We start from the raw sequence: 113,813 nt of genomic DNA on the forward strand, positions 1-113,813 counted from the left end.
TAAATCAGTTCATGGCCGCAACCGCGACAGCACCGGCAGACCAGTCTTTTGAAGCCACCCAGGGCGTCAATCCCTGGCTCATTGCCGCCGCCGTCATGCTCGCCACTTTCATGGAGGTGCTCGACACCTCCATCGCCGCCGTCGCCCTCCCCTACATCGGCGGCTCGCTCTCGGCCACCACCGACGAAGCCACCTGGGTCCTCACCAGCTACCTCGTCGCCAACGCCATCGTCCTTCCCGCCAGCAACTGGTTCTCCCTCAAATTCGGACGCAAGCGCTTCCTCATGTCCTGCGTCGTCATCTTCACCATCGCCAGCTTTGCCTGCGGAGCTGCGCCCACGCTCGCCTTCATGCTCATCGCCCGCGTCGTTCAGGGAGCAGGCGGCGGAGCCCTCCAGCCGCTCTCGCAAGCCATCCTGCTCGAGTCATTCCCGCCCAAAAAGCGCGGCGCCGCCATGGCCGTCTTCGCCTTTGGAGTTGTCGTCGCCCCCGTCCTCGGCCCCACCCTCGGCGGCTGGCTTACCGACACCTACTCCTGGCGCTATGCCTTTTACATCAACATCCCCATCGGCATCCTCGCCCTCTTCATGATCAGCCGCTTCGTCCACGATCCCTCCTATATTAAGAACACGAAGGCGCCCCTCTTCGACCGCTACGGCTTCGCCGCGCTCGTCATCTGGACCGGCGCGCTTCAGATCATCCTCGACAAGGGCCAGGAGGTCGACTGGTTCGGAGCCACCTGGGTCCGCTGGGCCGCACTCGCTCTGGTCGTCTCCTTCGTCTACTTCGTCTGGCACTCCTGGGTGCACAAAGACACGCTTGTCGACCTCAAGGTCCTCAAAGACCGAAACTTCGCCATCGGCGCCAGCCTGATCTTCCTCTTCGGAATCGCCATCTATTCCACCGTCGTTCTCCTCCCGCTCTTTTATCAGGAGCTGCTCGGCTACACCGCCTTCACTGCCGGCCTCGTTGTCGCTCCGCGCGGCATCGGAGCCATCTGCGGTATGCCTATCATCGGGTATCTATCCAACAAGGCCGACCCGCGCTATCTGCTCACCTTCGGCTTCTTCACCTTCGGCCTGACCACGCTCTACTTTGGCTCCATCACGCTCGATGTCTCCCCCACGACGCTCCTCCTGCCGATTCTTATCACCGGTTTCGGCCTCAGCTTCGTCTTCGTCCCCATCAACACCGCCGCCTACGGCACCCTTAGCAACGAACAGATCGGCAACGCCAGCGGCCTCTTCAACCTGATGCGCAACGTCGGCGGCTCCATCGGCATCTCGTTGGCCTCGACGTTGCTCACCCGCCGCACCGCCGTCCACCAGACGCTCATCTCCAGCTCCGTCCCCGTGACCGGCCAAAACTTCCAGAACAGCCTCACCTCAGCCACCCATTTGCTCAGCGGCTACTTCGGCAAATCCAACGCTACCCTCCCGGCCCAATCCCTGCTCTACGAGCAACTCCAGCGCCAAGCCCTCAGTTGGGCGTTCGTTGACGTCTTCCGCTGGCTCTCGCTGCTCAGCTTCGCCTGCATCATCATCGTCTGGCTCTTCAGAAAGGTAAAACCGGGCAAAGGCCCCGTCGGCGCCCACTAACCTCAGTTCACTTTCGGTAGAAACACAGGACTTCAGCCCAGGTCATTCCCCTCCACTTAAGGGAACCGCTTAACCCTTGGTGTTCTGCTCTTGTTCTGCTTAAGGGCACGGCTTCAGACGTGCCGTAAGTGCCTCATTTGCAATGCGGCTTTAGCCGCTGAGGTACGCTTTTCTTCGTGGTGACACCTCTTCAGCCGCTGAGATACGCCTTGCCAATACAGACGAAACAAGTCCTTCGCAAAAAGATCATTAAAAAATCACTACCCCCTCCACAACCCTCTTCCCAGCGAGTAAGCTACCCATCAACTGCACCGAAGGCCCTCCATCAAAATCTAAAGGAGCACTTCCATGGCAAACGCTTTCGTACACCTTGAACTCAACACCCCCGACCTGGAAAAGGCAAAATCCTTCTACAAAGAGATGTTTCAATGGAGCTTCCAGGACATGGATATGGGCCCCTCCGGCACCTACTCCGTCTTCAAGCCTGACGAGGGTCCCGGCGGCGGCATGATGAGCATGCCCCAGGCTCCCACGCACTGGCTGCCCTACATCGGCGTCGACGACATCCACGCCGCCACCAAAAAAGCCAAATCACTAGGAGCCACCACCATGATGGAGGCTGAGGAGGTACCAAACATGGGCTGGTTCACCATCCTAAGCGACCCCACGGGAGCCATGGTCGCCATCTGGCAGACGAAGACCAAATAGCCCGCCACCCGCAACAAAACCGGGTGCCCCAGCTTAGCGACGGTTTCATCGTTGCTAAGCCGGGGTCCCCGCCAGCTCGCCGGAGGGGTGGTAAGGTGGGCATTCGCACGAAGCACGAACTCTTCCCTCCCTCCTCAAAAACCCTTGACACCCCCGATATAATTAATCCAGAAGGAAAAGCAGAGAGCCCGGCAAATGAGCCGGGCTTTTTCATTGCCCAGGCTCAGATCAAGTCCAGACCAAGGTCCAGACTTAGGTCCTTTCTTTCGAAGACTTTAGGACTTTAGGTACAGGAGGGGGGTATACCGATGCAGCACTCAACCAAAAGCCGTCAACGCCGCAACCGGACCATCAGTTACCATGCCCTCGTGCGCCTTTGTCTGTCATTCCCGAAGGGAATCTGTGTTTTGCTCGAATCACCAAAACTACTCGCCATATTTATTTTCACCCTCACCCTGACCATCCACGCTCAAGCCCAATGGGACATCGAAGACTCCCACACCACAGCCAGCCTCCGCGGCATCAACAGCGTCGGTGGCGGAGTAGCCTGGGCCAGCGGAACCAACGGCACCATCCTCCGCACCGAAGATGGCGGCTTCGTCTGGCAGCTCTGCGCCATCCCGCCCGGAGCCGAAAAACTCGACTTCCGCGGCATTCAGGCCTTCGACGCCAACACCGCCATCGTCATGTCCAGCGGCAAAGGCGACCTTTCCCGCCTCTACAAAACCACCGACGGCTGCCAAACCTGGAAACTCATCTTCACCAACCCAGACAAGGAAGGCTTCTGGGATGCCATTCAGTTCAATGACCGCAACTTCGGCGTTTTGCTCGGCGATCCAGTCGACGGAAAATTCGTTATCATGCTCACCTTTGATGGCGGCCAAAAGTGGGAGAAGCAAACCCTGAAAAGTACCGCCGATATCAACGGAGAGGGAGCTTTTGCGGCCAGCAATTCCTCTCTATTGCTATCCTCTACCAACTACAGATCCTTCGGAACTGGCGGTCCAGGCGGTAGTCGAATCATCACAGTCGGCTCGGGTCCAACAGATACTTATCAGCAAGATGTCTCAAAGACAAAGAAGCTACCCTGGAGTTCAGGGCAATACGCGGATCAACTTCCAACCCACCTTCGCACTGCCTCTTCGGGCGTGTTTTCCATCGCTGAAGCACAACACGGAATGGGCAGAGTCGCCGTCGGTGGGGACTATCAGAAGCCGGATGATCGCATCGACACGGCGTGGCACTACGACGTTGCTCACTACGATGAGGTCACCCATTCGTTCTGGGTCGCCGCACACACCCCACCCCACGGTTTTCGCAGCGCCGTAGCCTACGACGCCCAACAAAAACTCTGGATCACCGTTGGCCCGAACGGCACCGACATCTCCCGCGACGACGGTCGCAACTGGACAGCCCTCAAGCCCAGAAAAGAAGACGCACCCGACGCCGACAAGAACTGGAACGCCCTATCGCTTCCCTTTGTCGTCGGCCCCAACGGTCGAATCGGCAAACTACGCCCCACTGCCCTCAAACCATGAGGCCACTACTGAGGAGTATTTGTCGTCGGACTCGGACTCGAACCAGATCCGTTCCCAAAAGTCCCACTGCCGAAGCCTCCATTTGAAGGTGGACTCCCCGGGCTGGAACTTGACCCTCCGAAGTCGGACTTCGAACCGGAAGCCGATCCCAGGTCGGAAGCGTTGGTCGCAGTCATTCCGCCGCCAAACAAATTCACCTTGGCCTTCAACTGTTCAATCCGAGGGTCATAAATAAACTCCCATGTCGGATAAGTCGTCTGCTCATTCAGCGTCATGATCGACGTCCCATCCTTCACCAGCCCAACTCCAACGAAAGGACCGCCAGTCTCTGTCATTCCTGTGCCCGACTGACTTCCAATCCCGCTCGAAGTTCCTCCCGGCGAACTCGACGACAACCCTGTTGAACCCAACCCGCTCGTTCCAGTCGAAGACGACCCAAACGTCGAACCCGATCCGCTCGACGAGCCGAACCCCGAACTCCCTGACATTCCCGAAGAAGACATTCCCGGCGAAGCCATCCCCGAAGCGCTTCCCAGCCCCGAACTCGCAATCCCTCCGAGCGGCTTACCGAAGAACCCCTTCACCGTCGTCTTCGCCTCACCGACATGAATCAGCCGCCAGTCATCCTTCCCTGTCAGCGGGTCCACATAACGCTTCCGCAGGAACCGAATATTGTTAGTCTTCTCCAGCTGCTCCATCGAACCCGGATAATGTCCGACCTTCAGGTAGTACACCTCGATCGCCCGCACATAAGCGTTCCCTCGGCGCACCGTCTCCACCTCACGCTCGCGCCGCAACTCATGCGCAACGGTGGGCGCTGCGACGCTCAGCGCCAGCAGTATCAAGAAGATCGCAACCACCAGCCCCAGGAGGAGAAAGCCCTGCTCTCCAAACCGCACAGATTGGCCGTCGCAAGTTCCAGATCGTCGCAAGCGGTGTTGATCGGTACTAAGCATCTCGCCTCTACGCTTCACTGAATAATCAGCGGAAGAGTCTGGGTATTATTGTCGGTCATGTCTTCCACGACAATGGAGTTCGCCGAGATCGTTCTAACCTTATACCGCCGCTGCACCACATCGCCGGAAGAAGCCAGAAACACATCCTCGCCATGCAGCAGGAACGCTTTCCGCACCCCATTTGCCGAGGTCGCTGTCCCAAAGAACTTCAAGTCGATCGGCGGTGGCGGCGGCGGTCCCAGCGGAGCTGCGGGAACAATCGGTCCCTTTGGACGCGCCGAAGCAATCGCCTTCGGGATCACGACAACGGGAGCCGAATTCGCCGAAAATATATTTCGACCGCTGCCCGAATAAACCAGCGACTCCGTCACCAGCATCGCCTTCATGTGCAGCGTCGGGTCGAGATGCGTAGCCGCTGTTCCTACGGTCTTTGCCTCGCCCACCTTCACCGGTGCCCTCGCCGGAGTCGTCACCGTTGTAGGCGCAGGCTGCGGGGCATCCGGCGTTGAAAGCTCGCTGTACATATAAAACGCCGCTCCCAGAGCCATCACTCCAACCACCGCCAGAATCCCGAGTTTCTTCTTGTCTTCCGCCCCTAGAGTCATGTTCATCGCGGCGCACCTCCGCCGGCGGACGAATCGCTCGCCGTCACATCACCGGAAGGCGTAATCACGCTCTTGTCCGCCTCTGCTCCATCCGGAGCACGCAGATAAGTCACCAGCCCCAATCGTAGTCCGACTGTCCCACCCTGCTCTCCCGTCAGCGTCACTCCGCGAACCAGGAAAAACATCTTGTCGCGTTCCAACCCATTGATGAACAGCATCAACGGTCTGTAATCGCCGCTCAGGCTGATATCCATGCGAAGCTCCGTCAGCGCACCCGCCGTACCCTCCATCACCGGCTTATAGGAGTACTGCCCGCGCGTCAGCTTCACACCCTGCTTTTTCGCCAACACTCCGAGCTCGCCAACAACCTCTGAAGTAGCAAACGGCAGCCGCCGATCATAAAACTCATTTGCCTCAGTCGTCGCCTGCGCCAGCTTCGCGTCCAGACCTTCCAACGGCTTCTTTGCAATCTCCGCCGTCTTCATCGCCACCGTCTGCTGCTCGACCGCAGCGGCGTTCTGGCTGGTCGCCGCCTGCCATGCAAAACCAATATGAATCAGCAGATAGAGATTCACGAGCATCAGCACCGCAACTCCGGCGTAGTAGATATTCAGTTGCGTCAGCAGAGCACGCGTCCGCTCCGAGACATTCGGGGGCAGCGCGGTCCGGGTCATTACCGTCATCGCGTCCCTCCCGATCTTTCTGCCTTCACCACCGCTTTGCTCTGCGCGGCGGTCTCCGGCAGCGGGTTATATCCGCTCAAGATATCGAACTCGACCGCTCCCGGCATCGCGGCCTGCATTCCATTCCGGTTGCCTTCCTGCTGCTTCTGCGCCGCCTCGCTGGCCAGCCGCGGAGCCACAAACCGCTGCGACGTCTCCAGGTTTCGTACCAGTTGAACAGCGCGGTCGCGCTCCCCGCTCACTCGCAGGCGGATATTAACGTCGCCTTCCTTCGTAATCACGGGCTCGATGCTCGTCACCTGCACGCCAACCGGCAGCACTCGTTCGAGGTCCATCATCACGGCAGTCCAGCTAAAGCTCTTGTTCGCAAACAGCTCATTCAAAAACTGGGACCGCTCCAGCACCGCCATATTCTGGGGCTGGCGCATCCTCGCCTCATTCGCCTGCCGCTCCTGCTGAAACTGCTGCGTCTTCGCCTTCAACGCGTTCATCTGTGCCTGCGCTATCTCTGCGCGTCCATTCAACGCGTGGAGCCAGAACCCAAGCCCCACCGCGACGATCGTCAGCGCCACCATCGCCAGCCGCAGCCGGGCAAACAGGGGCCGCAGCTCAACAAAAGGACGTGTCGCAAGATTGACCGAGATCCGCATCAGCTCTTCAACGCTCCCCGCACGCCCGCAAGCCAGCCACGAGCCACACTCGCCGACACGGCACCCGTTTCGATCATCGACGCGTCCATCATCTCCTGCACCCGCAAACCTTCCAGTCCATTCGCTTCCATCATCGCAGCCACTCCGTCCGCACCCATCGTTCCAGTCGCCAGCAGAGTCTCTGGGGCAACCTGCAACGTGTCCTCAAAGTAAGCTGCGGCCACGCTGATAGCCTGGATGACCTCATTCGCAGCCGCCTGCGCGGCAGCAGTCGAAGCCAACCCTCGCATCTCAGCCTTCTCAATCACCGCAGTCTGCATCGCCGCCTCAGCATCCAGACGGTCATACCCCCCCGGCAACCGCGACCTTTCCCAATCACCCCCCGGCGCTGCTTCAGCTGCCATCACGACTGCGGCCACTGCATCTTCCACATTCGCGGTTAGATCTAAAGTCCGATGCAGCAATAAAATTCCACCCTTCACAATCGCCGTCGTCACGCCGCCAATCCCGGCATTCACAACCAGCGCGGGAGCCTCGGTCGTATCCAATCCCGCAAGCGCGGCCAATGTGCTCGGCAGAACCGCGCCCGGCAGATATCCCGCCGCCGACACCACGCCTTCATACTCATCCAGTACATCCTTCGGCATCGCCACTGCCAGCACGCGCACCACGCCACGCTCGCTCGACATGACCTGATAGCTCACCGCCGCCAAATCCGCATCAAACGGCAGCAGCTTCTTGAGCCGAAACCGCACTACCGGCAGCGCCTCCGTGACCTTCGAAGGCAACTGATCGAAGTCCAGCAGCAGCACGCGCACCGCCGCATCCGGAACGACCACGGTCACATCGCGGCCAACGCTACGCTCCGAACCCCGCCCCGCAACCTGATCCAAAACCTTACGAACCGCAGCAACCACACCACCGCGATCCCCAATATTCCCCGCCTTCAATCCAGGGACCACCGCACCATCTGCCACATCCGCCCGGGCAACAGCTGTCAGCAACGCAGCCGCATCCTCCGCGCGCGCAGCCACTACACCCTCAGCCCTCACTTCAACAGCCAGCCGAGGCCGCGTTCCCAAACTTGTCGGTAAAAAGTCCATGCCGTCCTAGCTTACCTGTTCCAGCCTCGCAACCATCGAAAGCGCCGGTTCCCTGCTCTTATCGTCCCGCCTCAATAAACGTAACCTTGTTAATCTCTCGCAGCGTAGTCACTCCAGCACGAACCCGCTCCAAAGCCGAATCACGCAGAAACGCCATCCCCTTGTCTCGGGCCTTTTTGCGGATCTCGCTGCCCGGCTTCTTCGCCAGCAGCATCTCGCGGATCTCGTCATCAAGTTCCAGCAACTCATGAATGGCCGACCGTCCACGATACCCGGTTCCACCGCACTCGATGCATCCAGCGCCCTCGCGAAAGTTGAACCCGCGCCACTCTTCCAGCTCCAAACCACTCGCTATCAGGTCGGCATCGTTGTAATGCACATTCTGCACGCAGAACTCGCACACCTGCCGCACCAGCCGTTGAGCCAAGATACAGTTCAGCGCCGAAACAAAGTTATAGGGCTCGACGCCCATATTCAAGAAACGCCCCAGCACATCGACGACGTTATTCGCGTGAACCGTTGTAAACACGAGATGCCCGGTGAGAGCGGAGTTGATGGCGATCTGCGCCGTCTCCGCATCACGGATTTCGCCGACCAGGATCTTGTCCGGGTCATGCCGCAGGATCGACCTCAGCCCGCGGGCAAACGTCAGTCCCTTCTTCTCATTCACGGGAATCTGCGTAATTCCGCGAATCTGATACTCGACAGGGTCTTCAATTGTGATGATCTTGTCTTCTTCACTCTTGATCTCGTTCAGCGCTGCATAAAGCGTCGTCGTCTTACCCGACCCTGTCGGTCCGGTCACCAGCACCATGCCGTACGGTTCCTTGATGTACCGCCGAAACCGTTCCAGATCTCTATCCGCAAATCCCACCACATCGAGCGACAGCTTCTTGAACTTCTCGCTCATCGACTCTTTATCGAGCACGCGAAGCACAGCGTTCTCGCCATGCACCGTCGGCATAATCGACACACGAAAATCGATCAGCCTGCCCTTGTAGCGAACCCGAAAACGTCCGTCCTGCGGCACGCGCCGCTCCGCAATATCCAGCTCGCTCATGACCTTGATACGCGAAAGAATCGTCTGGTGATGCTCCCTTGCAATCGGAGCCATCGCCTGCTGCAACACTCCGTCGATGCGGTACTTCACCATCAGGCAATCATCAAAAGTTTCCAGGTGAATATCGCTGGCCCGCCGCTCCAGCGCGGTAAAGATCGTCGTATCCACCAGCCGAATGATCGGCGAGATATCGTCTTCGCTGGTCAGCCGCTCGATGGAGATATTCTCATCGGCATTATCCTCGCTCGAAAGCACATCGAACGCCAGCCCCTCACTCGCCTCATCGAGCACACGCTGCGACTGCTCCGTCTTCTTCAGCAGATCGGTAATCTGCGAGAGCGTTGCCACCCGAGTAATCAGCCGCGTGCCCAGCAACCCCGAGATCTCGTCGAGCACCATCAGCTTCGAAGGATCGCTGACCGCAATCGCCAGCCGCCCGTCCTTCTGCTCCAGCGGAACGAAGTTATAGCGGAACATCATGTCCACCGGAACCGTCTTGAACAGCTCATGCTGAATCTTGAAGTTCTTCAGATCGACAAATTCCGCATGGTAGCGCCGCGCCAATCCCTGCGCGCGCTCGGTCTCGTTCATCCCCAACTCGTTGATTGGGATCGCCAAAGGTGCATTTGCCATACCCGTAAGACTCCCTTCCACCCCATCCGTCACTGCGCAGCTTCTTCCAAGCCGGAAATTCAGCCGTAGCTCCATTATCTAGGAAGGTATCCCTTCGTGATATTCTCCTCCCTGACATCGGGCTACGGAATACCGCTTCTGGAGGATTCTCCATGAACGTTGCGTCCACAGATTATTCCCCGACTCCCCGCAAATCCATCAGCTGGTCCGTTGCGCTCAGCCTCTTCTTCATCTTGGCGGGGCTTATCGCCATTCTGCTTCCGCCCATCATGGGCCTGGGCGTCACCGTGTACATCGGCTGGCTGCTGATCGTAAGCGGCCTCGCGCACTTCGTCTTTGCCTGGAAATCGCACTCCGCCGGCGCTGTGCTGTGGGAGGTGCTTGTCGGCTTCGTCTACGTCTTCGCCGGGGGCTACCTGATCCTGCATCCTCTGGCCGGGCTGCTGTCGCTGACGCTCCTTCTGGCTGTCTACCTCTGTATCGAAGGAATCTTTGAGATCATCCTATCGTTCCAGATCGCCCGCAGTGGCCGCCTCTGGATGATCTTCGAAGGAATCGTCACCATCATCGTCGCCGTTATGATCTGGCAGACATGGCCGTTCAGTACCATCTGGGCCATCGGAACTCTGGTCGGCATCAGCATGATATTCAGCGGCATCTCGCGGCTCATGTTCTCGCTCGGCCGCCACCGTGCATTCGCCAATCCAGTCTAGCGAAACCGTATCCCAGGAATTACGCCTTTGGCCCAAATGCCATCCGCGCACTGTGCATCTGATCGTTTTTGGAGCGCAGCCAGAGTTCAACTGCAATCATATTGATCGAAAAACCAATCCAGAAGGCAATACCGAAAAACTGTCTCGGCTCAAGATGCGTCAGTCGGCTGGTGGCGAAAAACACTCCCATGACAGGACGAGTTGTAGCAATGCCAAGCAATATCCCAATCGCGCGTATCAACCACCGCCTCTCCGGAACGAGTGCTCCCTGACGCCTATACCAATAGGCGCGTAGGAGCGAAAACAGAAATAAGCTGTTGAAGAAAAGCACGGCCGAGCGTTCCACCCATCCTCCAACGGCATAGGCACTCATGCCATAGGCAGTAATGCCTACCACCACTCCCAATAAAAAAAGCAGCTGTTCCAGCCATGCCGCCTTTGACCAACGCAAGAGGATAACCGGAGTCAACACAACAAATGCCATCGCTGGAAGAATATGGGCAAGTGTCAGCCCGGCATGAGACCCAAACACCGCGTCCAGCGCAGTCAGTTGTGGCGGACCTGACTGCTGCGGATGCGCAAGCGCAACCACCCGCCGCAACACCACAGCAATCGCAATGACAATACAGGCCCAGAAACCGATTCTCAGCCAGTAAGGATAACTGCTTTTTTCTGCGCTACCTGTCTCTATCGATTGGGCGGACACTGGGCTCATCATGGCCTTCTTTCAGACGAAGACACCGTCAGGGGAATGATAAGACGTGCACGCCCTTACCGGCTCATCCCACCCGCGCTCAAACTGAAGATCGGCAGATAAAGCGCAATCAGAATCCCCGTCACCACGATGCCCATCACGATCAAAATCGCCGGTTCGATCAGGCTCATCGCCGCTGTCAGGTTGGTCTGCACGTCCTCTTCAAAAAACTCGGCTACCGAGTTCAACATCTGCGGCAGGGCGCCGGTCGACTCGCCCACCTCGACCATCTCAATCGCCAGCTCGGGAAAGACCTTGGTGGATTCCAAGCTGGCCGATAGGCCCTTGCCCTCGCGCACCGTCTCGACGGACCGGTAGACCGCATTCGCAATCTGTCTCGAATCGATCGAACGAGCCGCCGTCTCCAGACTGGGAACGAGCGGCAGGCCGCCCGTCAACAGCGTCGAAAGCGTTCGGCTGAACAGCCCCACCTGATACTTCAGCCACACATTTCCAAATACCGGCAGCCCAATCCGGATCCGGTCGACCGTCGAGGCTCCAGAGTCGGTCTTGATCCATCGCGACACCAGAAAAGCCAGCACCGCCACAACAATCACCGCATAAATCCCATAGTGCTGCGCATACTGGCCCAACTGCAACATAAACATCGTCAGCCACGGCAGATGCGTCCCCAACTGGTCATAGAGCTGCGCAAACCGCGGCACTACAAACGTAATGAGAAATATCAGCAGCCCCACCACCATCACGACCAGCAGCGCTGGATAGATTAGGCTCGCCTTCAGCTTCTTGCGGAACGTCAGCGACACCCGCTGAAAGTCCAGAAACCGCTGCAAAACCTCCTCAAGATTTCCCGACCGTTCGCCCGCCAGCAGCGTCGTCGTATACACAATGGGAAAGCCTCCCTGCGCCTCGAACGCCTGCGAGATCGACTCTCCTGTCTTCACCCGCGCCGCGACATCCTCCAGCTGCGCTCTGAAGTGCGCCTCCTTCTGCCGCCGCGCCAGCAGTTCCAGCGACCCCAGAATCGGCAAACCCGCTCGAATCAGCGTCAAAAACTGCTGGTTGAATATCAGAAACGTCTCCAGGTTTACTTTCTTCTTGCTCGATCCCCCCAGCGCCCCCCGCGCCTTCACCGAGTAGACGTAATATCCCGCCTGCGTAAACCGCGCCCGCAGCTCCTCCGCCGTCGCCGCCGCATGGGTCTGCTCCTGTACCCGGCCCCGCTCATCCGCCAGCTTAATTACGAACTCGTTCATAGATAGACAAAGCCCCAAAACAGGACTCCGTCCATCTTAGACTCTCTGCTGCCCCAACTCGCTACAGTCAGAATTTGTATGCCAACTAATGTGCTTCCAGCTCGATATGCTTCTGCGCGGGCGGGCGCTTCAGGAAGAAGACCAGCGGGACCATGCACAGCATTATGCCGCAGAGCATCTTGAACTGGTCCATATAGGCCAGCAGCGAAGCCTGACGCTGCATGGCTGCATAAAGCTGGGCTAGCGCAACGTAGTGATTGTCTGCAGCGTTGCCGGGACCGGCAGCCATCTGCCCCACTGCCTGCTGCACCATCGCGTTCGAGGCAGTAACATGCTGGCCGAGCACCTGTTGAAACACCTGCGTCCTGCGTTGCAGCATGGTGCTGACCAGCGCGATGCCGAGGCTACCGCCCTCATTTCGCACCAGCGCATAAAGCCCCGCGGCCTGCGAACTTTCGGTCTTCGGGATGAAGCGGAAGACGATAGTGCTGACAGGAACGGTAATCAATCCAAGACCGAGCACCTGCACAATACGCGGCACAATCATATTCATCTCTGCCATCTCGAGATTGAGCGATCCCATCCACCAGCAGGACGACGCGATCAGCATCATTCCGGCGAAGATCATCTTCCTCGGGTCATACCCCTTGGTGAGAATGTAGCCGACAAACGGCACCTCGATCATGGTGAAGATGCCAGCCGGAGAAAGAACAAGGCCCGACGTAGTCGCCGTGTACCCCATCAACTGCTGCATAAATACAGGAAGCAAATACGTCGTGGCATAAAGTACAGCGTAGAGCCCAAGGATGATCAGGCAGCAGAACAAGAAGTTCCGCTCCTTGAGGAGCCGCAGGTTGACGATTGGATTCTTGCGCTTCAGCTCCCAGATCACTGCGCTGGCCAGCGCAATCACCGAGATACTGGCGAAGAAGACGATAAAAGACGAACCAAACCAATCCAACTCCTGTCCCTTGTCCAGCACAATCTCGAGCGTAGCCAGACCGATCGAGATAAAGCCCAGGCCACCCCAGTCGACCGAGAGCTTTCGCGCCTTCGCCTTCATCTCCTTCATATGCGGAGGGTCTTCAAGCACGATGCGCGTAAGAAAGACGCAGAGGATGCCCACAGGAATATTGATGTAGAAGATCCAGCGCCAGGAGTAGTTATCCGTGATCCAGCCGCCCAGGGTAGGCCCAAGCACCGGCGCGACCAGTATAGCGACGGTGTAGAGCGCCATGGCCATTCCACGCTTCTCGATCGAAAAAGTATCCGCCAGAATCGCCTGCACCGAGGGCTGCAAACCGCCGCCCGCAAGTCCCTGCGCAACGCGGAAGAGAATCAGCACCCCAAGTGTAGGCGCCATACCGCAGGCAGCGGAAAAGACTGTGAAGAAGAAGACAGAGACAAGGTAAAAATTCTTGCGGCCGAAGACCGACGAGATCCAGCCGCTGATCGGCAGCACGATTGCATTGGCGACGAGATAGCTGGTGAGCACCCACGCGCCCTCGTCCTGTGACGCCGACAGACTGCCAGAGATATGCGGCAGCGCAACGTTGGCAATCGAGGTGTCGAGCACTTCCATAAATGTGCCGATGGTGACCACCAGCGCAATGATCCAGGGATTGAAGACTTTAGGCTCAGGAAGGCGCTCGTTGTCGAACGGCGCGGCTATCTCCGCGAGTGACGCGTCGGCTTCGACAAGTTCTTCTTCCTCAAGCTCAAGAATGGCTGGCATAATGACCCTATGGTCATGTTAGATGACCGATGGGTCATTACGATGCACGTTTATGCTTGTGAAGAACTTCAGAGAGCCCCCCATGCAACGAGCCGTAGTAGACCGTAAACAAAAGATCGTCGCGGAGTTCCGCCGTTCGGAGATCCTCGCTGCGGCGACCAAGGTCTTTGGCAACAAGGGCTTCGAGGCCACCCGCATGGAGGAGATCGCAAAGGCCGCCCGGCTGGCCAAGGGAACTCTCTATCTCTACTTCGACTCCAAAGACGCCATCTACCTGGCAACTGTGCGCCAGGCGCTCTCCGAACTGGCCACCCTCACCGAAGGACAGGTACGCAAAGAGCCCACCTTAGCTGGAAAGGTTGCAGCCTTCATTCGCGTCCGCGTCGCCTTCTGGGACGAGCAGCAATCGTTCTACCGCGTCATTCTCAGTCTCAGCCGCGAGGGTCAGCACCGCAAACGCAGCATCGCATGGCAAAGGGAGACGGTGCTCTATCTGCAAGCGATCTTCGACGAAGGAGCAAAGGCCGGTGAGATACCCGAGCAGGACTTCGTTGGCGCGGCCTGGGCCATGATGGATGCCATCCGCGGCACCAGCGAGCGCCGAATCTATACCGAAGGCCGCTCGACCGAAGACGACACCAGGTTCCTGACCGAATTTCTGCTACGGGCGTTGCAAATAAAGGTGCCTGTGGGGCAGCAAAAAGCCCCAGCCGAAGCCGGGGCCATGCGTCCACCAACAATCTCAAACTAAACGCTGAAAGAAGATCCGCATCCGCAGGTGCTCTTCACTGCGGCATTCTCAAATTTGAAGCCGGCCGCCTCTAAGGTCTCGACATAGTCCACCTGGCAGTTATTCAGGTAGGCCGCCGAGGTAGCGTCGACAAATACCTTTAGATCGTCGAACTTGTAGACCTTATCCATCATGCCGCTCTGGTTCTCGAACGACATGGAGTATTGAAAGCCGGAACATCCGCCGCCGACGACGCCGATCCGCAGACCAGCTGGAACGGGATCCTGGGTCGCCATAATCTCCTTCACCTTGGCAATAGCGGAAGGGGTCAGATTCACCGGCGCGTTTGAGGCGGGCGCGCCAGTAACGACTTCAGCGGAAGGGGTAACGGTTGCAGTGGACATCGGGTAAATCTCCTTATCTACTAGTCTACTCCACAAAACTCGCTCATCGCCATAGCAGACGGCTTGCCAATAAGATGCACCTCAAACCCTCCGGATGCACAAATACTGCTTCGATCGCCTATCGTCTAACATCCAATCATCATGCGCCCCCTGCATTTTCTCTCCAATGCATTCATCAACACCTTCGGAATCACCCAGCCGACGCCGAAGAATGCCACGCGTGCGGCGTGGTTCATCGCTACCATGCTGATGCTGGTTGTTGTACTGGTTGCGACGGTTGCCGCGGTGGTTCTCCATCTGGCTTTTCATCGCTAAATTGCTGCCTTTTTCGCTGCGAAAAAGATTGCATCCTTTCGCACATTCAGGCGTATGATCTCCTCGGAAGCCCCAGTGCTACCCTCCGAGCCCCCAACCGGACCCGCCTCGTAACGCAAAGCTTCCAACAACAGGACCCCTTCTCAAAGGGCGGAGGAAATACGTTATGAGCTACCTACCTATTTTGCTCATCGTCTGGGCTGCCGTCGCAGCCTGCTTCCTGGCGTTGCTCGCCTATCGCGGCCAGCTAACCCGTTATGAGGAGGACCAGCTCTTTCTCAACGACGCTCATTCCATCGAGCAGGACGAGCAAACTGAAATCATCCGTAAGGTCAATAAGATCAGACCTATGGTCAACCTCTTCGGCTATGCCGCAGCTCTCATGACCATCGCCATCGTCGGTCTCTTCACCTACGATGCCTGGCAACACCTGCGGTAGCTCCCTGGCCTCGGCTTACACAACACGCCGGCTCCGCACAGTAGCTGAGCCGGCGTGTGGCTTTACTTCGGCTGATCGCCAAGGTACAACTCCTCACTCCACTTGCCCATCAGAACCAGTGACCGCAGCGATCAAGCGGCCGGTCAAGAGCAGGCGGAGGTCACATTCATGTCCAGCAAGAATATTGCAGTCTTCGGGATTTATCGCACGCCAGAGTTGGCTGAGAGCGCTGTCGATCATCTCCTTACCCTCGGCTTCACCAACTCCGCCATCTCGATCCTGCTGCAGGATGATAAAAGCACCCGCGACTTCGCCCACGAAAAGAACACCAAGGCGCCCGAGGGAACGGCGACCGGCGTCACCGTCGGAGGCGTTATTGGCGGAACGCTTGGGCTGCTTGCCGGTCTAGGTGCTCTCGCCATTCCCGGCATCGGTCCGCTGATCGCCGCTGGTCCAATCATTGGCGCGCTCACCGGTCTGGGCGTAGGCGGAGCTGTCGGAGGAATTACCGGAGCGCTCGTAGGCATGGGCATTCCCGAGTACGAGGCCAAACGCTACGAAGGCCACGTCAAAAATGGCGGTACGCTGCTCTCCGTCCACTGTGATACCCCTGAGCAGATCACTGCTGCCAAAGATGGCCTAAAAGCAACAGGGGCGGTCGATATTGCCGCCACAGGAGAACATGCTGCTGCGGAACCAACAACCGTTAACCGCATCCAGACTGAGTCCGCAATAGATCGCGAAGAAGACGTTGAGCGTGACCGCATCGTGGATAGCGAGTTCTAACCTAGCCTCCTACCTACTTCTCGCTATCCAACATTGCCATCTGGTGCGAATCGTACCGGGTGCCTGCAATCTCAGACGCCGGTACCGCGATCTCCAGCTTCGAAATTTCCTCCTTCGATAGCCGCACATCGAGCGCACCCAGTGCCTCGTTAATTTGTGCCTGCGTGCGCGAGCCAATCAGCGGAACGATGTCCTCACCCTTGGCCAATACCCAGGCAATTGCCATCTGGACCGCCGTCAGGTTGCGGGCCGCAGCCAATTCCTTCAGCGCCGTCGCCAATGCCTGATTTTTCGCCAGATTCTCTCCAGTGAATCGCGGCAGACGAGCGCGAAAATCCCCCTTAGCCTGTGGCACCGAACCGCTGAGCAACCCACGCGAGAGCACGCCATACGCCGTTACGCCGATCCCCATTTCGCGCAGCCCAGGCAAAATCCGGCCCTCGATGCCGCGACTCGCCAGCCCGTATTCGAGCTGCACATCGCATATGGGAGTCACAGTCTTCGCCCGTCGCGCCGTCTCCACTCCAACCTCGCTCAGCGCGACATGGCGGACATAGCCCGCACTCACCATCTCTGCAACCGCGCCAACAGTCTCCTCGATAGGCACTCCCCCGTCTAGGCGGGCGGGCCGATAGATATCGATGTAGTCGACGCCCAGGCGAGTAAGACTATGCGCCAAAGAGTTTTTCACCGCCGCCGGGCGCCCATCGAAGCCCAGCCACGATCCATCCGGCCCGCGCAGTGCGCCGAACTTGACGCTGATCATCACTTTTTCACGAGCCGCAGAGCCCATCTCTCGCAGCGCCCGCCCTACCAGCAATTCGTTGTGCCCCATGCCGTAGAAATCGCCCGTATCCAGCAGAGTCACACCCGCCTCTATCGCCGTATGGATTGTGCGCAGGCTCTCCGCTTCATCGGCCTGCCCATACATTCCCGACATTCCCATGCACCCCAGCGCGAGCGGAAACACTCTCGGGCCTGTTGCGCCTAATCTGCGAAAGCTCTTGTCATTCGTCGCCTGCATCCGTGTGTTCTCCATTCCGCAATCGTAACAAGGCGCACGGATAGCCATCCTCCCCCGGCCCGCATCTCAATATTTATGAGCACACCGACCCCTCACCCAAGTCCGCATGAGCCCGAGGACCCCATCCCCAATCCCGAGCCCGCCAGCCCCTCGCTCGACGAACCCGATCCCGGGGTGTTTCACCACGAACCTCCTAAGCCACCCTCGTCCCCACCACCTACACGCTCGCGTTAGCTATATCATTCACACCGCTGTGAGCACTGGACATTGCCAAATTTTGTAAACTGACAGTGAACGCAAGGACCCATGAATCTCTTTATCCTCCGCCATGCGAGCGCCGGAACCCGACGCGCCAATCCGCTGCTTGACGTTAAGCGCCCCCTCGACAAGGAGGGCAAGCGCCACTGCCTTCAGCTTGCGCATGTACTGAATGCGTCGAAGATACAGTTCGATCTCATCGTGTCCAGCAATCTCAAGCGCAGCCTGCAGACTGCCTCCCTCGTAGGGACCGAAACCGGTTACGAATCCGCGATCCAGATATCTAATGCGCTTGCCCCCGAAGCCACGCTGCACGATTTCCAGCGCCTGCTGGACACCTGCCGCGACCACGAAAACGTCCTGGTTGTCGGGCATAACCCTAACATCAACAACTTTCTGGGATCGCTTCTGGTTCCCGCCACCAGCCATGGGCCTGCCCAGGTGCGCCTGCGTAAAGGCTCGCTCGCCCGTCTCTCGTTCGCTCGCGGTACGGCTACGCTGCAGTGGCTACTCGACCCGCGCACTATCCGCGCTCTCTACGTTACCTCGACCAAGAGTTCCCGCCGAAAGACCTCGCGAAAGTAATCCGCTTCTTTGCGCAGCGACCACGCCTCGAGCTCGGCTCCTCCGCGTCCCGGAACCAGCTCCAACAGCACCCGCTTCGGATAGACGTGCACCCGCATCCGCACGACGGCGCTGGCCCGGTCTTGATTCAGCGCGACCGCGAGCCGCAGCAGCACCACCGCCCGCCGCACATGCTCATGCTCTTCCACAGGAATCGTTCGCATCGGCCTGTCCGTCGCATCAGGACGCGTCTTGCCCAGATAGCGCGCAATCGCACTTACAATCGCCCGCTGTTCCGGCGAAAATCCAAATATTTCGGAGTTGGCAATGATGTACTGCGTATGCCGGTAGTGCCCCTGATGGTTCATGAACTTGCCGACGTCATTCATCATCGCCGCCGACTCAAGCCAAAGCTTGTACTCCTCAGGCAGCTCGTGCACACGGGCCATTGAGTCGAAGAGCTGAACCACATGCTCCCGCACCGGCTCTACATTCTTCAGTTGAACCCCATACCTGCGGCAGACCTCCAGCACGCCCGTCCAACGCTCGCTCTCGATCTTCTGATGTACCGAGGTCCGCAGATCGGTCTCGGCCAGCATCTGAGCCAATATCCCGTCCCGCAGCCCCAGTGGGGAGTAGCGAAATCCCTTTAATCCCAGCCGCTCCAGCAGGCTCGCATACACCAGAGCGCCGCCGATGATAATCTCCGACCGCCGAGGCCCAATCCCCGGCACCACTGCACGCTGAGCATTGTTCATCTTCAGCAACTTGTCCGCCAGCGTCCGTACATCCGCGGTGGTCGCCTCATTAGGCTTCAAACGCACAAACTTCTTCGGAGCCGACTTCCTCACCGGCAGCTTCTTTGCCATGGCTACACTGGCCTCGGCCAGCGCCGCCGCAGTTCCTGAAGTCGCAATCACCAGCCCCACTCGCGGCTGCCCCAGCTTCTTCTCCCCGCGCTTCAGTTCGCGGTCGATATACTGCTTCAGCCGCGCCACCTCCTCCTTCACAGGCGGATCGGTAGGCAAGAACTCCTGCTGCAACCGCACCGCGCCCAGAGAGAGGCTGACCATCGACTTAATTCGTCCGCCATCGGACAGCGTGACCTCGCAGCTTCCGCCGCCCAGGTCGATCAGCAGGCATCTACCCTTCGCGCCCGGCTCATGCGTCACCACTCCCAGATGAATCAACCGCCCCTCTTCGAGGCCCGAGATCACCTCGACGTCCCAGCCCGTCGCCGACTTCACCCACTCCGTAAACGCATCGGCGTTGCGCGCATCGCGCATCGCGCTGGTCGCCACCACGCGAACCTTGTCCGCCGCATGAAGCTGCACTGCCTTGTAAAACCGCTTCAGCGCGCGAATCGTCCCCGCCATGGCCTCGGGAGAGATCGAGCCGGTCTGAAAGACGCTCTCCCCCAGCCGCGTTATCTCACGGTCTTCATGCAACGTCTTCAGCCGGTGCATCTGCACCGAAGCAATCTTCAACCTGCACGAATTCGAACCAATATCAACCGCGGCAAACGTAGGCATCGCTTTTCACACACCTCAAACCCGAAAATCACCCTACACAAGCAAGATACATCCCCGCGCAATGTCTCTCATGCTCGATCCTTAGGCCCGGGATTACTCGCAGGCAATTTATGCTTAGAGAAGCGCCTCAAAACTCCATGACCAATCCCACACTTCCCGAATCACTAGCCAGCCACTCCGTTCTACCTGCCAGTGCCCCTCGCCGTTCCACTGCGATCTCCATCCTGTGCGGCCTCTGGTTAATAATTTTCTTCGCCTCGCTCTTCAGGCCTCCGCTGCTCGACGACGCAGACGCGACCCATGCCAACGCCGCCCGTCACATCGCCCTCACCGGCGACTTCGTCACATTGCACGTCAACGGCATCCGCTACCTTGAAAAGGCGCCGCTGCCCTACTGGCTCGACGCCCTCAGCTTCCGCATCTTCGGCTTCAATACATTCGCCGCCCACTTCCCTCAGGCCATCGCAGTCTTGTTGCTAGCCCTGCTCGGCTTCCACTGGGCCCGCCGCGCCTTCGGCGATCGCACGGCCTTCTACACCGGCCTCGGCGTGCTCACCTCCATCGGAGTCTTCCTCTTTACCCGCATCTACATCCCCGAAGTCCTGTTAACCCTCTTCCTTTGCACCGCGCTCTACTGCCTCCTCCGTTGCCTGGATTGCAACCAGGCAGACGCCATCTCGATCGAAACACCCCAGAAGCACGTCATCTCGACCGGAGCGAAGCGGAGTAGAGAGACCTCTGCATTTTCTTTCTCCCCCCGCACCTACGCCTACGTTATGTGGGCCTCCCTCGCTCTGGCCGTGCTCACCAAGGGCCTGGTAGCCATCGTCTTTCTCGCCGGCACAGCCGTCGTCTACCTAGCCCTTACCGGCGAATACAAAAACTGGCGCGCGCTGAAGCCCTTCACCGGAACAATCCTCTTCCTCGCCATCGCGGCTCCCTGGCACATCCTCGCCGGGCTGCGTAACACCGGCGGCATGAACGGACACGGCTTCTTCTGGTTCTACTTCGTCAACGAACACTTCCTGCGCTTCCTCGGCAAGCGATTCCCCAAGGACTACAACAAGCTCCCCGATTACCTCTTCTGGTCGCTCCACATCGTCTGGCTCTTTCCTTGGAGCCTCTTCGCTCCACTCGCCGCCATCCCCGCCATCCGAGCCCTGCGCCGCAACCAAGCGCTTCCCCGAAGGGGACGCCCTACCTACCTGGGCGATGTGCTCACCAGCTTTGTGCTCGTCTGGATTGCGATTTTTTTGAAGATCAAGCTGCATCTAGGGTCCACGGAATCCGTTCTGCTTGTACTTGCTTTCGTTGTACCTGCGGCGTACTTCCGGAAACGCCATCGCGCAAGGCTGCCCATCTTCGATCACGCGCCCCGGTCATTCGCTCAGCGCACAACACTCGTCCTGGGCCTCTACGCGGCGCTGGTGCTGATCTTCTTCTCCCTCTCGACCAATCAGGAGTACTACACCTTCCCCGCCTATCTCGCCATCCTGATGCTCATCGCCGCCTCCCTGACCCGCGCCGAAGACACCTTTACCACTGACAAGTCTTCCCGCGGCTGGATCATCTTTGCCCACGTCGCCTTCATGCTCATCGGCTTTGCCGTCGCCATCACCCTCGCGTATGGCCTCTGGAGTTCCCGCCACCTCGCCTTCATTCCCGACATTGGTGACGTCCTCGCCCATCGCGACGTCGGCAACTACACCCTCTCGATGTCGCACTTCTTTGATCTCACCGACGCCTCATTCGCCGCACTGCGCCTGCCCGCCGGGCTCGCTGCAATCACGTTCTGCCTCGGCCCGGCCATCGCATGGCTGCTGCGCTCAAAACGACGCCATCTCGAAGCCACCACCGCCCTCGCGCTTACCTCTGCCGTCTTTCTCATCGCCGCACACATCGCATTTGTCCGCTTCGCGCCGATGCTCTCCTCTAAAAAGATCGCCGACAAGATCCAGACCCTCGAAGCCAGCGGTGCCATCTCCCGCGACAACACCGTGCTGATGTATGGAGACCAGGCCTACGGCTCGTCCATCCCCTTTTACCTAGGCCGTCAGGTCGATCTGGTAAACGGACGCTCCACCTCCATGCTCTTCGGCTCGACCTTCCCGGACGCGCCGCCCATCTTTCTGACCGGCGGCGATCTGCTTAAGGTATGGGGCACCGGCGACCGGAAACTCCTCTTCGTCCCGCTCGAAAAGCGCGATGATGTGGACCAACTGCTCGGCACCAACAAAATTCTGCTTCAGGAGACCTCAGGCAAGGCCCTCTACACCGACCGTCCTCTCGACCGCTAAACACCAATGACTACAACAAAACATTTGACAAGCCACCTTCTGAATCGGGACTGTATCTAACGCCGTGAGCAATCGCTCCTCTCAACTCGAACAACTCCCCTCACACCTTCCAAATGCAGCGTCTGCCGAAGCACGTCGAGCCGGGCCTATCACCGCTGTCCCCTCGCCGCGCCGCCGCTGGAGCCCCCTCTCCATCGCGATCATCGTTATCGCCTGGCTCATCCTCCAGATCGGAGGCCTCTTTACTCCCGGCCTGCTCGACGACGTCGACTCCATCTACATCGAGATCGCCCGCGAGATGCTCCGCCGCCATGACTTCGTCACGCCCTACATCAACGGCATCCGCTTCTTCGACAAGCCGCCTCTCATGTACTGGATGGCCGCTAGCTCCATGCACCTCTTCGGCGTCCACGACTGGGCGGCGCGCCTCCCGCTGGCCTTCTGCGTCCTTCTCCTGCTCCTCGCTGTCTATGCGCTGGGCATCCGCCTCTTCAGCCGCATCTCCCCCATCAGCCATCCCGATCGCGGAGGGTTCTACGCCGCTCTGGCCCTGGCCACCAGCATCGGCCCGTATCTCTACACCCGCTTCTACATCCCCGACATCCTGCTCGCTCTTTGGATGACGCTGGCCGTACATCTCTTCCTAATCGCCCTCGACCGCATTCATTCGGCCCATCCCAATAGTCTGGGCGCCCCATCCTTCGCGTCTCTTGCGAAGCGTGGAAACATACAATCTCCCCTTCTCCCCTGCATCGCCTTCGCCGCGGTCATGGCCCTCAACGTCCTGACCAAGGGCCTCATCGGATTAGTCTTCCCGATAGCATTCGTCCTCCTCTACCTCGTCTTCACAAAACAACTTCGTCTCCTCCGCCACTTCCATCTACTCTCCAGCACCGCCGTCTTTCTCGCCATCGCAGCCCCGTGGCACATTCTCGCAGCCCTCCGCACTCCGCCTATCGCATTGCCTTCCGGTCTCGGCCTGCCTGCTACCGGAGGCTGGGCATGGTTCTATCTCTATAACGAACACATCGCCCGCTTCCTCGGCAGACGCATCCCGCACGACTACGGCCAGGTGCCCATCCCGCTCTTCTGGCTGCTCACCGTCATCTGGATCATGCCCTGGGCAGCCTTTCTCCCCGGCGCTATCGCCGATTGCACTCGCATCCTGCGTCACAAGATCAGCGCCACCGCCCGCCAGCACGAAGCCGCTCTGTCCCTCCTCCTCTGGACATTGCTGGTCCTCGGCTTCTTCACCCTCTCAAGCCGCCAGGAATATTACGGATTGCCCGCCCTGCCGGCGCTGGCACTGATGGCCGCCGGTCTTCTCGCCCGCGCCGATGCCAGCGCAACGAGCAGAGCAACTGGCAGCGCCCTCTCCTGGTCGCTCTGCTTTCTTGTCCCCGGGGCCAGCGCCCTCGCCGCCCTCTGCGGATACTTCGCCCTCACCGCTCCCCATCCGCCCCCCGGTACGGACATCGCCTCGCTGCTTGCGGCAAACCCCCAGTTCTACAACCTCTCCCTCGGCCACCTCTTCGACCTCACAGGAGCCGCCATGGGCCTTTTCCGCGGTCCGCTGACAGCGGTCGCCCTCGCCATGATTGCCATCGGCCCAGGCAGCTACCTTTTGCGTCGCTTCCGACGCACCTACGCAGCGAATCTGACCCTTGCCGCCGCCATGATCGTCACCCTGCTTGCCGCACATACTGGTCTCGCCCGCTTCTATCCGATTCTCGGTTCCAAGGGGCTCGCCGAAGCCATCGACCAGGCGCGTCAGACCAACCCCGAGCCCAACGACCTCGTTATCCTCGACGGCGAACTCACCTCAGGCTCGACCCTCATCTTCTACACCGGGCAACAGGTCCATCTGATCAATGGCCGCGTCAACGGCCTCTGGTACGGCAGCTTCTGGCCCGACGCGCCACACATCTTCGAGACCGAATCATCCCTGCGCCAACTCTGGGCCAGCCCCCGCCGCATCTTTCTCTTCACCTACAGTCCCGAAGCCCGCATCCACGACCTGACCCCCATCGGCCCCGTCCACACTCTCGCTTCCGCCGGGGGCAAGACCGTCCTCACAAATCGGTAGCCCTTTTCGACCCGCGCTGCCGCTGCAGCAAAGACATACGATTGCGGACGACAGGAGCCTCCATCTCCGCAATCAGCTCCGTCAACTGGCGCTGCCCCCCGCTGCTCAACCTCGTAAACGATATCCCAATGCGCCCTGACGGCAGCCTGCCGCCAAACGTGACCTTGCCCAGCATTCGCAAAGCTGTCCCCCTTGTTTGAACGGTCAGTTCAACGACCGATCCCCGCGAGACATAGACCAGCGATCGTATCTCGATGAGGCATCCACCCAGACTCAGATCGAGAATGCGGCCGGTCCAGACGATTCCAGGCAATCGAATCAGCTTGACCTGTCCCAGACAGAGATAGCGCGGGTCCCTTCGCCGCTCCGTCAGCTCCATCGCCGATCTCTTTCCGGCCTCAGATCCGCTACTAATCTCTCCATCTTCCTGCTATCGGCAGCAGACAGTAGCAATATTAGTTAACTAACTTCTGATTAAATCTTCGTTCTAAAGCGCGTGGCTTTAGCAATCTTTCTTAACCAAGAGCTACTCCGGAATTTCGACCTTGCCCCCATGCTTCAGCCGATAAATCTTGCCCCGGTAATAGAACCGGTCTCCCCCATAGCTTCCCAGCCAGAGCACGCTCCCCAGCAAATCCCGCAGCGGATAAAGCATCGTCCCGCGTACCCAGTCGGGATCGCCCATCACCCGCAGGATCGACCCTGCCTGCAGCCATCGCTGCACCACCATCCACGAAAGCCAGACCAGCCCAAGCAAAGGGTGGCCACTCAACAATCCCCACAACAGCCCCAGCAATCCAAAGGGCATCGCAAACGTCAATCCTGAGCCGAAGTGCCCCCACGGGCGCGACCGCCGCGTGCTCTGCATCCACCGTAACTGGTTGCGAAATGACAGCCCGAAAGGCGTGTCCTGCACCATCAGACGGATCACATGCGTCGCCATCTGAACACCCGTTCCCTGCGACGCCAGCCGGTTGCCGAGCACAAAGTCGTCGGCATAGAACTGTCCTAGTTCCTCAAACCCGCCTGCCTCCTGAAATGACTTCTTCCGCACCGCCATCGTCGCGCCCAGCGCGAACTTCGTGCCCTCCAGCATGTCCGCCACCAGCACGCCCGAGGTCATCTCCACACTCTTGCCCACCGCATCCAACTGTGCCGAGAGCCCAGCCGAAGCGCCGCCATCCACCGTCCCCAGATACACGCACGAGGCCAGCCCCACATGCGGGTCTTTCAAGTTCTGTACCATCCGCCGGAGATAGTCGGGTGTAACCCGAACATCCGCGTCGCTGGTGATAAACAGCTCGTGCTGCGCCACAGAATTCAGCTTGGCAAGCGAATAAACCTTTGCATTATGAAACTTCGGCAGCGGCTCCCCACAGGTCACAAACCGCGCATTGACTTGCGGATACCGCTCGCCCACCCTTCGCGCCAGCCGTAGCCCTTCATCCGTCTCGTGCCGCGCGCAAAACAAGAGCTCGAACTCCGGATAGTCCTGCTCGAAGAACGTCTCCAGATTCCGCTCCATCCCGGGCTCAGTTCCATGCAGCGGCTTCAACACGCTCAACGGTGGCAGAAATGTAGCCTCAGCAGCGTCTTCCCGTCGCTTGCGCACACCAAAACGCGCCGCCGCCGCCATCACCATCAGGCAATAGATCGTGGATGTCACAGAGCCGCCGAGCGCGACCCAAAACAAGATACGAAGCAGAAGACTCATCTCACCCTTGCAAAACCCAGAGCAAAAACCTGATTAATACGCAGTCTCCAAGTTTATCGCACCCCTGATCGAGTCCCAACTACTTCTTCTTCCCCGCCTTGACCGACTTTACCGAAACCGTCTTTACCGAAACGATCTTTGTCGGCATCACCATCGGACGCCGCATTGGAACCAGCCCCGCACCCGGGTTCTGTTGTTGCTGCATCCGGGTCAGCATCTCCGTCCGCACGTAGTCGACGAACCCCTGCATCTGCCGGTTCATCTCCTCCATACGCTCGCGCATCTGCAACACAATCGCGATGCCGGCGATATTTACGCCCAGATCCCGCGCCAGGTTCAGGATGAACTCCAGCCGCTCCAAATCCTCATCGGTATAAAGCCGGGTATTACCCTCACTCCGCGAAGGCCGCAGCAAGCCCTCGCGCTCATACAGACGCAGCGTCTGAGGGTGAATCTCATACATCTCCGCCACCGACGAAATCATGTACGCGCCCTTACTCTTCCGCTTCGTAACCATCGTCTAATCCTCGTAACCTAACTGTTGCCACGCTTCGCTGGTGAAGACTTAGCCTTCGCGCCGATATGCTGCAGCGCCGCTCCTTTGTGAATGGCGACATGATCGGTCTTGTCGCTCGCGATCATATATTGCGGCTCATCCTTCGAAGCATGATGCACATAGCCGGCGACCGTCACATCCGTGACGATCTTCTTCTTGATAACGCCGCTGACTCTGCCTGCCTCCGAATTCCATTCAACATGGTCACCAGCTTTGAATGTCTTCGTCATCGCTCTTACCTTCTTTCAACAGAAGCTGACGCTCATACCCCAGCAAACAAAGCTGCCCGGGGATCATCCGGATTCAGCTTCGCCAGCTCTCGCAAAATCTCCTTCGACCGCTCATCCTGCACCTTGGGAACCACAACTTTCACTTCGACGATCTGATCTCCGCGGGTGCCTTCACGAGCGGCGCTCTGCACACCCTTCTCCCTCAACCGCAGCTTCTGTCCGGCCTGCGTTCCCGGAGGAATCTTCAACTGCGTCCGCCCGTCAATCGTAGGCACGTCGATCTTCGCGCCGAGCGCGGCCTCCGTCATCGTGACCGGAACAGTTACATAAATATCGTCGCCGCTCCGGCTGAAGACCGGATGCGTCCCTGCCTTGATAATCAAAAACAGATCGCCCGGCGGTCCGCCATGCACCCCTGCATTGCCCTTGCCTGCCAGCCGAATCCTCTGTCCATCCCGCGTCCCGGCCTTGATGCGAAACTCCAGCGGCTCACGCTTCAGTACAACCCCCGCGCCATCGCACGTCGGGCAAGAGTTCTGCACCTTCCCCGACCCGCCACACCGAGGGCACTGGATGTTGAACTTCATCCGTCCGCCCATCTGCGTCACCTGCCCGCTGCCATTGCACTCCGGGCATTCGATGCTTCCGCCCGTCGTCGACTTGCCCTTGCAAGTGGGGCAGACCTCCTGCCGCTGAATCTCCAGCCGCGTGACCCCACCGCGCACCGCAGTCCAGAAGTCGACGCTCACCTGATACTCGAGGTCGGTGCCCGGCTGAGGCCCGCGCTGCGCCTTCTGCCCGCCGCTGAACATGCCGCCGAAGATGTCCTTGAAGCTGCCGCCGAATCCGCCACCCGACTCCTGCTGCCCGCCGCGGGCGCCGCCCTGAAAGTCCGAGAAATCGAACCCTCCAAAATCAAACGGTACCTCCTGTCCCGCACGCCCACCAGACCGGGCCCGTCCCCCGCCAGGAGCGCCCGAAAAACCGCCACCATATCCGCCACGCGCCGCAGCCTCCGCCGCCGCCGGATCGATATTGTCCGAGTAGAACCCGAACTGGTCGTAGATCTTGCGCTTCTTATCGTCGCTCAAAACATCATTGGCCTCGGAGATCTCCTTGAACTTCTCCTCGGCCTTCTTGTCGCCCGGGTTCACGTCCGGATGATACTTGCGCGCAGCCTTCCGGAACGCCTTGCGAATCTCATCTGCCGTGGCCGTCTTTTTCACGCCCAGCGTGCCGTAATAATCCTTCGTCTGTGTCGTCGCCATAGTCTCTTCCATTCTGCAACAGTGTGCGTGCTCCGCACCTCGAAATCTAATTACTTCTCTTCCCTATCAATCGGCTGGCATGTCGGACACCAGAACAGGTTCCGTCCCGCCATTACCTTCGTCAAAATCTTCGTTCCGCAGATAAAGCACGGCCTGCCCTGCCGCCGATACACATAGTGCGCCTCTTCCTTGAGCACCTTGCCCTTGCGCTGAGGGCGGTCCGAAGCCTTGGTCGTCACGATCCGCCGGTCGACCATCCCCGCCTTCATCAATACGCCTGCATCCTTCCATATCGACCGGATGAGCTTCTCCTCCACCACATTTCCAGCGGTGAACGGATTCAGCTTTGCTCGAAACAACAGCTCCGCGCGATAGATATTTCCAATCCCAGCCGACACCGCCTGGTCCATCAGTAAAGCACCAATCGGCTTCTTACTCTTTCGGATCTTCGCAATCGCCTTCTCGGGCCCGTCGCCATTCAGAGGATCGGGACCCAGCCGATTCAGCAATCTCTCCCACATCTCCTGCGTGTACACAGAGCAGTCCATCGGCCCGCGCAGCTCAACCCACGCAATCTTTTCCGGAGCAAGATGCCCCGCGCCGTCATCCTCCGAATACCAGCTATGCCGCTTGCTCACCCCCGGCTCAGCCGGCCTCTTCACCGCAGCCGCATTCCACATCCGCAACCGCAGCGCTCCACGCACTGCGGACAGCGGCCCTGAGCCTTCGGTGAAATCCCCCTGCAACCCCAGATGCACATGCAGAATGCGGTCCTTGCCAAAGTCATATCCCAGATGCTTCCCAACAGCCATCACACGCGCAAGCCTTCTGCCGTTAATCACCGCCGCATCCATAAACCGTCCCTGCGGTCCATCGACCTTGACCGGCCTTCCGGCAAACGCTGCCGTATGGCGCTCCGCCCAGCGATGTATCTCATTTCCTTCCGGCATAGATGTGATCGTCTCTCCCGTAAACGCAAGCAATGGCGACGGCACTGGTTAACCACCAGAACATCCGTCGCCACTGCCAACAACGCAACCTGCTACTTGCTAAGTTCTATTCTCTGACTCCACTCAATTTCAGTGACTCAGTTCCAGATCTGCTTGGCTTCGATCGCCTCGATCGAAAACATCTGGTCCGGCTCCATCTGCTGCATCCGCTGCATAAACTCCACTGCCTCGGCCCTGGTGTCGAACATCATGCGGTTGTACAACTGCCCCGCCCTGACCTGGTCACATTTCCACATGGTCTCGGTCATCGCCTTCCCTCCAAGCAATCGATTGAGTTCCAGGTTCTCCAGCCACATCACGCTCGCGTATCTGTCTTGCCTGTTTCCGCTGCTTCTCTTCACTTCAACACCATTCCTGCTTATAAGACGCAATTTACGCGTCAACGATACTCATCACGCCCAATAAAACGAGAGGGGCATCCTGCCAGGCACGCCCCTCTTCTTGCTACGCACCAGCAATTCAATTGGATTGCTTACTTCTTTTCATCGACATCGACATACTCCGCGTCGATGACGCCCTCGTCCTTCTTGGGCTCTTCGTGCACGCCTTGAGCAGCCGTCGCGCCATCTGTCGGCGCGGAGGCAGCCGCAGCCTTGTACATCGCCTCAGCCAGTTTGTGGCTGACAGCAGTCAGCTTGTCCTTGGCTGCATTAAGCTCCGACGCATTCGGCGTTCCCGCCAACGTGGTCTTCGCTTCAGCCAAAGCTGCCTCCACCTCGGTCTTATCAGATGCAGGAACCTTGTCGCCCGAGTCCTTCACCATCTTCTCGACGTTGTACACCAGCGAGTCCAGACCATTGCGCGCTTCGACCGCATCGCGCTGTTCCTTGTCCTCGGCAGCGTGGGCTTCGGCATCCTTCGCCATCCGCTCCACCTCTTCCTTACTTAGGCCCGAAGAGCTCGTAATCGTAATCTTCTGGTCCTTGCCGGTTGCATTGTCCTTAGCCGTGACGTTCAGAATGCCGTTAGCGTCGATGTCGAACGTGACCTCGATCTGCGGCACGCCGCGCGGTGCGGTCGGAATCCCCGAGAGCTTGAACTTGCCCAGCGTCCGGTTTTGCGCCGCCATCGGACGCTCACCCTGCAGCACATGGACTTCTACCTCGGTCTGGTTATCCGCCGCCGTCGAAAACGTCTCCGTCTTCTTGGTCGGAATCGTCGTGTTGCGAGCGATCATGCTGGTCGCTACGCCGCCCATCGTCTCAATCGACAACGTCAGAGGAGTCACATCCAGCAGCAGCAGATCCTTGACTTCACCGGCCAGAACGCCAGCTTGTACCGCTGCGCCAATCGCTACGACTTCATCAGGATTCACACCACGGTGCGGCTCCTTGCCGAACAGATCCTTCACCAGTTGCTGAATCTTCGGCATACGAGTCTGACCGCCGACCAGAACGACCTCGTCAATCTTGCTGGCATCGATCCCGGCATCCTTCAACGCCTGCTTGCTCGGCCCGATCGACCGCTGCAACAGATCGTCCACCAGCGACTCCAGCTTGGCCCGGGTCAGGTTGCGGACCAGGTGCTTCGGCCCACTCGCATCGGCGGTGATAAACGGCAGGTTGATCTCGCTCTCCTGCGCCGTCGACAGCTCAATCTTGGCCTTCTCCGCCGCATCCTTCAGACGCTGCAGGGCCATCTCATTGCCCTTCGCGTGGAGATCGAGGCCGGTATCGCTCTTGAACTCGCTGATCAGCCAGTCCACGATGCGCTGGTCGAGATTGTCGCCGCCAAGGTGGGTATCGCCATTGGTCGATTTCACCTCGATCACGCCTTCGCCAACCTCAAGAATCGAGATATCGAACGTCCCGCCGCCGAAGTCGTAAACCGCGATGGTCTCGTCCTTCTTCTTATCGAGACCGTAGGCCAGCGCCGCCGCCGTCGGCTCATTCACAATGCGCTTGACGTCAAGGCCAGCAATCTTGCCTGCATCCTTGGTAGCCTGCCGCTGAGCATCGTTGAAGTAAGCCGGAACCGTAATCACAGCCTCCGTCACCGACTGGCCGAGATAGTCCTCCGCAGCCTTCTTCAGCTTCTGCAGAATCATCGCCGAAATCTCAGGCGCGGTATACTCCTTGCCCTGGGCCAGCACTGCCACGTTGTCGCCCTTGGCAACCACCTTGTACGGCACCATCTTCATCTCATCGCCGACTTCGTTCAGGCGACGGCCCATAAACCGCTTGATCGAGTAAACCGTATTCTCAGGGTTTGTGATCGCCTGCCGCTTGGCCACCTGGCCAACCAGCCGCTCTCCGCTCTTGGTAAACGCAACGATCGAAGGCGTAGTCCGACCACCCTCTTCATTGGGAATCACCTTCGCCTCGCCGCCTTCCATCACGGCTACGCAGGAGTTCGTGGTTCCCAGGTCAATGCCAATAATCTTAGCCATATCCAAATCCCTCATTCCGGGCCCACGGCCCATTCACATGTCCGACTGCTCAAGAATCTCACCTTGAGTCACTTACTGTCAACCTATCTGATGCTGTAAATAGCATGAAGTTGCAAGCCTTATTATCTTGGATGCGTCCTCACCCGCCGGTGCCATTTTCACCGGATATTTATTTCATGAGGCGTGCTCTTCTTCGCCTCAATCGCTGACTTCGTCACATAGAAAGAGCCCATCGCAGTAAGCTGGCTACCCTCAGAGGTCGAATCATCGGGGCCGTAAACCCATTTATTTGCATACGATCGGGGATCGTCATTATATCTAATTGCAAATAAGAGACTTAGCGAGATTGGCCAGTCAGGGAGGATTAAAGCAGGAGAACCGGGTACTAACTCGAGCCGTCGCCACAGTCTCGTCCGCATTTCACCAACCCGCTGCTCTACAATCGTAGCGGCGGCCGCACGCTGTTCCGCCTGAGGTTCTACGCAACCATGTCTATTCCTGCACTCTTCGCCATCGCCATCGTCGTACTCTACTTGCTCAATTCCATCAAAATCCTCAAAGAGTACGAGCGTGGGGTGATCTTCCGGCTGGGCCGTGTCATGGGAGCAGCGAAAGGCCCCGGGGTCATCCTGGTCTTCCGTCCTCTCGACCAGATCGTGCGCGTCAGCCTTCGCCAGGAAGCCATGGAAGTGCCGCCGCAGGACGTTATCACTCGCGACAACGTCACCCTCAAGGTGAATGCCGTCATTACCCTGCGAGTCATTGACCCGACCAAGACCGTGATCGAGGTTGCGAACTACGTCTATCAGACCTCACAGTTTGCCCAGACCACCCTCCGCTCCGTGCTGGGTGAAGTCGAGCTCGACGAATTGCTCGCTCATCGCGAAGCACTGAACCAGCGCATCCAGACCATCATCGACGGTCACACCGCACCCTTCGGCGTCAAGGTCGTCTCGGTCGAAGTTAAGCAGGTTGACCTGCCCGAATCCATGCTGCGGGCCATGGCCAAACAGGCCGAAGCCGAGCGCGAACGCCGCGCCAAGGTCATCCATGCCGAGGGCGAATTCAACGCCGCCGCCAAGCTCGTCGAAGCCGCCGAACTGATGGCGACCCAGCCCATGACCCTGCAACTGCGTTACTTGCAAACTCTCACCGAGATCGGCGTCGAGAAGAACACGACCATCGTCTTCCCGCTGCCACTGGAGATGATGAATCTCCTTAATAAATCCATTATGTCTGCCGCAACACCGGAGAAGAAGGACTGACCGTGAACAGCATGTACAGCCGTAATCGTGACATGGAAGAAGACGACGAGCCGGTCGCACGCGATCGTGAGATGACTCTGGGGACGTCCTTCATTGTAGGCATCTTCTTCGCACTGGTGCTGATCTGCGCGATCTTCTTCGCCTTCGGCTACTCACTCGGGAGACGGTCTGCGCTTCCTGCATCGGGTGTCGCCGCCCCCGCCCCCGCCGCAAGTACGGACACAGACGGCAGCGCATCCAAGCCCGCTTCTGGAATTCCCGAATCTCAGGCGTCGTCCACCAACTCTTCCGCCGACGACAATTCAGCTGACTCATCGGATGAACAACAACCGCCCCCCGAAGCGAAGCACGCTTCGGTCGCGCCGCCTGCAAAAGCGGCCGTCAGACCAACCCCGGTCAGCAGGACGACTGCACCATCGGCGACGAATGCCGGCGCTGGCGAAACCGTCGTACAGGTAGCCGCGGTCTCGCGCCAGGGGGATGCAGATATGTTGATGTCCGCCTTGAAGCGGCATGGCTACAACGCGGCCGTGCATCAGTCACCACAGGACAAGCTGCTGCATGTGCAGATCGGCCCCTTCGCCACGAAGAAAGATGCTGAAGTGATGCGCCAGAGACTGATCGGCGATGGCTACAACGCCATCGTCAAGTAGTCCTTAGGCTTCATCTCCTCAGGCAGGGCGTCCGCTATGGCCTTGCGCACAGCCTTCAACAGATCCTCGCGCGTCTCATACCGCGCAGGCTCAATCGCAGGCAGCAACTGCACCCGTGCCACGCCCGGCGTAATCGCGATACTTCCCTTCCGCATCATGTGCTCGGTACCGGAGAGCGCAATCGGGATGATGGGCGCCTGTGTCTGCTGAGCAAGAAAGAACGGCCCTTTTTTGAAGATGGAAAGTCGCCCATCCTTGGAGCGGGTGCCTTCAGGAAAGACCAGAATATTCAGCCCGGAACGCAAGGCATCCGCCGCAGCCGCTACGCTGGCCTGTGCCGCCTCGCGACGGTGACCGCGTTCCACCGGCACAAACTTGCCCATTCTCATTGCAGTCCCGAGGATAGGGATGCGCATCAGTTCCTTTTTCAACAGCACCGAGGAGCGACCAGGAAGCAGCGGAAGCACAACCGGAGGATCGAGGTTGGAGACGTGGTTGCACATGAAGATGCAATGCCGGTCCGAGGGAATATTCTGCAAGCCGGTGATCTCGATGCGAATGCCTGCGGCGCGTACACCAGCGTTGGCAATCCACATAGCCACTCGATAGAGCAGGCTGATATCCCGCACCAGAAACGAATAGGGCATGCCGATGATGCCCGCGAGAGGCCCCAGCGCGGTGTAGACAAAGAGAAGTTTCAGTGTCGCAAACATGTTATCTATGCCCGTTCTATGGCTGCAATCGAATGGGCAATCGCGCGTGGAAGCTTCTGATAGATGCTGCCGAAACCCCCATTGGAGAGAATCGCAACGATGTCCCCAGCCCTGAGTTGTGGCGTCAGGACCTCCACAATCGCATCGGCATCCGCATAAACGGCAGCCGGTGTCCCGATGTCATTAAGACGGGCAACAACGTTCTCCGGTATCAACCGTTCGCTCACAGGAATGCTCTCGGACCTGAAGACATTCGCCAACACAACGCGATCAGCCAGGGCCAGACTCTCCACCAACGCAGCCTCGAAGACATTCCGCCGCAGCGTATTGGAGCGAGGCTCCAGCACAGCCACGAGCCGTCTGCCCGGATAGGCCTCCCGCAGCGCGCGAAGCGTCTCGCGGATGGCTGTCGGATGGTGCGCAAAGTCGTCGATGATCGTGATGCCTTCTACGACCGAGCTGATCTCGAGCCTGCGCTTGACGCTCCTGAACGTCGCCAATGCTTCGACGATTGCTTCAGCAGGAACGCCCTGTCCTGCGGCGAGCGCAGCGGCAGCGGTAGCGTTAAGTGCGTTGTGCTCGCCCGCCATCGGCAGGCTCAGTTCTGCGAAGGGCGCGCCATGACGCAAAAGCGTCCATCTGCTTAGCGTTTCGTCGTGACGCAGATCTGCAACACGCCAGGTTGAGTCAGCAGCGAATCCATAACGCTCGACAGCGCAGAAGGCATTCGCTACACACTCGCTGACATTCTCGCTACCATCGAAGGCAACGACGCGGCCACGACGCGGAACGAGATTCACGAACCTCTTGAATGCCGTCTTCACGGCAGCAAGATCGGGATAGATGTCGGCGTGATCGAACTCGACGTGGGTAAGGATGGCAGCATCGGGAAAGTAGTGTAAAAACTTAGGGCCTTTGTCGAAGAAAGCGGTGTCGTATTCATCGCCTTCGAGCAGAAAAGGACGAGTTGGGCGCACCATAAAACTGGTGCCGAAGTTTTCCGCCACGCCCCCAATTAGAAATGATGGCGCCAGCTCAGGGTTCTTGCGTGAGGCGACCTCGTAGATCCAGGCCAGCATGCTGGTCGTCGTCGTCTTGCCATGCGTCCCTGCAACCACCAGCGACTCGCGGCCGGGCAGAAACTCGTCATGCAGAATCCCCGCCATGGAGCAGAACGGGATGCGCTGGTCGAGCACATATTCCAGCTCCACATTGCCGCGCGAGATGGCATTGCCGACCACAACCAGATCGGGCCGAGGCTCAAGATTGCTTTCGGCATACGGCTCATGAACTTTGATGTTCAGTGCAGCCAGCAGATCACTCATCGGCGGATACGCAGCCGCGTCGGAGCCAGTGATGGAGTGCCCTTGTTGTTGCAGCATTCCCGCGAGCGACGCCATCGCCGTGCCGCAGATACCGATGAGATGAATGTGTCTTTGCTTTTGCATGATTGTGAGATTAGAGGTGAGCTATAACTGCCGAATCTAAAAAGTAGATCTGTGGATTCCCCGCTTCGGCTAAATCCAGCTTAACAGGAATGCCCAGCGGCAGCGTGACGTTCGGTGTGCCAACATGACCGCTACGCAGGCCAATCGCGATAGGTCCGTCGAAATCGCGGAGCGAGTGCATGATCGCACGCTCCAGATAATCGTTCTCTGCATCCGTCACGCACTGGCACATGTCCCCGAAGACGATGCCCCGCGCGCCCTTCAGCACTCCCGAGTAGCGCAGATGCAGAAGCATACGGTCCCACTGGTAAGGCTTCGTCCCAATGTCTTCGAGGAAGAGAATGCTGTCCTGTATATGTGGGGCAAATGGAGTTCCCAAAGCCTCTGCGAGGATCGAGAGGCATCCACCCTCCAGGACTCCCTCGGCGACGCCGCCGCGAAGTACACGAAGACCATCACCAGCTCCCAACGACCATGAGGCATCACCCTCGACAGAGTGCCGCCAGCTTGCCATGTCGACGCCATCTTCGCGTGCAAAGTCTGCGGCGACCATAGGGCCATGGAAGGTGACGAGGTTGGCCTCGTTATGAAGCCAGCTATGCAACGCGGTGTGATCGCTGTAGGCGATAAATGCCTTGGGATTGGCACGTATCAGTGTGGCATCGAGAAAAGGCAACAGCTCCGCCGAGCCCCATCCGCCGCGCGTGCATAGGATGCCGCCGATTGATGCATCCGAAAAAGCAGCATGAAAGTCTTCCAGGCGATGCTCGAGCGTACCGGCATAGTAAAGCGGGCCACGATCGAGCGCATGTTTACCTAAAACCGTGCGATAGCCTAACGCCTGCAACCTGCCGATGCCCTGATGCACCAACTCGGACTTTGGAGTGCTCGCCGGAGACACCACCGCCAGCGTCGCACCCGGACGCAGCGCGGCAGGCTTTACCATTGCATTGCGCGAGGCCGTCACAGTGCGGCAACCTCTCCGCGGCAGATGATCTCAGCTGGGCCGGTGAGGCGCATTACCGCATCGTTGGCGGGCCAGACGGTCTGTTGCGCTCCGCCTTCGGCGATGGCGGTGAGCGAGCGTTCCACACCCCGCAACGCCATTGCGGCTGCGGAGGAAGCGCAGGTGCCGGTGCCCGACGATGTCGTGGGACCGCAGCCCCGCTCGTAGATGCGGAAGGCAATCTCTGTCGGCGAGATGACGCGAACGAACTCGACATTGGTGCCGTGCGGAAACAGAGGACTTGTACTGATGCGGGCGCCGAGGTCCTGCCAGCTTTTACCATGCGCGCTGAAATCATCCGTATCCACGAAGAGGACAAAGTGCGGATTACCTACGTTGACCATCGCGCCGGCCACGTTGCCGATTTCCGGAAGCTCAATCGTTCGCTGCATCACGCGCGGCACGCCCATCTCGCTCTCGATCAGGTAAAGCGGGTCGGCGGCTTTCACTACCTGACAGGTTCGCAGGCCGCCATGCGTGCCGAGAGCGACATGCTGCTTCCCTTCGCTGCTCGCCAGCCACGCGGCTACACAACGGGTACCGTTGCCGGAGAGTTCGGCCTCGCTGCCGTCGGCGTTGAAGAGCCGCAGAAAGAACTCGCCGTTCGGCTTACGCTCAAGAAATTCAATTCCATCCGCACCGACGCTGGTGTTGCGAGCGCAAAGCTTACGCGCCAGATCGGCGTGACGCCGCTGAGCGAAATTCTCTTCGATGATCAAAAAGTCGTTGCCGCAGGCGTGTGCCTTTACAAAAGGAATCATGATCTCTTTTTGCCTCAGCGTTCTGAAAAATAATGAACCGTAGTTATGGCGTCTTCGGCGGCGAACCAAAGCGGTCGGACCGATAGATTCGCGCACACGGCTGTCCGGTGACGCACAGGACAGTCAGCTCCGTCAGACCCTGGGGATTGGCGTCGACTGCCTTCGATACCGGATCGCCTTTGATTGCGACCACATAAGCCGCATGGTCGGCCGGAGCATCGAGCGCTGCCTTCCAACTGACGTAATCTCCTTCGTTCAGCGTCTGTTTCAAGGGGATCGCGGCATCCTGCAAGGCGCCGATGTGGTCCGAATCGAACATCAGAATTGGCACCCCCGGAGGAAGCGACTGCAACACACGAGCGATCGACGTTTCAAGCGCGATTCGCGTAGTCGAGTTGACGATCCCTTCCTTCAGCACCAGAGGAATGAAATACATCATGGCGAATGTGTTGATAACGATCAGGGCCAGCGCCAGAGGATGAAGAAAACGCGCTTTCAGCGGCTGCGACTGGCTCCATCGGCGCTGTACCCACTCGATGGCGAGAAACATGGAGATTGCCAGCGCAGGCAACATCTCCATGCCATAGCGAGCGTTGTAATAGGCGTGCGGCCACAGTTGCGGAATGAAGATCGGCACCGAGCTATAGGCGACGGCGTAGACATAAAAAGGCAGCGGCAGCCACAGCAGCAGTGACGGCAGAGCAAGCCTCCGACGGATGGCCAGAATAAGGCCGGCAAGCGCCGCAATCATGACTGCGAAGCCTGTCTCCCACACCGATGCATCCACCTGCGCGGTGCGAGTGAAGAAGAGCAGCGCCCAGCCGGGATTATGCCATCCGCGATAGTGATGCGAGCCTGGAGGCGAGGTCTTTTTCTCGATGGCCGCAGCCGAGTAGGGACCGCGAATGAAGTCGAAAGGATCGTGGTAGAAGTGCTGATTGTAGGCCAGCCAGCTGAGCGGAGCCGCAACCGAAAGAAGAGTCAGAACGATGAATGACGGCGCGACCTTGCGCCAGACTGCGCGGTTGTGCGCCAGGCACCAGGTCACGATGCACCATGCCGCTGCACCAAGTATCCAGCCGTCATAGCGCGTAAAGACCGCCGCAACGATGAGCAGCGCAATATAGATCAGTCGGCGTGACACAAGACTGTGCCGCGACTCTCGAATCGCGGTCGTGCACTCCATCGTAAACAGCGTCAGCCAGATAAGCTCCGCGAGAAACAGCGGCTCGGTCATGGCAGTCGTTGAAAGATAGAGCAGGTTGGGATTCAACGCATAGAAGGCTGTGGCCGCGAACGCCCATCGCGCCGTCATCATGCGGCGTGCGAGGCGGTAGAGCCCGACCACGCTGGCGATAAAGCAGAGCAGCGACGGCCATGCGCCTGCCAGGCCGTTCTGCCACCACTCCATCTTTTGAACGAACGGCAGAATCAGCAGATGCGGCAGCGGCAGCCAGACTCCCCCAAGCTGCGCGAGGCCAGGATTACGCGAGTCGAAGATGCGGCGCGCGATGCCAAGATGGGCGACGGCATCTCCGTACAGCAAGAGGTATCCGCGCGTATAGCAGAGAGCGAGCGCAGCAAAAGCGAGAATGACCGCGATCAGAGCGATGGGAAAGGTCTCTTCCTTCGTCGCCGGACGCACCTCATCCGGCATCGCCTCGCTGGCAGGAGACGCCGCCCCTGCCAGCATCGTCGGCACTAATCGTCTTGCCGGTCTACGCTCCTTCAAGATGAGAGATCTCCTTGAACAGATTGAATCGCTCTTCGATCTCTTCGCGCGTCACGGATTGCAGTCGCTCTGTTCCAAACCTCTCAACAGCGAACGAACCCATCACACCGCCGTAGAACATCGCGGTACGAAAGACCGCGGGAGTCAGCTCCGGCTGCGATGCGAGATAACCATAGAAACCGCCGGCAAACGAATCTCCCGCGCCGGTCGGATCGACTACTTCTGCCAACGGCAGCGCCGGTGCGCGGAAGGGCCGCGAGATCTTCGTTCCGTTGCCAAAAGACCTATCGCTGAAGAAGGCTGTGGCACCGTACTCGCCGTGCTTTACCACCAGTGTCTTCGGTCCCATCGACAGCACCTTCTCAGCGGCGAGCACCAGATTCCGCTCGTCCGCCAGCATCCGGACTTCGCCATCGTTGATCAGCAGCACATCCAGATCGCGCAGGACCTTGGCAAGATTTTCGCTGTGATCCGCAATCCAGTAATTCATCGTATCGCCGCAAACCATGCGTACCTGTGGCATCTGGCTGCGAACACGAGCCTGAAGAGCCGGATCGATGTTCGCGAGAAAGAGAAACTTGCTATCGGCGTATGCATCTGGAATCTTCGGCTCAAAAGTCTGAAAGACATTCAGATCCGTTCCCAGCGTCTTTGCCTCATCCATATTGCCTTCATAAGAGCCGGTCCAATGAAAGCTAAGCCCCTTGGCACGCTCGATGCCCTGCGTATCAACGCCACGTTTCGTCAGCACAGCCTCATGCTGCGCGGTAAAGTCTTCCCCGACAACTGCGATCACCCGCACCGGAGTGAAGTAACTGGCCGCAAGCGAAAAATGTGTCGCCGCACCGCCCAGGCAATGATCCACCGCACCGTGCGGGGTTTCAATGCTATCGAAAGCTACAGATCCTACAACAAGAATCGACATAAACTCCTTTTCACACCAGTTCGTAATTTTGACTGACTACAGATATTTATCCAGCAGAAGCGCCAATCGCTGCCGCGTCTCGACGGGGATGGCCTTAGGGTCGGTAAGTACGGCATATTTGAGCGCGTCGACGCAGGCACATGTTCTCTGCGCAGGCATCGCTGCCACGGCGGCGCGAACCACCTTCGCTGCGTTGTCCGCATTCTGATGAAGCACTGCCACGATCTGATCGATGGTGACATCGTCATGGCCTTCACGCCAGCAATCGTAGTCCGTCACCATTGCCATGGTTGCGTAACAGATCTCGGCCTCGCGGGCCAGTTTCGCTTCCTGAAGATTCGTCATCCCAATGACGTCAGCGCCCCAACTGCGATAGAGATTCGACTCCGCCCGGGTCGAAAACTGCGGCCCCTCCATGCACACATAGGTCCCGCCATTTTTGCCGACGACGCCGACCGAGGCACACGCCTTCTCAAACGCGGAAGCGACGGTCGCGCAGACCGGATCGCCGAACCCCACATGCGCGACGATGCCGTCGCCAAAGAAGGTTGAGACGCGAGCGAAGGTGCGATCGATAAACTGGTCGGGCATCAGGAAATCCGTAGGCTTGTGCTCTTCCTTGAGCGAGCCCACGGCGGACACGGAAAGAATGCGCTCCACGCCCAGCAGCTTCATGCCGAAGATGTTGGCGCGAAAGTTCAGTTCGCTCGGAAGCAGGCGATGACCGCGCCCATGCCGCGCCAGAAAGGCGACCTGACGGCCTTCGAGCTCGCCAAGAACGAAGGCGTCCGAAGGTTCGCCAAAGGGTGTCTCGACGCGTTCTTCACGCACATTTGTAAGTCCTGGCATGGCATACAACCCGCTGCCACCGATAATTCCAATCTCTGCCTTCTTCAAATGCTCTGCTCCTTTACCGAGCCATGCCCGGACGACCTTCAAAAGTATATCGTTGCAACCCCGCCGCTCGAATCATCCCAAATGACGACAGCGTATGCGCCAGCCCCAGCGACAATTCATGCGACCGCGCGCCTGCAATCTGCAACGGCCCTTCCGGCTGCGTGCTCACAATCTGATCGCGCAGCTTTCGCGCCAGCGGAAGCTCAAAGCCTTCGCTGACAAACACGCCCTCACCGGCGATAGAAAGCAGAACATCGCCCTCGCTGGTCGAATAAACCTGCTCATCTCCATCCGCCTCGTCCTTCGGACGACGCACGACTCCGGAGTATTTGCGAGGTATCTCCGCAGCATAGACCCGCAAGAATGAGCGCGCCGAGTCCGCATTCTTCCAGCGCGAGTAATAGAGCAGCGCTATCGAAGCGGTAGATTCCTTCTCCGCTTCAGTCACCGCCGATTTACGCTGCGCAGCGTAATACACTCCACCCGCCCATTCCGGCGCCAGTGCCGTCGCCATCTGCTGGCCGCCAAAAAGCTCAGTCAGCATGCGAACGTCCAGCTCGCCCATAACCCCTACGTCGTAGGGCGTGTATTCCGCGTCCAGCAAAGGATGAATATCCGGCAGCCGCAGCACAGGCACTGGCGCATGAGCCATGTAGGCCTTGGGATTCATGATCTCGAAGCTCGAAGAGGGAGGATTTTCCAACACGTCCGCAAAGGCTGCCTTCGCTCCCGACTTCACCAGAATCGCCTGCTCAAAGCTAAGTCCATCGGTGTAGGGAAACAGCAGCGACTGCTGAAGCAGCAGCGGCGCGCGTGCCATTACCGGCGAGCCGTTCGAATCCGCGGCCATGTCTTTCAACCGGTCACCCAGCTCGGGAGCATCGGCAAGCGTCTTTCCCGTCGGCCGCAGCGTATAGTCCACAAACACCGCCATCGCCTGTCCTTCGGCGACGGCATCGCGGGCCGTATCCGCCTCATCCGTCTGCAAGTGCTCATTGTCTTCCTGCACATTGCGCGCCACACCTTTGGCGCTGACGTCCGACCACGTCGTCAGCCCGACCTTCTGGTCCTGCAGAGCATGAGTCAACTCATGCGCCAGCACCGGCTTTTGATCATCCGGCTTGATCCAGTCCAGCAGATTCACGGTCTTAGTCTTGTTGTCGTAGAAACCAGCGATTTGCTCGGTCAGCAGAGAGAGCAGAAAGGGGCGCAGATGAAAATCGCGGTCCAGCAGACCGAACTTCTTCAAAATAACCTCGGAGCGCTCCATCCGCTTTGCGCCTTGATCTTCATCAAACTTCTTCTTCAGATAACCATTGATCTGCTCGCGCGATATCAGCTTCCGTTTGACGCTATGTTCAATCGGCAGCTTCGAGTCGCTGCTGACAAAGCTCAGAATCTCGTCGACCGACCGGAAGAGCTCCTTCGCCTCGGCCTTCGTCATCGGCGCCTGCGCCGTCGCGGCGGCTGGCGGCTGTTGCTCCACAGGAGCCGAAGTCTGCCCTGCAAATGCCGCACAGGGACCTATGCCTATTGCAATGGCCGCAACCCACACCGACAAAATCATCCTTCTTCCGCCAAGTCCTCGCTGCAACTTCAACCTCCGCATTCCACCGCTATAATCAAGTGTACGCAGAGTTTTCCCCTATCGTCCGTGAAGCCCCCCCTGACCAATCCCGAGATCAGCCCTTCGCATGCGCCAGCGTCAGCCGGTCAACTCGGTGCCCTGCTCCATGGGGCCGGACTGTACCCGCTCGACCACGTTGGCTGGATTCGTGTGACCGGTGAAGACCGTGTCCGCTGGCTCAACGGCATGGTTACGAACTCTATTCAGGCATTAGAGACAGGCAATGGGTGCTATAACTTCCTGCTTAGCGTGCAGGGCCGCATCCAGGGCGATGCCTACATCTTTGCTGAACCGGACGCGCTGCTGCTCGAAACCGTCTCCGAACAAGTCCCCGGCCTTATGGCGCTACTCGACCGCTTCATCATCATGGACGATGTGGAGCTAGCCGACAGCAGCGCAACCCAATCCGGACTCTCCCTCTCGGGGCCTCAGGCTGCATCGCTGCTGGAGCATATCGGTCTCCCCGTTGCATCTCTCGGCAAACTTGAGCGGCAGATCGTTGCATGGCACTCCGCCGACGTCACCGTCATCCATGCCTACAGCCCTCTCGTCCCACGTTTCGAACTTTGGGCGACGCCAGCAACCACCGCTTTTCTCTCGCAGACCCTTCGCGATAGCGGAACGATCCTATGCGGCCCAGAGAGTCAGGAATGGCTGCGCGTGCTCGAAGGAACGCCGCGCTACGGCGCAGACATACGCGATAAGGAACTGCCGCAGGAGACCGGACAGACCCGCGCCCTGCACTTCGCCAAGGGCTGCTACCTTGGCCAGGAGATTGTGGAGCGCATCCGCTCACGCGGCAACGTGCACCGCGCCTTCACAGCATTCCGGCTGGAAGGAACTCTTCCCGAACCTGGGTCATCGCTTGAAGCAGACGGCAAGCAGATCGGCGAACTGACTAGCGTCGCCGCAATCCCATTCCCGACCGCTAACGGCGAGACGGTGCAGTTAGGTCTCGGTTATCTTCGCCGGGAGGCGCTGGAGCGCAACCTTCCGCTTCAATATGCCGGCGGCACCGCGCTGCCGATCGCCAGTCCTTTCACGGCTATTGAAGCCCGAGAATCCCAACCAGCATCTGAATCTTCAGAGAGAGTGTAATCCATGCCTGAGCAAAACAAGCCTTTTGTCGTCACCGACCGCCGCAAGTTCACCGCTGAGGGCGAACTTCGTCCCGATGCCGACCCATCGCCCGAGCGAGAGCGCCACGATCCAGCCCCGATCGCAACGCCGGTCGCTGCTGCTGAGCCGCCAACTGCTCACCCCGCACCGCACGAAGACACACCGTCGGACGAGCAACCGGCTCTTACAGCGGAGCAGTCCGACCAGGCACGAGCGGCCTATAAGGCAACCGCTGATCGGCTCGATACCGCGATCCGCGCCGCGAACCCCGGCATGGAGCACCCGCCGGAGATGAACTTCGAGCAGATCGTCCACTCGGTCTACATGACGGCCATCATGCAGCTTGGCGGCGCAACGCCGGAGGGCCAGCAGCCTCAGGTAGACCTTTTGGGTGCTCGCCAGAGCGTCGACATGCTCGGCGTGCTGGCTGAAAAAACCAAGGGCAATCTGACCCCGGAAGAATCGCGCCTGTTGGAGAACGCCCTCTTCGAACTTCACATGGGCTTCCTTGAAATCACTCAGGCGCTGGCGCGCTCCGCCGCGGCCAAAGCACCGGCTCCTGGCCCGGGACGGCCAAGCATTGTTCGCTAGGGAAGCTCTCCTGTGGATGTAAACCGAAACCTCAGGGTCAAGCGCCGTTTTCAAGAAAACGGCACCCGCAACTTTATCCCGGTACGCAGTAACAGGAGAATGCTCTAAGCGATGGAGGCCACTCTCACCTTTCTCGGCAGCGGCACATCGATGGGTGTGCCAACTCTGGGCTGCGGGTGCGCCGTTTGCCTCTCAGCCATGTCTCCTACCGGCGACCCGCGTAACCGCCGCACCCGCCCGTCCGTCCGGCTCGCCTATAACGGTCGCACTGTCGTCATCGACACCGGCCCGGACTTCCACGCCCAGGCCCTTCGCGAAGGAATCCGCAGGCTGGATGCGGTCCTCTACACTCACGGGCACGCCGATCACGTGATGGGCTTCGACGATCTCCGTCCACTCAGCTTCCACACCAAGGGCGACCTGCCCATCTACGCGGACGACACGACCGCAAGCGACATCGAGCGCGTCTTCGAATACACCTTTCGCAAGGAAGACCGCTACCCCACCAGCGCACGCGTGGAGATGCATCGCATCGACGCTACTCCCGGCGCAGGCTTCGATCTCTTCGGAGCCTGCTTCCGCCGCATCCCGGTCACGCATGGACAGCAGCAGATCACGGGCTATCGCTTCGGCAGCGCCGCTTACCTCACCGACATGAGCGATATCCCTGACGAGAGCGTGGCTCTTCTTCAGGATCTTGACGTCCTCATCCTCGATGCTCTTCGTCACGATCCTCACTCCAGCCACTCCCATCTGGAAAAGTCCGTCGCCTTTGTCGAACAGCTCAAGCCTCGTCGCGCCTTCTTTACCCACATGAGCCACGATCTCGACCATGCCGCAACGGAAGCCATCCTTCCACCTCACATCCGTCTCGCCTACGACGGTTTACAGATCACATTCGAGATTGCCTGATGAAGATCTACCGACACCTCTCGGAAATCCCCGCAAGCTTCGGGCCTTCGATTGCCACCATCGGCAACTTCGATGGCGTCCATCGCGGGCACCGCAGCGTCATCTCCGAAGTAGTCGAACGCGCCCATTCTCTTGGCATCCATTCCATCGCTATTACGTTCGATCCACATCCGGCGCGAGTCCTGCGCCCACAGGCACAGCAGCCGCTCATCACACCGCTGCCGCAAAAGCTCGAACTACTCGCAACCACAGGTATCGATGCATTGCTGGTATTACCCTTCACCGGCGAGTTCTCAAGGATGACGGCGCGGACCTTTGCCACTGAGGTCTTACAACAGGCGCTTCACGTGACGGAGCTGCACGAAGGAGAAAATTTCCGTCTTGGCTACCAGGCCGAAGCCGGTGTCGATAGCCTCGATCTGCTCGGCCATGAACTAGGCTTCAGTCTGCGCGTCTATACCTCCCACATCCTTCGTGGACAGGTCGTCTCTTCCAGCCGCATTCGGCAACTCATCGCACAGGGAGACGTCAGCAACGCGCGCGTCCTTCTCGGCCGCCCCTTCGCTATCACGACGACGCCAGCGTCCGGGCGTGGCTACGGCACCCGCTATACCGTTCCCACCATCAACATGGCGGCCTATCCTGAATTGCTGCCGGCAAACGGCGTCTACATTACTTCACTTACCATCGGCGCTGGGCCATCACAGGAGACCTTTGACGCGGTCACCAACGTTGGCAATCGCCCGACGTTCGGTGCCGATTCATTTGCCGTTGAATCCCATCTGCTCAACTTCCACCCAATCGAGTTGACGGAACAAACACCGCTGACGCTGACCTTCCTGCAACGTCTCCGTGCTGAAATGCGCTTCCCTACACCGGAAGCTCTGCGCGAACAGATCGGCAAGGATGTTATGAAGGCCCGGCGATACTTTACTTTGTGCCGCGTGGTGGCTTCGAAACCCAGAAACTCTGGGGCTCAACAAACTTTGCTGGTGCCGTAGCCTTCTTCGCGCTGGTCCCCACCGCAGGCACATTCTCACCGGCCGCAGCCTTCGGCACGATCACCCTGGAATTCGGATGAACCGCCGTATCTGCCTGCTGATTCACCGACACATTGAGTGTCTTCTGAGGCGCACCCGCGCTCGCAAAGGTCTCATTCGGTTTATTTGCAATCGCCGTCCGCATGAATTCCATCCATATCGGCAGAGCCGCGCGAGCGCCTGTCTCCTTCTCCCCCAGCGACTGCCGATTATCAAACCCGATCCACGTCCCGCAGGTCACCGAAGGCGAAAAGCCAATGAACCAGGCGTCGGTGTAATTGTTCGTCGTTCCCGTCTTCCCTCCAAACGGATGATTCAACTGATTCGTGGACGCCCCCGTTCCCGAACGCGCCACCGCCTGCAGCAGTTGCATCATCTCGCGCGCCGTATCGACCGAAATGACCTCATTGATCTCGGGTGCTTTCTCATCCAGCGGCAATCCATTCGCCTGCGTCACCTTGCGGATATAGTGCGGCTCAATGCGGATGCCGTCATTCGGAAACACGCTGTAGGCTCCCACCTGCTCATACAGCGTAATGTCCGCTGCGCCAATCGCAACCGGCAGAAACGCAGGAATATCGCTGGTCACACCAAACCGGTGCGCCGTCTGGATCACATTTCGAATGCCATACCTGTAGGCCAGCTTCAACGCAGGAATATTTCGCGACTCGGCAAACGCATTCGTCAGCGTCATCGCCCCCAGGTAATTCTTCTCATAGTTGTGCGGTGTATAAGGACCGCTCGGCGTCGGAAAGCTCGTCGGCCCATCCACAATAATGTCGGTCGGCTTCGCGCCCGCCTCAAACGCCGTCGTATACACATACGGCTTGAAGGACGATCCCGCCTGTCGTTCCGCCTGCGTCGCGCGATTGAACTGCGATAGAGCGAAGTCTCGTCCGCCTACCATCGCCACAACCTCGCCGGTAGCATTGTCCACCGCCATCAGCGAAGCCTGCGCTCCCGAGTCCTGCTGCAGAGTCGCAAGCAGCGTGCCGTCCGGCCGAGTCCCTTCGATGCGGACATACACAAGATCGCCCGTCCGCAAAAAGCTGTCGCCATCCACATTCTGCGTCCACGCCCAATCTTCCGGTTTCATCACTGCCTGCTGGTCGCCTAGTTTCACAACGACTCTCTTCGCCGCAACCTCCGTCACTAGGCCATGCACATAACTTCCCTTGACGATCGGTTGGGTCCAGTCCGGATGTTTGTAGCTCTCTAAATCGATGCCCGAGAGCACAACGTTACGCAGATTCCCCTTCCATCCCTCGCGGCGCTCGTAAGCCGCCGTACCATCGAGCACAGCGTTGTTCGCAGCTTGCTGGAGCCCCAGATCGAGGGTCGTATACACGAGCAATCCCGCGCCATGCACCTCTTCGACGCCATACTCTTTCTCAAGCTGCCGCCGCACCTCTTCCACAAAGTAAGGAGCAACGCTGTTCGCCGGTGCCTCCAGATGCAATCCCAGCGGCGCGCTCTTCGCCGCATCCGCCTGCGCCCGTGTAATCTTGCCATCCTGCAGCATCTCGCTAAGCACCAGATTTCGCCGCTTCAGCGCACGCTCCGGATACCTCACCGGCGAGTAAGACTCCGGCCCCTTCGGCAGCGCCGCCAGTAGCGCGGCCTCCGGCAAAGTCAGGTCCCGCACATGCTTGCTGAAGTAATACTCCGACCCCGCCTCGAATCCGTACGTTCCTCGTCCCAGATAAATCTGGTTGGCATACAGTGCAAAGATCTGCTGCTTGGTAAACCGTCGCTCGATCTGCATCGAGAGAAAGATCTCCTGCAGCTTGCGCCCATACGTCTTCTCCGATGAGAGGAAGAGGTTCCGCGCCAGTTGCATCGTAATTGTGGACGCCCCCTGTGCCCGCTGATCCGAATGCAGATCGCGATACGCCGCCTCGACCGCGCGCACCAGGTTCACGCCCCAATTACTCTCAAAGCTCTTGTCTTCAATCGAGATGATCGCTTCCCTCAGTACGGGAGGAAAATCTGTATACGGCACCACAACCCGCCGCTCCATCGCAAAAGATCCAAAGACTTTTCCGTGAACGTCCAATAATTCAGTCGTAGTGCTGGGACGATATCGCGCCAGGTCCGTCATCTGCGGCAGGTTGATGGAATAAATCAACATCAGCCCGCACATCGCACCGAAGACCGCCGAGGCTGCCAGCAGCGCAAAGAACGTCATCCGCCGGGCGATCCTTCGACTGGGATAATCAGGCCCGTTCAACGTCACGCGACGTATGACCCGCTGCCATGTCGGTTCAGTTTCGACCTCGGGAGGTCGAGGTCCACGGCTGAATGAGCTCTGCACGACCCTTTCACGATAGCACGGCCAGCCACGCAATCGCGGCTGGCCGTCCTGGCGAAACCAAAGCCGTCAACAGCACTTATGTCGAGATTAAGCTGCCTTCTTCTTCAGCAGATCCAGCGCCTTCGTAAGCTGCTCGTCTACAGTAACCGCAGGCTTCGGAACCGCCGGTTTGATCTCGGTTGTCTCGTCTTCATCTTCGTCAGGAATATTCGAAGCCACCAGCACTCCCGGCACGACAGCATCGTCCTGCAACTTCTTTCCCGAAGGAGATTCGTACTTCGCAATCGTAAGAATGACCGCGCCGCCATCCGGCAGTTCAAACGTCTTCTGCTGCGCGCCTTCCCCAAAGGTTCTCTCGCCAACCAGTTCAGCGCGTTTGTTATCAAGCAACGCAGCCGCCACCAGTTCCGCCGGGCCAGCCGTTCCACGATTCACCAGCACCACCACCGGCGCCGTCGCGTTGATGGTCTTCGATGGATCGACCGTGAAGGTCTGCTTCTCCACCTTCTGCCCTTCAAGCGATGCAATCGTCCCGCTCGGCAGCAGGAAGTTCGCCAAACGTATCGCGTCCGTCATATCCCCTGCGGCGACATCGCGCAGGTCGAGCAGGATCTTCTTGTTCCCGTTCTTCTGCATTCCCTTCAGCTTCTGCTCTATCTGCTGCACCTGTTCGTGGTCCATCACATCCGGCTTCAAATACAGAATCGACGAGTTTTCATACATCGTCTCGGAGACCGCCGGATATGCAACTACTGTCCGGGTCATCGTCAGCTTGTCCGGCGTCGCCTTCTGGGGACGCACCACCGAGATCGTCAACTCACTGCCGGATTGGCCTTCCAGCAGCCTGCGGATCATAGCCAGCGACAGGTCACGCGTATCCTGCACCCCAATCGCCTCAATAATGTCGCCGTCATTCAGGTTGGCCTTGTCTGCCGGGCTACCCGGAACCACGGACACCACCGTCGCGTAGCCAAAACGCTTCGACACATTAATGCCAACCTGCGCTTTACCACCCTTGTCTGCCTTGTAGATCTTGTACTCTTCCGGCGTAAGGTAGCTCGAGTCCGCATCGAGCGACTCCAGCAGACCTCGCATCGCACCGTTGGTCACCGACGGAATGTTGGGATCGACAACATAGTCCGTCTGGATATGCCGCAACACTTCGCTGTAGACATTAATCTGGTTGTACGCGCCGTCCTGGTCCGATGCCGCACTTACGCCGCTCGAATTCATGCCCAGAAAAACCGTGAGCACCAGCACAACCGAGACAACAAGCAGCATGATCTTTGAAATTTTAGGCATAAGGCGAAACATTCTCCACGGACATCGACGAATCAGGGGTTAGACGCTCCCCACTCTCGAAATGATACTCCCGCACTGGGATTGCGTGATGCTGGCTGCAATACAACCTTGGTAGCGATAGACAGAATTCAAGGGGGGAACTCAACTTGTTTAAGTTCACGGTTTGCGGGGGCTGCAGGAAAACTCTGTTTTGCTTAAGTTCACGATTTTGCAGGGCTGCAGGGAAAACTTCGTTTTGCTTAAGGGCACGGCTTCAGCCGTGCCGCAAGTAATTTGTTGCAACGGGGGCTTTAGCCCCTGAGGTACAGTTTTGATCCTGTCTCGACTTTCCGCAGTCTGTTCAGCCACGCCGCAAATCACATATCGAGGATCAGCTTAAAGCTCCTGAGGGAAAACTCGGGGACCTTCAACAGACCGAAAATCCTCAAAAACTTGTCAAGCCCCAAAACCATCTAACCTAAACAAAACAAAGCAAATACACATTGCAAAAGAGTTCTGCTCCATTTGCTAAACTTAAATCAGCATCAGAAAGGCCCAGCGACAATGCTGGGCCTAACTCATTTAGAAAGAAGACTTTGCCTATAACTTACATGGAATGAATACTTTGCAGAAAAATTACGATGCAAAGCATTGAATTCAGATACTTTATAAAAAAAGTACCCCCAGGGGGGTACCTACCCCATATACATCCCGCCATTCACATCCAGCGTATGCCCGGTGATATAGGCGGCCTCTTCGGAGGCGAGAAACGAAACCGCATGGGCGATCTCTCCATCCGTCCCGACCCGGCCTAGCGGAATATGCTGCGTCATTGCAGCCTTTTGCTCGTCGGTCAGGACAGCCGTCATTGCCGTCTCGATGTACCCCGGAGCGACTGCATTCACTGTAATGGTCCGGCTGGCCAGCTCCCGCGCCAGTGACTTAGTCAACCCGATCAGCCCGGCCTTTGAGGCGGCATAGTTCGCCTGCCCCGCCTGACCCATCTCGCCGACGACCGAAGCGACATTGATGATGCGGCCCCAGCGTCCCTTCACCATCGACTGCATCACCGCCTGCGTCATCAAAAATGCGCCGGTGAGGTTCGTGGAGAGTACATCGTCCCAGTCCTTCCGCTTCATCCGCATCGAAAGAATGTCACGTGTAATGCCTGCATTGTTCACAAGAATATGAACTGCGCCGAACTGGGCAATTACAGCCTTGGCGCACTCTTTAATCGACTCTTCGCTGGCAACATCCAGCGCAAAAGCCTGAGCCGTTCCGCCGCTGGCGGCAATCTCAGCTGCAACCTCGGCCAGCTTTTCTACGTTCCGCGCGGCCAGCGCCACCGTCGCTCCAGCCTTGGCCAACTCCAGCGCGCATGCGCGCCCAATTCCCTGCGATGCTCCTGTTATCAATGCGATCCGGCCAGCGAGAATACTCATGAACCTCCGTGTGTGTCGGTGCTACCGAATTATACGAAAGCGGCAGCCTGATCCTCGCGCAGTGACCAGATGTAAACATGCAGCTCCCTCGCAAAGTGCAGCACCGGCACGCGATTAGACAACGCAATGCCGTGCGCAGCGGGCAACTCGTTCAGCTCGATCTCGGCCTCGGCTGCCTCGAGCGGCCACGGAAGATGATGAATATGTCCCACCAACAAGCGGCCTGCATGCGCGGTGAACAGGCAATATCGCTCAGTCAGGAAATGTTCGAGGCTACCGGCCGATGAAGAAGCCGCAACCGTTCCCAGTCCGCGATACCGCGCCCGAAAGCGAACGTTACGGCGAGTCAGCAGCCTTTGGCTGTCGTACTCGATCGCCCCATCCTGCCCAATCCGTCGTTGCATCCGGGCGAGGAAGTACGGCAGATGGAAGATCGCTCTCGCTCCGGCCACAGCCAGCGCGCTCGCCGCATCCAGCGAGAAGAAGAAGACGCCACGAAGACCCGTCACACTCGAGCGAACATAGGTTCGCAGGTTCAGCTCGCAAAACTCGCTCGCACTCGGGACAGCGATGCAGCTTTCACCAATGGCCCGTGTCCGCACCTGATCCATCCAGAAAGGCACAACGCCAACCCACGCATATCCATCGAAGCTGTCGACAGTCAGCCCGGCCGGAAGCAGGCGAGCGATCTCTTCCGCAGCAACCGGCCAGTGAACAAACAGCAGATCGCTCCACCGCTGCGCCATGCGCCATCGTCCCGCAGGCAGGGGATAGGGACGGTGATCGGTAGTCTCTAGAATATTTGCCATCAATGACATAGATGCCCCGATTGTGCCTCGAGACTCGGGGTAAAGTATCCTGAGTTCGACCATGTCAGAGAACGCGAACAAGCCAGCCGAAACCGACGTCTATGCTATCCACGGAGCCGACCCCGAAGTCCTCGCCTACGCGATGGCGAAGTACTCGCGCTCCTCGCTCACCATGAAGGAGTCGCTGGCTGAGATCAGCGCGCAGCGCGCCGAGCAGTTCCTCAACACCTTCTACTTCCAGTACGGTCATCGCTCCATCGCCGACCTCGCGCACATTCCCTTCGCCATCGAGCGTCTCTCGCTCCTCGCGGCCATCGCCCTCGTAGACGAGCAGCGCTGGGACGGACAGGAACGTTCCACGCGCTACCAGAACTTTCGCCGCTCCGGCTGGTTTACGCCCGATCTCGGCCCCGAAACGCCCAGATTCACCGCCGCCGTCGAAGCACTCTTCGTCGCCTACGATCACATCGGCGCGGAAATGCTCGAAGCCCTCAAGTCCGCTATCGCCCGCCCCGAGGAGATGAAGCCCGAAGCCTACGAGCGCACGCTGAAGGCCCGCGCCTTCGATGTGGCACGTTATCTGCTGCCGCTGGCGACTAACACCTCGCTCGGCCAAATCGTCAACGCCCGCACGCTGGAGACACAAGTCTCGCGCCTGCTCACCAGCGAGCACGCCGAGATCCGCCAGATCGCCGAGAAGCTCCGCCTCGCCGCAACTGAGCCTGCCTGGAACGTCCAGCACAGCGCCGCCCGCGTGCTCTGCGAAGAGATCGGTTCCGTTGACGCCACCTGCGGCGACCGCCTCACCGAAGCCCTCCTACGTCCCGTCAAGACCGCTCCCACGCTGGTCAAATACGCCACCGCAAACGAGTACCTCGCCGCCAGTCGCACCGAACTCACTCAGGCCGCAGCCGAGCTGATGGCGAACCAGCCCATCGATGCCGCGCCAGTAGTAGACCTGCTCGACGACACCGAATCGCTCGAGGTCGAACTAGCCACCTCGCTGCTCTATCCGCACTGCCACTACTCTTATCGCCAGCTCCGCAGCCACGTAGCCGCGCTGTCCGATGCCCGCCGCTCTGAGCTGATCGGACTCGGCACAAAGCATCGCGGACGCCACGACGAGCTCCTCCGTGCCTTCAGCGCCGGGCAGGGCTTCCGCTTCGACATTCTCATGGACATCGGCGGCTTCCGCGACATGCATCGCCATCGCCGCTGCGTCCAGCTTCTCCAGCCCTACACCGACGCCCACGGTTATGAAGAGCCCACTTGCCCGGGCCAGCCCACTTTGGCCGAAGCGGGCCTCGAAGCTTCCTACAACTCTGCGATGGATGCCGCTTTCGCCCACTACCGTCAGCTCCGTGACTGCGGCATACCCGAAGCAGCGCAGTCTGCCCAGTATGCCCTGCCGCTGGGCACTCGCTGCCGTTCCCTATTCAAAATGGACTTCGCCGAAGTCCTCTATATTTCGGAGTTGCGCTCAGGCGTAGCTGGCCATTTCAGCTACCGGCGCATCGCCTGGGAGATGTACAAGGCCGTTGAGAAGCGGCACCCCGCCCTCGCCGAACACTTCCGAATCGAAGATGTGAATGAGCCAATCGATCTACTGAAACGATAGTTGTATCCGACGAGTAGTTCAGTTTAAATTCTCCCCTTTCTCGAACCATTAGAATGGGACTATGGAAATCAAGCGCATCGGTTCGCAACCCTCAGGCAAAGGTCCGGCAGAATGGTTTACCGGTACCGTACGGATTGACCCGCTTTTTCAAGCGCCCGATCCCGCGCTGGTAGCTGGCGCCAGCGTTACATTTGAGCCGGGAGCCCGCACCGCGTGGCATACGCATCCCCTGGGGCAGACCCTAATCGTCACAGCAGGCTGTGGGTGGGTGCAGCGGGAGGGCTGTGCAATTGAGGAGATTCATCCCGGAGATGTGGTTTGGTTTGCGCCGGGAGAAAAGCATTGGCATGGGGCCACACCCGCCACAGCTATGACTCACATTGCCATTCAGGAACGGTTGGACGGCAAGGTCGTCGATTGGATGGAGCACGTCAGCGACGAACAGTATCGACGCTAATCCGGGTTAGAGCTGCCCCTCAATCCACATTCGCCTTTTATTTGCTTTTCCTAATTTAAATGCTAGAATCCGCTTTGAACTTTACCCGAGGAGAATTACGTGGCAGATGACCGCAGCAAGGCAATTGAGTTGGCCCTTTCCGGGCTGGAAAAGCAGTTTGGCAAGGGTTCGATCATGCGGTTGGGATCGAAGGATGTTGTGCCGATTTCGGTCATCTCTACGGGCTCGATCTCTTTTGACGCTGCGCTGGGTGTAGGTGGAGTACCGCGTGGCCGTGTCATAGAGATCTTTGGACCGGAGTCTTCGGGTAAGACGACGATTACGTTGCAGATTATCGCCGAGGCACAGAAGGCGGGCGGGCTGGCGGCGTTTGTGGATGCCGAGCACGCGCTCGATCCTGCGTACGCGGGAAAGCTGGGTGTGGACATCGACAATCTGCTGGTGAGCCAGCCAGACTATGGCGAGCAGGCGTTGGAGATCGTCGAGGCACTGGTCCGATCGAACGCGATCGATGTGCTGGTGGTGGACTCGGTGGCAGCGCTTGTGCCCAAAGCCGAACTCGACGGCGAGATGGGTGATTCGCACATGGGATTGCAGGCTCGGCTGATGAGCCAGGCGCTGAGGAAGCTGACGGGAACGGTATCAAAGTCACGGACCTGTTTGATCTTTATTAACCAGATTCGCGAGAAGATCGGCGTGATGTTTGGCAACCCGGAGACGACAACAGGGGGCAAGGCGCTGAAGTTTTACTCCTCCGTCCGCATCGACATTCGCCGCATTGGCGCAGTGAAAGATGGCGATAGCGTCGTGGGCTCGCGCACCAAGGTAAAGATTGTGAAGAATAAGGTGGCAGCGCCGTTCCGTGATGCCGAGTTCGACATTCTTTATGGCGAGGGCATCTCGCGTGAGGGCGACGTCCTCGACCTGGCGGTGCTGCACAACATCGTCGACAAGAGCGGTGCGTGGTACAGCTATCAGGGCGAACGCATCGGCCAGGGTCGCGAGAATGTCCGCAACTTCCTCAAGGAAAACAAGGATGTCTTTGGCCGCGTGGACGTGGAACTACGGAAGAAGCTGGGAATCTCCGGGGCCAGTTCGGCGGTTGAGGTTCCGGCAGTTCCGGCAAATGGCGAGGCGCAGGCGAAGGAAGTTATTCGAGGCAAGAAATAGGATACTGAAGAGAAGTTCAAGAGAAGCCCCGGTAGTTTTCCAACTGCCGGGGCTTCCCTTTCTTAGTTGCGGAAGATGGGCCGTCCGAGCGGGATGATGATTCGGCTGGCGGTTGCGTTCAGGATCTCGACGAAGGCGACCAGAAGCGCGTCAACGCCGGTCAGAATGCCTAGATAGCCTCCAATTGTGCCGCAGCCGACGCTGCCGATCAGGTAGCCGAAATCTCCGGCGGCAAGGAAAAAGAAGGTGAGCCAGAGCAGAAGGAAGATGCTCCAGACGCCGAGGCTCAAGCGGAAGGTCACGATCCACAGCAGGAAGGTGAGCACCCCCCACATGAGTAGTACGGAGGCCACGGCGGAGGCAGGCGGTTGGGCAAGCCAGCCTGCGCCGACGGTCCACTGGAGCAGTGCGAACCACCACCAGAACAGGCCGTAAGACAGAAAGGCGACCATACCGAAGGTGTTACCGGTACGAAATTCGAGAATGCCGGCGATGATCTGTGCAACTCCGCCATAGGCAAACGCCAGAGGGACGATGACAGGGATGGCCTCGTGCGGCATCAGGCCAGCGTTGACACAACTGAGAACAACGGTGGTGAGGCCGAAGCCAGCCAGGCCAAGAGGGCCGGGGTTGGCGGTTGGTCGAGAGACGGATTGATCGTTTTCGGTGAGTTGCAACATACTGACGCTCCTGTGCCGAGGTTAAAAGTCCGACGAAAGATTATGTCTTCTGGAAATGCAACCCTATCTTACCGATGGATGGTCTTGTGAGATTAAAGAAGGCGATGAGGGAAGAGCACGCTTTCGGGAATGCCGGTTGGCTTCAAGAGGCGAGGCAACGTATGCTTTGGAAGGTATGCACACGGTAAAGGCGATTTATCCGGGAACGTTCGATCCGCTTACAAATGGGCACCTCGATCTGATTGCGCGAGGAGCGAAAATTGTGGACCATCTAGTGGTTGCGATCCTGCGCAACTCCGAGAAGGGTACGCCTCTGTTCACCGTGCCGGAACGCGAGGAGATGATCTCCGAAGCGGTGGCGGGTTTCAAAAATGTATCGGTGATGACCTTCGACGGCCTGCTGGTTGACTTTGCGCGGCAGCAGGGGGCGAAGGCGGTCCTGAGGGGGATTCGAGCGATCTCGGACTATGAGTATGAGTTCCAGATGGCGATGATGAACCGCAAGCTCGATCCGGAGCTGGAGACGCTGTTTATGATGCCGGCGGAGAAATATACCTACGTGAGTTCACGGCTGATCAAGGGTGTATTTCGACTGGGTGGGGACGTGACGGCGCTCGTGCCTCCGCTGGTGATGGAGCGGCTGAAGGCGAAGGTTCCGGCGCGAGTCTAGCCGGTGGGGATCTATGACGAAGCTGGTGGAGCAGTTCGGCAATATCGATATTTATCTCTTCGACCAGTTGCTGCGCGGAAACATTGCGCCGGGTATGCAGGTGCTCGACGCAGGCTGCGGGGGTGGCCGAAACTTGGTGTATCTACTGCGCGAGGGCTACGAAGTTTTTGGCGTGGACGCGAGCGCGGAGGCGGTGGACCATCTGAGGTCGGTCGCGGCAACGCTTGCGCCTACGCTGGAGCCAGGCAACTTCCGTGTAGAAGCAGTAGAGGCAATGTCGTTTCCCGAGCAGTTTGTGGATGTCGTGATCTCGAACGCGGTGCTGCACTTTGCGCGGGACGATGCGCAGTTTGAAGCGATGGTGCGAGAGATGTGGCGGGTGCTGCGACCGGGTGGAATGCTGTTCTGCCGCCTGGCTTCGACGATTGGAATAGATCCCAGCCGACCTTTTCATCCGATCGCAGGCAGGCGATTTTTGATGCCAGGCGGAATGGAGTGGTATCTAGTGGATGAAACACTGCTGATGAAGTTGACGGAAGAGTTGGGTGGGCAACTTATCGATCCGCTAAAGACGACAGTGGTGCAGGGGGCCAGGTGCATGACCACCTGGGTGGTTAGGAAAGCGTAAATAATTCCACGGTAGTTTGGGTTGGCGGGTCGGCAATTATTTAGCCCCGATAGGTGCAGCCTCATCGAGAGCGAGATTAAGTTCGAGAACGTTGACACGCGGCTCACCGAGAAAACCGAACTGCCGTCCTCGCGTGTGCTTGGCGACGAGCTGGCGGACGGTGCTCGTTTCAAGATGGCGTTCACGAGCGACTCGGGCAACCTGAAACTCCGCGGCGGCAGGGGTGATGTCGGGATCGAGGCCGGAAGCGGAGGCGGTGACGAGATCGATTGGAACATCAGCACCTGGAAGGTCAGTCTGTGCTGAAGCTGTATCGCTGGCGATGCGGTCGATGAGCTTCTTGTTGGTGGGGCCGTAGTTCGAGCCACTGGAGTTTGCGGCATCGTAGCCGTTGCCCGCGGCTGAGGGGCGCGAGTGGAAGTATCCGGGAGCGGAGAAGGACTGCCCGATGATGCGAGAGCCGATCAACTGACCCTGCTGGTAGATCAGTTGGCCGTTTGCCTTGTCTTTGAAGAAGACTTGCGCGAGGCCCGTGACGGCGTAGGGATAGAGCAGGCCGAAGAGGACGGTGGTCACGACTGTGTAAAGGATGGCGGTGATGAGATGGCGACGCATGGCGAGTCCTTCTAAGCCAGATGAATGGCGGTAATGACGATGTCGATCAGCTTGATGCCGAGGAAGGGCGCGACGATGCCGCCCACTCCGTAGATAAGCAGGTTGCGGCGGAGGAGCGTCTCAGCTGACATGGCTTTGTATCCAACGCCGCGCAGCGCCAGTGGAATAAGGCCGACGATGATGAGAGCGTTGAAGATGACGGCGGAGAGAATTGCCGACTGCGGGGTCTTGAGGTGCATGATGTTGAGCGCGTTCAATACAGGGAAGGTTGCGGCAAACATAGCCGGGATAATGGCGAAGTATTTGGCGACGTCATTGGCTATGGAGAAGGTTGTGAGCGCTCCACGCGTCATGAGAAGCTGCTTGCCGATTTCGACAATCTCGATGAGCTTGGTTGGGTTGGAGTCGAGATCGACCATATTGCCAGCTTCTTTGGCGGCTTGAGTTCCGGTGTTCATCGCGACGCCTACATCTGCCTGGGCGAGCGCGGGTGCGTCGTTGGTGCCGTCACCAGTCATGGCGACCAGCTTGCCTTCAGCCTGTTCGCGACGGATGAGATCCATCTTGTCTTTCGGTTTGGCCTCGGCGAGAAAGTCGTCGACGCCGGCTTCGCGCGCGATGGCCGCGGCGGTAAGCGGATTATCGCCAGTGATCATGATGGTGCGAATGCCCATGGCGCGAAGCTGCGTGAAGCGCTCCTTCATGCCTCCCTTGACGATGTCCTTCAGATGGATGACGCCGAGGGCCTGCCGGTTCTCGGCGACGACGAGAGGCGTGCCGCCGCTGCGCGCTATAACCTCGACTGCGGCTCGGACTTCATCAGGAAGAATGCCGCCGTTCTCCTTTAGAAACGCGGCAATGGCATCGGTAGATCCTTTGCGGATGATGCGCCCATCGAGGTTGACGCCTGACATTCGAGTGACAGCAGAGAAGGGCACGAACTCTGCGTTCAGCTCATGAAGTTCGCGACCACGCAGACCGTATAGCTCTTTGGCGAGAACAACGATGCTGCGGCCTTCAGGGGTTTCGTCGGGAAGAGAAGAGAGTTGCGCAGCGTCGGCGAGTTGATCTTTGCTGACGCCGGGCGCAGGGATGAACTCCGAAGCCTGGCGATTGCCAAGAGTGATGGTCCCTGTCTTATCGAGCAGCAATGTGTCGACATCGCCTGCAGCTTCGACGGCGCGGCCGGACATGGCAAGGACGTTGTGCTGGACGAGGCGGTCCATTCCCGCGATGCCGATTGCCGAGAGCAGGCCGCCGATCGTCGTTGGGATGAGACAGACGAGCAGCGAGATAAGAACGAAGACTGTTTGCGGGGCGGTTGAGTAAATTGCGAAGGGTTGCAGCGTGACCACGGCCAGCAGAAAAATAATCGTGAGACCGGCGAGAAGAATATTCAGCGCGATCTCGTTTGGTGTTTTCTGACGCTCAGCGCCTTCGACAAGCGCGATCATACGATCGAGAAACGTCTCGCCGGGGTTGGAGGTGATGCGTACTTTGATCTGATCGGAGAGAACGCGCGTGCCTCCAGTGACGGCAGAGCGGTCGCCACCAGCCTCGCGAATAACGGGCGCTGACTCTCCTGTGATAGCGGATTCGTCGACGGAGGCTACGCCTTCGATGACCTCACCATCTCCGGGTATGGTGCCTCCGGCGATGACAAAGACAAGATCACCAGCACGAAGCTGTGAACTGGCGACCTCGTCGGTCTTGCCGTTTGGGAGGATGCGCACAGCAGTGGTCTCAGACTTGGCGCGTCGCAAGGCGTCGGCCTGAGCTTTGCCTCGACCTTCGGCCATCGCTTCGGCGAAGTTGGCGAAGAGCACCGTGAACCATAGCCAAAGTGTGATCTGTAGATCGAAGCCGAGCGTGTGGTGATGAGCTGCAATGTCGCGGAGGAGATAGATCGATGTGATCACGCTGCCAATCTCGACTACGAACATGACGGGGTTCTTCATCATGGTTCGTGGATTGAGCTTGACGAGAGCATCTATCAGAGCGCGATGGACGATTTTTGTATCCCAGAGAGAGCGTTTACGTGTGTTTGCCATGGTGATCTATTTACTTTCTGGCTTAGAAGGTTTTGCCGGCGTGCATGAGTAAGTGCTCCAGGAGAGGACCGAGAGTAAGAGCGGGGAAGAAGGTGAGAGCACCGACGATGAGGATGACTCCGACGAGCAGCACAGTGAAGAGAGGTGTGTGCACCGGGAAGGTTCCTGCCGATGGAGGAACGAGCTTCTTCTTCGCGAGATTGCCTGCGACGGCCAACATCGGAACGATCATGAGGAAACGACCAACCAGCATGGCCGTGGCGAGCGAGAAGTTGTACCAGTGCGTGTTGGCGCTGAGACCCGCGAATGCGGAACCATTGTTCCCTGTGGCCGAAGTGTAGGCATAAAGGATCTCGGAGAGTCCGTGCGGCCCTGTGTTGGCGAGCGCTGAAAGACCAAGGTTCGGCATCATCAGCGAGATCGCAGTGAAGCTGAGAATGGAAAGTGGAAAGATGAGCACATAGAGCATCGCCATCTTCACATCGAAGGACTCAATCTTCTTTCCGAGATACTCTGGCGTGCGTCCGACCATGAGACCAGCGATAAAGACGGACAGGATAACGAAGATCAACATGCCGTACATTCCAGAGCCGACACCGCCGAAGATGATCTCGCCAAGCATGATGTTCACGAGAGGGACGAGTCCGCCAAGAGGCATAAAGGAATCATGCATGGCGTTGACCGCTCCGCAACTGGCGTCCGTCGTGACGGTGGCGAAGAGAGCAGAGTCTGCAACTCCGAAGCGGACTTCCTTGCCTTCCATATTTCCGCCGGGCTGCATTGCCGAGGCGTGCTGGTCTATATGCATTGTTGCGGTATGCAGCAGAGGGTTTGGTTGCGCCTCTGCGTAGTAGGCAACGAAGACCCCGGCAAAGAAGAGCACAGACATCGCGGCAAACACGGCCCAGCCATGAGCGGGGGAACGGACCATTCTGCCTAGCGTTACCGTCAGTCCGGCAGGAATGAGAAATATGGATAGCATCTCCAGTAGATTTGAAAATGGTGTTGGGTTCTCAAACGGGTGAGCGCTGTTGGTGTTGAAGAATCCTCCACCATTGGTGCCGAGCATTTTGATGGCTTCCTGTGAGGCGACCGGGCCTTGTGCAATGCTTTGCGTTGTTACGATCTGGGTTGCGGGCTTGCCATCGGTGCCTGTCGTGGTTACAGTCTGCGACTGAATGAGCTTCGCCTGGTCATAAGGGCGGAAATTCTGAACTACGCCCTGGGAGACAAGAAGAAGAGCGTAGATCAAACATGTGGGCAGAAGTACCCACAGCGATGCGCGTGTCGCGTCCACCCAAAAGTTACCGAGGGTCTTCGACTCGCGTCGAGAGATGCCGCGAATGAAAGCGATGGCCAGCGAGATCCCGATGGCGGCGGAGAAGAAGTTATGGTAGGCGAGCGTCAGCATCTCCGTGAGATAACTCATCGTTGTCTCAGGAACGTAAGCCTGCCAATTGGTGTTCGTCGTAAAGGAGGCAGCCGTATTGAGAGCAAGATCGGGCGCCACTGCCGCAAGATGTTGAGGATTGAGCGGGAGGAGATGCTGTAAACGCTCAATTGCATAGGTGACCAGCAACGTTACCAGACTGAAGAGCAGCATAACGATGCCATACTCTGTCCAACGCATCTCATGCGTCTCGTCTATGCCTGTAACGCGATAGATGAGTCGTTCGATTGGGCGGAGGAGAGGATCGACAAAGGTACGCTCGCGTTCGAAGACGCGGGCCATATAGATGCCGAGTGGTTTCGCGCAGATGAGAACGAGAGCGAAGAAGAAAAATATCTGGAACCAGCCATTAGCGGTCATTGAAGGTCTTCCCTTTGTTAGAACTTTTCGGGGCGCAGAAGCGCGTAGACGAGGTAAACGAAAAGCGCAAGAGAGATGAGCGAGAGAATGAAAGTTTCAAGCATCTATTTGCCCTCCGTAGAATCCAACCGTCCACAACCGAAGATGTAGAGGATGGCAATAGCGAAGAAAGCTATGCTTGCTGCAATGCATCCGATATCCCACATGAATCATTCCTTTCCGTACTACACGAGACCGCAAGCCTGGCAAATCAGTAGAAACGCAAACCTCTACCTCATTGGGCCTTTGAGCTTGCATTCCCGCTTGAGAGTTGTCAACAGGCTTTTTCTGCTGATTTGCCCGGCAAGCCAACGGCGACAAACAAATGTAAGAAGGGCAAACGTTATGATGTACGCGCCTACGCCATATAACAGACTTCTCATGACGTCCCTCTTGGGCCATATGACCTATGCCCATGAGCTATTTCATAGGGTTTGCCGTAAAGAGTCCGTAGGGAAGATGTAAAGAATTCGTAAAGACGGTTTACAGGTCGTCGCTGCCTGTAGGGCGAAAGCGGTACCCGACCCACGGCTCGGTGAGGATGTAACGCGGCTCGTCGGACGTCTCTATCTTTTTTCGCAGTTGGCCAATACTGACTCGGAGATATTCTGGCTGATCTGCGTGGGCGCCCCATACTGCTTGCAGAAGAGCCCGATGCGTTAGAACCTGTCCGGCATGTTCGGCAAAACAGACGAGAAGATCGAACTGTTTTGGAGTGAGATGAATGTCCCTGCCGCGCACGGTGACACGATGTTGCGGAATGTCGATGCGAAAGTCGCCAAGGTCGATGACGGTCTGCATGTCTCGAGTTTCGCTTAGGTTACGCCGTAGCTGGGCGCGGACACGAGCTTGCAACTCCTGAATGCTGAAGGGCTTAGTCACATAGTCGTCGGCGCCTGCATCGAGAGCTTCAATCTTCATGCGTTCGTTATTGCGCACGGAGAGGACGATGATTGGCATATCGGAGTTGGCGCGAAGTTCGCGGCAAAGCTCAACGCCGTTCATCTCCGGCATAGAGACGTCGGTTATCACCAGGTCCGGCTTCCACTCAAGAGCGATGTCGGCGCCTTCAATGCCATTGTTTGCGATGCGCACGGCATATCCCTGCGTGGAAAGCGCAGTCCGCAGCACCCGAATAATCTGCGGTTCGTCGTCCACAATCAGAATCTTTGCCGGTTGGTCTTGTTCGATCGACTTCATTCCCGCTCCCGATGCTGCGTGACGATGTGAACATCGACGTTTGGCGCTTCTGAGAGAAAGTGCTGGATGGCCCAGTAATAAAGATACTTGCGGAAACCGCTGACAGCGGTCCGGCCAAAGATGATGTGCGTGATACGTTTTTCGCGAACGAACTCCGCTGCTGCGTGGGCAACGCTTGTACCTTTTATCGTGACAACCTGAGCGCCAAGATTACGCGCGAACTGAATGTTCGTCGCAAGCGTACTCTGCTCTTCGTCACCGTCTCCAGTATCGATGTGGAGCACGAAGAGTTCGCCCCCGACACCCTCGGCGATGCGTGCGCCGCGAGTAATCAAAATTTGAGACGCGCTGCTGGAACTGATGCAGACGGCCACCCGCTCGCGAACAGCCCACTGCTCCTGGATGCGTTTGGCGTCCATATAAGCGGTGAGTGTGCGGTCCACGGCTTTGGTGACATGTTGCAGGGCCAGTTCGCGGAGGGCGATGAGATTGCCGCGGCGGAAAAAGTTGGCAAGAGCTTTTTCGGCTCGGTCGACCCCATAGATATCGCCGCGTCTCATCCGAGTCTGGAGAGCCTCTGGAGTCAGGTCAGCCATAACGATTTCGTCGGCGCGCTGCACCAGCCAGTCAGGCACGGTCTCGCGGATCTGGATACCTGTGATGCTCTGCACCGTAGGCGCAACGCTCTCGATGTGTTGAACGTTCATCGTTGCGAGCACATCGATGTTGGCAGCCAATACAGCGAGAACATCTTCGTAGCGCTTGCGATGCTTACTGCCTTCAATATTGGTATGGGCCAGCTCGTCGATAAGGACGATCTGTGGATGGCGAGCAAGAATCCCGTCGAGGTCCATCTCCTCGAAGACAACTCCTCTATATTCGATCTTCTTCCGCGGGATCTGTTCAAGCTGGTTGACAAGTTCCGCTGTTCGAGGACGACCATGAGCTTCTACCACGCCGACAACAATGTCTTCGCCACGCTGTTTACGGCGAATGGCTTCGCTGAGCATGTTGTAGGTTTTGCCGACGCCGGGCGCATAACCGAGAAAGAGCTTAAAGATTCCGCCCTTCTTTTCAGGCGCAACTTTTTCAAGCCACTCTTCCGGGCTCTTGGTACTGCGGTCTAATGGCTCGCGGCTAGGCATAGGGCTAACATATGAGGGTGCAACGATCGATGGTCAAAAGCGCGCTTCGCTATAGTATTTCAACGGCCGTTATTGCTGTCATTGTAGCCGTGTACTTCCATTGGGAGCACGCGAACGAAATGACGGTGGCATTGACCTGCCTGATGGTCATCCTTCTGGTGGCCGCAAACTGGGGTCTTCGCCATGCCATTTATCTTTCGATATTGTCATCCGCTGCCATTAATTTCTTCTTCCTTCCTCCAATTGGTACGTTCACCATTGGCGATTCACGGAATTGGGTGGCACTCGCAGCATTTCTACTGACGGGGATCGTGGCGAGCCAGCTTGCGGAACGGGCACGCCGGGAGGCCAAGAGATCGCGCTTCCGCCAACGGGAGGCAGAACGCCTTTACGAATTCAGCCAACAGATGCTGGTGACCGGCAATGTAATCGACCTGCTGAACTCGTTGCCCGGGATGATTGCAACAACATTCAACCTTCCTGGCGCTGCCGTTTATCTCCGCGAGAAGGACCGCGTATACAGGTCGAGCCCGAATTACATGGACGTAACCGCGGATGAGCTTCGGGATGCCGCCTTCACGCGAGATCGCCGGGTGGATGAGGCGCGATCGGTCACTCTGTCGCCTATCCTGCTGGGGACGAGACCTATCGGCGCGGTAGGCATCACCGGCACGGGCGCCTCGCCCGAGGCGCTGGATGCCGTTTGCGGACTGGCAGCAATTGCCATCGAGCGGGTCAACGCCGTCGAAACCCTTACCCGAGTGGAAGCGTCTCGCGAGAGTGAGCGGCTGCGGAATGCTCTGCTCGATTCTGTCGCTCACGAACTACGCACTCCTTTAACCTCGATTACAGCGGCGATTACAACCCTGCAGACAAATACTGCACTTGATTCGAACCAGCGCGCAGAGATGATGAAGGTGATTGAAGAAGAGGCTGCCCGACTGAATCACCTGGTCGGTCAGGCGATGGAGATGGCGGCGCTGGACGCCCACGACATCAAGCTGGATAAGCAACTGCATTCCATGCGCGAGGCTGTAGACCTGGCATTGGAGGCGGTACAGCCCCAGCTTAAAACGCATCCTGTCGAGGTCCGGCTGCCGGATTCGCTTCCCCCCGTGGAGATGGATATCGATTGGATAGCCAAGGTAATTCAGCATTTGCTTGACAACGCCGCAAAATACTCCTCAGAGGGAAGCCCGATTTTTATCAGCGCGGAGGTCTCGAAGCACCGGCTCGTGACCAGCGTCGCCGATCGTGGCGCAGGCATCGATGACTTTGAACGCATGTTGATCTTCGACAAGTTCTACCGTGGCCAGGGACAACGCTATCGTGTGCAGGGTACGGGAATGGGGTTGGCCATTGCCAAGGCCATCGTGGAGGCGCACGGGGGGGCGATTGAGGTGACCAGTCAGCCTTCTCAGGGATCTGTGTTTTCTTTCTACCTGCCGCTAAGAGACCTCTAGATATACCGTCAGGCAGGATTTTTGGAGAATTTGACCATTTGAAGGCAAATCGCAGGGAATACTTTATCTTGCGGGGTAAATCTGACAAACTAGAGGTATGAGCACAACAGCTACCAAGATATTTGCGGACCGCATAGGCCGCATTGAAGTTTCAGCGACGATGGCAATCACAGCGGCGGCGCTCAAACTGAAGTCGGAAGGTGTCAACCTGGCGGACTTTGGCGCAGGCGAGCCGCACTTTGCGACGCCAAGGCATATCAAGGACGCGGCCATCGATGCCATCGAGAAGAACTTTACCCGCTATACGAATGTTGCGGGTATTCCCGAGGTGCGGAAGGCGATCGTGGATCGTCATACGGCCGACTTCGGCTCGAACTATACGCCCGAGGAGTGCGTGTTCACGACCGGCGGAAAGCTCGCCCTGTTCAATGCGATCCAAGTGCTTGTGGACCATGGCGATGAGGTGATTCTGCCAGTTCCCTACTGGGTCTCCTTCAAGGACATCATTCAGTATGCGGGCGGCAAGGTGGTGCTGGTTCAGACTGACGAAGCGGAGAACTTCCGCGTCACCGCCAAGATGATCGAGGCTGCGATCACCCCGAAGACGAAAGCTATTATTTTAAATACGCCCTCGAATCCGTCGGGCGCGGTAGTATCGCCGGAAGACCTGGAAGCGATCGTCCGGCTGGCGCATAAGCACGAGATTTATGTGCTGCTTGATGAGTGCTACGTATATCTGAACTTCGCCGGCGAAATTGTCAGCGGCGGCTCGTTCACCGACTGTAAGGAACATGTCGTAGTTCTGGGTTCCCTGTCGAAGACGTATGCGATGACGGGCTGGCGCGCCGGCTTCGCGCTGGGACCAAAGCCAATCATTGCGGCGATGAGCAAGTTGCAGTCGCAGAGCACATCGAACACAGCGAGCATGGTGCAACGCGCTTCGATCGCCGCTGTGAGCGGATCGCAACAATGCGTCACCGAGATGCGTGCGGACTATATTAAGCTGCGCGATCAAGTGCTGGCGGGACTCAAGACAATTCCTGGATTGACCTGCACCGTGCCTCAGGGCGCGTTCTACGTTTATCCCAACGTGAAAAGCTTTATCGGCAAGGGCGGCGTCAAGTCGGCTTCTGACCTTGCGGCAAAGCTGCTGAGCGAAGCGCACGTTGTTGTGGTTCCAGGTGAAGCATTCGGAACGGACGAACATATTCGGTTGTCCTATGCGGTTTCGCATGAGGTAATTGATGAAGGCGTCAAGCGGATGCAGGCATATTTTGCAACGCTGGGCTAATCGTTGGTTCTAGGTATCGACCGCACCTGCACGGTGCGGTTTTCCTTTGAGATGGGGTTGTATGTCCAAAGAAGTTGGCACGTCGAAGTTGCGGTTTGCTCCAGTGATTCTTGCGGGTGGCAGTGGAACGCGGTTCTGGCCTCGGAGCCGGAAGGCGAGAGCGAAGCAGGTATTGGCTCTCGATGGCGACAAAACCATGATCCAGCAGACGCTGGAGCGGTTGAGCCCCCTTGTGGCGCCTTCCAGCGTATGGGTTATCACCAACGAGCTTCTGGATGACGTGATCGCGGAACAGTTGCCGGAGGTTCCACGAGAACACATCCTGAGCGAGCCGGCTGCGCGAAACACCGCTCCGGCGTGCGCTCTGGCAGCGTTTTTGCTGGAGAAGACTGAGCCGGATACGGTCATCGGCGTGTTTCCCTCGGACCAGGTGGTGAAGGACAGTGCGCGCTTTGCGAAGGTGATTCATGCCGGAGCGGAGTTGGCAGCCAGCGGCGACAAGATCGTGGTTCTCGGCGTGCCTCCTACGCGGGCTGAGACGGGCTACGGCTACATCGAGCAGGGCGCAGTTGCCGAGGATGCGACGAAGATTGCAGGTGGCATCGAGGCCCGCCGAGTAAAGCGGTTCACCGAGAAGCCCGACAAAGAGCATGCCGAACAGTTTGTGGCAACGGGCAACTATGCCTGGAACAGTGGGATATTTCTGTGGAGTGCACGGACCTTGGCTGGAGCGATTCGAGAGTATTGTCCCGCGATGGCGCCGCTGCTCGAAAAGATTGCCGCAGCCTATGGAACGGACCAGTTTACGCAGGTGTTTGCGGAAGTCTATCCGCAGTGCGAGAACATCAGCATCGACTATGCAGTGCTGGAGCCAAGGTCGCGTAAGGGTGAAGCGGGCGCTGAAATTTATTGCCTGCCCGGTGACTTCGAATGGAACGATCTTGGATGCTGGTCGACGCTGCACGAGAATATGGCGGACTGTTCGCCGGAGAAGCTTGCCTTCGCCAACGTGTTCGATGAGACCGATCCTCTCTGTGTCTCCATCGATTCGAATGGCAACTATGTTTACGCTCCCGGCAAGGTGATTGCGCTGGTTGGCGTGAATAATCTGGTTGTCGTGCAGACGAAAGATGCGCTGCTGATTACGACGCGTGACCGGTCGCAGGAAGTGGGCAAGGTTGTCGCGGAGTTGAAGAAGGCTGGACGGGAAGACTTAATTTAGCGAATGGCGGCGTAATGGCAGAGACAGTGGTGAAGTTTGGAACGGATGGGTGGCGTGGCATTATTGCCGACGACTTTACCTTTGCCAACGTGCGCGTGGCGGCGGCGGCGATTGCGAACTACGTGCTGGCTCATGAGAATGCAGCCGCTGGGGTTTGCATTGCCTATGACACGCGCTTCGGGTCGCATTCGTTTGCGAAAGTGGTAGCGGAGGTTATGGCTGGGGCTGGCATTCCAGTCGCTCTGGCCGCGGAGATTACGCCTACGCCTGCGCTTTCCTACGCGGTGCGTGAGCGCAAAGCGGCTGGCGGCGTGATGATTACGTCCAGCCATAATCCCGCGGAGTGGAATGGCGTGAAGTACAAGGCAAGTTATGGCGGGTCGGGCTTACCTTCCATTATGACTTCGATTGAGAGCTATCTGGGAAAGCCTCTCGCTAAGAGCGCGGCACCAGCGGCGATCGAAGAGGTGAACTTCAATCCCGACTACGTTGCGGCGATCACGCGCTTTGTTGATTTGGAGGCAATTCGGTCGTCCGGATATAAATTTCTGATCGACGTGATGTATGGCGCGGGTCGAGGCGTGCTTGCGGGAATCTTCACGAAGGCGAAGATTCCATTTGTGGAGATTCGTAACGAGATCAACCCGGCGTTTCCGGGGATTAATCCAGAGCCCATTCTGCCGCATATTCGCGAGACGCAGATGGCGGTTGTAGCGGAGCATTGCGATGCCGGTTTGATTACGGATGGCGATGCCGACCGCATCGGCGCTGTAGATGAGCATGGCAATGTCGTGGATGCACACAAGATTTTTTCCGTGTTGCTGAAGTGGCTGCTGGAGCGTAAGAAGTGGCCGGGCGATGTAACCCGTGCTTTCAATACGACGAAGATGATCGACCGCATTGCCGCGAAGTATGGACGGCGGCTGCATGAGCATGGCATCGGCTTTAAGTATGTCTGTGAGTTGATGCTGGATCAGGAGATTTTGATTGGCGGCGAGGAATCGGGCGGCGTTGGCATCAGCCGCCACCTGCCGGAGCGCGATGGGATGCTGAACTCGCTGCTGCTGGCGAATGTGATGGCGGATGAGAAGAAGACGCTTGGCGAACTGGTAGCAGCTTTGCAGGAAGAGTTTGGCGAACACCAGTACGGGCGCGTGGACATGCACATCGAGGAGACGTTGAAGCAGTCTGCCATTGCGCGAGCGAAGGCTGGCGTGACTGACATTGCGGGTATGAAGGTGCTTCGCGTCGAGACCATGGATGGCATCAAGTTCTTCCTCGACAATCCTGATTGTTCCGGCAAACCAAATGCCGCGGAGACTTGGCTCCTGTTGCGCGCATCGGGCACCGAGCCGCTGCTGCGCGTCTATTGTGAGAGCTGTTCGGTCGAATCGGTCACGAAGGTATTAGAAGCGGCGCAGAGGTTTGTGTTGCAGGGGAGCGCTGTTTGAGTAAGTCTATCTGCGTTGAGACAAAGGGTCTTTTGTTTGACATGGATGGAGTGCTGATCAGCTCCATCGGTTCGGTAGTACGTTGCTGGCGACGGTGGGCCGAGATCTATCACGTGCCGAACGCGGAGACCTACACGGTGCCACACGGTGTTCGTGCTATCGACATCGTGAAGTCATTGCGTCCCGATATCGACCCCAACGAGGGATTGCGCGTGATCGAGGACATGGAGATCGAAGACATGGCAGACCTGAAGGTGCTGCCGGGGGTGAAGAAGCTGCTGGAAAGTTTGCCGCTGGAGCGATGGGCCATTGTGACCTCGGCAACGCGGCGGTTGCTGCTGGGGCGGTTGGAGGCAGCAGGACTGCCGATCCCGGAGCGCATCATCAGCGGCGATATGGTCGAGCGCGGGAAGCCTGATCCAGAGCCATACCGTCGCGGAGCCGGGTTGCTTGGTCTCCGCCCCGAAGATTGTGTTGTGGTGGAAGATGCGCCATCCGGCGTAGGCGCTGGCGTGGCTGCGGGATGTCGTGTGCTCGGTGTGCTGGGGACGCATTCGTTGGCTGAGTTGCAGCAGGCCATGTGGATTGCGCCATCACTTGAAGACGTCACGGTGACAACATTGGCGGACAAGCTCGAGTTGTGTTTCGAACCCGCAGGCTAAAACGGAAGCTTGCACTTAATCTCTCGAACGAGCGATCTTGCTCGATTCGATATAGGATTTGGTGGTATGCATCGTCCATCTATACTTCGCACCCTTGTGTGTCTTGTCGTCCTTGGCTCAACCGCTTCGATGTTGGCCGCGCCTCCTGGGCCAGTTGACTGGGTCAATCCTCTGATCGGCACCGCCAGCGGCAAGATCGGGTATGGCGGAACAATGCCGTTTGTGACTCCGCCATTCGGCATGACCGACTGGACGCCGCAGACGCGCCAGAACAAGATTAGCGTGGTCTCGTACAACTACGACGACAAGACAATCTCAGGATTTATCGGAACGCATCAACCGGCGATCTGGATGGGCGACTACGGATACGTCACGCTGATGCCCGAGATCGGTGACCTGAAGACAACTCCCGATGAGCGGAAGCTGCCCTTCACTCACGCCGACGAGATTGCACACCCCGACTTCTACTCCGTCAGGATGGACGCCGGAGGTGGGAAGCAGATTCGTTCGGAGATGACAGCGACGGAGCGGTGCAGCTATATGCGCTTCACCTTCCCGGCAAATACGCCGTCGCGAATCTTGATTGAAGCCTCAAGAGCAGGTCATGCAGGTTCGGTGCACGTCGATGCGGCCAACCACGAGATCACCGGTTACAACCCCGACCGAATGGATGCCCATCTTGGACCGGCCGCGCTCAAAAACTTCAAAGGCTATTTCGTCGTTCAGTTCCGGCAGGCATTTCAAAAGGCTAACACCTATGGAATGGATGACGCGCAGGCCAGCCACGCTCGCGGAGCTTATGCAGGCTTCGCTCCGTCCACGGGAAAACAGGTCATTGAACTGCGCGTCGGGACGTCCTTCATCAGCATTGAGCAGGCGCGCGAGAACTTGAAGAAAGAGATTCCCGAGTGGAACTTCGAAGCTGTCCGGCAGGCATTGCGCGACAAATGGCAGGCGAAGCTCGACAGAATTGGATTGCAGGGTGCTTCGGACGAAGAGCGGGGGACGGTCTATACCGCTGCCTATCATGCGCTGCTCTATCCGCGGATCTTCTCCGAATACGGACGCTACTACAGCGCGTTTGACGACACCGTTCATCAGGGCGAGTCGTATACCGCCTATTCGATATGGGATACCTTTCGCGCCGAAAACAGCCTGTTGACGCTACTCGCTCCGGAGCGAGTGGATGGCATGATCACAGCCTTGCTGCAGAACTATCGCGAGGGCGGCTGGATGCCGAAGTGGCCGAATCCGGGCTACACCAACATCATGATCGGCACCCACGCGGACTCGCTGGTCGCCGAGGCTATCCGCAAGGGCTTTCATGGATTCGATCGTGACCTGGCGTGGAAGGCCGTCTATAAAGACGCCATGACACCGCCCGACGGAGACACGACGCGCCGCTGGGCCGACCGCGAGCCGCATACCCCTTATGAAGCCCGAGGCGGGCTGACCTATTACAAGGAACTCGGCTATATTCCCACCGATAAGACCGCCGAAGCTTCATCGCGGACGCTCGAGGACAGTTACGACGACTGGTGCGTAGCGCAGGTCGCAAAGGCGCTGGGCAAAGAGAAGGACTACCAGTTCTTTCTGCACCGCTCGCTGAACGACCGCCATCTCTACAATCCGGCAGATGGATTGATGCGAGGCAAGACCTCCGACGGAAAATGGGCCGCTGCGGATGCCGGATGGACGGAAGGCACGGCCTGGGTCTACACCTGGGCGCCTCTGCACGACGAGGCCGGCATTCTCGAGCTGATGGGCGGAGACGCTGCCTACAATGCGAAGCTGGACCAGCACTTTGCCGGTGGCCATAACGTTCACAGCAACGAGCCGAGCCATCATTATGGCTACTTGTACGACTTCAGCGGCGAGCCCTGGAAGACGCAGGCAAAGGTGCGGGAGATTGCACTTGCAGAGTATGCCGGACAGCCCGTTGGCCTCGACGGTGACGACGACTGCGGCCAGATGTCAGCGTGGTATCTGTTCACTGCGTTTGGCATCTATCCCGTGAACCCGGCGTCAGGGGACTATATGATCGGCAGCCCCATGTTCAGCAGGATGAGTCTTCGACTGGCGAATGGGAAGCAGTTCACCGTGATTGCGGACCACAACTCCAGTGCCAACGTATATATCCAGTCGGCGACGCTCAACGGCAAACCGCTGACGAAGCCTGTTATCCGCTACGAGGACATTATGGCCGGCTCGACGCTGCACTTTGTGATGGGACCCGAGACTTCGCACTGGGCAGCCAACTGGCGCGCTCAGGCCATTCAGTAAACAGCGTGCTTTAGCTCATGTCTGAAATCAGCGCCCGAGCAGGGCTTCGACGCGACGCAGATCGTCTTCGGTGTCGACGCCGATGGTGTCGAATTCCGTAGGTTCGACGTAGAGGCTGATACCGTTTTCGAGGAAGCGAAGCTGTTCGAGCCGCTCCGTCTGTTCAAGCGCGCTGGGCGGCAGCGTAGCGAAGCGTTCAAGGGCGCTCTTGCGATAGGCGTAGAGGCCCATATGCTTCCAATATTGCGGTGCGATCTTGTCGCGGTCGTAGGGAATGGTAGCGCGAGAGAAGTAGAGCGCGCGACCATCGACCGCGGTGACGACCTTTACTGCATTCGGGTTCGTAATATTTTCTGCGGTGCAGAGCACTTTAAGGGTCGAGACCTCGACATGCGGACGGCTGAAAGCACGGAGCATTGCCGTGATGTGCTGAGGCTTCAGCAGCGGCTCGTCGCCCTGAATATTGACGTAGATGTCCGCGTGGACGAGCTGGGAGACGGCGTAGACGCGGTCGGTGCCGCTGGGCAGATCCGGCGAAGTGAGTTGGAAAGGCCAGCCGTTTCGGTCGCATAGCTCGGCCACTTCGGCAGAGTCAGTGGCTATCAAAACCTGGTCGAGCTGAGGGCATGCCTTGGCCGCTTCGAAGACCCACGCCAGCATCGGCTTACCTGCGATGGTGCGAAGGACTTTGCGGGCCAGACGGGTCGAGGCCAGGCGTGCAGGGATGACACCGAGAACGATGGGCTCCGGCTTTTCGCTCTGGCGCGAATCAAGTATGATTGGAACTGGCTGTGCCGCGACGGTTCTCCTGAACTGCTCGTTGCGTGACTTTCCTGCTGGTACAGCCATTACACATTAGGGCGGTGTAGCTCAGATGGTTAGAGCGACGGACTCATAACCCGTAGGTCGGCAGTTCGATTCTGCCCACCGCCACCAATGTTGTATACGGACATCGCCGAGAAGTACGACTGGCAAGGATTTTACTCAAAACAGGGTAGCACGATGATTCCGAACCGAAGGATTCAATTCCCTAGCCTACCCCAGGCGCCTCAGCTTTCGCTTGATAGTGTCTCCATACAGACATTTTGATGCGCGGACCCACCCTTCCGGGTTCACTCACTGAACGAATTCCACCATTGTTGAATGACCTTGAAAGATGTCGGAAGCAAAAATCTTTCCGCGGTTCATTTTGGTCGGGAGTTTACTGAGAAGTTAGTAGTTGGTTAGACAATATTTGACTGGGTACAAAGTTGGGTTGGGGTTCAAGTAAGGGTTCAGGTTTGCCGGGTAAATGATTGTGTGAACCTTGGCAGGTTCGGAAATCAGGCATGGCACTGAAGATAGGCATTGACCTGCGCCTCGCGGGTGTTTACTTTGTGGCTAATGGCTGACATGCAAACTATTCCCAATGATCTGGAGAGCGGGCCCGCGGCGGACCTCTCGATTTCGATGAACATCGGTACGACAATCCGGGGCTACCGGTTGCAGAAGGGTATGTCGCAGGGCGATATCGAAAAGCGGACAGGTCTGCTGCGCTGTTATCTGTCGCGTGTCGAAAACGGCCATACTGTGCCCTCGCTGGAGACGCTACAGAAGATTGCGCGTGCGCTCGATTTGCAGCTCTCGGAGTTCTTTGCGGAAGAGATTATCGGCAGAGAGATGTCGTCGCTGAACCTGGGCGAGGACGAGATCCGGTTTTTGACGCAGGTGCAACGATACTCGGCGCATCTGAGTGACAGCGACCGGAGATTGCTGCTAGCCATGGTCAGGAAGTTCGCGCAGACGACGTTGAGTTAGGGCTCAGAAGTTCCATACGCCGCCCATTCTGGGGCGATGGCTACCTCTAAATAATCACCATCCTGAAGCCGGAAGAGATCGCGTAGCCTTACGTCTGTCGCAATTTCTATGATGGTCTTTGGATGATCGCCTGTTCCATTCTCGTTTGCGTCGGTGCGTAGCAGAAATGCTTTTCTACCTTGAATCGAGCAGGGAACGATGCTGACGGAGACTCGACCTCCGTACTCGGATGCTTCCAGCCGAATGACCTTCGCGGGCAAGGAATATTCGGATTCGAGCTGGAGATTCAGGGTTCCGGGGTAGAGACGCATTCCGGTTTTGCGCTCGTAGTGGTCCTGAAGCTGGCCGATCCAGAATGAAAAGCTGCCGACGCCTGAGACAACTCTTCCTCGCAGCACTAGCGTTTTTCCATCCATCATCAGTGTCTCAATGGGCCGGGTCCGACTGAAGCAGCTACCTCAGGTTGGCGATCCAGTAGCCGAACAGTGCGAGGCAGAAGGCGGCAGCGGCGAAGGTGAACCTCTGGCGCTGGAGGTAGCGGCTGCGGCCGGAGGTCATGCGTGCGAGGAGCGGAACTCCCAGCGCGAGACCGGAGAGGAAGCCGCCGAGGTGGGCGAAGTTGTCGATGCGAATGACCGGGACGAAGAGGGTGGCTCCGCCGATGAGCAGGTTGATAGCGGCGAACCAGATGACCGACTTACGAAGGCGCTTGAGCTCAGACCAGGGAATGGGGAGCTTTTTATTGCTGAGCAGGACGATAAGGATTCCGGCGATGCCGAAGACGGCACCTGAAGCTCCTGCTCCGACGGAGTTATCGCGGGTGACCACATTGATGAACAAGCTGAGCAGGTTGCCGGCGATACCAGTGAGGAAGTAGACCGCGACCAGGCCGAAGGGGCCCAGCAGCGGCTCACCGAGCAGTCCGAGGTTCCAGAGACACCACATGTTGGTGGCGATGTGGATCAGGCCAACGTGGACGAAGGTAGCGGTGATCAGCCGGTACCACTGGCCATGCAGGATGAGCGAGGCTTGCGCGGCGCCGAAGTGGATCAGGTCGCGGACAGTGGGCTCGCTGGGGGAGACGCCGCGCAGGACCATCCAAAGGTAAACGGCGCAGTTGATGCCGAGCAGGAGGTAGGTGCCGGGGGTGACGAGGATGTTCCAGCCGCGCTCGCGAGAGTTGGGGCGGGATCGCTCGCGCTCGTAGTCGGGTATAGGGGCGCGTTCGGGTGGCCCGCCGTAGGAGGGGGGGAGCAGTTCGCCTTCTGGTTGGTGAGTAGGTGGCATGTCTTCGTTTGTTCTACGCTATCGCGGCGAGGGGTGGATTACAAATCGAGGCTGCGTGGAGGGAACTTTAATCCCAATTGCACCAATGGTCCCCGATTTACGAATGGGCAACCGCAAAAGCGTAGCTACGGGAAGGTATTGCATCCCACCCTTCGCAAAGTGCGCGAAGAATGGGGCACCCAGGGTTTGGGAGCATCGGAAGAGAGCAGACAAAACCAGAATGCGGAGCTCTTCGCTTTCCTCAGGATGACACTTTGTTCTGGAGAGCAAGATCAGGCGGCGTTTTTGTGGAAGCGCTCTCGGAGGTCGGCGGGGATGTGTTTCTGAACGATGCCGCCAAGAAAGCCAGGGAGCGGCGTAGCGACGGCAACCAGAATCCAGATGAGAGTGGAAAAGGCCATGCCAGCGATGGCGACAGCTTCGAGCGAGATGGCTACGGCGTGAGTCTGGGTGAGGCGGACGTGCAGCGAAAAGATGTGGGTGACCAGTTCGACGCGGTGAATGACCACAGCCGCCAACAGGAAAGCTACGATAGAGAGCGTGCTTACAATGATGAGAAGAACGTCGATGGTGCGGGCGATGGCCTGTCGGCGGCGGCAGTGGGCGCAGTCGATGAAGTGCTTCTCATAATCCGTGCGCATGACCGGGGAGAGGGCAGAGATGTCGTAGCGCCAGCCGGAGAGGATGTTTCCTACCACCGGGTCGGTGCAGGAGGAGGGGTGCTGACGGCGGTTATCTGGGAAAGCAACTGTTCGTTTTTCCATTAGTTTACTTACTTCATTCTAACTTGTTCGATAGCGAATGGCATTAGAAAGATTGATTTGGGGGTAATGGATCTGAGGCTATTCAAAGGCGAAGAAAAGAAGAAAATAGATATAGGAGGTCGCTTCCTTCAGGTCAAAAGGAAGTGGTTTTGCGGAAGATCAGGGGCAGAGATAGCTTGATTTAGAGCATGATAGGGTCGAGCGGGTTCGATTGCATAGCGAGCAGGACGCGATTGCCGAGCAGGGTGGGGTGGTTGACGAGTGCCTGTTCTGCGGCGATGCGGGCGAGTTCGGGGGCGTTGTTGGACTCGGAGAGGTGGCCGAGCACGATGTACGCCGCGCCGCCGTCGTAGTCGGTGGAGAGGAATTCGGCCGTGGCGTGGTTGGAGAGGTGGCCAACGCGGGAAAGGACGCGCTGTTTGACCGACCAGGGATAGGGACCGTCGCGGAGCATCTCGAGGTCATGGTTGGATTCGAGCAGGAGAACGTCGATGCGTTTGAGGGCGGCCTTGACGTTGGGAGGCATGTAGCCAAGGTCGGTGGCGACGGCCATGCGGATGCCTTCGGCGGAGAAGACGAAGCCGCAGGGGTCGGCAGCATCGTGGGGAATAGTGAAGGGAGTGATGTCGAGGTCGCCGATGCAGAAGCTGGTGCCGGAATGAAAATACTCGACCGCGGGGAGATGGGAGGGGTTGGATTTGACGATGGGAGTTTCGGGTTCGCAAAGATTATCGGCGTTGGAATCTGGCGCGGCTTCCGCTGCAATTTCTAAATTGCCCTGAGCTACAGCGGCAGCGCGGGCTTCTTTTTCCTGCTGGACGTGATCGAGCCACTTGGCGTAGGTCATGGTGGTGCGAGGAGTGACCATGCGGCCCCACGCGCGGTGGGTGGGCTCTGTGATGTATACGGGGATGCCGAGGCGGCGGGCGAGGACGGCGAGTCCGGCTACGTGGTCGATGTGCTCATGGGTAATGAGGATGGCGTCGAGGGTGGCGGGGTCTTCTCCGGCGAGGGCCATGCGGCGCAGAAGTTCACGGCAGGAGAGACCGGCATCGACCAGTACGCGGGTGCGGGAGGAAGAGATGACAGTGCTGTTGCCTTTGGAACCGGAGGCGAGCACTGTCATACGCATCATTCGTCTACGATACGCCTGTTGTCTGTGGGTTTTGTGGGGGGATGTGCCGGGAATGGTACGGGAGTATAAGAAGAGCCGCACATCCCGTAGGCGGGACGCGCAGCTCCTATTCCTCGAATACTATTCTTCGCGCAAAGGGGCGAGGAAGTTGACCGTGCTGCGGAGGACGACCTCGTTGTTCTGGTTGAAGGCCAGGGTGCGCGTGCGGACGACGCCGTAGTTTTTGCGCGAGGTCGATTGGCGGACGCCGACAACCTCAATCTCGGTATGGATGGTGTCGCCGGGACGGACGGGAAGGGTCCAGCGCATCTCTTCGACTCCGGCGCCGATCATGCCTCCGGCTACGGTAATGTTCTGCACGCGCAGGCGCATGACGATGGCGGCGGTGAGCCAGCCGGAGGCGGCGAGACCTTTGAAGAAGGAGCCTTCGCCGGCTGCTTCGTCGAGATGGAATGGCTGAGGATCGTATTTCTGGCCGAACTCTTTGATCTCTTCCGCGGTCACTTTAGCGCCGCCGATGGAGTGGAATTTCTGACCGACGTAGAAGTCTTCGAAATAAAGCTCTTGCGGCATGTATTCTCCCTGCTGACTGTTCGTTGCTGGCTATTCCCGGCTGGCTACGAGTTTACGAGATGATGAGGGAGGCTGGCTATGAGAAGTCTGCCGCGTGTTCTATTACCGGAATTTTATGTGGGATAGGTGTAGAAACCGCGACCAGATTTGCGACCCAGCCAGCCCGCATCGACCATGCGGATGAGCAGGGGGCACGGACGGTACTTTGGGTCGCCAAGCGCATCGTGCAGGACGCGCATGATGTCGAGGCAGACGTCGAGACCGATGAAGTCGGCCAGCGTGAGCGGGCCCATCGGGTGGGCCATGCCGAGGACAAAGACCTGATCGACGGCTTCGGCGGTGGCTACGCCTTCCATGACCGCGAAGATGGCCTCGTTAATCAAGGGCATAAGAACGCGGTTGGAGACGAAACCTGCGGCGTCGTTGACCGCGATGGGAGTCTTGCCGAGGGCTTCGGCGAGCGACTTAATGGTGTCGAAGGTTTGCTGCGAGGTTTGGAGGCCGCGAATGACTTCGACCAGCGGCATCACCGGGACGGGGTTGAAGAAGTGCATGCCGATGACCTGCGTCGGGCGGCTGGTTTGCGCGGCCAGCTTCGTGATGGAAATGGAACTGGTGTTCGAGGCGAGAATGGCTTCGGCAGGAAGAATGCGATCGAGGTCGCGAAAGAGGCTGGATTTAACCTCGAACTTTTCTGTGGCGGCCTCGATGGCTAGGGTGCAGATATTCAGGGCTTCGCGGTCGGTAGTGGGAGTGATGCGGGCACGGGCTTCTTGTGCCTGTTGCTTGGTCAGTTTTTCTTTGCTGACTTCGCGTGCGAGATTGTTTTCGATGGTGGCAAGGCCACGGCCGAGAAAGGATTGCTGGAGATCGCAGAGAAGTACGTTGAAGCCGGAGCGAGCGCAGACGTGGGCGATGCCGTTGCCCATGGTTCCGGCTCCGAGGACTGCGATGGTTTGTGGTTGCGTCATGAGAGTTGATGCCTTCTCCGAGAAGGAAAAGTGTAACAGTCCGTACGGGGCGTGTTACCAAACTGCTCGCGGAGACAGGGGATCAATTGGAAAGGCAAATGTACGGGATGAATGAAGTAGAAACGCGCCTGCGGTTGGTTCTTAGAGGTAAGTAGAGCTAATAGACACTAAAAGGACAGTGATATTGTCATGGCCTCCCCTTCCATTGGCGGCCGCGATGAGGACCTCGCAGGCCTCGGTGAGAGCGGACTGTGTGGCTGGAGTTGGGATGGCGGCGAGTATGGTTTCTATTTCGCAGTCGGAGATCTCATGGCTAAGGCCGTCGGAGGCGAGCAGATAAAGGTCGTTGGGCCGGAGATAGTGGCTCTCGATCTCGGGGACGACGCCGGGCCGCGAGCCGATGGCACGGGTGATGATGTTACGCATGGGAGAGACGACAGCCTGGGCAGGCGTAATCTGGCCGGCGCGGAGCTGCTCTCCTACAAGGGAGTGATCGTGGGTGAGTTGTTGCAGATGGCCGTGCCGTAGGCGATAGCAGCGACTGTCGCCTACGTGGGCCAGCCACAGAACAGGGTCTTCAGAACGTTCATTGCGGACGGGAGCGAGCAGCGCGACCAGCGTCGTGCCCATGCCAGCGAGCCTCGAGGACTGGCGGGAGTGCTGATAGACGGCCTGATTGGCGGCGTGGATGGCCGCGCAGAGTCGTGCCTGCGGGCTGGCGGCGTGGTTGCCATTGGTGGTCGGCGACGTGAGGTAGCTGAGGAAGGTTTTGGCGGCAAGGTGGCTGGCCACCTCTCCCGCTGCGGCTCCGCCCATGCCATCGCAGACGACAAAGGCCCCGGACTCAAGGGAGGCTGCGCAGGCGTCCTCGTTGCCGCGGCGGACGAGGCCAGGGTGAGACAACATCGCGTAGATGAGTTGATTTGCCGACACAGTTGAGAGTGAAATTCTTCCGCAGAAAAAGATACACGGCAACGCGGTGAAGGCAAAGGCTGAGTTAGTTTAGGTGCTGAGGGAATGAACGGATGAACCGGATTGTGCATGGGGACAACCTCAATGTTTTGCGAAAAATGAAATCGGGCTCGGTGGAGTTGATCTATATCGACCCACCATTTAATACTGGCAAGCGGCAGGCTCGGAAACAGATGAAGACCGTGCGGGATGAGGCGGGAGACCGAATAGGTTTCGGGGGGCAACGGTACAGAACGGAGGTGCTGAAGGTGCAAGCTGGCGGCACGGGATATGGCGACCAGTTTGGAGACTTTCTTGGATTTTTGCGGCCACGGATGGAGGCGGCCTACCGGGTGCTGTCGCCTACGGGATCGTTTTTTTTTCATATCGACTACCGCGAGGTCCATTACTGCAAGGTGATGCTGGACGAGATCTTTGGGCGCGAGTGTTTTCAGAACGAGATCATCTGGGCGTATGACTATGGCGCGCGTTCGAAGAAACGCTGGCCTGCGAAGCATGACAACATCCTCTGGTACACGAAAGACGCAGAACGGTACACGTTCAATCTGGAGGAGTGCGACCGGATTCCGTATATGGCACCGGGGTTGGTGGGGGCGAAGAAGGCTGCGCGGGGAAAGACGCCCACCGATGTCTGGTGGCACACGATTGTTTCTCCTACAGGCAAAGAAAAGACGGGATATGCGACGCAGAAGCCGCTGGGAGTACTGGAGCGGATTGTGAAGATCCACTCGAATCCGGGAGAGAAAGTGCTCGATTTTTTTGCAGGGAGCGGAACGACGGGAGAGGCTGCGGCGAAGCACGGACGGAGCTTTGTGATGGTCGACGAGAGTGAAGATGCGATACGCGTGATGAAGCAGCGGCTGGCAAATTGGCTGGGACATCGTAGAATCAAGCGATGAAATATCTGGTGGCGTTGCTGGCTTTAGCGGGGTTGGGGGTAAGCGTAATGGGATTGCTGATCCATAATATGGATCCGGCAAAGGCACCTCCGTGTGCGGTGAGCGAGCATTGGGACTGCGGGTCGGTGAACCATAGCCGATTTTCGGTCTTTCCGCCGAGGACCTTCGATGAAGCTCCGGGCAAGGTGCATATTCCGGTGGCCACGGTAGGGATTGTGGCCTATGCCGTGATCGCCGTGCTGGCGCTGATGGAGCGGTGGTGGCTGGTGTTCGAGACGGCGCAACTGGGATTCATGTGCGCCTCGTTTCTGAGCTACCTCGAAGCGTTTGTGATGGAGAAGTGGTGCATCTACTGCGTGTGGTCGTGGGGGATTATGACAACGATTCTGTTGCTGACGATCGGGTGGCTGGTGTATCGGCGGCGCGGTGGAAGAATAGCGTGGCAGAAATAGAGGAAATCTATGTGGCCTAAAGTGCTTGCGCAATTGTTCGAACTGCTTCCCCACGTCACGCGTCTGGTGCCGATGGCGGACAAGTATTTTTCGACGAAGACAGCGTCGGAAAAAACCACCCAGGCGGCCATGGCAGCCATGGCCGAGGGCATTCGTGGCGACCTGGGACAGGTAACCCAGGCCCAGGCCGGGCTTCATCAGCAGTTGCAGGAGCAGAGCGTTCAGATTGCCGAAGTCTCCGCCGACGTAAAGAGGATGGCGACGGCGACGGAGCGGGTGACGGCGCTGGAGTCGCAGGTGGCAGCCTTGGGATGGTGGGTGAAGATTGGGGTTTCGCTGATTGTGGTTTTGCTGGTGTCGGTGATTGTGCTGCTGGTGCGCGGCCGGTAAAGAGCTCTGACGGTTAGAATCTCAGTATGGGGATCAGCTGGGAACAAGCTCTGGATTGCTTCAATAGTGATGACTTGATTGGAATCGGCATGGAGGCCGACGCGGTGCGGCGCAAACTGCATCCGGAGGGCGTGGTGAGCTATGCCATCGACCGGAAGATCGATTGTGCAACAGCTCCATTCGAGGCGCTCTACCAACAGATTCACGCGACCGTGGAGATGGGTGGGACAGGCGTAACTCTACGCCAGCGGGTCGATGCAGAACGGAAAATTGATTGGTATGAAGAATTGTTTGCCGGAGTGAGGGAGCAGTTCCCTGCCCTATGGCTGCATTGTCTTTCTGCCAGTGAGATCCTGGCCATTGCAGTCCGCTCACGACTGACCGTGCGGGATACGATTCTGCGGCTGCGGGATGCTGGCCTCCGCTCGATCCCAGGTGACGATGCCGGAATTCTGGATGATGCGGTGCAGCAGCAGAGTGGCCGGGACAGGTGGACCGTGGCAGACTGGGTTTCAACACACCGCACAGCGCACGAGTTGGGCATTCGGACGACTGCTGGGATGACATTTGGCGTGGGCGAGAGTTTTGAACAGAGGCTGAACCATCTTGACGCCGTGCGGCAGTTGCAGGAGGAGACCGGCGGATTTACCGCGTTTACTCCGGTGAGCTTTCAACCCCGCAAGGTCGGCGTGAGCGGCTTCGAGGAGGCGACTGCAGTGGAATATCTCAAGACGCTGGCTATCTCTCGGATGGTTTTGGACAATATCGATAACGTGCAGGCCGACCTGGAGACGCAGGGGTTGAAGGTCTTGCAGATGGGACTGCGGTTTGGCGGGAACGATGTGGGTTCAGTGCTGTGGGATGGGGCGGATGACACGACTGAGGAGGACCTGCGGCGAGTAATCCGCGGCGCGGGTTTCAAACCGGTGCAGCGGGATACGCTGTATCAAACGATGTTTTTGAACTAGAGCCGCAAGCGGGCCAAATGGAAGCCGTTAGCTTCGCGTAGAATCGTCAAATTAGCAACTTTCGCTGGAGTATCTCCTGTTTTCTTTCGTTCAATCGATTCCGTCTACGCTCGCCATGCTGGTAGCTCCGCATGGCTTTGGCCATTATTGGAAGACCCACTACGCCGACAAGACGTTCGAACACCTGTACCGGTGGAATACGTTCGATACGTGCATGTTGATTCCCTACTTCATCGTGATGGTGATTCTGGCGTTCTATGGGATTCACCGGTATCAGCTGGTCTGGCTCTATTACAAGAACAAGAAGAATGCGCCAAAGTGGGATGAGCCGCCCGCGCGGTTTGCCGAAGGCCAGCTGCCGTTTGTGACGGTGCAATTGCCGATGTTCAACGAACAGTTTGTGATCGATCGGCTTATGGAAGCTGTGTGTCAGCTTGAGTATCCTCGCGACCGGCTTGAGATTCAGGTGCTGGATGACTCGACCGATGAGACCCAGACCGTGGCCCGGGAGATGGTAGAACGATATGCTTCGGGCGCCATGGGAATGCCGCCACAGCCGATTTTTTATCTACACCGCACCAACCGGCATGGGTATAAGGCCGGAGCGTTGGACAAAGGCCTCGATGTTGCAAGGGGCGAGCTGGTGGCGATATTCGATGCGGACTTTGTGCCTCCGCCACGGTGGCTGATGCAGGTGGTGCACCATTTTGCCGAGCCGGAGATCGGCATGGTGCAAACGCGCTGGACGCACCTGAACCGGAACTATAGCTTTCTGACTCAAGTCGAAGCCATCCTGCTGGACGGGCACTTTGTATTGGAGCATGGCGGGCGCAGCCGGTCTGGTGTGTTCTTCAACTTCAACGGCACGGCAGGGATGTGGCGGCGGCAAACGATCACGGACGCTGGCGGATGGCAGCACGACACGCTGACAGAGGACACCGACCTCAGCTACAGGGCGCAACTGGTGGGGTGGAAGTTCAAGTATCTCCAGGATGTGGAGTGTCCGGCGGAGCTGCCGATTGAGATGACCGCCTTCAAGACGCAGCAGGCGCGCTGGGCGAAGGGACTGATCCAAACGGCGAAGAAGATTCTGCCGCAGGTGATGAAGAGCGATGCGCCGTGGCATACCAAGCTCGAGGCGTGGTATCACCTGACGGCGAATATCAGCTATCCGCTGATGATCATACTGAGCGTGCTGCTCATGCCAGCGATGATTATCCGGAGCTGGCAGGGCTATCTGCAGATGCTGCTGATCGACTTTCCACTGTTCATGGCGAGCACGATGTCGGTGTCGACGTTTTATCTTGTCAGCCAGAAGGAGCTGTTTCCCAAGGCATGGCATAAGAGGATCTTCTACGTGCCGTTTCTGCTGGCGCTGGGAGGCATTGGGCTCACGATCACCAATACCAAGGCCGTCATGGAAGCCCTCTTTGGTGTAAAGAGCGCATTCGCGCGGACTCCGAAGTACAAGGTGCTGAAGAAGGGTGAAAAGTCCCAGGCCAAGGTCTACCGGAAACGGCTGGGGATTGTGCCGTGGATCGAGCTGGTGCTCGGAGCTTACTTTGCGTGGACGGTCTGGTATGCCGTCTCCACGGAGAACTTCTTCACTGTGCCATTCCTGCTTCTGTTTGTGTTCGGATACTGGTACACCGGCCTGCTGAGCCTGCTACAAGGGCGGTTTGAGCGAGGCGGAAGTGCTGGGCAGGAGATGCACGAGAAGCCTTATCCGATTGGGATATGAGACTGGTACGGAGATGAAGAAAGCCCGGCATTGAGCCGGGCTTTTTCTGTGTTCAGGTTGGTGAAGGTTAGAAACGTATGCCGAAGGTCACCGGGATCAATGTGGTTCGAGCGCTGGCCTGGGGGAATGCGTTGAAGTAGCTGGTATTTCCGCTAACGTCGAAGCGACGCGCCTGATTGTCAGTCCAGACGTAACGTGCCTCTCCATAGAAGCGGGTGCCGGACCAGCGGGAGACCTTGTAGGTAAAGCCGAGGCCGGCATTTACGCCAAAGGCATTGCTGGCGTACTTGTCGATGGGCTGGTTGGCCTGGTACTGATAGCAACCATAGTATGGATCGCAGTAGGTTCCGATGCCGGGTATGGTGAAGACAGTGGCCTTATGATAGTAGCCGGCGCCGCCGGTGACATAAGCTCCCCAGGTATCAGACGTGTAGTAATTGACGATGGGATCCAACGAAAAGGACCAGTCGTGAATATAGCCGTTGAGTTGGGTGAGAGAGTTTCCATTCTGATCGGTCGCACCAAGGCTGTTGTAAAGGGCGAGCTGGTTGTTGAGCGTGTGGGTCTGGATGCCCATCTTGTCGTAGTCAAACTGGAGCAACACACCTAGAGTCTTGTTGAAATTACGCCCTCCGCCAACCTGAAACCTCCAACCGGGAGATGCGTAATTGTGTGTACCGCCCGTTGGCAGGTTGAAGCCGCCGCCAACCATGAAGGTGTATTTTTGTGAGCCGTCGGGATTGGTGTGGCTATCGCTGTAGTTCGGACGGCGGTAGCGGCGGCGCGGCGGAGGCTGCATCGCGGCTGCAGGGCTGGGATCGAAGCGCTCCGTTGCGACAGTCTCGGAGTCCGACGAACTTGAACTGGAACTCGGTGAGGAAAGATCGAGTGGTGCCATGAGGCTCGCCTGAAGATTAAGAGCAGGCTGCGCCGGTGCCGCTGTGGCGGCTGGCTGCTGGGCCTCGAGACCAAGCGTGGCGGCTGCGGTAAAGACGCCGAAGGCCGCGGTGCGAAGAAGGAGGGTGGAAAGGCGATTTTTATTGCTCGTCGTGTGCATCTTAAAGGCTCCCTTGGTTCTGCGAATGCTGCTGTCTGCGAGTTCTTCCTAAGCTTCAACCCGGCTAATGTGCGCTTGTTGTGTAGGACGCTTAAAAAACCGTTTTGGATGACAAAAAAATAGTCACGTGCATTCCGTTAGTACAGGATGCACGTGACTTAGATATAACCGAGCGCTTTAGTGGATGTCGAACTGCTCGGGGTGAAGGCTGGGATCGGATTTGACCAGGATAGTTTTACCGACCATCTCTTCCATCTCCTGCAACCATTTCGTCGAAGACTTGAGTTGCTTGACGACGTCAGGATGGACGCGCAGCATGACATCCCCGCGGTCGAGGTGCTTCTGCATCTTGCGCATCTCGACGTAGATGTCGTTGCATACCGTGACTGGAGACTTGACCATTCCAGTACCCACACAGACGTTGCACGTGGTGGAGAGGGTGCGCTCGAGCGACTGCTTGACCCGCTTACGGGTGATGGCGACCAGGCCAAAGTCATTGAACTGAAGAACCTTCGATGGGGCACGGTCGCTCTTGAGCTCTTCTTCGAGGGCGGCCATGACCCGATTGCGATTCTTGCGCTCATCCATGTCGATGAAGTCGATGATGATGATGCCGCCCAGGTCGCGCAGGCGAATCTGACGGACGATCTCGGGAATCGCATCGAGGTTGGTCTTGACGATGGTGTCTTCGAGGCGGGCGGTCTTGCCGACAAACTTGCCGGTGTTGATATCGATCGCGACGAGGGCTTCGGTCTGGTTGATGACGATGCTGCCGCCGGATTTGAGCCACACCTTCGAGCGAAGGGCCTTGTTTATCTCTTCGGTAATGCCGAACTGCTCGAAGAGAGGAGTCTCTTTGGTATAGAGCTTGACGCGGCGGATGAGCGAGGGCTGGAAGCGCTGCAGGAATCGCAGCACTCGCTCATACTCGGTCTCGGTGTCGACCCAGATGGCAGAGAAGTTATCAGTGACCTGATCGCGAAGGATGCGCTCGACTAGGTTCAGGTCGTGATAGATGAGAGCCGGGGATTTGCTGGACTCCGAGCGCTGCTTGATGTCGGCCCAGAGGTTGAGCAGGAAGCGGAGATCGCTGCGCAGCTCTTCTTCACTGGCACCCGACGCGGCGGTTCGGACGATGAAGCCTCCCGAGGCCTCACCCTTTTCGCTGAGCAGAATTTCCTTCAGACGGCGGCGTTCGCTGTCGGACTCGATCTTGCGAGAGACGCCGGTGTGATTGACCGTCGGCATGAAGACCAGGAAGCGGCCAGGAAGAGCGATGTGCGAGGTAATGCGCGCACCCTTCTTGGCGATGGGCTCCTTGGCAATCTGGACGAGAACCTCCTGGCCCGGCTTCAGCAATTCGCTGATCGCGGGCAGATTGGTCGTCTGCATCGAGTTGCGTCCGCCACGACGGTCCCGGCTCCCCCCGCTGCGTTCGCGGTCGCCTGCGCCGCCGGTGTAGCGGGGGCGGTCGCCACGGCTACGGTCACCACGGCGTCCATCACGACGGGCACCATCGCGGCGACTGCTTCGGCCACGGTCGCCATCGCGCGGACGTTCCTGATCAGGCGCGGTCTGAGATTGGTCGAAGCCGGTAGCAGCGGCATGTTCGCCCTCTTCGTGGATGAGGCCGTCTTCTTCGTCCGCTTCGTCTTCCTCTTCGGATACGTCGGATTCATCGAGGTCTTCTTCGTACTCGTGAGTGCCGTCGTCGAAGGAGTCTTCTTCTTCGAGCTCTTCAAGCTCGTCGTCTTCGATGACGCTGTTGCCGGAGCTGGTGATCTCGTCGATAGACATCTCGCGGATCATGGTGCCCAGGTCTGCGGCGCCTTCGAGGGTCTCCTCTTCGTCAAGGTCGTCCATCTCTTCGATGGAGCTGGCCTGAAGAGTGGTGGGGTAATCCTCTTCTTCTATGACTTCTTCTTCGAGTTCCCCAGCGCCGGGCGCGAATTGCTGAGGTACCGGCTCGATGCCGTCTTCAACGGCATTCTCGGCGGGATTGGCGATGACGGTCTCGTGCTGGATCGGAGAAGCAGGTTCGATTGCCGGCTCAGGCGTGAACGCCGCAACAGGAGGCTCGGTAGCCATCTCGCCAGTGGCATGGATGGCGGTGAACTCATGCGCTGCGGGCTCTTCTATGTGCTCGGCGTGATGCTCTATCGGCTCTTCTATTGTCGGGGCGCTCTGACGAAACTCACTGGGCGCGACGGGATCGACGCGGTAGGAGGCAGAGGCGTCGGTGGGCTCGTACTCGGACGGCGGTGTGGATTCGTGGGCTTGTTCGACAGACGCCTGCTCAATGGGCTCGGCCTCGACTGCTTCGGGAACCTCGACTGCTTCGCTGATGCTGGCCTGCTGCTGGTGGTCGTTGCGAAGGCTGGGCTGAGAGCCGGAACGATGTTCAGCGCGCGGTTCCTGACGGGAGTCACGGGATTCCGGGCGGCGGTGGCGTGAGAGACTTTCGCCGGGAAGAATAGCTCCGCCGTCCCATCCGGTGGGAACTTCATAGCCGGGCGATGAGGCCAGGATAATGGTCGGCTCAGCTGTCTTGGCGGTGGCCTGAGGCTGATCGCCGTCTTTGCGGTACTTCGAGAGCGATTCGCCGGGGAGCACGATGGGCTCGGGTGGTGGGCCATCCGTGCCTGCTGACTCGTTGGAGGGAGCGTCGTCCACGCCATAGAGCGAGGTCCGGGGGGCAAAGCCGCGAGGGGTACGGCGCTGGCCAGCATCGCGGTCGCGTCCGCCACGATCATTTCGACCTCCGCGGTCGTTACGTCCACCGCGGTCTCCACGATCGTTGCGCCCATTGCGGTCGCGGCGTTCCGTGTTCTCCGTTGCCGATTCGGGTGCCGGGTACGCGGCAGGAACAGGCGCGGAGTTGCGTGGAGTAGACCGCTCGGCTGCGCCTTCGAGGTCAAGGGGGGAGTCATACTGACTCTCGTTCTGCTCCTCGGGATCGGGAGCGGTGAACTCAGATTGTGCATCGGCATTAACAGGCTGCACTGAGGCGTCACGCTGACCGGGGCGGCCACGGCGGCGTCCACGACGGCCACGCCAGCGGCGGCTTCCATCGGCACCGGGAGCGCCTTCGCCGATCTCGGCGGTGTCGGCAGGTTCGGCGGAGAGACTGTCGGGGTGAGGGCCGAAGTCGCTCTCCGGAGTGAAGTCGGCGACGATAGCTTCGGGATTCTCTAACGGCTGAGCAGTATCGGAGCCGGGCTGGCGGTTGCCGCGGCGGCGGTCGTTGCGGCCCCGGCCCCCACGGTCGCGGCCCCGGTCACCGCGCTCGGGGCGAGCGGCGGATTCTTCAGAGGGAGCGGCGGTTGCGCCTTCGAGGGTAACGGGTGTCTCACGGCGGCGGTTGTCGGCACGCTTGCCATGGTCGCCGTTGGTGTCGAAGTCTGCGGAGTCGCCGGCTTCTTCCATGAAGTCGGTGATGTAAAGGAAGGCGTCGCGCTCAAGGCCGATGTCCACAAAACTGGACTGCATGCCCGGCAGAACGCGCGTGACGCGTCCGTTATAGATGGAACCGGCGAGGGTATATTCGTTCTCGCGCTCGTAATAAATTTCGGTGAGGTCGTCGTTTTCGACGATGGCAAGCCGCGTCTCGTGCGGCGTACTTGAGATATAAATTTCTTTCGACATTCTCTTACTCTTTCTGCCCGCCCTGGTTGAGGCGCGAGCGGCAGACGAGGCAGAGAGCGAGATCGGGAGTGGCTCCTAGCTATAAATTCTAGGTGCAGCTCACCGTGGGTACGGACAGGATGCGGGATGCAGAAGCGCGTGAACGACGATCAAAGATAAGTGCGAGATGAGTAAACAACTCTGCCGCAACCGCGCGTTCAAACAACGCGGGGATAGCGACACTCAGGAGATCGATGACACGAGGGGATGCTTCGAACAAAAGCGAACATGCGGAGTTTGTGACCGAAACAACCTCAACATCTGAAACTTGAGGCGGGGCCGTTTGCCTTCCGGATGCAATCATTTCCCTGAAACCTGTCCGGCCAACGGAATCGATCGTCTCTCGCCTGGCCGGCCTTTTCTTCTAAAAATGCTTCTAAAAAAAGCTTCTAAAGATCTTGTTGCCGCTGCCGGCGCCTTGCGCCAAAGGGAGCGGGTTGTTTTGCTGCCCGGCATCTGGCCGAACAGGTGTTGCCAATAGTATTGCACCAAATCTGCTGCAACGGCGGAGATGGGTGCTTCTTTGAGTTCGGGAAATTGTAACCGATTCCCAAACTAGTTCACGAACCGGCGCATACGAATGTTCATAACAATCCCGAGCGCGAGGAAGGTGAAGAGAATCGACGATCCGCCATAGCTCATGAGCGGAAGAGGGATTCCCGTGACCGGCATCAGACCGACGACCATGCCTATATTGACCGCAATCTGGAAGATGATGACGGCGACGACCCCCATGATGATGAAGGTGCCAGGCAGATCTGAAGCTGTTTGAGCGTTCTGAATCAAACGCATCAATATAAGAAAGTATAACAGGATGACACCAAGGGCGCCGATGAAGCCATGCTCCTCGCAGAAGGCGGCGAAGATGAAGTCCGTATAAGGGATCGGCAGAAAATCGCCCTGCGTCTGCGTTCCCTTGTTCGCTCCTTTGCCCCAGATGCCCCCCGAGCCCACGGCGATCAGCGACTGGCGGATCTGGTAGCCGGAGCCGCGCGGGTCGGTGTCGGGATTGAGGAAGGCGTTGATGCGAGCCTGCTGATAGGGCTTGAGGTGTTTGCCGCTCTTCCACGCCCCTACTCCCACCAGAGTGACGGCCAGGAGGATGATGGCTGCCTGCTTGAAGCGCATCCCGCCAAGGAAGAGACCGCAGAAGAGGATGGGCAGGTAGGTAAGCGAGGTGCCGAGGTCCGGCTGCTTGAGCACCATGAGCATCGGAATGCAGACCAGTGCGAAGGCCTTGGCGATGTCCTTCCAGGTGAGTTCCTTGCCCGCGAGCCCCCAAAAGTAACGGGCGATAGTGACGATCAGTACGAGTTTGACCCACTCGGAGGGTTGAAAGTGAATTCCGCCGGGGAATTTGATCCAGCGGCGGCCTCCCAGCACCTTAGTGCCGAAGGCGAGAACAGCCATCAGGGCCACGATGCTGATGCCATACGCCCAGTGAGCGATGTCGATGAGGCGGTGATAGTCGATCAGCGAGATCAGAAACATCAAAACTAGACCGCTCGCCAGAAAGCCGATCTGCTTCTGATCGAAGCCGTGGAATTTGGTGTGAACCGTGGCTGATTTAATTTCGAGGACGGAGATGACCGAGAGTACAAGGACGAAGCCAAGCAGAACCCAATCGAAATCGCGGAAAGAAAAGAGGCGGCGCATGTGCTGGCTACTATCTTAGCCGGACAAATGCACCGCCGTCGGTTTGCATGGATGCTGAAAAGGTTATTGCTGCGCCGATGCCTTGGCGCGCCACTTCTCCGTCAGGGATTTGTCAGCCAGCGCCTTGATGAAGACTCCTCCTACAACGCTGCGGGCCTGGAAGCCGACCTGCTTGCCAGTTTTGGTGTCGTACCAGTCGGTGAGCGGGACGCGGGTGGGGGTTTCGTTGGTCCATTTGTAGATAGGATCGACGATGGCGTTGAACGCAGCAGGTGTATCGGCGAGGGTTGCTGTCCAAAGCTCCCAGTCGAGCTTGGTGTAATCGGCACGGCTATCAAGCGGCAGGCCGTACTGATTGATCTTGGTCTGATAGTAGGCGATCTCGCTGTCGCGGACCGATTTGGGAAAGAGGTTGTAACCGAGCAGGTCGTCCCAGACGAGGTTGTACTTCTGGCTCCAGGTGTTGGGACTGTTAAAGGCTAGTTTGTAATGGTCGCCTTCCTTGGCCATCGTGATCCACTTGCTCGCGTAGGTCTTGGCCGTAGCTTGATACTCGCGTGCCACCGATTCTTTGTTGAGAAGGTGAGCGAGGTTGGCGTATGCCGCGAGGCCGTCGATGGCCTTGATGGAGAGATTCGAGTTGTGGGCTACGTGGCCAGCGAAGTCGTCCGTCGTGAGCTGATTTTCCGGGTCGAGGCCATTTGCCTTGAGGTATTGGGCCCACTTGGTGAGCTGCGGCCAATAGCGTTCCGCGAGGGCCGTGTTGCCTTCGGCGCGGGAGACGGCGTCCACGAGGATGAGCAGGTTGCCGCTCTCTTCCACCGGCATCTGGTTCTCTTCGGTCTTTTCGCCGCCGCCGTACTCCTGTCCATTAGCCAGCGGATACTGGCCGAGATCATGAGGCGCGAAGGGGAACTTCCAGCGATTGGGCAGCGCCGCGTATTTCAGGACGGGCGAGATCTGAGCCTCGAGAAGTTTGGGGTTAAAGAACAGAAAGAAAGGAGCGGACGGATAGAGAACGTCCACGGTGGCGATGTCTCCGTTGGAGAAGTTCTCCTTGGCGAAAAGGTACGGCGAGCCGTCAACATCCGCAACCAGTCCATGGGCAGCCATCGCCTGACGGTAGGCGAGGATTGCAATGGCGGCATAATGCTCGCTTCCGGCCTTGGTGAGATCTGCGGTCAGTTCCTTGTCGAGCGTCGTGCCGCGAGCTTCGAGAGAGGTGTACTGCCGCTCCGCATCATCAAGCATCTGCGAGACGGGCTCGTTGTTCCGCTGCCAATAGGGGCGAAGGTTGCGCTGCATGTACTGGATCGCGTAGTTCTGCGTGTAGGAAACGAGGAGATGGCGGCTGACCGGCTCCCCTGCGACTTTGCCGAAGGCGAGAACAGCGTCGAGATGAGCGCCGTTTCGGTCTGCGCGCATGGGCATATCCATGTCATCGGCAGTAGGAAGCTGGCCGGTGGTCACGAAGTCGTGGCGCGCGTGCGAGGCGATGGCTGTTGTCGACTGCTCATCCTTGGGGATGGCGAGATGGAAGTAGCCCCAGTCGATGCGGAGATTGTCGCCGGAACGGTTGAGGACATTCTGATCGCGCGAGCCAACAGAGAGGACGTTCTCGGTTGCGGTCTGGTTGCGGGTGTAGACCACCTGCTCCGAGGCATCGTTGACGGCGATGATGGGATCGACATCGAGGAGAACGGAAACATCATGCGACGCACCGTCGGTCGATTGCGCCGTCCACGTGAGATAGGTGACCGGGCGCGAGAGGATATCAAGGTCGCTGAGGATCGTCGGCGTGAAGAACGTGAAATGAAGATCAATACCCGCCGCCTTGAACTCATAGAACGTGTGCGTCGGTGTGATGGAGCGCGCGACCTGCTCCATTGCGGGAAGGTCGCGGGGATCACGGCCCATGAAGCGGTAGGCCTTGCCGTCGATACGCACCAGACCGCTGATAGGCTGGGGCGCGCCTGTCCAATGCGTAGTGTTGGAGTCGGTGAGGTTGTCGGTGGTCGACCAGATGCTGAAGTAAGGGTTATGCGTAATTAGCGGTGTTGCCGGGGCCCGCTGTTGGGCAAATGCGGAGGAAGACAGCAGCACGAGAGCGAGCGACAACATCAATTTCATCGATACCTCAAGATGTAAGCCATTACAACTCTAACCACCATAACGTTAGCGACGGGAATTTGGAATGGTTCAAGGGAACTATTCGGCTGCGGGAGGAAGATTGACAGGCGAAGCTGAGGCCGCAGGGGCTGTGGGTTTGGTTGCCAGCGGTGCGGTCGCAAGCTCGCGAACATTGCCGGCACGCTTGCGCTGCTTGTTGACGTAGGCGTCGATCACCTGGGCGGCCAGCCTCGCCGAGTTATTGCCCCAGTTTCCGTGCTGCCACAGAACAGCAACGACAATATCTGGATTGCGCCGGGGAGTCATGCCGACGAACCACGCGTTCGGCAGAGTATTGTGGCCTCCCCCTGACCGTGACAGGGCGTCGTGGCTCATCACCTGCGCAGTGCCGGTCTTGCCGGCGAAGTCGATGCCGTCCAGATGCGCCGCATAGGCCGTGCCGATAGGGCTGCCGGTCACATTGGCCATGGCATCGGTGATGATCTGCCAGTTTTCCGGTGACAGAGGAATGGTCTTGTCACCTGAGCCGGAGAAGGTCTCGTGAACGGCTTCGAGCTCCTCGGGAGAGACCTCGTCGGGAAAGACGACGTGGGGGCGATGCAGGACACCGCCGGAGGCGATGCCGCCAAGGGCACGGGCGAGCTGAATCGGAGTGACGGTGACGGCTCCCTGACCGATGCCAACCGAGATGGTCTCACCGGCGTACCACGGCTGATGCATGGCGTGGAGCTTCCACGCGGTGGAGGGCATAGTGCCCGTGGCCTCGTCGGGCAGGTCGACCCCGGTCTTCTGCGAGAGCCCCAGCGAGACAGCGTATTTCGCAATAGTGTCGATGCCGAGGCGATTCGCCAACGTGTAGAAGAAAGTATCGCAGGAGTAGGGGATAGCGTTGAAGATGTTGACTGCCCCGTGATGCTGGTCGCAGGCGTAGAAGTGGCCGTAGAAGCTGGCCCCACCCTGACAGTTAACGTGCATGTCCTGGGCAACTCCCTCCTGCAAACCAGCGACCGACATGATGATCTTAAAGGTGCTGCCGGGAGCGAGCTGGGCCTGGATCGCCTTGTTCATCAGCGGATGATCAGGGTTATCGAGGATTCCGTTCCAGTAGCTCCGGGTGAGGTGGCTGGAGAACTCGTTCGGGTCGAAGGTCGGACGGGAGGCCATGGCAAGGACTTCGCCGGTGTGCGGGTCAAGCGCCACGATAGCTCCCACCTTGCCGTCGAGCGCCTTTTCGGCGGCCATCTGCACGTCGAGGTCAATGGTAAGGCGAAGATCTTTGCCGGGGATGGCGAGCGTCTCTCCGAGGTGGCCGAGTTCCTTGCCATGACTGTTCACGATCACATCTTTGTAGCCGTCCGTGCCGCGCAGGACGGAGTCGTAGGTTTCCTCTACGCCGGAGCGGCCGACAACATCGCCGGGATCGTAGAAGGCGTAGCGCGGATTGTTGAGCATCTCCTCCGAGACCTCGCCGACATAGCCGATAAGATGGGCGGCGAAGCCGTCGCGAGGATAGAGGCGGCGTTGTACGTCGAGCGTCTCCAGTTCAGGCAGCTCATTGCGATGGGCCTCGATGAAGGCCTGCTCGTCCGGCGTGATGTCCTGCTTGAGCGGGATGGGCTGGTACTTGGGCGCGGCTTGATAGTGGCGGAGAATGGCCTGAATCTGGTCGATGGGAATGTTGAGGCCACGTGAGATGAGGGGTAGATCGAGGTCGACGTCTTTAGCCTGCTCGCGGAGCAGATAGCAGGAGACGGACGGGTAGTTGTCGACCAGCAGGCGGCCTTCGCGGTCAAAGATGCGACCGCGGGGAGCGAGAATGGGGACTTTGCGGATGCGGTTGGCGTCGGCGAGGGCCCGGAAGTTGTCGGCGCCGAGTACCTGAAGACGCCAGAGGCCGGTAATGAGCACGGCGAGAATAAGCGCAACAATATATTGCGCGGAGTGGAGCTTGCCCGCCGGAAGTTTTTCGGCCTTGCCGTTGAGATCCAGCGCGGGATTCTCGGAGTGGGGGGAGGGTTCCATGGTGATTCGTTTCCAGTCTACGTCTTCAGCCACTGCTTTGACTGCTCTTCCCTGATCACCGTTTCCTGTCAAGACCTCTGGGCTCTTCAAGCCCCAGAAGATATCGCACGGCTAACTTATAGTGGGCCACTTTCAGTCGACAAATCAGTCCTGACGCTTCGTATGGTCGAGCAGGAAAAAGATCGGAATGGCGATAACGGTGTTGATGCAGGCGCGGAGCAGTTCATGTCCCCAGAGGAGATGGTAGTCCGGAAGTCCGAGCAGGCGATGGTCAATGAGAAAGAGCAGGACGCTGTTGATGATGGAGAAGGTAAAGGTGATGACGATGCGGGTTAAGGGGCTTTCGACATCGACCTGAAGCCCAATGCTTGCAGCGACATAGCCAATGGCTGACTTGGCCATCCCGTTGACGCCGATGGGCTGGTTGGTGAGTGCGTCCTGGAGCAGACCGATGACGGCTCCGGTAAGAGTTCCAGCGATGGGACTGCGGCGGGAAACGCTGAAGAATAGAACGACAATCAGCGGCAGGTCCACGATAGCGAAACGCGGAAGCAGCTTAGGAACGAAGGCCTGCAGCAGGATTGCCAGCAGCGGCACAAGCAGAGTGACGGCGGGCGAGAAGGTATGCTGCTCGAGTTCCTGGCGTGAGGTGTAACTGCGGTTGAGCATTTTGGCTAGTTCTGCGGTTCGGCTTCTGACTTCGTTGGGGGAGCTTTACGTGACTTTTGTGGTGGCCGGCCGGGTGCGGTATCTGGTAAAGACTGCGTCGGGACAGCGTTATTTAGGAAGTGGTTCTTGGCTCCGGGGGTGAGTTCGGAGGCTGGAGGCGTGTCGCCGGGGGTGTAGCGATCCGGGTGAATCGTCGGGAGTGGGTGCGGGATGGGGGCGACGGGAGGCACGGCCGGAGTAGCCCCTGAAGCAGCGGGAGTTGCCGGCGCAGGGACGTTAGGGTCGTGGAGGCTGGGCAGGCGGTCGGCCATGACCTCGGCGGCAGAGCGGGCCTGGGCTTCGGCGGCAGCTTCGGCATCGGCAGCGGCCTTGGCCTTGATGGCTGCAGCGGCGGCAGCCTGAGCTTCGGCTGTCGTGGCTCCGATGGCAAGGTCCTTCTGGGCAGCCACGGGCAGCGTGGGTTGGGTCCCGGTGATGACGAGGACCTCTTCCAGTTGCGAGAGGTTGGCAGCAGGCTTGAGGCGGATAGCGGTGTAGGGCTGGTGGTCGGGGTCGGGCGCGATGGACTCGATGGTGCCAACGGGAAGGCCGCGCGGGAAGATCTGGTCACCCCCTGAAGTCAGAACCGTCTCGCCGGGTTTGATGCGGGAGTCTGCGGTGAGGTTCGAGATCTGGATACCGCCGTTGGGAGTGCCATGAAGGATGGCGAGAATGCGTGTACTGCTGAGCAGGACTCCGGCTCCGGAGGTGGGGTCGTTGATGAGCAAGACCTGAGCGGTGTGGGGGAAGACGTCGCGGACCTTACCGACGATGCCGTCGGGCGTAATGACGGCCATGTCAGGCGTGAGTTTGTAGTCCGCGCCCTTGTCGATATAGAGAACGTGGGAGAGGTCGGTCCCACTGGTGCCGATGACCTGCGCGGCGACCGTCGAGGCGATGTAGTGCTGCTGGAAGGCAAGGAGCGCCTGGAGCCGGTGGCCTTGAATAGCATCTTCTGCGAAGGCGGCCTGTTCGAGGCGCAGACGAGCGATTTGCTGCTGGAGGTCCCGATTCTGCTGGCGGACGTCGCGAAGATTGATGTAGTTAGCCCATGCGTTGCGTGTGTTGTAGCCGATGGCGTGGAAGAAGCGCTCGAAAGGGGTGACGCTGGCGACAACCCAGTAGCGCATCAGGGTAACGTCATGGCTGTCAGGCGCGCCTGATTCGACGGGACGGCGCACCTGAATGGCGAGGCCGATCGTCTGCGCGAGCAATACCGCGACCAGTACCAGAACGTTTCTAAAGCGTGTGAAGAAGGATTCCATGCCCTGCAACTATTATGGGCGAGATGGCGAAAGTCGTGGGGAGATACGGGGTAACTCCTTTGGGTAAGCAGTTGCAGTTTGGAACAAATTGGGCCGGGGGACGTATCTGCGTGAGATCCTGAACAGAATTTTGGTGAGGTTAAGCTATGCTGCGTGCGGTTCTTTTGCTGTTTTTGCTGATGGCAGTTCCTCAGCCGGACACGGTGCAGGTGGCGCGTGCAACTGTCGATAATGCCGCTGCGAACGATGGCCCGAACTATACGACGGACGGGCAGTTGAAGATGCCTGAGCGGTATCGCGAGTGGATATTTCTGACCTCGGGGGTGGACATGAGCTACAGTCCGAACCCCGCGATGGCAGGCCACTCGATGTTCGACAATGTGTTTGTGAATCCGGCGGCCTACCATCTATTTCAGAAGACCGGAACGTGGCCAGACAAGACGACGCTGGTACTGGAGATTCGCGGGGCCGAGGGGCCAAGCTCGATCAACAAGCGAGGACATTCGCAGTCGCCTGAAATTATGGGGATGGAGGTGCATGTGAAGGATGCGCGCCTGGAAGACGGCTGGGGTTTCTATGAATTCACCGGCCCGGGGAGTGCAAAGCTAATCAAGCGACCTGCGAATTGCTATCAATGCCATGAGGGGCATGGTGCGGTGGATACGACCTTCGTACAGTTCTATCCGACCCTGCTGGGCGTGGCAAAGGCGAAGGGGACGTTGAGCGCTGCTTATCTGAAGGAGATCAGCACGCCAGAGATGGGGAAATAGCTTCGCTTCGCGAAGGATGACAAAGTTATCGGAGGGAAGACATCAGTAACGCCAACTTTTGGTGTCGGCGCCGGGTGGAGCGGTTCTAAGCATGTGCTCGACCATCTGAGGAAGAACCCGCTGGGCCCAGTTATTGTGGTTTTGCTCCATGGTGTACTCCACGGGGCCTCCGATGTAGCAATGGGGCATGCCGGGCCCGTATTGGAAGGTCGCGTCGGAGTGGGGATTGCGTGTGTCGTCAAGCGTGGACTGCAGCAGATGGACGGCGTTGTTGAGGAAGTAGGTGTCGCCGTCTCCGACGCTGAGGTGGAGTTTGCCTTCGAGCTTTGGCCCGAGGGTGCGCCAGTCGCGCTGCAAAATGGCGGTAAGGTCATAGCGATCGTGCCAGTAGGCAACAGTAGATTTGTCGATGGCTCCAGTCAGCGGATCGATCACATCTTCAGGGTAACCGTCGGAGCCGGCGGGCGAGAAGACGGCCTGCCAGATGTCCCATTGCTCCGTGGAGCGGCCGTGTGTACCGAGGACGTACTCGTAGCGGTACTCGTCGCCGGTGTTGCCAATGATGGAGCCGTCGGGTTTGCGGTCGGCGGCGATGGGAATTTCGCCGAAGTCGCCCTTGCGCACGAAGGCGTTGGTGTCGTCGTACAGGTCTACATTCTGGTAGGCGTGGAAGTCGATGGGATCGGGGCAGGCAGTGTAGGTGCCGTTGTAGAGGTCGGGGTAAAAGATCTGGGTCGCCAGCGATTCCCAGCCACCGGTGCTGCCGCCATACGTAGCGCGAGCCCAACCTTGGCCGATGCCGCGATACTTCTGCTCGATGGCCGGGATGAGTTCTTCATTGATGGCTGCACCGTAGGGGCCGACGTTGGCCGAGTCTACGTCATAGGAGTCGTCGTAGTAGGGGTTAGGGCTTTGGACGTAGAGCAGAAGGACGCGGGGAAGCCGGCCTGCGGTCCAGTCCTGAAAGAACTTGTAGGCAGCCACCGCACGGGAATTATCTGCGGACGCCGGTGGCGTCGTGACCCACGGAAGCGGCGCGCCGAAGCCGGGACGGAAGTGGTCCTGATAGACGACCAGGGGATAGCGGGCGTCGGGATGCTGGTCGAAGCCGTCAGGTAGCAGCACCCAGGCGCCAAGATACATGTCGCGGCCCCAGAACTTGCTCAGCTTTTCGCTGCGGAAGCGGATGTACTTGAGCCACTTTGCGCCCGGCTCTTTAGCGGCGATGACTTCTGGATCTCTCTCTGTGCCCGCTATGGGAGGGATTACTTTATCGAGGGTGAGCTTGAGAGTTGCGTTCGATTTTGGGTCGAGGTGGAGTCTGACTGGCGCGTTGTATGGGTTGCCGGGCTTGAGGTTCCAGTGCTGGCCTTCGCCTTGGTCTGGCGGTAGCCAGAGGGTCTTGCCGGAGGCCAGGTGGAACTGCTCATAGACATTGAAGACGGCCTGTACGGTGTAGTCGCCAGGGTCGAGATCGGCGAGAGACTTGCGCGGGTAGCCGATGGTCTTGTCATCGATGACGATTGGCTTGTTGGGAGCGAGGTCGGTTACATCGACGCCGAAGCCCTGCGCGGAGGTGTAGGTCTCCTGGAGTTGCATTCTTGGCTCAGGTTCACCATTGCCGGCTTTCTTGGTGATGACGAGGATGAGATGGCCGGTGAGACGTTTGGTGGTCGGGATGGTGACTTCGATGCGCCGTGCAAAGACGGGGTACGCCAGAAGAAGCGTCGTGGCAAGAACGAGAATAGAGCGCATGGTTGAGCCTCGAACGGATGGCTTTCGAGGGCTAAGAATAGCAGGTGGATGCGATAGAAGTTGCTATTTAGGCTGGAAGAGGAGCGGAGCGAAGTGGGTGAGGTTGTCGCGCCAGACCATCCAGGTGTGCAGCCCGGGCGTTTCGATCTCGGTGACGGGCATGTCTTTGGTCTTGAGCCACGCGGAGAATCTGCGATTGGCCGTGATGAGCGAGTCTCCGGTTCCGCAGGCTATCCAGAGCAGGCGCAGGTCGGCCGTCTTTGGGTTGAGCGAGGCGAGTTGGGTTTTGTAGTCGAGGTTGTGATCCGCGGCGCTGAAGCCGCCCACCCATGCAAAGAGCTCGGGATGGCTGAGGCCGATGCTCAGAGACTCTAGGCCGCCCATCGAGAGGCCGGTGATAGCGCGGTCTTCACGTTTGTGCGAGACGTTGTATTCGGACTCGACGCGGGGAAGAATCTCGGTGAGCAGCGTCTGGGTGAATAGAGCGGTGTTGTGCGCGACGACGACCGGGTCCTGCCAGACGCCGAAGCCGTTGTAGAGGAAGGAGGTATCGCCGTAGCCAAAGGGCATGACGACAACCATGGGCTTGATTTTCCCCTGGGCAAGCAGGTTATCCAAGATGAAATTGGCCCTGCCGACGGCGGACCAGCCGATGGCTCCGTCGGACCAACCATGGAGGAGATAGAGGACCGGATAAGCCTTTTTCTCTTTGGGGTTGTAGCCCGGCGGAGTGTAGACGTAGTAATCGCTCTGGTGGCCGGGCACGCCGAGAGCGATGGACGTGGTGTAGCGATGGTGGCGCAGCGTGCCATGAGGAACGTCCGTGTCATCCCATGGCTGGGGGATGTTACCGGGAACCGTGAGCAGGTTGGAGAGATTGACCAGGTTGGGAGTGATGGTGACGTTGGAGAGGTCGAGGCGAGGTTGACCGTCGACTTCGAAGTGATAACCGTAGATCTCAGGTGCCAAGGGCTTGGTCGTGAGAGTCCAGACTCCCTTATCGTCCTTTTCCATGGGCATGGGCTTGGCGACGCCTTCGAGCCCGAGCAGGACGGTGGTGGCTTTGTCGTCCTTATAGCGGAAGGTAACGGTATAGTCCGGGTGAATCTCGGTGGCAGGCGTAAAGGCGGCAACCTGCGCGGTAAGAAGACCCGGAGTCGCCCCGGCGAGCAGGAGGCCGAGGATTGGAATGGCTTTCAAGGTGCGGGCCAGGAAACAAATCTTCATGGCCGCCAGTGTAGCTGAGATTGATACTTTGGCAAGCAGGGATTTGGTGGCGCTGGACAGCGCATAATTGAGGGATGCCCTTTCGCTCTGGTTTCGTCTCGATTATTGGCCGGCCTAACGCCGGTAAGTCCACTTTGTTGAATGCCCTGCTGGGACAAAAGCTCGCCATCGTGACGCACAAGCCACAAACGACGCGGACGCGGATTCACGGCGTGCTTGAGGTTCCCTTGAAGAAGAAGGCCAAGGGCGAGCCGGGACATCCGGCGGCGCAGGTGGTGCTGGTGGATACCCCGGGGGTGCACAAGCCGGAGACGCAGCTCGACAAGCGCATGATGCAGGAGGTGCACGATGCGCTGGAGAGCCGCGATGCGGTGCTGTTCATTGTGGATGTAACTCATCGGCTGGCGAAGGAATCAGAAGGCGGGAAGAAGACGGGCCGCATGGCGATGAGCGCGGCGGAGGATGACTTTGCGTTGTCGCTGGTGAAGAAGCTGGAGTGCCCTGTAATTCTTGTCCTGAACAAGATCGATGCCGTCCGCAAGGAAGAACTTCTGCCGCTGATTGCGCACTGGAGCTCGCTGCACGATTTTGCCGAGGTGGTGCCGGTTTCGGCGAGGAAGAAGGAAGGGCTGGATCTGCTTCTGGAGAAGGTCGTCGGGCATCTGAAGGAGGGGCAGCGTTACTTTCCGAAGAACCAGTTGACCGATCAGCCGGAGCGGTTTCTGGTGGCAGAGTTGATTCGCGAGAAGATTTTGATGCTGACCGGAGAAGAGGTTCCTTATGCGACCGCCGTGGTGATTGAGCGGTACGAGGAGCCGGCTTCGCTGAAGAAGATGAAGGACGGCAAGCTCCCGGTGACCAAGATTGCCGCAGCCATCTTTTGCGAGCGGACGGGGCAGAAGGCCATCCTGATCGGCAAGCAGGGCGAGATGCTGAAGCGCATCGGGACGGCGGCGCGTAAGGACATTGAGGGGCTGCTAGGGACTCGGGTGTTTCTGGAGCTATTCGTCAAGGTGCAGGAGGAGTGGCGCAGTTCGCGCGGGTTTGTCGAAGATCTGGACTGGCGGCGGCAGTTGGAAGAGATTGCCGAGAAACAGATGGGCGAGGAAAAAGATTCAGAGTGAGATGAATCTTTCTTCTGGTGTATGCTCCTGCCATGTCGATCGACGGGAATGCTGCCGGTGGCGTAAGGATTCTTGATGTGGGGTGCGGGGCGGGCGATTCCATGCAGGAGGAGCTGCAACTTCGCTGCGGTAGCCTGGCGCACGCACTCCCGATTGAGATGGTGGGAATCGATATCGATGGCGAAGCCCTCGCACAGGGACGATTGAACTTTCCGCAGTTCCTTTTTATCTGTGCGAAGGCCGAGAACATACCATTTCCCGACGGGTCGTTCGACGTGGTGATCTCTCGCGTCGCGATGCCTTATATGGATATTCCTGTTGCCCTGCGCGAGATGCGGCGCGTGCTCAAAGCCAATGGAGAGCTACGTATCAAACTGCATCCTCTGTCGTTTACGCTGTCGGAGCTTGCGGTTGAGATGCGGTCAGGATCTCTTCGGAGGAGGATGCAGAACCTTACCTATCGCTTGTATGTGGTTGCGAATGGGATGGCGCTGCACTATGCGGGCTTCAACTTTCGCTTCCCCCTGGCCCGGCACCGCTGCGAGTCGTTTCAGACGCAGAGCGGGATTCGACGCGCCCTGGTTGCAGCGGGATTCAGAGAGATTGACGCGTCTTGCTGGGACACCAAAATAACCCCGCCTCATGCCGGCAACTGTAGGGCGTCTGCGCGCCGTAATCCTTAGGAAGCAGTGGAAGACTATTCCTTGATGCTTACGCCGAGGGTCTTCATCTTCCGGTAGAGGTGGCTACGTTCGAGGCCGAGAGACTCGGCGGTGCGGCTTACATTGCCGTGGTTTTCGTCGAGCTTCTTGAGGATGTAGTCGCGCTCGTAGGCTTCGCGGGCTTCGAGCAGTGACGAGAATTCTTCGCCGCGCGGGTTGATGCGGCCCGATTCGGTGAGCTTGCCAGGTCCTCGATAGACGAGCATAGGCAGGTGTTTGCGTTCGATGCGCTGCGTCTTCGGGTTGAGGATGAGGACGCGCTCGACGAGATTGCGCAGCTCGCGTACATTGCCCGGCCAGTGATACTGACGAAGCGCCGCAAGAGCATCTTCGGTCATCTCGACATGGGGGCGTCCATATTGCTGACCGAACTCCTGCAGGAATTCCTTGACCAGCAGAGGGATGTCTTCCTTGCGATCGCGCAGCGGCGGCACGAAAAAGGGAATGACGTTGAGGCGATAGAAGAGGTCTTCGCGGAAGTTGCCGCGCGCGATCTCTTCTTCGAGGTCTTTGTTCGTGGCCGCGATGACACGGACATCAACATGGATGGGGTGCGAGGCACCGACGGGCAGAAAACGCTGTTCGTCGAGGGCGCGAAGCACCTTGGCCTGCGTCTTGAGGCTCATGTCGCCGACTTCGTCGAGGAAGAGGGTGCCCCCGTCGGCGCGCTCGAACGTTCCGCGCTTCTCCTGCGGACCGCTGGTTCCGGCGGGGACCGCTCCGTGGCGATAGCCGAAGAGTTCGCTCTCGATATAGTCCTCGGGAATCGCGGCGCAGTTGAGTTCGACGAAGGGGCGATCTTTGCGCAGGCTTTCGGCGTGCATGGCGCGACCGATGAGTTCCTTGCCAGTGCCGGATTCGCCATAGATGAGGACGCGGCCGTTGGTGGGGGCCATCAGCTTGATCTGCTGGCGCAGCGCCTTCAGAGGCACACTCTGGCCGGTAACAGTTCCCTTCACCGCGAGCTGGCGCGAAAACTCCGCATTATCTTCGCGCATCTGACGCGCCTTCATCGCATTCTTCAGAACGATGAGAGTTCGGTCGAGCGAGAGCGGCTTTTCGAGAAAGTCGTATGCGCCGAGTTTGGTCGCTCGCACCGCGGCCTCGATTGTTCCGTGACCGCTGATGATGACGACCTCCGGAACATTGGTGCTATCGATGGTGCGTATCTCCGCAAGCGCTTCGAGACCGTCCCGGTCAGGCAGCCAGATATCGAGCAACACGACGTCATACGCCGCGTCGCGCAGCAGTTCGAGCGCCTCGGTGGCGGTTGCGCTGGTGGTAACGAGGTACCCCTCTTCGCGCAGGATGCTCTCCAGCGATTCGCGGATCTCGGCTTCGTCATCGACGATAAGAACGTGATTCAAGCAGGGCCTCCATGGCCGTTAGCGGTTGTGCTTGGCAGTTCGAGTTCGCTGTCGGTGCTGACCGCGGCTCTCAGTTCGATGGTGAATTTGGCTCCGGCGGGAAAGTTCTTTTCTGCGCGAATCGTTCCCTGGTGCTCCTGAATGATCTTTGCAGCGATGGCGAGGCCAAGGCCGGTGCCGCGCTGCTTGGTGGAGAAGTAAGGGAGGAAGAGGCGTTCGCGCATATCGTCGGTAAGGCCGGTGCCGGTGTCCGCGATAGAGAGTTCGACCATGCCGTTTTCCAGTTGTGCCGTGCAGATGCGCAGTTCACGCAGGAGGCTCTCCTGCATGGCTTCAGCTGCGTTGTCGATAAGGTTGCCGAGGGCGCGCTTGAGCGCTTCGGGATCAGCCATCACCAGCGGAAGACCGGACGGCATCTTCTTTACGATATTGATGTTCTGCATGCGTCCGGCGAACAAGGCCAACGCGTTTTCGACAATTGTGTTGAGGTCGGCTGGACGAGGGCGCGCCGTGGGAAACTCGGCCAAAGCAGCAAACTGATCGACGAGCGACCTCATACTCTCGACCGACGAACTGATGACCTCGCTGCAACGACGGATGACGGCGGTCGAAGGCGATTCGACCTTGTGGGCGTCGAGCGTTATCGCGAGACGGTCAATGTGGCGGTGAATCTGCTCGGCGCTTAGGCTGATCGGAGTGAGCGGATTTTTGATCTCGTGCGCGACGCGACGGGCGACCTCCTTCCATGCGGACTGCTTCTGTGCCCGCAGGAGTTCAGTCGCATTTTCGAGAACGAGCACGTAGCCGCGATGCTCCCGGCTCATGCGGTCGTGTTGGCCGGGAGTTTCGAGCAGGGCTACCGTGGCGAGCAGGTTCAGGTTGCCGCCGAATCTGTCATTGCCGATGCCCGTGATCTCCATCTCACTGGATGCGGAGCCCATGCGGTGACTGCGCTTGATGAGATGGTCGATAATATCGGCGACCTCCCGCGGAAAGACGTCTTCGATGACGCGGCCAAGGAAGGGGCGCTGGCCGCCGGGGTCCATCATCTCGCTGAGAGCGCGGTTGGTGAGCACGATGCGACGGTCCGCGTCGAGCGTAGCCACCCCGTTGGGGATGGTCTCAAGCATGGTTTCGAGTTCACTGCGGCGGCCCTCAAGCGCGGCATTGGCGGCGCTGATCTGCACCGTGGACTGCTCGACGGCGCGACGGCTGTCTTCGAGGTCGCTGGCCATGTGATTGAAGCTACGCACAAGTTCGCCAAGTTCTTCGGTCGCGCCCTCGTCGACGCGATGGGCGTAGTCTCCCGCAGCGATAGCCTCCATCGCATCGCCAAGGGCCTCCACCGGCCTCGTAACCTGCTTGGCAATATGCAACGCGATCCAACTGGAGGCAAAGAGTGCGAGGATCGTCATCATGAGCAGCAGGCTCATATAGAGGCTTCTGATCTGGCGCCGCTCCCGGAACAAGACCCAGTAAGCGTCGTCTTCCTTGCGCAGATGGGCCATGGTTGCGGCCATGCCGAACGGCATCGGCAGGCCGACGACCACCGTGTTGCCCTGCTGAACTGTTGTGGCGGCGAGCGCATAATCAATCTGGCCAAGCGAGAAGATGGGCGAATCGCTGCGCTGCGCTGCGGCAAGAATGGCCGCGTCCGTGGGATTAGTGAGTGGCGGCGCGTGGCTATTTGTTGTGGCCCTCTCTTCGTCGGAAGCAGCCTGAGGCAGCCAGGACTTTACCTCTGCAGTGGTCCCGTCGCGCTGCGGCATGTGGAAGGCCGCGATAGCGCGGCCATCGCGGTAGACGATGGCGAATCCGTTCTGCAATGTAATCTCATGCTGACGCAAGACGGCATCGATGGCTTCGTGATTTTGCCGTGAACCGGGCGCTGCCTGACGTGCATTGGAATGGACGGCTCCCCGGCGTGGCCTGGCAGGCGTTGCAGCCGACTTCGATTCCTGAGTTGCGGCACCCATCGCGCCGGGAATGCCGGACGCAATGGAATCTGCCTCCGCGCGAGCGTTGGCCGTAGTGTACTGGGCAAGCGCGAGGGCCATGCTGTTGCTGTCGTTGCGCATCTGCGTTACCGGCTGCGAGAACCAGCGGTCGACGGCCCGGTTCATCAGCAGATAGCTGAAGGCGAACATGAAGGCGATCGGCAGGAAGCTCACCAGAACAGCGCCCCACAGCATCCGTGTTCGCAGACGCGCTCCCATGACGCGGCTGCGCTGGTCCGCGTAGAGCTTGAGCATGTTGCGGACCAGCAGCACAAGGACGACGACGAAGAGCAGAAACGCCACAATCGACAGTCCCGTAAAAATGAAGATCTGTTCCAGGTTTCCCGGGTGCGGAAGCCGCGGCGAATTGAAAGCATTGAGGATGTTCAGTGCGGCAAGAAGAACAAGGAAGCATGCGCCCAGAGCGATGATCAGGACCTTTCGCCGGTTTGGATTGTTGGGCATCGCCATGCTCCTCAGTGACCTGATTATAGGTACCCCGGCCGCTTATTCCATCGCAACGATCAGGACACCAGCGATGTTACAGGCTGCCATTCGCGATTTTGGGCGGTCGCCACGGCAGCATAGGTCAGGACGCCGTTGTAAGTATTGACCCCCTCGGCGATTCCTTTGTCTTCGCTGATGGCGGCCTTTGCGCCCAGACGCGCCAGCTTCAGCACGTAGGGAAACGTCGCATTGGTAAGCGCCAATGTGGAGGTATTTGGGACCGCCGCAGGCATATTGGTGACGCAATAGTGAACGACACCATTGACTTCGTACGAGGGGTTGCTGTGCGTGGTGGGATGAGCAGTCTCGATGCAGCCACCCTGGTCGATGGCCACGTCGACGATTACCGCGCCCCTCTTCATCTTCTCCACCATGGCGCGGGTTACGATCTTGGGCGCTGCCGCGCCGGGAATGAGAACGCCGCCAATGACCAGATCGGCCTCGCAGACAGCGCGCTCGATGTTGTAGCTGTTAGAGGCCACGGTGAAGACGCGGCCATTGAAGATGTCGTCCAGCTCGCGCAGGCGGTTGAGATTCAGGTCGATCAGCGTGACCTTCGCGCCCATGCCGAGGGCGATCTTCGCGGCGTTGGTTCCGACGATGCCGCCGCCGATGATGCAGACGTTGCCGGGAGCGACGCCGGGAACTCCGCCAAGCAAAACTCCGCGTCCGCCATGCTCTTTTTCAAGATAGGCAGCGCCGACCTGCACGGACATGCGACCGGCGACCTCGCTCATGGGCGTCAGTAACGGCAATCCACCAGTACGGTCACGCACGGTCTCGTAGGCAATGCCGGTGACGCTGCTCGCAAGCAAAGAGTCAGTGAGCCCGGTAAGCGGCGCCAGGTGGAGATAGGTAAACAGAACAAGGCCTTCCCGGAAGTGCCGGTACTCCTTTTCGACTGGTTCCTTTACCTTGACGATCATCTCGGAGAGCCGCCAGACATCGTGCGCCGAGCCGACGATCTCGGCTCCCGCTGCCTGGTATTCGTCGTCGGGCATGGCCGAGAGAACACCGGCATCGTGTTCGACCAGAACCTTATGCCCCTGCTCTACCAAGGCCTTGACGCCTGCGGGGGTGACACCTACACGGCTCTCATGATCCTTTATCTCTTTTGGGACGCCAATGATCATCTTTCACCTCTGCCTAACTGATGTCTTCGATTGTATCTACCGATATTGACTCTAACGGGTCCTCCACGCTGGACTTTCACCTCAGCACCAGTGGATTACACTACTGATAGTCTCTTTTCAGGAAACGACTCCGAAAAACTATGTCTTCAAACAGCTTTCAGATGCGATATTCGCGCATACACAATATGCGGTCCCTCTTCAGCCTCTTTTCGAGCGATCTGGCCATCGATCTCGGCACGGCAAATACGCTGGTGTACGCACATGGCAAGGGCATCATCGTTAACGAGCCATCGATCATTGCAGTGAACAAGAACACCAACGAAGTCGAAGCCGTCGGCAAGGAAGCCAAGGAGATGCTTGGCCGCACTCCCGGCAACATCGTCGCCATAAAGCCCATGAAGGACGGCGTCATCGCCGACTTCCGCCACACCGAGAAGATGCTGAACTACTTCATCCAGAAGGCACACAACCGCAAGATGATGGTGCATCCCCGCATCGTCATCGGCGTCCCCAGCGAGATTACGCAGGTGGAAAAGCGCGCCGTCATGGACTCGGCTTACCGGGCTAAGGCGAGCGAGGTGCACCTGGTGGAGCAGGCCATGGTCGCCGCCATCGGCGCCGGTCTTCCCATTACAGAGCCAGGCGGCAACATGGTCGTCGACATCGGCGGCGGGACTACGGACATTGCAGTGATTTCTCTGGCAGGCATCGTCTATTCGCGCTCGGTGCGCATGGCCGGCAACCAGATGGACGAGGCCGTCATGACCTACCTCAAGCGGAAATACAACCTGCTGATCGGCGAGCGCACCGCCGAACAGATCAAGATTTCGCTGGGCTCGGCCTATCCCCTCGACAAGCCCATTGAGATGGAGGTCAAGGGCCGCAACCTCATCGAGGGCGTTCCCAAGACCATCACCATTGAGGACTCCGAGATTCGCGAGGCGCTCAGCGAATCCATCGCGACCATCATCAACGCAATTCGCGTGGCTCTGGAGCGGACTCCGCCCGAGTTGTCGGCAGATATCTCGGACCGCGGCATCGTCCTGACCGGCGGCGGCGCGCTCATCAAAAATCTCGACAAGCGAATTCGAGAGGAAACCGGTTTGCCGGTTTCCATTGCCGATGATCCGCTGTGCTCGGTCGTTCTTGGCACCGGAAAGATGCTCTCCGACTTCAAGCTGCTGCGGAAGATCTCGATCGACTGATTCCTAATGTAGCGAATTTTAAAGAAGCCCCGTCAATTGGCGGGGCTTTTTATGTGACATTTTAATTTGAAATTCCCATTTTGGAACCGAACTCGGGTATTTGTAGCAATTACTTTCTACCCCAAGCTTATTAGGGCATACGGTAATCAATATCTAAGTAAATTGCTGAACTGCTGATTGGAACTAAAAAGCCTTGAGTCTTTGTGCGTGCGCGCTGAACACAATAGCTACCATTGACGACCTTTGCATTCACCACAAGTCGGCATATCAAAGTTATAAGAAGTCGACACCGGATGACATTATTGGCCTACCAGTCCAAGAATGGATACACCAAAGATTGCAAGCCGAGCTTGACCGGCCCGAGTCCTACGCAGAATTAAATCAACGGACACCAGAACATAGGTCTGAGCGGGACGAGTACATCGAAAAGATGAGGGCGGGGTTGGCAGCCGCGATTCTCACAATCGATCACCTGCTGGGCCCTAATTGGTTTCGGGCAGATCCGGGCGATGTTGCGGGCATCCAAGCCTGTTTTGACGGCCTCGATGCCTATCAACAGATGACCTCTGCTGGAGTTTCACCGCCTCCAAGGCGGGTTCTGAACTTCATTACGCAGAGAGTAAAACTCGATGGCTATCAGGGTGATGGAATCACGGATATCTGCGGCTGCGCGGATGTGATTGAAGACGGCAACCAACTCTGCCACTTTCATCGCCAGCATTACTTTGCATACAGGCAAAAAGCGGACGCGGCAACAATGCTTCGCGTCCAGCAATGGGCGGTGAAACGCATGTCAGCCGTAAGTGTCTGGAAAACAAAGGGCGCGGCGCGATAATTCATCTGCCAGAAATCTGGGAGATAAGGCTGACGCGGATGCGGTCGATGCGGCGGTCAGTGCTGGCCAGCACTTCCAGACGGAGGCCATCCTCTTCGATCACCTCTCCCGGTAGCGGAATATGCCCCGCCATCTCCGAGACCAGGCCACCAAGCGTCGTGGATTCATAATGCTCCGGCAGGCGAAGAGCGGTCGGGTCATCCTTCGTGTCGCGGGTGTCGCGCGCAGGAACATCTTCGGCGTCTGCCGACTCGAGGTCTTCAGCAGGCTGCGTCGATGGCTCGAACTGATCGGCAAAGAGATCGCGCAGCCGCGATAGCTCAAAACTACCCGAGACGATGTAGGAGCCATCCGGCTCGCGGATGGGCGTGTCGTCCGCCTCAGGCTCATCATGCTCATCGGCAATCTCGCCAACGATGGCCTCGATCAGGTCTTCGATCGTGACCAGCCCCGCAACCCCGCCGTACTCGTCGATGACGATGCTCATGTGCTGTTTTTCACGCTGCATCTCGCGCAGCAGTTCGGCGACCTTCTTGGTCTCCGGCACAAAGACGGCAGGCCGCTGCAACTGGGCCACGCTCCGTGTGCTGGCTTCGCTGTCGGGAATCTGTAGCAGGTCGTGGGCGAAGATGATTCCTGTGATGTTATCGAGCGAGTTCGAATACACCGGTACCCGCGAGAAGACGTGCTGCCCAATCTGCTCCGTGAAGCGCTCCAGGCTCATGCTGCCGGGCACGGCGAAGATCTCCGGGCGCGGCGTCATCACCTCATGCACCACCTTATCGCCGAACTCGACCACCGACCTCACCAGTTCGCGGTCGGACTCTTCGAGAATGCCCTCTTCCTCGCCTGCTTCGAGCAGCGCGTCCATCGCCTCTGACGGATGCTCCTCTTCTTCTGCATCCTCCGGCTCCGCCAGCGCCGCAATCGAGAGCAGCAGGCCAAGCAGCAGCGTAACCGGAAGGATGAGATAGAAGAGCGCCTGCAAGAGATACCGGATGCGGGCGATCCACAAACCGCGCGTGCGGGTGAAGAGGATCTGGGGCAACAGGCGGTCGAAGATGAGGATCAGCAGAATGATCTCGAAGATCGCCAGCGCTATCTCAGATCCGCTGGGGCTACGCGCCACCAATGGCAGCAGCGCCGTGTGCGTGTAGAGCCTCAGGCCGGTCAGCAGCGCAATCGCAGCCACGCTGAGCTGGCGCAGAACGGACGCCGAGAGCGCAATGGACTCGCGGCCAAGGCCGAGCTTCGGCTCGACGAACTCCTCCCAGACGTCAATATTGTCCTGATACTCGCGGGCGAGAAATTTGCCCATCTCCGAGTAGACGCGATCGACATACGCCGCCAGCGTCAGGATGGCCAGCAGCACCGCGAAGATAAGAAAGTAGAGAGGGCTCATGCGCTCCTCCTGCCTTTCGCCCCAGGTTTCGTTGCGGCCACGCGCTCAATCAGAGTGACGGGCAGCCGCAGCTCCCGCCTCAATTCCCTCTCTCGTGCGGCCATCTCGCCGTTGTCGACTTCGTGGTCCAGACCGGAGAGATGCAACAGTCCATGCAGAAGAAGAATGCGGACCTCATCACGCAGCGTGTGTCCGAACGCCGCAGCTTGCCGTGCCGCAGTGTCGAGCGAGATCGCCAGATCGCCGGCATGGCCATACGGATTTTCGGCTGCGGGAAAGCTCAGCACATCCGTGGCCTTGTTCTTGCCACGAAAGGTCTTGTTCAGACGACGCAGGGTAGCGTCGTCAGCCAGCAGAACATCGACATCACCGCGCAGGCCCACTGCCTCGCTGGCGCGATTGAAGAAGCGCGACAGACCGGACTTCGAAAGCTCAGTAGTCGTGGGATAGTCGATATTGATCATCTCGTCTGTTTTCCTTCCGCACTGGTCCCCGTCCTGCTATAGACGCGGACATAGTCAACCAGCATCTTCTGCGGAAAGGTCGTGGTTGCATCAGGGTTTCCCGGCCAGTATCCGCCCACCGCGACGTTCAGGATGATGAAGAATGGATGATCGTAGACCCACGCCGTTCCCGGCGGAAGATCGGCTGGGGTACGCTCGGCGATAAGTTTGTTATCGAGAAAAAACTTGATGTCTTTCGGCGCCCACTCCACCGAGTAAAGGTGGAAGCCGGTATTGACGGCCTCGCCAGTCGACAGAGCAAACTTCGCCGAGATGCCGTGCGCACCGCTATAGCCCGGCCCATGCAAGGTGCTGTAGATGGTGGAAGGCTCGCCGATGTTCTCCATAATGTCGATCTCGCCGCCCTTTGGCCAGCCGACAGAGTCGATATCGTTGCCCAGCAACCAGAAGGCAGGCCAGATTCCCTTCCCCAGCGGCAGCTTGATACTTGCCTCGAAGCGCCCATAGGCCTGCGAGAACAACCCCTTCGTCCGAATACGTCCAGAGGTATAGGGCCGCGCGATCCCGTCGGCACCGGTGAAATCCTCTTTTCTCGCGGTGATGACAAGGTTGCCGTCGTTCTGTTGCACGTTGACCGGGCGCTTGGTGTAAGTCTCCAGTTCGTTATTGCCGTTGCCGCTTCCGCCAGTCTCAAACGACCACTTCGCCGCGGCGGGAGCAGAGCCATTCGCACCGTTGAACTCGTCGCTCCATGAGAGTTTCCATTCCGGTTTCGATTTTGCTGAGTCAGTAGAGGAGACAGGAGCCTGTGCCATGCCGGCGCCGGCGATCAACAGCACCACGCAGCCAAGGGCAGCACGGCGCAGGAATCGCATGGAGCCGAACTTCTTCTTCGAGAGCGCGGCGGCGACGAGGGAGACTGTATTTGGGGGTTCGATGTTGATCATCGTAAAGAAAGAAAAATAGCAGAGCCTGTTACGACCCTGCTAATAATGGTATCGCATCCTCTCCCCTCGACCGTAAAAAGCGGCTCAGTGCGCTCTGCGCAAATCGTCGAGCATGGGAACGCCCACCAGAACCAGCAACAGAGCAGCCAGGGGGAGGAAAAATAGAAAGCCCACATGCCTGAAGCTCAGAGCCCCCATCGCCCCGCCAACAAAGAACAGGCCGATCAGCGACAGCAGCAGCGCCAGCTTCTGTCGGTCCGCTCGCACGATGGACTTGCCCGGATGGCTCATGGAGCGGTTCCAATAGAACAGCTTGCCCAGTTCGATGCCGATATCGGTGACGATACCCGTGACATGTGTGGTGCGAATCTCAGCGTGCGAGATTTTGGTAATAATGGCATTCTGCAACCCCATGGTGAAGCACAGCAGAAGCGTAACCGTCGACACCAATACCCTGTTCGGATGCTCAAAAAGACCGCCCATCAGGCCAAAGCAGGCCAGCAAAATGGCCTCGACAATGAGGGGAAACACATACTCACTACGCATGCTTTGCCGCCGCCCCCAATTGACAACGATCGCCGTGAAGGCAGCACCAATCAGAAACGCCAGCATGGCGCTGAAGCCCGCAACCAGAAGAGCTATATCCCCCAGTGCGAGGTTGTCCGCCATCGAAGAGACGATGCCCGACATGTGAGAACTGTAATGCCGAACCGCAAGATAACCGCCCGCGTCCGTGGCACCTGCAACAAAAGCCAGAACCATCGCGAGGTGGCGATTGGCCCGCTCGCTGCGTTCGGTTCCAATCAAATAGCGCAGATATTGTGTGGGCATGGCGCAAAGTCATCTTCGCACACCATGCCCTGACCGCAAATACGGCTACACTCCGTCTACTGTGGCTTAGCTATAGGCTGGGCCGAGATTGTCGGAGGAACCGTAGATTCTGTGAGAGCGGCGTCGCCGATAGGTAACGGCAGTTGCTGTTGCGCGCGGCCATAACTGTCGTAGGCGCGAACGATGCGCTGCACAAGCTGGTGCCGCACCACATCGACATCCTCGAAGTGGCAGAAGCGGATGCCCTCCACGCCATCCAGAACATGCAGCGCTTCCAGCAACCCCGATTTCTTCGGATTCGGCAGGTCGGTCTGGGTCAAGTCGCCGGTGATGACAGCTTTCGAGTTGTTCCCCATACGCGTGAGGAACATCTTCATCTGCTCCATGGTCGTGTTCTGCGCCTCGTCCATGATGATGAAAGCGTCGTTAAGCGTGCGGCCACGCATGAAGGCCAGCGGAGCGACCTCGATGACATTGCTCTCCAATAGCTTGTCTACCTTCAGCGGATCGA

102 protein-coding genes, 1 tRNA gene and 1 pseudogene (1 of these 104 cut by a window edge) are annotated in these 113,813 nt (G+C 58.5%); 40 read left to right on the forward strand and 64 right to left on the reverse strand.

Translation table 11 applies throughout. The features are described 5' to 3' along the window. Window positions 1–11: 11 nt before the first annotated feature. The 3 genes from P4G45_RS12890 (at window position 12) to P4G45_RS12900 (ending at window position 3,844) form a co-directional block, all read left to right on the forward strand. The gene (locus P4G45_RS12890) at window positions 12–1,598 is read left to right on the forward strand and encodes a DHA2 family efflux MFS transporter permease subunit (protein ID WP_348266885.1); all 1,587 of its coding nucleotides are present in this window, start codon (window positions 12–14) and stop codon (window positions 1,596–1,598) included. A 348-nt stretch (window positions 1,599–1,946) separates the two neighbouring features. After that, window positions 1,947–2,306 (forward strand): VOC family protein, encoded by a 360-nt coding sequence (locus tag P4G45_RS12895; RefSeq protein ID WP_348266886.1) that lies wholly within the window; start codon window positions 1,947–1,949, stop codon window positions 2,304–2,306. 407 nt (window positions 2,307–2,713) lie between these two features. Further along, entirely contained in the window at window positions 2,714–3,844 is a 1,131-nt protein-coding gene (locus P4G45_RS12900; RefSeq protein ID WP_348266887.1) for a hypothetical protein, read from the forward strand. 5 nt (window positions 3,845–3,849) lie between these two features. Here P4G45_RS12900 and P4G45_RS12905 read toward each other — a convergent pair whose 3' ends face one another. From P4G45_RS12905 to P4G45_RS12930, 6 genes are all read right to left on the reverse strand, one after another. Further along, the gene (locus P4G45_RS12905; protein WP_348266888.1) at window positions 3,850–4,743 is read right to left on the reverse strand and encodes a type II secretion system protein; all 894 of its coding nucleotides are present in this window, start codon (window positions 4,741–4,743) and stop codon (window positions 3,850–3,852) included. 71 nt (window positions 4,744–4,814) lie between these two features. Next, window positions 4,815–5,411, reverse strand: coding sequence for a hypothetical protein (locus tag P4G45_RS12910; RefSeq protein ID WP_348266889.1), 597 nt, complete (start codon window positions 5,409–5,411; stop codon window positions 4,815–4,817). Next, complete coding sequence (locus tag P4G45_RS12915; RefSeq protein ID WP_348266890.1) at window positions 5,408–6,088, reverse strand: hypothetical protein; 681 nt, start codon at window positions 6,086–6,088, stop codon at window positions 5,408–5,410. Before P4G45_RS12915 ends, P4G45_RS12910 begins: the two co-directional genes overlap by 4 nt. Next, window positions 6,085–6,738 (reverse strand): PilN domain-containing protein, encoded by a 654-nt coding sequence (locus P4G45_RS12920; protein WP_348266891.1) that lies wholly within the window; start codon window positions 6,736–6,738, stop codon window positions 6,085–6,087. The genes P4G45_RS12915 and P4G45_RS12920 overlap by 4 nt, the downstream gene beginning before the upstream one ends. After that, window positions 6,738–7,841, reverse strand: coding sequence for a hypothetical protein (locus tag P4G45_RS12925; RefSeq protein ID WP_348266892.1), 1,104 nt, complete (start codon window positions 7,839–7,841; stop codon window positions 6,738–6,740). The genes P4G45_RS12920 and P4G45_RS12925 overlap by 1 nt, the downstream gene beginning before the upstream one ends. 58 nt (window positions 7,842–7,899) lie before the next feature. Then, window positions 7,900–9,534 carry a GspE/PulE family protein gene (locus tag P4G45_RS12930; RefSeq protein WP_348266893.1) on the reverse strand — a complete coding sequence of 545 codons (1,635 nt, stop codon included), beginning with the start codon at window positions 9,532–9,534 and terminating at the stop codon, window positions 7,900–7,902. Window positions 9,535–9,686: 152 nt separating this feature from the next. Between P4G45_RS12930 and P4G45_RS12935 the strand changes: the two genes are divergently transcribed. Beyond that, window positions 9,687–10,247: a DUF308 domain-containing protein gene (locus tag P4G45_RS12935; protein ID WP_348266894.1), complete on the forward strand. Its 561-nt coding sequence runs from the start codon at window positions 9,687–9,689 to the stop codon at window positions 10,245–10,247. A gap of 19 nt (window positions 10,248–10,266) precedes the next feature. On the opposite strand, the gene P4G45_RS12940 is transcribed toward P4G45_RS12935, so the two are convergent. The 3 genes from P4G45_RS12940 to P4G45_RS12950 form a co-directional block, all read right to left on the reverse strand. Next, window positions 10,267–10,965 carry a DUF2306 domain-containing protein gene (locus P4G45_RS12940; protein WP_348266895.1) on the reverse strand — a complete coding sequence of 233 codons (699 nt, stop codon included), beginning with the start codon at window positions 10,963–10,965 and terminating at the stop codon, window positions 10,267–10,269. A gap of 53 nt (window positions 10,966–11,018) precedes the next feature. Next, complete coding sequence (locus tag P4G45_RS12945) at window positions 11,019–12,218, reverse strand: type II secretion system F family protein (protein WP_348266896.1); 1,200 nt, start codon at window positions 12,216–12,218, stop codon at window positions 11,019–11,021. 85 nt (window positions 12,219–12,303) lie between these two features. After that, a complete protein-coding gene (locus P4G45_RS12950) occupies window positions 12,304–13,953 on the reverse strand; it encodes a DHA2 family efflux MFS transporter permease subunit (protein WP_348266897.1) in 1,650 nt (549 codons plus the stop codon). Window positions 13,954–14,035: 82 nt separating this feature from the next. Here P4G45_RS12950 and P4G45_RS12955 point away from each other — a divergent pair, with 82 nt between their 5' ends. Then, window positions 14,036–14,704, forward strand: a complete 669-nt coding sequence (locus tag P4G45_RS12955) for a TetR/AcrR family transcriptional regulator (RefSeq protein WP_348266898.1) — start codon at window positions 14,036–14,038, stop codon at window positions 14,702–14,704. Here P4G45_RS12955 and P4G45_RS12960 read toward each other — a convergent pair. Next, on the reverse strand, window positions 14,701–15,087 hold the full coding sequence (locus P4G45_RS12960) for an iron-sulfur cluster assembly accessory protein (protein WP_348266899.1): 387 nt from the start codon (window positions 15,085–15,087) through the stop codon (window positions 14,701–14,703). The two genes, P4G45_RS12955 and P4G45_RS12960, sit on opposite strands and share 4 nt — an antisense overlap. A gap of 141 nt (window positions 15,088–15,228) precedes the next feature. Here P4G45_RS12960 and P4G45_RS12965 point away from each other — a divergent pair, with 141 nt between their 5' ends. The 3 genes from P4G45_RS12965 (at window position 15,229) to P4G45_RS12975 (ending at window position 16,627) form a co-directional block, all read left to right on the forward strand. Beyond that, window positions 15,229–15,402 carry a hypothetical protein gene (locus P4G45_RS12965; RefSeq protein ID WP_348266900.1) on the forward strand — a complete coding sequence of 58 codons (174 nt, stop codon included), beginning with the start codon at window positions 15,229–15,231 and terminating at the stop codon, window positions 15,400–15,402. Window positions 15,403–15,568: 166 nt separating this feature from the next. Further along, window positions 15,569–15,841, forward strand: a complete 273-nt coding sequence (locus P4G45_RS12970) for a hypothetical protein (protein WP_348266901.1) — start codon at window positions 15,569–15,571, stop codon at window positions 15,839–15,841. A gap of 168 nt (window positions 15,842–16,009) precedes the next feature. Continuing rightward, window positions 16,010–16,627, forward strand: coding sequence for a DUF3341 domain-containing protein (locus P4G45_RS12975; RefSeq protein ID WP_348266902.1), 618 nt, complete (start codon window positions 16,010–16,012; stop codon window positions 16,625–16,627). A 13-nt stretch (window positions 16,628–16,640) separates the two neighbouring features. Here P4G45_RS12975 and P4G45_RS12980 read toward each other — a convergent pair whose 3' ends face one another. Next, a complete protein-coding gene (locus P4G45_RS12980) occupies window positions 16,641–17,651 on the reverse strand; it encodes an aldo/keto reductase (RefSeq protein ID WP_348266903.1) in 1,011 nt (336 codons plus the stop codon). Between the two features lie 306 nt (window positions 17,652–17,957). Here P4G45_RS12980 and P4G45_RS12985 point away from each other — a divergent pair, with 306 nt between their 5' ends. After that, complete coding sequence (locus P4G45_RS12985) at window positions 17,958–18,494, forward strand: histidine phosphatase family protein (RefSeq protein WP_348266904.1); 537 nt, start codon at window positions 17,958–17,960, stop codon at window positions 18,492–18,494. On the opposite strand, the gene P4G45_RS12990 is transcribed toward P4G45_RS12985, so the two are convergent. Further along, window positions 18,446–20,005: a Ppx/GppA phosphatase family protein gene (locus tag P4G45_RS12990; protein ID WP_348266905.1), complete on the reverse strand. Its 1,560-nt coding sequence runs from the start codon at window positions 20,003–20,005 to the stop codon at window positions 18,446–18,448. The two genes, P4G45_RS12985 and P4G45_RS12990, sit on opposite strands and share 49 nt — an antisense overlap. A gap of 137 nt (window positions 20,006–20,142) precedes the next feature. Between P4G45_RS12990 and P4G45_RS12995 the strand changes: the two genes are divergently transcribed. After that, window positions 20,143–22,302: a glycosyltransferase family 39 protein gene (locus P4G45_RS12995; RefSeq protein WP_348266906.1), complete on the forward strand. Its 2,160-nt coding sequence runs from the start codon at window positions 20,143–20,145 to the stop codon at window positions 22,300–22,302. A 64-nt stretch (window positions 22,303–22,366) separates the two neighbouring features. Then, a complete protein-coding gene (locus P4G45_RS13000) occupies window positions 22,367–24,388 on the forward strand; it encodes a glycosyltransferase family 39 protein (protein ID WP_348266907.1) in 2,022 nt (673 codons plus the stop codon). Here the strand turns inward: P4G45_RS13000 and P4G45_RS13005 are convergent. From P4G45_RS13005 to dnaK, 8 genes are all read right to left on the reverse strand, one after another. Then, window positions 24,375–24,767 carry a PilZ domain-containing protein gene (locus P4G45_RS13005; protein WP_348266908.1) on the reverse strand — a complete coding sequence of 131 codons (393 nt, stop codon included), beginning with the start codon at window positions 24,765–24,767 and terminating at the stop codon, window positions 24,375–24,377. The genes P4G45_RS13000 and P4G45_RS13005 overlap by 14 nt on opposite strands. Before the next feature lie 147 nt (window positions 24,768–24,914). Continuing rightward, window positions 24,915–26,102 carry a glycosyltransferase gene (locus tag P4G45_RS13010; protein WP_348266909.1) on the reverse strand — a complete coding sequence of 396 codons (1,188 nt, stop codon included), beginning with the start codon at window positions 26,100–26,102 and terminating at the stop codon, window positions 24,915–24,917. Between the two features lie 79 nt (window positions 26,103–26,181). Further along, window positions 26,182–26,619, reverse strand: coding sequence for a helix-turn-helix transcriptional regulator (locus P4G45_RS13015; RefSeq protein ID WP_348266910.1), 438 nt, complete (start codon window positions 26,617–26,619; stop codon window positions 26,182–26,184). 17 nt (window positions 26,620–26,636) lie between these two features. Beyond that, complete coding sequence (locus P4G45_RS13020) at window positions 26,637–26,888, reverse strand: DUF2945 domain-containing protein (RefSeq protein ID WP_348266911.1); 252 nt, start codon at window positions 26,886–26,888, stop codon at window positions 26,637–26,639. Between the two features lie 32 nt (window positions 26,889–26,920). Next, window positions 26,921–28,156 (reverse strand): J domain-containing protein, encoded by a 1,236-nt coding sequence (locus P4G45_RS13025; protein WP_348266912.1) that lies wholly within the window; start codon window positions 28,154–28,156, stop codon window positions 26,921–26,923. A gap of 50 nt (window positions 28,157–28,206) precedes the next feature. After that, a complete protein-coding gene (locus tag P4G45_RS13030; protein ID WP_348266913.1) occupies window positions 28,207–29,106 on the reverse strand; it encodes a zinc finger domain-containing protein in 900 nt (299 codons plus the stop codon). Window positions 29,107–29,243: 137 nt separating this feature from the next. Next, entirely contained in the window at window positions 29,244–29,414 is a 171-nt protein-coding gene (locus P4G45_RS13035) for a hypothetical protein (protein WP_348266914.1), read from the reverse strand. Between the two features lie 224 nt (window positions 29,415–29,638). Continuing rightward, entirely contained in the window at window positions 29,639–31,555 is a 1,917-nt protein-coding gene (gene dnaK, locus P4G45_RS13040; RefSeq protein ID WP_348266915.1) for a molecular chaperone DnaK, read from the reverse strand. Window positions 31,556–32,043: 488 nt separating this feature from the next. On the opposite strand from dnaK, the gene P4G45_RS13045 reads away from it, so the two are divergent. Continuing rightward, window positions 32,044–32,820 carry a slipin family protein gene (locus tag P4G45_RS13045; RefSeq protein WP_348266916.1) on the forward strand — a complete coding sequence of 259 codons (777 nt, stop codon included), beginning with the start codon at window positions 32,044–32,046 and terminating at the stop codon, window positions 32,818–32,820. An 11-nt stretch (window positions 32,821–32,831) separates the two neighbouring features. Continuing rightward, a complete protein-coding gene (locus P4G45_RS13050) occupies window positions 32,832–33,473 on the forward strand; it encodes an SPOR domain-containing protein (RefSeq protein ID WP_348269258.1) in 642 nt (213 codons plus the stop codon). Here P4G45_RS13050 and P4G45_RS13055 read toward each other — a convergent pair. Genes P4G45_RS13055 through P4G45_RS13090 form a run of 8 tightly spaced genes read right to left on the reverse strand, consistent with a single transcriptional unit; the run spans window position 33,452 to window position 42,522 of the window. Next, entirely contained in the window at window positions 33,452–34,186 is a 735-nt protein-coding gene (locus tag P4G45_RS13055) for a lysophospholipid acyltransferase family protein (RefSeq protein ID WP_348266917.1), read from the reverse strand. The two genes, P4G45_RS13050 and P4G45_RS13055, sit on opposite strands and share 22 nt — an antisense overlap. A 5-nt stretch (window positions 34,187–34,191) precedes the next feature. Continuing rightward, window positions 34,192–35,634 carry a UDP-N-acetylmuramate:L-alanyl-gamma-D-glutamyl-meso-diaminopimelate ligase gene (mpl, locus tag P4G45_RS13060; RefSeq protein WP_348266918.1) on the reverse strand — a complete coding sequence of 481 codons (1,443 nt, stop codon included), beginning with the start codon at window positions 35,632–35,634 and terminating at the stop codon, window positions 34,192–34,194. 10 nt (window positions 35,635–35,644) lie between these two features. After that, the gene (locus tag P4G45_RS13065) at window positions 35,645–36,601 is read right to left on the reverse strand and encodes an LD-carboxypeptidase (RefSeq protein ID WP_348266919.1); all 957 of its coding nucleotides are present in this window, start codon (window positions 36,599–36,601) and stop codon (window positions 35,645–35,647) included. Continuing rightward, a complete protein-coding gene (gene dapF / locus P4G45_RS13070) occupies window positions 36,598–37,401 on the reverse strand; it encodes a diaminopimelate epimerase (protein ID WP_348266920.1) in 804 nt (267 codons plus the stop codon). Before dapF ends, P4G45_RS13065 begins: the two co-directional genes overlap by 4 nt. Before the next feature lie 43 nt (window positions 37,402–37,444). After that, a complete protein-coding gene (locus P4G45_RS13075) occupies window positions 37,445–39,133 on the reverse strand; it encodes a glycosyltransferase family 39 protein (RefSeq protein ID WP_348266921.1) in 1,689 nt (562 codons plus the stop codon). After that, entirely contained in the window at window positions 39,120–40,058 is a 939-nt protein-coding gene (locus P4G45_RS13080) for a PfkB family carbohydrate kinase (protein ID WP_348266922.1), read from the reverse strand. The genes P4G45_RS13075 and P4G45_RS13080 overlap by 14 nt, the downstream gene beginning before the upstream one ends. Window positions 40,059–40,094: 36 nt before the next feature. Continuing rightward, the gene (gene mtnP / locus P4G45_RS13085) at window positions 40,095–40,955 is read right to left on the reverse strand and encodes an S-methyl-5'-thioadenosine phosphorylase (RefSeq protein ID WP_348266923.1); all 861 of its coding nucleotides are present in this window, start codon (window positions 40,953–40,955) and stop codon (window positions 40,095–40,097) included. 13 nt (window positions 40,956–40,968) lie between these two features. Then, complete coding sequence (locus P4G45_RS13090) at window positions 40,969–42,522, reverse strand: hypothetical protein (RefSeq protein ID WP_348266924.1); 1,554 nt, start codon at window positions 42,520–42,522, stop codon at window positions 40,969–40,971. Between the two features lie 87 nt (window positions 42,523–42,609). On the opposite strand from P4G45_RS13090, the gene P4G45_RS13095 reads away from it, so the two are divergent. From P4G45_RS13095 to ribF, 4 genes are all read left to right on the forward strand, one after another. After that, entirely contained in the window at window positions 42,610–43,680 is a 1,071-nt protein-coding gene (locus P4G45_RS13095; RefSeq protein WP_348266925.1) for a folate-binding protein, read from the forward strand. Window positions 43,681–43,683: 3 nt separating this feature from the next. Continuing rightward, window positions 43,684–44,292, forward strand: coding sequence for a DUF1844 domain-containing protein (locus P4G45_RS13100; protein ID WP_348266926.1), 609 nt, complete (start codon window positions 43,684–43,686; stop codon window positions 44,290–44,292). 111 nt (window positions 44,293–44,403) lie between these two features. Then, window positions 44,404–45,204, forward strand: coding sequence for an MBL fold metallo-hydrolase (locus P4G45_RS13105; protein ID WP_348266927.1), 801 nt, complete (start codon window positions 44,404–44,406; stop codon window positions 45,202–45,204). Then, window positions 45,204–46,205: a riboflavin biosynthesis protein RibF gene (ribF, locus tag P4G45_RS13110; RefSeq protein ID WP_348266928.1), complete on the forward strand. Its 1,002-nt coding sequence runs from the start codon at window positions 45,204–45,206 to the stop codon at window positions 46,203–46,205. Before P4G45_RS13105 ends, ribF begins: the two co-directional genes overlap by 1 nt. On the opposite strand, the gene P4G45_RS13115 is transcribed toward ribF, so the two are convergent. From P4G45_RS13115 to P4G45_RS13130, 4 genes are all read right to left on the reverse strand, one after another. Next, the gene (locus P4G45_RS13115; protein WP_348266929.1) at window positions 46,135–48,432 is read right to left on the reverse strand and encodes a PBP1A family penicillin-binding protein; all 2,298 of its coding nucleotides are present in this window, start codon (window positions 48,430–48,432) and stop codon (window positions 46,135–46,137) included. The two genes, ribF and P4G45_RS13115, sit on opposite strands and share 71 nt — an antisense overlap. Window positions 48,433–48,645: 213 nt before the next feature. After that, window positions 48,646–49,860, reverse strand: coding sequence for a S41 family peptidase (locus P4G45_RS13120; RefSeq protein WP_348266930.1), 1,215 nt, complete (start codon window positions 49,858–49,860; stop codon window positions 48,646–48,648). 674 nt (window positions 49,861–50,534) lie between these two features. Continuing rightward, window positions 50,535–51,281, reverse strand: a complete 747-nt coding sequence (gene fabG, locus P4G45_RS13125; protein ID WP_348266931.1) for a 3-oxoacyl-[acyl-carrier-protein] reductase — start codon at window positions 51,279–51,281, stop codon at window positions 50,535–50,537. 29 nt (window positions 51,282–51,310) lie between these two features. After that, a complete protein-coding gene (locus P4G45_RS13130; RefSeq protein ID WP_348266932.1) occupies window positions 51,311–52,090 on the reverse strand; it encodes a DUF2071 domain-containing protein in 780 nt (259 codons plus the stop codon). 61 nt (window positions 52,091–52,151) lie between these two features. On the opposite strand from P4G45_RS13130, the gene P4G45_RS13135 reads away from it, so the two are divergent. The 3 genes from P4G45_RS13135 (at window position 52,152) to recA (ending at window position 55,335) form a co-directional block, all read left to right on the forward strand. Beyond that, complete coding sequence (locus P4G45_RS13135) at window positions 52,152–53,708, forward strand: FAD-dependent thymidylate synthase (protein ID WP_348266933.1); 1,557 nt, start codon at window positions 52,152–52,154, stop codon at window positions 53,706–53,708. Window positions 53,709–53,769: 61 nt separating this feature from the next. Continuing rightward, complete coding sequence (locus tag P4G45_RS13140; RefSeq protein ID WP_348266934.1) at window positions 53,770–54,165, forward strand: cupin domain-containing protein; 396 nt, start codon at window positions 53,770–53,772, stop codon at window positions 54,163–54,165. A gap of 99 nt (window positions 54,166–54,264) precedes the next feature. After that, the gene (gene recA, locus P4G45_RS13145) at window positions 54,265–55,335 is read left to right on the forward strand and encodes a recombinase RecA (protein WP_348266935.1); all 1,071 of its coding nucleotides are present in this window, start codon (window positions 54,265–54,267) and stop codon (window positions 55,333–55,335) included. 62 nt (window positions 55,336–55,397) lie between these two features. On the opposite strand, the gene P4G45_RS13150 is transcribed toward recA, so the two are convergent. Beyond that, entirely contained in the window at window positions 55,398–56,015 is a 618-nt protein-coding gene (locus P4G45_RS13150) for an acetate uptake transporter (protein ID WP_348266936.1), read from the reverse strand. 175 nt (window positions 56,016–56,190) lie between these two features. On the opposite strand from P4G45_RS13150, the gene coaD reads away from it, so the two are divergent. Then, window positions 56,191–56,685, forward strand: a complete 495-nt coding sequence (gene coaD, locus P4G45_RS13155; RefSeq protein WP_348266937.1) for a pantetheine-phosphate adenylyltransferase — start codon at window positions 56,191–56,193, stop codon at window positions 56,683–56,685. A gap of 13 nt (window positions 56,686–56,698) precedes the next feature. Then, entirely contained in the window at window positions 56,699–57,313 is a 615-nt protein-coding gene (locus P4G45_RS13160; RefSeq protein WP_348266938.1) for a class I SAM-dependent methyltransferase, read from the forward strand. Between the two features lie 36 nt (window positions 57,314–57,349). On the opposite strand, the gene kdpC is transcribed toward P4G45_RS13160, so the two are convergent. From kdpC to P4G45_RS13185, 6 genes are all read right to left on the reverse strand, one after another. Next, on the reverse strand, window positions 57,350–57,928 hold the full coding sequence (kdpC, locus tag P4G45_RS13165) for a potassium-transporting ATPase subunit KdpC (RefSeq protein ID WP_348266939.1): 579 nt from the start codon (window positions 57,926–57,928) through the stop codon (window positions 57,350–57,352). A gap of 11 nt (window positions 57,929–57,939) precedes the next feature. Further along, window positions 57,940–59,979, reverse strand: coding sequence for a potassium-transporting ATPase subunit KdpB (gene kdpB, locus P4G45_RS13170; RefSeq protein ID WP_348266940.1), 2,040 nt, complete (start codon window positions 59,977–59,979; stop codon window positions 57,940–57,942). A gap of 22 nt (window positions 59,980–60,001) precedes the next feature. Beyond that, entirely contained in the window at window positions 60,002–61,789 is a 1,788-nt protein-coding gene (gene kdpA / locus P4G45_RS13175) for a potassium-transporting ATPase subunit KdpA (RefSeq protein ID WP_348266941.1), read from the reverse strand. Window positions 61,790–61,806: 17 nt separating this feature from the next. Next, window positions 61,807–61,893 (reverse strand): K(+)-transporting ATPase subunit F, encoded by an 87-nt coding sequence (gene kdpF, locus P4G45_RS17060; protein ID WP_373694202.1) that lies wholly within the window; start codon window positions 61,891–61,893, stop codon window positions 61,807–61,809. Between the two features lie 418 nt (window positions 61,894–62,311). After that, on the reverse strand, window positions 62,312–63,028 hold the full coding sequence (locus P4G45_RS13180; RefSeq protein ID WP_348266942.1) for a response regulator transcription factor: 717 nt from the start codon (window positions 63,026–63,028) through the stop codon (window positions 62,312–62,314). Then, window positions 63,025–64,173 (reverse strand): histidine kinase, encoded by a 1,149-nt coding sequence (locus P4G45_RS13185; protein WP_348266943.1) that lies wholly within the window; start codon window positions 64,171–64,173, stop codon window positions 63,025–63,027. The genes P4G45_RS13180 and P4G45_RS13185 overlap by 4 nt, the downstream gene beginning before the upstream one ends. Before the next feature lie 29 nt (window positions 64,174–64,202). Between P4G45_RS13185 and P4G45_RS13190 the strand changes: the two genes are divergently transcribed. The 6 genes from P4G45_RS13190 (at window position 64,203) to P4G45_RS13215 (ending at window position 72,545) form a co-directional block, all read left to right on the forward strand. Further along, window positions 64,203–65,636 (forward strand): ATP-binding protein, encoded by a 1,434-nt coding sequence (locus P4G45_RS13190; RefSeq protein WP_348266944.1) that lies wholly within the window; start codon window positions 64,203–64,205, stop codon window positions 65,634–65,636. Between the two features lie 97 nt (window positions 65,637–65,733). After that, window positions 65,734–66,927 (forward strand): pyridoxal phosphate-dependent aminotransferase, encoded by a 1,194-nt coding sequence (locus tag P4G45_RS13195; RefSeq protein ID WP_348266945.1) that lies wholly within the window; start codon window positions 65,734–65,736, stop codon window positions 66,925–66,927. A gap of 61 nt (window positions 66,928–66,988) precedes the next feature. Then, complete coding sequence (locus tag P4G45_RS13200) at window positions 66,989–68,149, forward strand: mannose-1-phosphate guanylyltransferase (protein WP_348266946.1); 1,161 nt, start codon at window positions 66,989–66,991, stop codon at window positions 68,147–68,149. 14 nt (window positions 68,150–68,163) lie between these two features. Continuing rightward, window positions 68,164–69,600, forward strand: a complete 1,437-nt coding sequence (locus P4G45_RS13205) for a phosphoglucomutase/phosphomannomutase family protein (protein ID WP_348266947.1) — start codon at window positions 68,164–68,166, stop codon at window positions 69,598–69,600. Next, window positions 69,597–70,262, forward strand: coding sequence for an HAD-IA family hydrolase (locus tag P4G45_RS13210; RefSeq protein ID WP_348266948.1), 666 nt, complete (start codon window positions 69,597–69,599; stop codon window positions 70,260–70,262). The genes P4G45_RS13205 and P4G45_RS13210 overlap by 4 nt, the downstream gene beginning before the upstream one ends. A 66-nt stretch (window positions 70,263–70,328) precedes the next feature. Continuing rightward, a complete protein-coding gene (locus P4G45_RS13215; RefSeq protein ID WP_348266949.1) occupies window positions 70,329–72,545 on the forward strand; it encodes a GH92 family glycosyl hydrolase in 2,217 nt (738 codons plus the stop codon). 27 nt (window positions 72,546–72,572) lie between these two features. Here the strand turns inward: P4G45_RS13215 and kdsB are convergent, their stop codons facing one another. Then, complete coding sequence (gene kdsB / locus P4G45_RS13220; RefSeq protein ID WP_348266950.1) at window positions 72,573–73,394, reverse strand: 3-deoxy-manno-octulosonate cytidylyltransferase; 822 nt, start codon at window positions 73,392–73,394, stop codon at window positions 72,573–72,575. A 10-nt stretch (window positions 73,395–73,404) separates the two neighbouring features. Between kdsB and P4G45_RS13225 the strand changes: the two genes are divergently transcribed. Both P4G45_RS13225 and P4G45_RS13230 read left to right on the forward strand, forming a co-directional pair. Then, window positions 73,405–73,481, forward strand: a tRNA-Met gene (locus tag P4G45_RS13225). Between the two features lie 456 nt (window positions 73,482–73,937). Continuing rightward, window positions 73,938–74,342, forward strand: a complete 405-nt coding sequence (locus tag P4G45_RS13230; RefSeq protein WP_348266951.1) for a helix-turn-helix transcriptional regulator — start codon at window positions 73,938–73,940, stop codon at window positions 74,340–74,342. Here P4G45_RS13230 and P4G45_RS13235 read toward each other — a convergent pair. The 7 genes from P4G45_RS13235 to P4G45_RS13265 all read right to left on the reverse strand — a co-directional run bounded on the left by P4G45_RS13235 (window position 74,339) and on the right by P4G45_RS13265 (window position 80,005). Next, complete coding sequence (locus P4G45_RS13235) at window positions 74,339–74,761, reverse strand: DUF120 domain-containing protein (protein WP_348266952.1); 423 nt, start codon at window positions 74,759–74,761, stop codon at window positions 74,339–74,341. The genes P4G45_RS13230 and P4G45_RS13235 overlap by 4 nt on opposite strands. A 34-nt stretch (window positions 74,762–74,795) precedes the next feature. Next, window positions 74,796–75,629 carry a rhomboid family intramembrane serine protease gene (locus tag P4G45_RS13240; protein ID WP_348266953.1) on the reverse strand — a complete coding sequence of 278 codons (834 nt, stop codon included), beginning with the start codon at window positions 75,627–75,629 and terminating at the stop codon, window positions 74,796–74,798. A gap of 272 nt (window positions 75,630–75,901) precedes the next feature. Next, on the reverse strand, window positions 75,902–76,393 hold the full coding sequence (locus P4G45_RS13245) for a hypothetical protein (RefSeq protein WP_348266954.1): 492 nt from the start codon (window positions 76,391–76,393) through the stop codon (window positions 75,902–75,904). A gap of 181 nt (window positions 76,394–76,574) precedes the next feature. Further along, window positions 76,575–77,528, reverse strand: a complete 954-nt coding sequence (locus tag P4G45_RS13250) for an MBL fold metallo-hydrolase (RefSeq protein ID WP_348266955.1) — start codon at window positions 77,526–77,528, stop codon at window positions 76,575–76,577. Window positions 77,529–77,648: 120 nt separating this feature from the next. Continuing rightward, window positions 77,649–78,101: a MaoC family dehydratase gene (locus tag P4G45_RS13255; RefSeq protein ID WP_348266956.1), complete on the reverse strand. Its 453-nt coding sequence runs from the start codon at window positions 78,099–78,101 to the stop codon at window positions 77,649–77,651. Between the two features lie 113 nt (window positions 78,102–78,214). Then, window positions 78,215–79,072: a 3-hydroxybutyryl-CoA dehydrogenase gene (locus P4G45_RS13260; protein WP_348266957.1), complete on the reverse strand. Its 858-nt coding sequence runs from the start codon at window positions 79,070–79,072 to the stop codon at window positions 78,215–78,217. 141 nt (window positions 79,073–79,213) lie between these two features. After that, on the reverse strand, window positions 79,214–80,005 hold the full coding sequence (locus tag P4G45_RS13265) for a PP2C family serine/threonine-protein phosphatase (protein ID WP_348266958.1): 792 nt from the start codon (window positions 80,003–80,005) through the stop codon (window positions 79,214–79,216). A 92-nt stretch (window positions 80,006–80,097) separates the two neighbouring features. Between P4G45_RS13265 and P4G45_RS13270 the strand changes: the two genes are divergently transcribed. The 5 genes from P4G45_RS13270 to P4G45_RS13290 all read left to right on the forward strand — a co-directional run bounded on the left by P4G45_RS13270 (window position 80,098) and on the right by P4G45_RS13290 (window position 84,494). Then, a complete protein-coding gene (locus P4G45_RS13270; RefSeq protein WP_348266959.1) occupies window positions 80,098–80,943 on the forward strand; it encodes a site-specific DNA-methyltransferase in 846 nt (281 codons plus the stop codon). Continuing rightward, a complete protein-coding gene (locus P4G45_RS13275; RefSeq protein ID WP_348266960.1) occupies window positions 80,940–81,395 on the forward strand; it encodes a vitamin K epoxide reductase family protein in 456 nt (151 codons plus the stop codon). Before P4G45_RS13270 ends, P4G45_RS13275 begins: the two co-directional genes overlap by 4 nt. Window positions 81,396–81,404: 9 nt before the next feature. Further along, window positions 81,405–81,785, forward strand: a complete 381-nt coding sequence (locus tag P4G45_RS13280) for a hypothetical protein (protein ID WP_348266961.1) — start codon at window positions 81,405–81,407, stop codon at window positions 81,783–81,785. Between the two features lie 26 nt (window positions 81,786–81,811). Further along, window positions 81,812–82,753 carry a dehypoxanthine futalosine cyclase gene (locus P4G45_RS13285; RefSeq protein WP_348266962.1) on the forward strand — a complete coding sequence of 314 codons (942 nt, stop codon included), beginning with the start codon at window positions 81,812–81,814 and terminating at the stop codon, window positions 82,751–82,753. 115 nt (window positions 82,754–82,868) lie between these two features. Beyond that, window positions 82,869–84,494, forward strand: coding sequence for a cellulose synthase family protein (locus P4G45_RS13290; RefSeq protein WP_348266963.1), 1,626 nt, complete (start codon window positions 82,869–82,871; stop codon window positions 84,492–84,494). A gap of 67 nt (window positions 84,495–84,561) precedes the next feature. Here the strand turns inward: P4G45_RS13290 and P4G45_RS13295 are convergent, their stop codons facing one another. The 7 genes from P4G45_RS13295 to mreC form a co-directional block, all read right to left on the reverse strand. Continuing rightward, window positions 84,562–85,551: a hypothetical protein gene (locus P4G45_RS13295; RefSeq protein WP_348266964.1), complete on the reverse strand. Its 990-nt coding sequence runs from the start codon at window positions 85,549–85,551 to the stop codon at window positions 84,562–84,564. Window positions 85,552–85,728: 177 nt separating this feature from the next. Continuing rightward, on the reverse strand, window positions 85,729–89,196 hold the full coding sequence (locus P4G45_RS13300; RefSeq protein ID WP_348266965.1) for an Rne/Rng family ribonuclease: 3,468 nt from the start codon (window positions 89,194–89,196) through the stop codon (window positions 85,729–85,731). Window positions 89,197–89,790: 594 nt separating this feature from the next. Continuing rightward, window positions 89,791–90,891 carry a rod shape-determining protein RodA gene (rodA, locus tag P4G45_RS13305; protein ID WP_348266966.1) on the reverse strand — a complete coding sequence of 367 codons (1,101 nt, stop codon included), beginning with the start codon at window positions 90,889–90,891 and terminating at the stop codon, window positions 89,791–89,793. 63 nt (window positions 90,892–90,954) lie between these two features. Then, window positions 90,955–93,021: a glutaminase domain-containing protein gene (locus P4G45_RS13310; protein ID WP_348266967.1), complete on the reverse strand. Its 2,067-nt coding sequence runs from the start codon at window positions 93,019–93,021 to the stop codon at window positions 90,955–90,957. A gap of 78 nt (window positions 93,022–93,099) precedes the next feature. Continuing rightward, window positions 93,100–95,043 carry a penicillin-binding protein 2 gene (gene mrdA / locus P4G45_RS13315; protein ID WP_348269260.1) on the reverse strand — a complete coding sequence of 648 codons (1,944 nt, stop codon included), beginning with the start codon at window positions 95,041–95,043 and terminating at the stop codon, window positions 93,100–93,102. Between the two features lie 144 nt (window positions 95,044–95,187). Beyond that, the gene (gene mreD / locus P4G45_RS13320; protein ID WP_348266968.1) at window positions 95,188–95,712 is read right to left on the reverse strand and encodes a rod shape-determining protein MreD; all 525 of its coding nucleotides are present in this window, start codon (window positions 95,710–95,712) and stop codon (window positions 95,188–95,190) included. Window positions 95,713–95,717: 5 nt separating this feature from the next. Continuing rightward, window positions 95,718–97,016, reverse strand: a complete 1,299-nt coding sequence (gene mreC / locus P4G45_RS13325) for a rod shape-determining protein MreC (protein ID WP_348266969.1) — start codon at window positions 97,014–97,016, stop codon at window positions 95,718–95,720. A gap of 146 nt (window positions 97,017–97,162) precedes the next feature. Between mreC and P4G45_RS13330 the strand changes: the two genes are divergently transcribed. Beyond that, window positions 97,163–97,786 (forward strand): cytochrome P460 family protein, encoded by a 624-nt coding sequence (locus tag P4G45_RS13330; RefSeq protein WP_348266970.1) that lies wholly within the window; start codon window positions 97,163–97,165, stop codon window positions 97,784–97,786. A gap of 42 nt (window positions 97,787–97,828) precedes the next feature. Here P4G45_RS13330 and P4G45_RS13335 read toward each other — a convergent pair whose 3' ends face one another. After that, on the reverse strand, window positions 97,829–99,541 hold the full coding sequence (locus P4G45_RS13335; RefSeq protein ID WP_348266971.1) for an alpha/beta hydrolase-fold protein: 1,713 nt from the start codon (window positions 99,539–99,541) through the stop codon (window positions 97,829–97,831). A 63-nt stretch (window positions 99,542–99,604) separates the two neighbouring features. Next, window positions 99,605–100,768 carry an alpha/beta hydrolase-fold protein gene (locus tag P4G45_RS13340; RefSeq protein WP_348266972.1) on the reverse strand — a complete coding sequence of 388 codons (1,164 nt, stop codon included), beginning with the start codon at window positions 100,766–100,768 and terminating at the stop codon, window positions 99,605–99,607. Between the two features lie 74 nt (window positions 100,769–100,842). On the opposite strand from P4G45_RS13340, the gene era reads away from it, so the two are divergent. Further along, a complete protein-coding gene (gene era / locus P4G45_RS13345; RefSeq protein ID WP_348266973.1) occupies window positions 100,843–101,892 on the forward strand; it encodes a GTPase Era in 1,050 nt (349 codons plus the stop codon). Window positions 101,893–101,924: 32 nt separating this feature from the next. Beyond that, complete coding sequence (locus P4G45_RS13350) at window positions 101,925–102,575, forward strand: class I SAM-dependent methyltransferase (protein WP_348266974.1); 651 nt, start codon at window positions 101,925–101,927, stop codon at window positions 102,573–102,575. A gap of 14 nt (window positions 102,576–102,589) precedes the next feature. Here the strand turns inward: P4G45_RS13350 and P4G45_RS13355 are convergent, their stop codons facing one another. From P4G45_RS13355 to ald, 3 genes are read right to left on the reverse strand one after another with little or no spacing between them, the layout of a single operon-like run. After that, a complete protein-coding gene (locus P4G45_RS13355) occupies window positions 102,590–103,981 on the reverse strand; it encodes a sigma-54 dependent transcriptional regulator (RefSeq protein ID WP_348266975.1) in 1,392 nt (463 codons plus the stop codon). Then, window positions 103,978–106,443 (reverse strand): ATP-binding protein, encoded by a 2,466-nt coding sequence (locus P4G45_RS13360; protein ID WP_348266976.1) that lies wholly within the window; start codon window positions 106,441–106,443, stop codon window positions 103,978–103,980. Before P4G45_RS13360 ends, P4G45_RS13355 begins: the two co-directional genes overlap by 4 nt. A 59-nt stretch (window positions 106,444–106,502) precedes the next feature. Next, window positions 106,503–107,618 carry an alanine dehydrogenase gene (ald, locus tag P4G45_RS13365; protein ID WP_348266977.1) on the reverse strand — a complete coding sequence of 372 codons (1,116 nt, stop codon included), beginning with the start codon at window positions 107,616–107,618 and terminating at the stop codon, window positions 106,503–106,505. A 140-nt stretch (window positions 107,619–107,758) separates the two neighbouring features. Here ald and P4G45_RS13370 point away from each other — a divergent pair, with 140 nt between their 5' ends. Further along, complete coding sequence (locus P4G45_RS13370) at window positions 107,759–108,823, forward strand: rod shape-determining protein (protein WP_373694113.1); 1,065 nt, start codon at window positions 107,759–107,761, stop codon at window positions 108,821–108,823. 442 nt (window positions 108,824–109,265) lie between these two features. Continuing rightward, the gene (locus P4G45_RS13375) at window positions 109,266–109,658 is read left to right on the forward strand and encodes a hypothetical protein (RefSeq protein WP_348266979.1); all 393 of its coding nucleotides are present in this window, start codon (window positions 109,266–109,268) and stop codon (window positions 109,656–109,658) included. A 1-nt stretch (window position 109,659) separates the two neighbouring features. On the opposite strand, the gene P4G45_RS13380 is transcribed toward P4G45_RS13375, so the two are convergent. The 5 genes and pseudogenes from P4G45_RS13380 to P4G45_RS13400 all read right to left on the reverse strand — a co-directional run. Continuing rightward, the gene (locus P4G45_RS13380) at window positions 109,660–111,060 is read right to left on the reverse strand and encodes a hemolysin family protein (protein ID WP_348266980.1); all 1,401 of its coding nucleotides are present in this window, start codon (window positions 111,058–111,060) and stop codon (window positions 109,660–109,662) included. After that, window positions 111,057–111,524: an rRNA maturation RNase YbeY gene (gene ybeY, locus P4G45_RS13385; RefSeq protein ID WP_348266981.1), complete on the reverse strand. Its 468-nt coding sequence runs from the start codon at window positions 111,522–111,524 to the stop codon at window positions 111,057–111,059. Before ybeY ends, P4G45_RS13380 begins: the two co-directional genes overlap by 4 nt. Then, complete coding sequence (locus P4G45_RS13390; protein WP_348266982.1) at window positions 111,521–112,471, reverse strand: glycoside hydrolase family 16 protein; 951 nt, start codon at window positions 112,469–112,471, stop codon at window positions 111,521–111,523. The genes ybeY and P4G45_RS13390 overlap by 4 nt, the downstream gene beginning before the upstream one ends. Before the next feature lie 96 nt (window positions 112,472–112,567). After that, window positions 112,568–113,302 (reverse strand): annotated as a pseudogene (locus P4G45_RS13395) (YoaK family protein); the annotation flags it as partial. Window positions 113,303–113,358: 56 nt separating this feature from the next. Then, window positions 113,359–113,813: the 3' end of a PhoH family protein gene (locus P4G45_RS13400; RefSeq protein WP_348266983.1), read on the reverse strand. 589 nt of this gene lie beyond the right edge of the window; the window shows 455 of its 1,044 coding nt (coding positions 590–1,044); its start codon lies beyond the right edge, outside the window — the gene reads right to left on this strand; the stop codon is at window positions 113,359–113,361.

The organism is Edaphobacter paludis (genome assembly GCF_039993895.1).
Taxonomy (GTDB): domain Bacteria; phylum Acidobacteriota; class Terriglobia; order Terriglobales; family Acidobacteriaceae; genus Edaphobacter; species Edaphobacter paludis.

What these genes read in the sequence shown, in the direction of transcription:
- P4G45_RS13330 (WP_348266970.1), top strand. Translation starts at nt 97,163, where the DNA reads ATGCTGCGTGCGGTTCTTTTGCTGTTTTTGCTGATGGCAGTTCCTCAG.
- P4G45_RS13250 (WP_348266955.1), bottom strand. Translation starts at nt 77,528, where the DNA reads ATGATGCGTATGACAGTGCTCGCCTCCGGTTCCAAAGGCAACAGCACT.
- P4G45_RS13200 (WP_348266946.1), top strand. Translation starts at nt 66,989, where the DNA reads ATGTCCAAAGAAGTTGGCACGTCGAAGTTGCGGTTTGCTCCAGTGATT.
- P4G45_RS12975 (WP_348266902.1), top strand. Translation starts at nt 16,010, where the DNA reads ATGTCCAGCAAGAATATTGCAGTCTTCGGGATTTATCGCACGCCAGAG.
- P4G45_RS13275 (WP_348266960.1), top strand. Translation starts at nt 80,940, where the DNA reads ATGAAATATCTGGTGGCGTTGCTGGCTTTAGCGGGGTTGGGGGTAAGC.
- mrdA (WP_348269260.1), bottom strand. Translation starts at nt 95,043, where the DNA reads ATGGAACCCTCCCCCCACTCCGAGAATCCCGCGCTGGATCTCAACGGC.
- P4G45_RS13290 (WP_348266963.1), top strand. Translation starts at nt 82,869, where the DNA reads ATGCTGGTAGCTCCGCATGGCTTTGGCCATTATTGGAAGACCCACTAC.
- P4G45_RS12915 (WP_348266890.1), bottom strand. Translation starts at nt 6,088, where the DNA reads ATGACGGTAATGACCCGGACCGCGCTGCCCCCGAATGTCTCGGAGCGG.
- ybeY (WP_348266981.1), bottom strand. Translation starts at nt 111,524, where the DNA reads ATGATCAATATCGACTATCCCACGACTACTGAGCTTTCGAAGTCCGGT.
- P4G45_RS13015 (WP_348266910.1), bottom strand. Translation starts at nt 26,619, where the DNA reads ATGGTTACGAAGCGGAAGAGTAAGGGCGCGTACATGATTTCGTCGGTG.
- P4G45_RS13045 (WP_348266916.1), top strand. Translation starts at nt 32,044, where the DNA reads ATGTCTATTCCTGCACTCTTCGCCATCGCCATCGTCGTACTCTACTTG.
- P4G45_RS13105 (WP_348266927.1), top strand. Translation starts at nt 44,404, where the DNA reads ATGGAGGCCACTCTCACCTTTCTCGGCAGCGGCACATCGATGGGTGTG.
- era (WP_348266973.1), top strand. Translation starts at nt 100,843, where the DNA reads ATGCCCTTTCGCTCTGGTTTCGTCTCGATTATTGGCCGGCCTAACGCC.
- P4G45_RS13235 (WP_348266952.1), bottom strand. Translation starts at nt 74,761, where the DNA reads ATGATGGATGGAAAAACGCTAGTGCTGCGAGGAAGAGTTGTCTCAGGC.
- P4G45_RS13035 (WP_348266914.1), bottom strand. Translation starts at nt 29,414, where the DNA reads ATGACCGAGACCATGTGGAAATGTGACCAGGTCAGGGCGGGGCAGTTG.
- P4G45_RS12955 (WP_348266898.1), top strand. Translation starts at nt 14,036, where the DNA reads ATGCAACGAGCCGTAGTAGACCGTAAACAAAAGATCGTCGCGGAGTTC.
- P4G45_RS12925 (WP_348266892.1), bottom strand. Translation starts at nt 7,841, where the DNA reads ATGGACTTTTTACCGACAAGTTTGGGAACGCGGCCTCGGCTGGCTGTT.
- P4G45_RS13390 (WP_348266982.1), bottom strand. Translation starts at nt 112,471, where the DNA reads ATGATCAACATCGAACCCCCAAATACAGTCTCCCTCGTCGCCGCCGCG.
- P4G45_RS13310 (WP_348266967.1), bottom strand. Translation starts at nt 93,021, where the DNA reads ATGAAATTGATGTTGTCGCTCGCTCTCGTGCTGCTGTCTTCCTCCGCA.
- P4G45_RS13160 (WP_348266938.1), top strand. Translation starts at nt 56,699, where the DNA reads ATGACGAAGCTGGTGGAGCAGTTCGGCAATATCGATATTTATCTCTTC.
- P4G45_RS13205 (WP_348266947.1), top strand. Translation starts at nt 68,164, where the DNA reads ATGGCAGAGACAGTGGTGAAGTTTGGAACGGATGGGTGGCGTGGCATT.
- P4G45_RS12980 (WP_348266903.1), bottom strand. Translation starts at nt 17,651, where the DNA reads ATGCAGGCGACGAATGACAAGAGCTTTCGCAGATTAGGCGCAACAGGC.
- mpl (WP_348266918.1), bottom strand. Translation starts at nt 35,634, where the DNA reads ATGCAAAAGCAAAGACACATTCATCTCATCGGTATCTGCGGCACGGCG.
- P4G45_RS13005 (WP_348266908.1), bottom strand. Translation starts at nt 24,767, where the DNA reads ATGGAGCTGACGGAGCGGCGAAGGGACCCGCGCTATCTCTGTCTGGGA.
- P4G45_RS13340 (WP_348266972.1), bottom strand. Translation starts at nt 100,768, where the DNA reads ATGAAGATTTGTTTCCTGGCCCGCACCTTGAAAGCCATTCCAATCCTC.
- P4G45_RS13010 (WP_348266909.1), bottom strand. Translation starts at nt 26,102, where the DNA reads ATGAGTCTTCTGCTTCGTATCTTGTTTTGGGTCGCGCTCGGCGGCTCT.
- kdpF (WP_373694202.1), bottom strand. Translation starts at nt 61,893, where the DNA reads ATGCTTGAAACTTTCATTCTCTCGCTCATCTCTCTTGCGCTTTTCGTT.
- P4G45_RS13360 (WP_348266976.1), bottom strand. Translation starts at nt 106,443, where the DNA reads ATGCCCAACAATCCAAACCGGCGAAAGGTCCTGATCATCGCTCTGGGC.
- P4G45_RS12920 (WP_348266891.1), bottom strand. Translation starts at nt 6,738, where the DNA reads ATGCGGATCTCGGTCAATCTTGCGACACGTCCTTTTGTTGAGCTGCGG.
- P4G45_RS13335 (WP_348266971.1), bottom strand. Translation starts at nt 99,541, where the DNA reads ATGCGCTCTATTCTCGTTCTTGCCACGACGCTTCTTCTGGCGTACCCC.
- dnaK (WP_348266915.1), bottom strand. Translation starts at nt 31,555, where the DNA reads ATGGCTAAGATTATTGGCATTGACCTGGGAACCACGAACTCCTGCGTA.
- P4G45_RS13270 (WP_348266959.1), top strand. Translation starts at nt 80,098, where the DNA reads ATGAACCGGATTGTGCATGGGGACAACCTCAATGTTTTGCGAAAAATG.
- P4G45_RS12940 (WP_348266895.1), bottom strand. Translation starts at nt 10,965, where the DNA reads ATGATGAGCCCAGTGTCCGCCCAATCGATAGAGACAGGTAGCGCAGAA.
- coaD (WP_348266937.1), top strand. Translation starts at nt 56,191, where the DNA reads ATGCACACGGTAAAGGCGATTTATCCGGGAACGTTCGATCCGCTTACA.
- P4G45_RS12890 (WP_348266885.1), top strand. Translation starts at nt 12, where the DNA reads ATGGCCGCAACCGCGACAGCACCGGCAGACCAGTCTTTTGAAGCCACC.
- P4G45_RS13055 (WP_348266917.1), bottom strand. Translation starts at nt 34,186, where the DNA reads ATGTTTGCGACACTGAAACTTCTCTTTGTCTACACCGCGCTGGGGCCT.
- rodA (WP_348266966.1), bottom strand. Translation starts at nt 90,891, where the DNA reads ATGCGCCGCCTCTTTTCTTTCCGCGATTTCGATTGGGTTCTGCTTGGC.
- P4G45_RS13215 (WP_348266949.1), top strand. Translation starts at nt 70,329, where the DNA reads ATGCATCGTCCATCTATACTTCGCACCCTTGTGTGTCTTGTCGTCCTT.
- P4G45_RS13230 (WP_348266951.1), top strand. Translation starts at nt 73,938, where the DNA reads ATGCAAACTATTCCCAATGATCTGGAGAGCGGGCCCGCGGCGGACCTC.
- P4G45_RS13195 (WP_348266945.1), top strand. Translation starts at nt 65,734, where the DNA reads ATGAGCACAACAGCTACCAAGATATTTGCGGACCGCATAGGCCGCATT.
- P4G45_RS12935 (WP_348266894.1), top strand. Translation starts at nt 9,687, where the DNA reads ATGAACGTTGCGTCCACAGATTATTCCCCGACTCCCCGCAAATCCATC.
- P4G45_RS13150 (WP_348266936.1), bottom strand. Translation starts at nt 56,015, where the DNA reads ATGTTGCAACTCACCGAAAACGATCAATCCGTCTCTCGACCAACCGCC.
- kdpC (WP_348266939.1), bottom strand. Translation starts at nt 57,928, where the DNA reads ATGCGTCGCCATCTCATCACCGCCATCCTTTACACAGTCGTGACCACC.
- P4G45_RS13190 (WP_348266944.1), top strand. Translation starts at nt 64,203, where the DNA reads ATGGTCAAAAGCGCGCTTCGCTATAGTATTTCAACGGCCGTTATTGCT.
- P4G45_RS13185 (WP_348266943.1), bottom strand. Translation starts at nt 64,173, where the DNA reads ATGCCTAGCCGCGAGCCATTAGACCGCAGTACCAAGAGCCCGGAAGAG.
- P4G45_RS13240 (WP_348266953.1), bottom strand. Translation starts at nt 75,629, where the DNA reads ATGCCACCTACTCACCAACCAGAAGGCGAACTGCTCCCCCCCTCCTAC.
- P4G45_RS13255 (WP_348266956.1), bottom strand. Translation starts at nt 78,101, where the DNA reads ATGCCGCAAGAGCTTTATTTCGAAGACTTCTACGTCGGTCAGAAATTC.
- kdsB (WP_348266950.1), bottom strand. Translation starts at nt 73,394, where the DNA reads ATGGCTGTACCAGCAGGAAAGTCACGCAACGAGCAGTTCAGGAGAACC.
- P4G45_RS13295 (WP_348266964.1), bottom strand. Translation starts at nt 85,551, where the DNA reads ATGCACACGACGAGCAATAAAAATCGCCTTTCCACCCTCCTTCTTCGC.
- P4G45_RS13245 (WP_348266954.1), bottom strand. Translation starts at nt 76,393, where the DNA reads ATGGAAAAACGAACAGTTGCTTTCCCAGATAACCGCCGTCAGCACCCC.
- P4G45_RS12960 (WP_348266899.1), bottom strand. Translation starts at nt 15,087, where the DNA reads ATGTCCACTGCAACCGTTACCCCTTCCGCTGAAGTCGTTACTGGCGCG.
- P4G45_RS12995 (WP_348266906.1), top strand. Translation starts at nt 20,143, where the DNA reads ATGACCAATCCCACACTTCCCGAATCACTAGCCAGCCACTCCGTTCTA.
- P4G45_RS12945 (WP_348266896.1), bottom strand. Translation starts at nt 12,218, where the DNA reads ATGAACGAGTTCGTAATTAAGCTGGCGGATGAGCGGGGCCGGGTACAG.
- mreC (WP_348266969.1), bottom strand. Translation starts at nt 97,016, where the DNA reads ATGGAATCCTTCTTCACACGCTTTAGAAACGTTCTGGTACTGGTCGCG.
- P4G45_RS13115 (WP_348266929.1), bottom strand. Translation starts at nt 48,432, where the DNA reads ATGACGTTCTTTGCGCTGCTGGCAGCCTCGGCGGTCTTCGGTGCGATG.
- ald (WP_348266977.1), bottom strand. Translation starts at nt 107,618, where the DNA reads ATGATCATTGGCGTCCCAAAAGAGATAAAGGATCATGAGAGCCGTGTA.
- P4G45_RS13280 (WP_348266961.1), top strand. Translation starts at nt 81,405, where the DNA reads ATGTGGCCTAAAGTGCTTGCGCAATTGTTCGAACTGCTTCCCCACGTC.
- P4G45_RS13120 (WP_348266930.1), bottom strand. Translation starts at nt 49,860, where the DNA reads ATGCCTAAAATTTCAAAGATCATGCTGCTTGTTGTCTCGGTTGTGCTG.
- P4G45_RS12990 (WP_348266905.1), bottom strand. Translation starts at nt 20,005, where the DNA reads ATGCCTACGTTTGCCGCGGTTGATATTGGTTCGAATTCGTGCAGGTTG.
- P4G45_RS12970 (WP_348266901.1), top strand. Translation starts at nt 15,569, where the DNA reads ATGAGCTACCTACCTATTTTGCTCATCGTCTGGGCTGCCGTCGCAGCC.
- P4G45_RS13090 (WP_348266924.1), bottom strand. Translation starts at nt 42,522, where the DNA reads ATGATTTTGTCGGTGTGGGTTGCGGCCATTGCAATAGGCATAGGTCCC.
- P4G45_RS13180 (WP_348266942.1), bottom strand. Translation starts at nt 63,028, where the DNA reads ATGAAGTCGATCGAACAAGACCAACCGGCAAAGATTCTGATTGTGGAC.
- P4G45_RS13370 (WP_373694113.1), top strand. Translation starts at nt 107,759, where the DNA reads ATGTCTTCAAACAGCTTTCAGATGCGATATTCGCGCATACACAATATG.
- fabG (WP_348266931.1), bottom strand. Translation starts at nt 51,281, where the DNA reads ATGAGTATTCTCGCTGGCCGGATCGCATTGATAACAGGAGCATCGCAG.
- P4G45_RS12965 (WP_348266900.1), top strand. Translation starts at nt 15,229, where the DNA reads ATGCGCCCCCTGCATTTTCTCTCCAATGCATTCATCAACACCTTCGGA.
- P4G45_RS13100 (WP_348266926.1), top strand. Translation starts at nt 43,684, where the DNA reads ATGCCTGAGCAAAACAAGCCTTTTGTCGTCACCGACCGCCGCAAGTTC.
- P4G45_RS13130 (WP_348266932.1), bottom strand. Translation starts at nt 52,090, where the DNA reads ATGGCAAATATTCTAGAGACTACCGATCACCGTCCCTATCCCCTGCCT.
- P4G45_RS12950 (WP_348266897.1), bottom strand. Translation starts at nt 13,953, where the DNA reads ATGCCAGCCATTCTTGAGCTTGAGGAAGAAGAACTTGTCGAAGCCGAC.
- P4G45_RS13285 (WP_348266962.1), top strand. Translation starts at nt 81,812, where the DNA reads ATGGGGATCAGCTGGGAACAAGCTCTGGATTGCTTCAATAGTGATGAC.
- kdpB (WP_348266940.1), bottom strand. Translation starts at nt 59,979, where the DNA reads ATGGCAAACACACGTAAACGCTCTCTCTGGGATACAAAAATCGTCCAT.
- P4G45_RS13380 (WP_348266980.1), bottom strand. Translation starts at nt 111,060, where the DNA reads ATGAGCCCTCTCTACTTTCTTATCTTCGCGGTGCTGCTGGCCATCCTG.
- P4G45_RS13300 (WP_348266965.1), bottom strand. Translation starts at nt 89,196, where the DNA reads ATGTCGAAAGAAATTTATATCTCAAGTACGCCGCACGAGACGCGGCTT.
- P4G45_RS13030 (WP_348266913.1), bottom strand. Translation starts at nt 29,106, where the DNA reads ATGCCGGAAGGAAATGAGATACATCGCTGGGCGGAGCGCCATACGGCA.
- P4G45_RS13350 (WP_348266974.1), top strand. Translation starts at nt 101,925, where the DNA reads ATGTCGATCGACGGGAATGCTGCCGGTGGCGTAAGGATTCTTGATGTG.
- P4G45_RS13140 (WP_348266934.1), top strand. Translation starts at nt 53,770, where the DNA reads ATGGAAATCAAGCGCATCGGTTCGCAACCCTCAGGCAAAGGTCCGGCA.
- P4G45_RS13260 (WP_348266957.1), bottom strand. Translation starts at nt 79,072, where the DNA reads ATGACGCAACCACAAACCATCGCAGTCCTCGGAGCCGGAACCATGGGC.
- kdpA (WP_348266941.1), bottom strand. Translation starts at nt 61,789, where the DNA reads ATGACCGCTAATGGCTGGTTCCAGATATTTTTCTTCTTCGCTCTCGTT.
- P4G45_RS12895 (WP_348266886.1), top strand. Translation starts at nt 1,947, where the DNA reads ATGGCAAACGCTTTCGTACACCTTGAACTCAACACCCCCGACCTGGAA.
- mreD (WP_348266968.1), bottom strand. Translation starts at nt 95,712, where the DNA reads ATGCTCAACCGCAGTTACACCTCACGCCAGGAACTCGAGCAGCATACC.
- P4G45_RS12910 (WP_348266889.1), bottom strand. Translation starts at nt 5,411, where the DNA reads ATGAACATGACTCTAGGGGCGGAAGACAAGAAGAAACTCGGGATTCTG.
- P4G45_RS12930 (WP_348266893.1), bottom strand. Translation starts at nt 9,534, where the DNA reads ATGGCAAATGCACCTTTGGCGATCCCAATCAACGAGTTGGGGATGAAC.
- P4G45_RS13025 (WP_348266912.1), bottom strand. Translation starts at nt 28,156, where the DNA reads ATGGCGACGACACAGACGAAGGATTATTACGGCACGCTGGGCGTGAAA.
- P4G45_RS13050 (WP_348269258.1), top strand. Translation starts at nt 32,832, where the DNA reads ATGTACAGCCGTAATCGTGACATGGAAGAAGACGACGAGCCGGTCGCA.
- P4G45_RS13135 (WP_348266933.1), top strand. Translation starts at nt 52,152, where the DNA reads ATGTCAGAGAACGCGAACAAGCCAGCCGAAACCGACGTCTATGCTATC.
- P4G45_RS13080 (WP_348266922.1), bottom strand. Translation starts at nt 40,058, where the DNA reads ATGTCGATTCTTGTTGTAGGATCTGTAGCTTTCGATAGCATTGAAACC.
- ribF (WP_348266928.1), top strand. Translation starts at nt 45,204, where the DNA reads ATGAAGATCTACCGACACCTCTCGGAAATCCCCGCAAGCTTCGGGCCT.
- P4G45_RS13020 (WP_348266911.1), bottom strand. Translation starts at nt 26,888, where the DNA reads ATGACGAAGACATTCAAAGCTGGTGACCATGTTGAATGGAATTCGGAG.
- dapF (WP_348266920.1), bottom strand. Translation starts at nt 37,401, where the DNA reads ATGATTCCTTTTGTAAAGGCACACGCCTGCGGCAACGACTTTTTGATC.
- P4G45_RS12985 (WP_348266904.1), top strand. Translation starts at nt 17,958, where the DNA reads ATGAATCTCTTTATCCTCCGCCATGCGAGCGCCGGAACCCGACGCGCC.